The organism is Georgenia halophila (genome assembly GCF_039541595.1).
Genome location: NZ_BAABGN010000013.1, coordinates 794,146 through 907,180, shown reverse-complemented (window position 1 = coordinate 907,180; position 113,035 = coordinate 794,146). Strand labels below are relative to the sequence as shown.

Here is a 113,035-nt window from a genome sequence, read left to right as displayed (position 1 = left end):
TTCACACCTGGTGCCGGCAAAACCCATGCATGCCAGACCGCTGTCGGCAACGAGGCTATGAGCCAGACACCAGGTGCTCAGGATCCAACCACCGCAACAAGGGCGGCAACACTCACCCTGACACTGAGAGAAGGAGGCTATCCGTCCAGCGACGATGACCGTCGCGTGGCCATGGCCCGCCGACCTTGCTCGATTCTCTACACTGAGACCGACGTCACGCGTGCGATGCGTGCACCTCGGGCCCGGGGCGCCTCGAGGCGCGCCGGTCTGCTGTTGACGTGCCGAGGGCCCCTACCCAGGGGTGACGTACCGAGAACGGTGTGGCTCAGGCCTACCCCGTCACCGACAAGGAGCGCGACCCGTGACCGAGCAGCCGACCCCCCGAGAGCCCGCCGACGACGAGCAGCAGGCCACCACCGATCCACCGGCCGAGGCAGCCGGCACGGCCGCGACGACGTCGTCGACGGGCTCGCCGGTGCCGGCCGAGCCGCCCGCTGAGGCTGCCGATCCGCCCGCTGAGGCTGCGGACCCGCCCGCTGAGGCTGCGGAGCCCGCTGAGCCGGTCGCGGAGGAGGCCGGGCCCGCAGACGCGCCTCAGGCGACGGAGACGGACGGGACGACGGCGGAGCCGGCGGAGGCGGCGGTAGAGGCTGCCGAGCAGCCGGCCCTGCAGTCGGCCGAGCAGCCGGCCGAGGAAGCCGCGAAGCCCACGCCGTCACCGAAGCCGTCGCCGAAGCCGAGGCCGACTCCGGCCTCGATGCCCCCGAAGCCCGGCGCTCGGGCCGGCGCGGGTGCTGCGGCGCCGACCCCGGCCGCCGTCGCCCCGACCCAGCCTGCGGTGGTGCCCACGGTCGACCCGCACGCCGAGGCCGAGGCCGCGGCCTTCGGGCGCGTGGACGACGACGGCACGGTCTGGGTCCGGGAGATCGCCGGCGAGCGGGCCGTCGGCCAGTACACCGGTGCCGACACCGAGGAGGCCCTCGGCCTCTACATCCGGCGGTTCCTCGACCTGCGGGCTCAGGTCTCCCTCTTCGAGACCCGCCTGCCGCAGCTGACGCCGAAGGAGATCGACCAGACCCTCGCCTCCCTCGGGGAGGCGCTGGAGTCCCCGGCGGCCGTCGGCGACCTGGACGGTCTCCGGGACCGTCTGAGCAAGGCGCGTGACGCCGCCCAGGAGCGCCGCGAGCAGGCCGCCGCGGAGCGGGAGGCTGCCAGGGCGCAGGCACTGGCCGAGCGCACGGTGATCGTGGAGAAGGCCGAGGAGATCGCCGAGCAGGATCCCGCCCGCACGCAGTGGAAGCAGTCGGGGCAGCGGCTCCGCGAGCTCCTCGAGGAGTGGAAGCAGGCCCAGCGGAACGGCCCGCGTCTGGACCGCACCAGCGAGGAGAAGCTCTGGAAGCGCTTCTCGCACGCGCGGACGGCGTTCGACCGGCACCGCAGGCAGTTCTTCTCCGAGCTCGACGCCGTCCAGAGTCAGGTCAAGGAGACGAAGGAGCGGCTGATCGAACGCGCCCAGGAGATGTCGTCCTCGACGGACTGGGGCCGCACCACGGCCGCCTACCGGCAGCTGATGGACGAGTGGAAGGCCGCGGGTCGCGCCTCCCGCAAGGACGACGACGCGCTCTGGGCCCGCTTCCGGGCCGCGCAGCAGGTGTTCTTCGACGCCAGGAACGCCCAGAACGCCGAGATCGACGCCGAGTACGGGCAGAACCTCGAGGCCAAGCTGGCTCTGCTCGAGAAGGCTGAGGCGCTGCTGCCGGTCAAGGACACGCGGGCGGCGCGTTCGGCGCTGCGTCCCATCCAGGAGCAGTGGGAGGAGATCGGCAAGGTTCCCCGCGGTGACGTGCAGCGGATCGAGGGCCGGCTGCGAGCCGTCGAGCAGGCCATCCGCGACGCCGAACGCTCGGCGTGGGAGAAGTCCAACCCCGAGACCCGGGCCCGGGCGGAAGGGGCCGCCGCGCAGCTGAACGAAGCGATCGAGCAGCTGCAGACCACCCTCGACGAGGCACGGGCAAGCGGCGACGAGAAGCGGATCGACGAGGCGGAGGCGGCCCTGGAGGCGCGGCGCACGTGGCTCGACCAGGTCCGTCGCACAGCCGACCGCAGCTGACGCTTCGGTGCCCTGCCGGTTCCCGCCCGCGGCGGCCCGTTCCGGTGCGGGGCCTCAGCGGTCGGGCGCGGGCGTGCGGGTGCTCTTGGAGCCGGTGACGCGGTAGGCGTCGAAGACGCCGTCGATCTTGCGCACGTTGCTCAGCACGTGACCGAGATGCGAGGGCTCGGCCATCTCGAACACGAACTTGCTGATCGCCACCCGGTCCCGGGACGTGCTCACCGACGCCGACAAGATGTTGACGTGGTTCTCCGAGAGCACGCGTGTCACGTCTGACAGCAGCGCGTTCCGGTCGAGCGCTTCGACCTGGATCTGCACCAGGAACAAGCTCTGCGCGCTCTTGGCCCAGCTGACGTCCACCATGCGCTCCTGCTGGCTGCGCAACCCCTCGAGATTGCCGCAGTCCGCGCGGTGCACCGACACCCCGGATCCCCGGGTGATGAAGCCGACGATCGGGTCGCCGGGCACGGGTGTGCAACATCGGGCGAGCTTGACCCAGATGTCGGTGTCCGCCATGCCCTCGACGACGATCGCGTTGTCCGAGGTCCGGGGCCGCTGGCGCACCTCGCCCGGCACGGTGGCCTCGGCAAGGGTCTCCTCCGCGCCCGACTCCCCGCCCATCGACTGCACCAGTCGGTTCACGACGTTGCCGGCCGAGACGTTGTTCTCACCGATGGCCGCGTACAGCGCCTCCACGTCGGTGTAGTGCATCTCCGTGGCCAGGGCCGAGAGCGAGTCGTGGCTCATCAGCCGCTGGAGCGGGAGGTTCTGTTTGCGCATCGCCTTGGTGAGCTGCCCCTTGCCCGCCTCGATGGCCTCCTCGCGCCGCTCCTTCGTGAACCACGCCTTGATCTTGTTCCGTGCGCGGGGGCTCTTGACGAAGGTCAACCAGTCCCGGCTGGGCCCCGCGCCCTCGGCACGTGAGGTGAAGACCTCGACCGTGTCGCCGTTCTCGAGCTCGGAGTCCAGCGGCACCAGCCGGCCGTTGACGCGTGCGCCGACGGTGCTGTGCCCCACCTCGGTGTGCACGGCGTAGGCGAAGTCGACCGGGGTGGCGCCTGAGGGTAGCGAGAGCACGTCGCCCTTGGGGGTGAAGACGTAGACCTGCGCGCCCGACATCTCGAAGCGCAGCGAGTCGAGGAACTCGCCGGGGTCCGCCGTCTCGCGCTGCCAGTCCACGAGCTGGCGCAGCCAGCCCATCTCCTCCGCGCCACCCGGCACGGAGGTCGCCGGCCCGCGGGCGCCCTTGGAGTTCGGGCTCTCCTTGTACTTCCAGTGCGCGGCGACGCCGTACTCGGCACGGCGGTGCATGTCGTGGGTGCGGATCTGGATCTCGACCGGCTTGCCGCTCGGGCCCACCACCGTGGTGTGCAGCGACTGGTACAGGTTGAACTTGGGCATCGCGATGTAGTCCTTGAACCGCCCCGGCAGGGGGGTCCAGCGGGCGTGCATCGCGCCGAGGGCGGCGTAGCAGTCGCGAACGTTGTCGACCAGGACGCGGATTCCGACGAGGTCGAAGATGTCGTCGAAGTCCCGGCCCCGGACGATCATCTTCTGGTAGATCGAGTAGTAGTGCTTGGGTCGGCCGGTGACGACGCCCTTGATCTTGGCGGTGCGCAGGTCGTCCTCGATCTGGCGCGCGACCGTCAAGAGGTACTCGTCACGGGCGGGAGCGCGCTCGGCCACAAGATGGACGATCTCGTCGTAGACCTTGGGGTAGAGGGTCGCGAAGGACAGGTCCTCCAGCTCCCACTTGATGGTGTTCATCCCGAGCCGGTGCGCCAGCGGCGCGTAGATCTCCAGCGTCTCGCGGGCCTTCTTCTGCGCCGAGCCGGCCGATACATAACGCCATGTGCGGGCGTTGTGGAGCCGATCGGCCAGCTTGATGACCAGGACACGGATGTCCTTGGCCATCGCGACGACCATCTTGCGGACGGTCTCCGCCTGGGCGGCGTCGCCGTACGTGACCTTGTCGAGCTTGGTGACGCCGTCGACGAGCAGCGCGATCTCCTCGCCGAACTCGGAACGCAGCGACGTCAGCGGATAGTCGGTGTCCTCGACCGTGTCGTGCAGCAGGGCCGCCGCCAGCGTCGGCGGCGTCATGCCGAGCTCGGCGAGGATGGTCGCCACCGCGACCGGGTGGGTGATATACGGGTCACCGCTCTTGCGCAGCTGGCCCTCGTGGGCTCGCTCGGCGATCTCGTACGCGCGCAGGATCAACTGGGTGTCGGCCTTCGGGTGGTTCGCGCGCACGGCTCGCAGGAGCGGCTCCACCGCGGGCGGGTTGGTGTGGCCACGTGAACCGAGCCAGACCAGGCGCGAACGCACCCTGGAGCTGGGCACCACCGTTTCGGTGCTGCCCTCTCGACCCGTGGGCACTCGTTCACCCGCCATTGGTCGATGGTACGGCTGTTCGGTCAGTAGACGAGTACCGAGTCGACCTGGCGGTCCTCGAGCTTGCTGCGACCACCCAGCTCCGACAGCTCCAGGAGCATGCTGAGACCGGCGACCTGGCCTCCGGCCTGCTCGACGAGCTCGACGGCGGCGGCAGCGGTTCCACCGGTGGCCAGGACATCGTCGACGATGAGGACCCGATGGCCCGGGTCGACGGTCTCCGGCCGCATCTCCATGCGTGCGGTGCCGTACTCGAGCTCGTAGTCGACGCCGATCACGGGACCCGGGAGCCGGCCGGCCTTGCGCACGGTGAGCATGCCGACGCCGAGAGTGACGGCGAGCGGTGCCGCGAGGATGAATCCGCGGGACTCCAGCCCGGCGACGGCGTCGACCTTCCCGCGGTAGACGTCCGCGAGGCCGCGAACGAGTTCCCCGAGCGCCGGTCCGTCCGCGAGCAGCGGCGTGATGTCGCGGAACAGGACGCCCGGCGCGGGGAAGTCGGGGATCTCACGGACGTGGGAACGGACCAGGTCGGTCAGCCCGGCAGGAAAGCCGGCCGCCGGCGGGTTCATCGTCGCCCCTTCTTCCTGCGAGGCTGGGCGGTGTGGCCCAGGTGGCGACCGGCCACGACGCTCATTCCGGTGAGGTCCCCGGTGCTGGCGGAGGGGTCGCCCTCGCCGCCCTCGACCGCTGCCCGACGGCGCTCACGCCGCTCCATCACCGTGCGGGTGTGCTTGGCGACGCTGTCCTTGCGCTCGCGCAGCGCCACCTCGATCGGCGCGGCGAGGAACACCGAGGACAGCGTGGACACCAGCATGCCGACGAACAGCGCCAGGGCGATGTCCCGCAGCGTCCCGGCGCCCAGCAGGTACGAACCCACGAACAGGATCGACCCGACCGGCAGCAGACCGGTGACCGAGGTGTTGATGGATCTCACCATGGTCTGGTTCACCGCGAGGTTCGCGCCTTCTGCGTAGCTCCGCCGGTCCTGGGTGAACAGGTGCGCGTTGTTCTCGCGGACCTTGTCGAAGACCACGACGGTGTCGTACAGCGAGTAACCCAGGATCGTCAGCAGCCCGATGACGGAGGCCGGGGTGACCTCGAACCCGACGGCGGCGTAGACGCCCGCCGTGACGATCACGTCGTGCAGCAACGCGCCGAGGGCGCCGACCGCCATGGTCCACGTCCGGAAGTAGACGATCAGAATGACGGAGATCAGCACGAGGAACACCCCGAGGCTGATGAGAGCCTGCACGGTGACGTCCTGCCCCCACGACGGGCCGATGAAGGACGCGGCGACGTCGGCGACGGGCACGTCGTACGCCTCGGCCAGCGCCGTGCGGATCTCCCGCGTCTGGGCGTCCGAGAGGTCCCCGGTCTGCACGCGGATGCCGTCGTCACCGACGGTCGAGACTCGCGGCGGCTCACCGCCCGCCTCAGCGATGACGTCGTAAGCGGGCTGCTCGTTCGTGGTCGCGGCGCCCGAGATCGTGAACTGCGAGCCCCCCTCGAACTCGATCCCGGCATTGATGCCCCGCGTCAGCAGCACGACGATGGACGCGACGATCAGGGCCGCCGCCACCGTGAACCACGTCTTGCGTCGCCCGACGACGTCGTAGGACCGGCGGCCCGTGTAGAGCTCGTTGCCCCAGCGGCGGAAGGAGAACATCACCGCTCACCGTCCTCGTCCGTCGTGCCGGATCTGTCGCTTCCGGCCTGGTCGTCACCCGGCTCGACCTTCTGGTCTGGCTCGGCCTTGTCGTCTGGCTCCGCATGCTCGGACGGGTCGGTCTGATCCGCCTGTCCCGGGCGCTCGGCCTGCCGGTCATGCTCGGCCTGCCGGCGACGCTGCAAGGCGCGTCGCTCGGCGATCGTCAGTCGCCGACCGTCCTCGTCCACGGGCGGCGGTAGCGGCTCGCGCTCGGGCGTCGACTCGGTGGGGGCGCCGTGGCCCGTCGCACGTTCGTCCGTCGCGGCCTCGGCATCCGTCGCAGCAGTCTCGTCCGCCGCAACAGTGTCATCCGGCTCCCGGGACCTCGGACCGGCCGAGGACGTGGCGGCGCCGGCCGACGCCCGGGCACCGACCAGCTCCGGTTCCTTCACGGGCGCGCCGGCCGGCTCTCGGATCGGCCTAGGCGTTCGGAACTGCCCACGTCCGCGGTACGTGGCCGACGTCGCACCGAGGCTCTCCGGTTCCAGGCCGGAGAGCTTGTGGCCCTCGCCGAAGAACTTGGTCTTCACCAGCAGCAGCAGCACCGGGTGGGTGAAGAGGAACACCACGACGATGTCGACGATGGTCACGAGGCCGAGCGTGAAGGCGAAGCCCTGGACGCCGCCGACGGCGAGCAGGTACAGCACGGCGGCCGCGGTGAAGTTCACGGCGTCCGACGCGAGGATGGTGCGGCGCGCCCGGGGCCACCCGTGCGCGATGGCGGCGGCCAGCGTCCGGCCCTCGCGCACCTCGTCACGAATGCGTTCGAAGTAGACGATGAACGAGTCTGCGGTGATGCCGACGGCGACGATGAGGCCGACGACGCCGGGCAGCGAGAGCCGGTAGCCGATCAACCAGGACATCAGTGCGATGGTGCCGTAGGTGATCGCGCCGGCGAGGACGAGGCTGGCGACGGACACCATGCCCAGGCCGCGGTACTGCCAGAGCATGTACAGCACGACCAGTCCCGCGCCGATGAGGCCGGCCAGGATGCCCTTCGACAGCTGCTCCGTGCCCAGCGTCGCCGAGATCTGCTCCTGGGACTGGATCTCGAAATCGATCGGCAGCGAGCCGAAGTTCAGCTGGTTCGCCAGCGTCGCGGCGCTCTCTGAGGTGAAGCTGCCGGTGATCTGGGCCTCGCCGTTGAAGATCGGCGCGTTCATCGACGCGTTGGAGATGACGAGCCCGTCGAGGACGATCGCGAACTGGTTCCGCGGCGGCTGGAGGTTGAAGAGCCGCTCGCTGAAGGTGCCGAAGATCTCGGTGCCCTCGTTGTTCAGTTCGAGGTTGACGGCCCACTGGCCGGTGCTGATCCCCTGGCTGTTGACCTGCATGCCCGAGCTTGCCGAGTCCAGGTGCGAGCCGGTCAGCGAGGTCGGCCCGAGGATGAACTTCGCGGTCCCGTCCTCGGAGCAGGTGACCAGCGGCTCCCCCGGCCGCGCCTGGATGGTGCCCCCGATGCGGTTCGCCGGATCGCTGCAATCGAGCGTGAAGTACTCGTAGGTGAGCTGTTCGGTGATCCAGGCGGGATCCGAGGAGTTCGCGGGCTCGGTGGCCGGCTGGTCCGAGAGCTCGCCGTTGCCGTCGGAATCGGCCGCTTGGCGGGCCGCCGCCTCGATCTCTTCCTGGGTGGGAGGCGGCCCCTGCGTCTCCTCCTCGGTGGGTTCCTCGGTCTGCTCCGCGTCGGGGTTCTCCTGGGCCTGCTGCTGCTCCTGGAGCGCCTCGGGGTCGATGGTGCCGGGACCGCCGACCGTGAGCACCGGCCGGAACCGCAGCTGGGCCGAACGCCCGACGAGCTCGATGGTCTCGTTGTCTGGCGTGCCGGGCAGGCCGACGACGATGTTCGCGCTGCCCTGACGGGTGATCTCGGCCTCCGCGACACCCGAGGCGTCGACGCGCTGCCGGATGATGGCGATGGCCTGGTTGATGTCCTCCGTCGTGATCTCGGAGCCGTCCGTCGTCTGCGGCGTGAGGACGAGCTGCGTGCCTCCCTCGAGGTCGAGGGCGAGCTCCGGTGTCAGGGAGGCGTCGTCCGTCAGCTGCGAGCCGGCGAACAGCGACCCGAACAGGGCGACGACGATGAGGCCCAGGAGGCCGAGCGTGCGGCCAGGGCGTTCTCGACGAGGGCGTGGCGCCACCAGTGTCTTCTCTTTCGTTCGGGCGTGCGTCGACTTCTCGCGGCCTCGGCCGCGGGGTGTGTCAGGCGCGCTTTTCGTCGTCGGTGAGCCGACCGTCCTCGTCCACGCCGGGGCCACCGGGCCGCAGCGTGGGGTCGGTCGCCGTCGTGCCGCCGATGGCCGGGTCGTCCGTGGTCGGTTCGACGTCCACCACCGGGGTGCTGACCTCGCCGGACTCGTCGGCGTCCGCAGACTCCTCGGTGTCCTCGTCGGCCTCGGCGAACGGTGGCTCCTTCGCCTCCTTGACCGCCCCCTTGAGCCAGATCGTCTCGTGGCCGGACGGGTCCTCGAGGGTGACGACGTCACCGTCGATCTCGACGACCTTGCCGAAGAACCCGCCGATCGTCACGACCCACGTGCCCGGGACCATGGCCTCGTTCAGTCGTTCGCGAGCCTGAGCCTGCTGCTTCTTGCCACGCCGGCTGACGAACCACATCAGGCCGATCATGACGGCCAGGAAGATGAGGATTGATGGATCCATGGGGGAGGTGCTCCGGTCGGTTCGGGGGCTAACCCGGCGAGTCTAGGCGCTCGACCCCCGCCCCGACGAACCGCCACCCCGACGTGTGGCTCAGCCGAACAGCGTGGCCTCCCCTGGCTGCGCGAGGCCGAGGTGCTCGTAGGCGGCCGTGGTCGCCGTGCGGCCGCGCGGCGTGCGGACCACGAGACCTTCACGGACGAGGAACGGCTCAGCCACCGTCTCGATGGTCTCCGGCTCCTCCCCGACGGTCATCGCGAGCGTCGACAGGCCCACGGGTCCGCCGCCGAACCGGCGGCACAGGGCGTGCAGGACGGCCCGGTCGAGCCGGTCGAGGCCGAGCCGGTCGACCTCGAAGACCTCCAGGGCGCCGTGGGCGGCAGCGAGATCGAGCTCGCCGTTGCCGCGCACCTGAGCGAAGTCCTGCACGCGTCGAAGCAGGCGGTTTGCGATGCGTGGTGTGCCCCGCGAGCGGGAGGCGAGCTCGCGGGCGGCGTCGTCGTGCAGCCTGGCGCTGAGCAGGTTCGCGCTGCGCCGCAGCACCTGCTCGAGCTCCGCCGGCTGGTAGAACTCGAGGTGGCCGGTGAAGCCGAACCTGTCCCGCAGGGGCGCCGGGAGCAGCCCGGACCGCGTCGTGGCGCCGACGACGGTGAAGGCCGGCAGGGTCAGCGGGATCGAGGTCGCACCGGGTCCCTTCCCGACGATGACGTCGACGCGGTAGTCCTCCATCGCCAGGTAGAGCATCTCCTCCACGGGGCGGGCGAGCCGATGGATCTCGTCGATGAAGAGGACGTCGTGCTCCTGCAGCGAGGACAGGATCGCCGCGAGATCGCCGGCGTGCTGGATCGCCGGTCCGGAGGTCAGCCGCAGCGCTCCCTCGACCTCGGCCGCGATGATCATCGCCAGTGTCGTCTTGCCCAGGCCGGGCGGACCGGACAGCAGCACGTGGTCCGGTGGCGTGCCACGGGCGCGAGCGGCGCCGAGCAGGAGGGAGAGCTGGTCTCGCACGGTCTCCTGGCCGACGAAGTCGTCGAGGCGCTTGGGCCGCAGCGCCGCCTCGGCGGCGCGCTCGACGTCGTCCGCGGCGGTGTCCATGACCGCCGGGTCGCCTTCGGCCTCAGACACGTGCGTTCCCCCCGAGGTGCTGCAGAGCCGCGCGCAGCACGGCGGAGACGTCGGTGCCCGTCCGCCCGTCGGTGCCGCTCTGCCCGCGACCGCTCAGCACCGCGGTGACGGCGTCGCCGGCGACCTTCTCGCTCCAGCCGAGCTGGACCAGGGCCTCGACCACCTCGGGCGACTCAGGCCCGGCGGCCACCTGATCGGCCGGCACGGGTACGTCACCCCCGGGAGGGCCGAGCTTCTCCCCGACCTCCAGCACCAGGCGCTGGGCACCCTTCTTGCCGATACCGGGCACCCGCTGCAGGGCGGCGAGGTCGGAGGCGGCGACGGCGCGGCGAAGCCCGTCCGGGTCGTGCACGGCGAGCATCGCGAGCGCGAGGCGTGGGCCGATGCCGGAGACGGTCTGGAGGATCTCGAAGACGCCGCGCTCGTCGTCGTCGGCGAAACCGAACAGCGTCAGGCTCTCCTCACGCACGACCAGCGAGGTGGACAGTCGGACCTCGCCGCCGACGCGAAGACCGGCCAGGGTCGTGGGGGTCGCGTGGACCAGCACACCGACGCCACCGACCGTGACGACGGCGTGGTCGAGACCCAGGGCCTCGACGACCCCGGTGACTGACGCGATCATCGACTTCCTTCCCTCCCGGCCGTCAGGCGGGCGAACGTGTGTACGACCATCCAACCTACCGTCCGGGTGCGACGGCGCCGGCCCGGCGCGCCGACCGCTCGGCCTGCGCCCACGCCCGCTGGGCGGGTGTCAGGCCGCCACCGGTGGATCGTGGCAGCGTGTCGGCGCCACCGTACTGGGCGCGTACGGCGCTGCCCGTCCCGCCGCCGCGCCAGGCGTGGCAGATCGCCAGCGCGAGCGCATCCGCGGCGTCCGCCGGGCGGGGTGCGGCGTCCAGGCGCAGGATCCGCCTGACCATCTCCTGGACCTGCGCCTTCTCGGCGCGTCCGTCGCCCGTCACCGCGGCCTTGACCTCGCTGGGCGTGTGCAACGCGAGCGGGAGGTGGGCCCGGGCGGCGGCGAGCATCGCGACGCCCGCGACCTGCGAGGTCCCGGTGACGCTGCGGACGTTGGCCTGGGCGAAGACCCGCTCGACGGCGACCACGTCGGGCTTCAGGCGGGTCAGCCAGTCGTCGAGGGCCTCCGCTACGGCGAGCAGCCTCAGGTGCGGCGAGAGATCGGCGGCGCTGCGGACCACACCGACCTCGATCAGCGTGACACGCCGGCCGCTGGCGGTGTCCACGACCCCGAGCCCGCACCGGGTCAGGCCGGGGTCGACTCCGAGGATGCGCACACGTCCACTCTCGCACCGCAGCCGGCGTCAGCGGCGGACCAGGCGCCGCGTGGCGGCACCGGCGGGCTCAGTCCTCGGCGTCGATGGCCGCCAGAACCTCGTCTGAGGCGTTGACGTTGGAGTAGACGTTCTGCACGTCGTCGCTGTCCTCGAGCGTGTCGACCAGCCGGAAGACCTTCTTGGCGCCCTCGACGTCGACGTCGACCTCCATCGAGGGCACGAACTGCGCCTCGGCGGAGTCGTAGTCGAGGCCGGCCTCCTGCAGGGCGGTGCGGACGTCGACGATGTCGGTGGCCGCGGACAGCACCTCGAAGGACTCGCCGAGGTCGTTGACCTCCTCCGCACCGGCGTCGAGCACCGCCGCGAGCACGTCGTCCTCGGCCAGGCCGTCACCCTTGGGCACGACGATCACGCCGCGGCGGGTGAACAGGTAGGCGACGGAACCGGGGTCGGCCAGGTTGCCGCCGTTGCGGGTGAAGGCGGTCCGCACGTCCGAGGCGGCGCGGTTCTTGTTGTCGGTCAGGCACTCGACGAGCACCGCGACACCGCCGGGGGCGTACCCCTCGTACATGATCGTCTCGTAGTCCGCACCGCCGGCCTCCACGCCGGAGCCCCGCTTGACCGCCCGGTCGATGTTGTCCGCGGGAACCGAGGCCTTCTTCGCCTTCTGGATGGCGTCGTAGAGCGTCGGGTTGCCGGCCGGGTCACCGCCGCCGGTGCGCGCGGCGACCTCGATGTTCTTGGTGAGCCGAGCGAAGAGCTTGCCGCGCTTGGCATCGATGGCGGCCTTCTTGTGCTTGGTGGTGGCCCACTTGGAGTGACCGGACATGGGTACTCGTGCTTCCTGTCGTCTGCTAGCTGTCTCGACGTTGCTGCGTCACGGCACCGGCGCGATCGCGAACCATCCGGACGAAGAACTGATGCACGCGCCCGTCTCCCCCGAGCTCGGGGTGGAACGCGGTCGCGAGCAGCGGGCCGTGGCGAACTGCGACGATCTTACCGGTGTGCTCGCCACCGGTGGTGGTGGCCAGCACCTGGACGCCCGGCCCCGTCTCCTCGACCCACGGCGCCCGGATGAAGACGGCGTGCAGCGGTCGGCCGTCCGCGCCGTCCGCGCCGTCCGCGACCGCACCGGCGGCCTCGAGCTCCGGGGCGTGCATCCCGACCTCGAAGGAGTCGACCTGGCGGCCGAAGGCGTTGCGGCGGACGGTCATGTCGAGGCCGCCGAGGGTGCGCTGGTCCGCGGGCGCGTCGACGATCCGGTCGGCGAGCAGGATCATGCCGGCGCACGAACCGAACACCGGCATGCCGGCGGCGATGCGGTCCTGGATCGGCCCGGCCAGCTCGAAGGCCCGCAGCAGCTTGTCCATCGTGGTCGACTCGCCGCCCGGGACGACGAGGCCGTCGACGGCCTCGACCTCAGCGGTGCGGCGGACCGGTACGCCGCGGGCACCGGCTGACTCGAGGGCGGCGAGGTGCTCACGGACGTCGCCCTGGAGGGCGAGGACGCCCACCGTGGGGCGGCTCATGCGCCGATCTCCTCGGGATCGGGGGGTTCGGGGCACCTGATGTCGCCGGCTCCTCGCACTCCGCTCGTTCCTCGCTCGTGCTCGTCGCCGTCGTCGTGCTCGGTGCCCAGGTGGCGCACGGTCCCGTCCCAGCCGTCAACGAGCGAGTCGACGACGTCGGCGAGGGCGGTGGGGAAGAACTCGAGCGGCTGCGCCCGCAGCTCGGCGGTCGAGAGCCAGCGCAGCTCGTCGAGCACGTTCCGCTCGATCTCGGTCCAGCCGGCGCGCGAGGGCTCGTGGCCGGCCGGTACGCGCGCGAGGAAGAACACCTCGTCCTGCCGGCACGTCTCGGCGACGAACTCGAAGATTCCCGCGCGGGTCACCACCGGACCGACGAGGTCGTCCGGGGCGAGCGCTATGCCCGCCTCCTCGCGCAGCTCGCGCAGCGCCGCGTCGACCTCGCTCTCCCCCGGGTCGATACCGCCGCCGACCGTGAACCACCAGGACCGCTCGGGCTGGTCGGAGTCGTGCCCCCGGACGAGCAGCACCCGGCCGACGTCGTCCAGGAGGATGACGCGTGCGGCACGGCGGTGACGGACACCGTCGGGTCCGACGCTCCAGTCGGGGCCGAGCGAGGTGGTGCCGGGGTCGCTGCCCGCGCCGTGCTCCTCGGTCACCAGCCGCGCTCGGCGAGCCGGTGCGGAACCGGCATGTCCTCGACGTTGAGACCGACCATCGCCTCGCCCAGGCCACGGGAGACGTCGGCCAGCACCTTGGGGTCGTCGTAGAACGTCGTGGCCCGGACGATGGCGGCCGCGCGGCCGACGGGGTCGTTGGACTTGAAGATGCCCGACCCGACGAAGACTCCCTCGGCGCCGAGCTGCATCATCATCGCCGCGTCCGCCGGGGTGGCGATCCCGCCGGCGGTGAAGAGCACGACGGGCAACCTGCCGGTCTCGGCGACCTCACGGACCACCTCGTAGGGGGCCTGCAGCTCCTTCGCGGCCAGGAAGAGCTCGTCCTCCGGCAGGTTCTGCAGCCGGCGGATCTGGTCGCGGATCTGACGCATGTGCGTGGTCGCGTTGGAGACGTCGCCGGTGCCGGCCTCGCCCTTGGACCGGATCATGGCGGCACCCTCGGTGATGCGCCGCAGCGCCTCGCCCAGGTTGGTGGCGCCACACACGAACGGGACGGTGAACTGCCACTTGTCGATGTGGTGGGAGTAGTCCGCCGGGCTCAGCACCTCCGACTCGTCGACGTAGTCGACGCCGAGCGCCTGGAGGATCTGCGCCTCGACGAAGTGGCCGATGCGCGCCTTGGCCATGACCGGGATCGAGACGGCGTCGATGATGCCGTCGATCATCTCTGGGTCGCTCATCCGGGAGATGCCGCCCTGGGCACGGATGTCAGCGGGCACACGCTCCAGGGCCATGACCGCCACGGCGCCGGCGTCCTCGGCGATCTTGGCCTGCTCGGCCGTGACGACGTCCATGATGACGCCGCCCTTGAGCATCTCGGCCATGCCGCGCTTGACGAGGGCGGTGCCCTGGTGCGGGCTGGAGGGGGTGCTGGCGGACTGGTTCTGGGACACGGTGACCTCTGGAGACGTCGGGGGGCGTGCACCCAGTCTAGGTCGCGGAGCGGCAGGTGAGGTGCCGCAGCGCTCAGCCCGGCGCACCCGTGAAGCCGGCCCGTGCCCGGGTGACCCGGGCCAGCAGGTCCTGCTCGTCCCGGCGCACGCCCATGTCGTAGCGGCCGCTGAGGGCGCGCTGGCGGGTGAAGGCCAGCAGGGTCGCGTACTTCTGGAAGTCCTTCATGGCGGCCTCGGGTCCGTCGCCGCGAGCGGCTGCCCACGCGCGGGCGACGCGACGCCCCTTGAACGAGGTGAGCATGTAGATCTCGTGCGGTGCGAACCATCCGGCCTGCGCGTACTCGGTCAGCCGGTTGCCGATCGTGGCCTTCTCGTCGTTGCGGAGCCAGACCACGAGCACGATCCCGGCGACGAACAGCGGCACCTGGAACAGGAAGTAGAGGATGAAGTAGTAGCCGCCGAGCGACGCGGACGCGTTCCACACGGCGTGCAGGAGAGCGGCACCCAGCAGGCCGACCGGGAACATCCACACCCACGCGAGCCGGTTCGTCGACCGTGAGGCGAAGCCGAGCGCGATCCCGGTGACGGCGGTGAAGACGATGTGCGCGAACGGCGACATGATGCCGCGCAGGACGAACGTCATCCCGAGCGCGCCCGCCTCGGCGCTCTGGGCGAAGTACAGGACGTTCTCGGTGAAGGCGAAACCGGCGGCGACGACGGCGGCGTAGACGATGCCATCGACCGGCCCGTCGAAGAACTTGCGGCGGAAGAGGAAGACGAGAAGCACGCCGAGGCCCTTGAGCCCCTCCTCCACCAGCGGCGCACTGATCACGGCGCTGAGCACGTCGGCCTGCAGCCGGTCGCCGCTCTGGCTGTACGCCCAGATCGCATAGGCGGTGTTGAGCTGCAGGGCGAGCACGGTCGAGACACCGGCTCCCCAGGCGAGGGCGGCGATCAGCAGCCACTTCGGCTCGGGCTCCCAGCGGTCCACCCACACGATGGCGAGCAGGACGCCGGCCAGCGGCAGCATCGCGACCAACCCGGAGGCGAAGGTGGCGCTCGCTCCCGCCTCGCTGAGGATGTAGGAGAGGAGATAGAGCACACCCGCGGTGCCGAGCGCGATGCCCACGATCTCCACGACCAGGGTCGGGAGACTGCGAGGCCTGGGCTGGGGCCACTGCGGTGCGGCCGGGAAGGCCTGCGGGGCGGGCGACGACATGCCGCACAGCGTAGAGGTTCGGCGCTACCGAGAGCCTGGGAGGTTCGGCGCTACCGAGGCGGCAGCGCGTCGTCCATGTCGAACGGCTCGGGAACCGGCGCCCGGCCCGCGAGGTGAAACACCCGCACGACGGCGTCCGAGCGCAGGCTCCGGACCTGCTCGACGTGGGAGTTGTGGAAGCGTCGGGCGAGCTGGAGCCGGTACCACGACTGGTGCAGCCGGGAGACGATGTCGGCGGCCCGGGGATCCGCTGCGAGCACGGCCTGCTCCTCGGGCTCGCCGAGCACCGCCCGGAGGGTCCGGCTGAGCTCGCTCTCGACCAGCCCTCGGTCGACCGGCTCGCCGGTCTCCTGCGCCGACGCGGGCCTCGGGCCGTCGCCGGTGAGCGCCGCCTCGTCGAGCGGGCCCGTCCCTTCCGGCCCGGCGAGGCCGTCCGGGACAAGCTCGGCGCCGGACGCGTCCGAGGCACGCAGCGCGACGTCGGTCACGAGCAGCGCCTCGGCCGGGTCGAGGGCACCGGATGCCGCGAGCTCGTACGCTGCCGAGGCGCGCCGGACGAGCTGGGCCTCGAGCGTGGCGCGCGAGCGCAGCACCGTGCGGTGCAGGACGTCGAGGCGGACCGCGCGGCGCCACAGCAGGACGACCGCCACCACGATCACGAGGACCGCCAGCAGCACCCACTCCGTCACGCCCACGGTCGCTCCGTGGCTGCTCGGAGACGCCCGTACATGGTCCGGGAGCGGGGGTCCTCCCGCACGGGTGCGTGCGCCGTCGACAGGACCATGTCGTACACGCCGAGGATCTGGTCGGTGACGCTGGACCAGTCGTAGCGCTGCACCGTCGTCCGGGCGCGCCGGCGCACCGACTCGGCCTCGCCGCGGTGGCTGAGGGCCTCGACGAGCGTGCGTGCGAGGCTGGCGGGGTCCCCGCGTCGGAACAGCCGGCCCGCGCTCCCGCTGTCCAGCACGGCCTGGAACGCCGGGATGTCCGACGCGACGACGAGGGCGCCGCCGGCCATGGCCTCGACGAGGACGATGCCGAAGCTCTCCCCGCCGGTCTGCGGGGCGACGTAGACGTCGGCCGACCGGAACAGCCGTGCCTTCTCCTCGTCGGTGATGCCCCCGAGGAAGGTGACCGAGTCTCCGTACCGGTCCAGCAGGGCGCGTTCCTCGGTGGCTTCGCCGCGTCCGGCGACCAGGAATCGGGCACCGGGGACGGTCGCCAGGACCTCGCCGACGGCGGCGGCCAGGATCGGCAGGCCCTTGCGCTGCTCGTCGAGGCGCCCGAGGAACGCCACGGTGGGCCGCTCCGGGGTGCCGGTCCACCGGGGGTCGCATCCGGCGTCGGCGAACTTGTCCACGTAGACGCCGTTGGGCACGACGACCGCGTCGCCGCCGAGGTGCTCGACGAGGGTACGGCGCGCCTCGGCGGAGACCGCGATGCGGCCGGTGATCTTCTCGAGCATCGGCACGACCACGGGGCTGATCGCCCGCAGCCCGCGGGATCGCTCCATGGCGGTGTGGAACGTCCCGACCACCGGGCCGTCCGCCGCCCACAGGGCCAGCATGCTCAGCGACGGGATGAAGGGTTCGTGGAGATGGACCAGGTCGAAGGCGCCCTGCTCGACCCACCGCCGCACCCGCGCCCCGACGACGGGCCCGAAGTTCAGCCTCGCGATCGAGCCGTTGTACGGGATGGGCACGCTGCGTCCGCTGGGTACGACGTAGTCCGGGACCGGCGTGGAGTCCTCTGCGGGGGCGAGGACGCTGACGTGGTGACCTCGGTGGAGGAGCTCCTCGGCCAGGTCACGCACGTGGAGCTGCACGCCGCCGTACGCGTCGAAGGAGTAGGGGCAGACGAGCCCGACCCGCATCAGGCCTCCCCGCCGCGGTCGGTTGCCTCACCGGCACCTCTGCGGTCCGGCTCGACCGCGCTGGCGACCGGCGTCAGGCGCCCAGGGTCCAGGTCGTCGAGGAACACCTTCTGGAGCATGTGCCAGTCCGCGGGATGCCGGCGGATGTGCGGCGCCAGAGCGTCGACCCAGCGCTGGGTCAGGGTGACCACGTCGACGTCGTTCTCGGCTCCCGGCTCGTGCACCGCCGGCAGGAACTCGACGACGATGCCCCACGGGGAGCCCGCGGCACGCCGCCGGGCGCCGGTGAGGCGTTCGTGGTGGATCATCACCGGGTGCAGCGGCACGCCGGCGCCGAGGGCCAGGGCCGCCGGACCGGCGGCGACCCGCGCGCGCTGCCCGAAGAGATCGACCTCGAGGCCGGTGCTGCTCAGGTCGCGATCGGCCAGCAGCGGCACGACGTGCGTGCCCGAACGGGTGGCGCGCAGCAGCTGCCGGAAGACGCCGCCGTCCTTCGCCAGCGGGATGATCGTCATGCCGAGGCCGGTGCGGTAGTCGAGGAAGTCTCGGAACAGCTCCTCGGGCTCGAGCACCTCGGCGACGGTGAGGACGTGGGCCAGCTCGCGGGTGGCGAACGCACCCGCGAGGTCCCAGTTGCCGCAGTGCCCGAGGACGGCCACCACGCTGCGTCCCTGCGCGAACGTCTCGCGCAGCGCCGCGTCACCGAGGAGCCGTACCCGCGCCTCGATCTTCCGCCGGCTCAGGCGCGGGAGCTGGAACATCTCGCAGTAGTACCGCAGGTACGCGCGCATGCCGGCTCGGGACAGTCGGCGCAGGCGCCGCCGGCTGAGACCCGGCCGTACCCGGCTGAGGTTCGTCTCCAGCTGGCGCACGCCGCCGGTGCCGAGCGCCCAGGCGACGTCCGCGACCGCGGCGAACACCGCACGCGCCACCGGGTCCGGGATCTTCTCGACGACGGCGCGTGCGAGCGTGAACACCTTGACGAGGTTGATCTTCACGCGCCGCCCACCTCGTCCCTGGACTGGCGGTACACGGCGCTCACGCGCTGCACCACGGTCCAGGCGCTGGCCACCGCGAGCAGCGCGAGGGCGCCGGTCAGGACCCAGGCGGACAGGCCGAGCCCGACGAGGAGCACCGCGACGAGGATGACGACGAGCCGGTCGGCACGCTCGGCCAGACCGCCGTCGGCCCGCATGCCCAGCGACGCCGCCCGTGCCTTCGCGTACGGCACGACGCCGCCCAGGACCAGGCAGACGACGGCGAGGCCGGCCGTGAGGTCGGCGAGCGTCCCGTCGAGGTGCCGAAGCGCCCACACGGCGACGGCGGAGAAGATCGCCGCGTCGGCGAAACGGTCCATCGTGGAGTCGAGGAAGGCTCCCCACGGCGACTCGCGGCCGGTCAGGCGGGCCATCTGGCCGTCGAGGTTGTCGAAGATCACGACGGCGGTGACGGCCAGGGCACCGGCGGTCAGGTGCCCCATCGGCAGCAGGGTGAGCGCGACGGCGGCGGTGAGCACGGTGCCGGTGACGGTGACGACGTCGGGACTGACGCCCGCCCGGACGAGGAGCCGGGCGAGCGGGCCGAAGAGGGCAGCGGCGAACCCGCGCCCGCTGGTGGAGAGCACTACGCGGCCTGCCCGGCCCATGCGCGGGCGAGGAGGTCGCGCGTTTCCCCCAGCACCTGCGGCAGCGCCTTCGTCCGGGCGACGACGGGCAGGAAGTTCGCGTCGCCGCTCCACCGTGGCACCACGTGCTGGTGCAGGTGTGCGGCGATGCCGGCGCCCGCGACGGCTCCCTGGTTCATCCCTAGATTGAATCCGTGCGGCGCCGAGACGGCGCGGACGACACGCATGGCGGCCGCACTCATGGCGCCGATCTCGTCGCGCTCGGCGTCGGTGAGGTCCGTCAGGTCGGCGACGTGGCGGTAGGGGCAGACGAGCAGGTGACCGGGGTTGTACGGGTAGAGGTTGAGCACCGCGTACCCGGTCTCGCCCCGGTGGACGACGAGCCCTTCCTCGTCGTCGCCGGCCGGGGTCCGGCAGAACGGGCACCCGGACTCGCCGTCGTCGGCCGGCTTGTCCTGGCCGCCGACGTAGACCATGCGGTGCGGGGTCCACAGTCGCTCGAGGGCGTCCGGCACCCCGGGGTGCTGCTCGGGCGGTTCGGACGTGGTCATCGCTCCCGGTCCGCGATCGCTCGGACGATGTCCTCGACCGCCTCGGCGACGGGGACCTGGTTGCGCTGCGTGCCGTCGCGGTACCGGAACGAGACCGCGCCCGCGTCGGCGTCCTCCCCGCCGGCGATGAGCACGAACGGGACCTTCTCCTTGGCGGCGTTGCGGATCTTCTTGCCGAACCGGTCGTCGCTGTCGTCCAGCTCGACGCGCACGCCGCGGGAGCGGAGCTGGTCGAGCACCTCGCGCAGGTAGTGGTCGAAGGCGTCGGCGACGGGGACACCGATCACCTGGACGGGTGCGAGCCAGGCCGGGAATGCGCCCGCGTAGTGCTCGAGGAGCACTCCGAAGAAGCGCTCGATGGAGCCGAACAGGGCGCGGTGGATCATGACCGGGCGCTGCCGGGACCCGTCTGCCGCGGTGTACTCCAGCTCGAAGAGCTCGGGCTCGAAGAAGTCCAGCTGGATGGTGGAGAGCTGCCAGGTCCGGCCGATGGCGTCCCGCGCCTGGACGGAGATCTTGGGGCCGTAGAAGGCGGCGCCGCCCGGGTCGGGCACCAGCTCGAGACCCGACTCCGTCCCGACCTCCTCCAGGGTCCGCGTCGCCTCTTCCCAGGTGCTCTCGTCGCCGACCGACTTCTCGGGGTCACGGGTGGAGAGCTCGAGGTAGAAGTCGTCCATGCCGTAGTCACGGAGCAGGTCGAGGACGAAGGTGAGCAGGGAGCCGAGCTCTTCCTTCATCTGCTCGCGGGTGCAGTAGATGTGCGCATCGTCCTGGGTGAACCCGCGTGCCCGGGTCAGGCCGTGGACGACGCCCGACTTCTCGTAGCGGTAGACGCTGCCGAACTCGAAGAGCCGCAGCGGCAGCTCGCGGTAGGAACGGCCGCGCGACGAGAAGACGAGATTGTGCATGGGGCAGTTCATCGGCTTGAGGTAGTAGTCCTGCCCCTGCTTCGTGACGTTGCCCTCGGTGTCACGCACCTCGTCGAGGTGCATCGGCGGGTACATGCCGTCGGCGTACCACTCGAGGTGCTTGGACGTCTCGAAGAGCTTTGCCTTGGTGATGTGCGGGGTGGTGACGAAGGAGTAGCCGGCCTCGATGTGGCGGCGGCGCGAGTAGTCCTCCATCTCCATGCGCACCATGGCGCCCTTGGGGTGGAACACCGGCAGGCCGGAGCCGATCTCGTCCGGGAACGAGAAGAGGTCCAGCTCGGCGCCCAGGCGGCGGTGGTCTCGCCGCTCGGCCTCCGCGAGGCGCTCCAGGTAGGCCTTGAGCTCGTCCTTGGTGGGCCAGGCGGTCCCGTAGATCCGCTGCAGCTGCGGGTTCTTCTCGCTGCCGCGCCAGTAGGCCCCGGCCGCGCGCATGAGCGAGAAGCCGTTACCGATGAGCCGGGTGGAGGGCAGGTGCGGGCCGCGGCACAGGTCCTTCCAGGCGACCTCTCCCCCGCGGCGGACGTTGTCGTAGATGGTCAGCTCGTCGCCGCCGACCTCGACCGAGGCGCCCTCGTCGCTCTGCTCGTCGAGCTGCTGGTCGCCCTTCTCTTCGGGGTCGGCGGCGCCCTTGAGCCCGACGAGCTCGAGCTTGTACGGCTCGCCCGCGAGCTCGGCGCGGGCCTCGTCCTCGGTGACGACGCGACGGCGGAAGGTCTGCCCCTCCTTGACGATCCGCGTCATGGTCTTCTCGAGGGACTTGAGGTCCTCTGGGGTGAAGGGCGTGTCGACGTCGAAGTCGTAGTAGAACCCGTCGGTGACCGGCGGGCCGATGCCCAGCTTGGCCTCGGGACGGACCTGCTGGACGGCCTGGGCGAGCACGTGGGCCGCCGAGTGCCGCAGGATCGCCAGCCCCTCGGGGCTGTCGATCGTCACCGGGACGACCTGGGCCCCGGCGGGCAGGTCGGCAAGGTCGGTGTCCAGGTCGCGGAGCACGCCGTCGATCCGCAGCGCGACGACGTCCCTGCGTCCGGTGAACATCTCGGTGCCCGTCGTGCCACCTTCGACCCGTTGCTCGACGCCGTCGATGGACAGGAAGTGGTCGATGGTCACCGGTGCTCCTCGCGTGTGGATCAGGACCTGTCGATCGTACCGACGCGCACCGACCCGCCGGTGCCCGCCGGCGCGGTGTGCGGGTGGCCGGTAGCACGAAGGCCCCGGACCATCCGGTCCGGGGCCTTGGTGCTCAGCACCACCGTGCTCGGCCGACGCTGCGCTGGTGGGCGATACTGGGATCGAACCAGTGACCTCCTCGGTGTGAACGAGGCGCTCTACCGCTGAGCCAATCGCCCGGTGCGCGACGCTCGGTCACGCGAGAAGCGATGCTACTAGGCCTCGGCCGCGATCGTGAAACCGTCCGGCGCCGTGGCGGGTGAGAGAGCGGACACAGTGGCCGACCGGTACGCCGCCGGGTCAGGGGTCCGGGATCTCCAGGTGCCGCCGGATGTAGGCCACGGCCACTGCCTCGGTCAGCGGGCCGGGGGCGAGCTCACGGCCGTCGACCCCGACGATGGGTACCACGCCCCGCGTCGATGAGGTCAGCGCCGCGTGCCGCGCCTCCTTCAGGGCGTCGATCGGCAGCCGCTGCTCCCGGACATCGATACCCTCCTCCGTCGCCCACTCCATGACGACGGCCCGGGTCACGCCGGCCAGGCAGCCGGAGTCCAGCGGCGGGGTGAGCAGCATGCCGTCGGACTCGATGAAGACGTTCGTGCCCGTGCCCTCGCAGAGGTCGCCGCGGGTGTTGGGGAAGATCGCCTCGTCACCACCGTGGGAGCGCGCCCAGGCGAGGGCGCGGACGTTCTCGGCGTACGACGTCGTCTTCAGGCCGGCGACGGCGGAGCGTTCGTTGCGCGTGAACGGGACGATCGACACGTGGACCGGTCGCGGCTCCCCGACGGCGCTCGCGGCGACGACCAGCGTGCCGGGGCCCCACGCCTGGTCGGACCCGAGAGGCCCGGGCCCGGCGGTCCACAGGATCCGCACGCGTCCCAGGTCTGGGCCCCACGCCTCGGCCACCTCGAGGACGGCCCGGCGGGTCTCCTCGCGGTCCGGCGCGGGCAGACCCAGGCCGGCAGCGGAGCGCTCGAGGCGATCGAGGTGGCGGGTGAGGGCGAACGGACGGCCCTCGAGCAGCTCGCACGCCTCGAAGACGCCGTCCCCCACGGTCAGGCCGTGGTCGTCGGCCCGCACGAGGGCTTCGGTGTGATCCCGGAGGTGGCCTCCGAACCAGAGCACGACGCGATCGGGGTCAGCCATGTTCGAACTGTGTCATCCATCACCGCCGGAGGCCAGGCTGACGTTTGGACTCTGCCCTCGTGGTGGTTTAGAGTTCTGGACGTCCCAGGGGCCGTTTCGCGGCCCTCGAGACGATGCGGATGTGGCTCAGTTGGTAGAGCATCACCTTGCCAAGGTGAGGGTCGCGGGTTCGAGTCCCGTCATCCGCTCGGAGGCATCCCACCACCCGGTGGGCAACCCCTAGGGTGGCGTGGCCGAGAGGCGAGGCAGCGGCCTGCAAAGCCGTATACACGGGTTCGAATCCCGTCGCCACCTCTCCAAGAAGGACCCGGGCGATTGGCGCAGCGGTAGCGCGCTTCCCTGACACGGAAGAGGTCACTGGTTCGATCCCAGTATCGCCCACCACACGACGAGAGGCCGCCCGCTCGGGCGGCCTCTCGTCGTTCCAGCACCCTGACGCAGTGACCGACGCCCCAGCGCACTCGCCCGTAGCGGGGGGCGACCGTGGCGCGGACGTGCGAACCTGTCCCCCATGCAGATCTGGCCTGGTCACCCCTACCCGTTGGGCGCCACCTTCGACGGTTCCGGCACCAACTTCGCCCTCTACTCCTCGGTCGCCGAACGCGTCCAGCTGTGCCTCCTGGACGGCGACGGCACCGAGGAGTGCGTCGACCTCACCGAGGTCGACGCCTTCGTCTGGCACGGGTACCTGCCCGGCGCCCGGCCCGGGCAGCGGTACGGCTACCGCGTCCACGGCCCGTACGACCCCGCGTCGGGTCATCGCTGCGACCCGTCCAAGCTCCTGCTCGACCCCTACGCCAAGGCGATCGACGGCCACATCGACGCCGACCCGTCCCTGTACTCCTACCGCTTCGACGACCCGTCGAAGCGCAACACCGACGACTCGGCCGCGCACACGATGGTCTCGGTCGTCGTCAACCCGTTCTTCGACTGGGGCTACGACCGCCCCCCGGGGCACGACTACCACGACTCCGTCATCTACGAGGCGCACGTCAAGGGCCTGACCCAGCAGGCCCCGGACCTGCCGGACGAGGTACGCGGCACGTACGCCGGAGTCGGCCACCCCAGCGTGGTCCAGCACCTCGTCGACCTCGGCATCACGGCGCTGGAGCTCATGCCGGTCCACCAGTTCGTCAACGACCCGCACCTGCAGGAGCGTGGCCTGAGCAACTACTGGGGTTACAACTCGATCGGCTTCTTCGCGCCGCAGAACAGCTATGCGGCGTACGACACCCGCGGCGGTCAGGTCGACGAGTTCAAGACCATGGTCAAGTCGCTCCACGAGGCGGACATCGAGGTGATCCTCGACGTCGTCTACAACCACACCGCCGAGGGGAACCATCTCGGGCCCACCCTGTCATTCCGCGGCATCGACAACGCGTCCTACTACCGCCTCGTCGACGGCGACGAGGAGCACTACTTCGACACCACCGGCACCGGCAACTCCCTCAACATGCGTTCGCCGCACAGCCTGCAGATGATCATGGACTCCCTGCGGTACTGGATCGAGGAGATGCACGTCGACGGGTTCCGCTTCGACCTCGCCTCCACCCTCGCCCGTGAGCTGCACGAGGTGGACCGCCTCTCGGCGTTCTTCGACATCATCCAGCAGGACCCCGTCATCAACCGCGTCAAGCTGATCGCCGAACCGTGGGACGTCGGCCCCGGCGGCTACCAGGTGGGCGGGTTCCCGCCGCAGTGGACCGAGTGGAACGGTCAGTACCGCGACACGGTCCGTGACTTCTGGCGTGGCGAGCCGTCCACGCTGGGTGAGTTCGCGAGCCGCATCACCGGCTCGGCCGACCTCTACGAGCACACCGGTCGCCGGCCGTTCGCGTCGATCAACTTCGTCACCGCCCACGACGGATTCACCCTGCGGGACCTCGTCTCCTACAACGAGAAGCACAACGAGGCCAACGGCGAGGACGGCTCGGACGGCGAGTCGCACAACCGGTCCTGGAACTGCGGCGTCGAGGGTCCCACGGATGATCCGGAGGTCAACGAGCTGCGCGCCCGCCAGCAGCGCAACTTCCTCGCCACGCTGCTGCTCAGCCAGGGCGTGCCGATGATTTGTCACGGCGACGAGATCGGCCGCACCCAGCAGGGCAACAACAACACGTACTGCCAGGACAACGAGCTGTCGTGGGTGGACTGGGACCTCGACGACGACGAGGAGGCGCTGTTGGAGTTCACCCGGCGTCTGATCGCGCTGCGCAAGGAGCAGCCAGTGCTGCGGCGGCGCAGGTTCTTCGCCGGTGCCCCGAAGCAGGGCGGCCAGTCCGAGATCGGCGACATCGAGTGGTTTACCCCGGCGGCCGAGCACATGGCGGACGAGGACTGGGACACCTGGTTCGCGAAGTCGGTGATGCTCTTCCTCAACGGCCAGGCCATCCCCGAACCCGGCGACCGTGGTGAGCGGATCGTGGGTGACTCCGTGCTGGCGCTGCTCAACGCCGACGCCGAGCCCATCGAGTTCACCCTGCCCGGGTCGGACTACGGCGAGTCGTGGACGGTCACCCTGGACACCTCCGTCACCGACGACCCGGAGACGGAGCTCGAGCCGGGGGCGAGCGTGACCGTCGAGGGACGCTCCGTCGTCGTCCTGCTCGCCTCGGAGCCGGCATGACCGGCCCGCACGGGGCCGGCGGCGGCACGGGGGCGGCGACGGCGCACCTTCCCGGCCCCGGTCGTCGGCTGCCGGTCAGCACCTACCGGCTCCAGCTCGGCCCGGACCTGACCTTCGCCGACGCCGAGGCGCAGCTGCCGTACCTCGAGACGCTCGGCGTCACCGACCTCTACCTCTCCCCCGTCCTGCAGGCGGCGCCGGGCTCGACGCACGGTTACGACGTCGTCGACCACTCGAGGATCAGCGACGTGCTGGGCGGCCGAGCCTCCCTGGAGTCCCTCGCCGCGGCGGCCCACGCCCGCGGCATGGGTGTCGTGGTCGACGTCGTCCCGAACCACATGGCCGTGCCCACCCCGGTGTGGCACAACCGCGCCCTGTGGTCCCTCCTCAAGGAGGGCCCCGACTCCCCGTACGCCAGGTGGTTCGACGCGGACCTCGACGGCGCGGACGACGGCCTGCTGATGCCCGTCCTCGGCTCCCGCATCGGTGACGTGCTGGCCTCCGGCGAGCTCACCGTGGACCACGCGGTGGTCCCGGGCGAGGAGGAGGCGGGCGAGCAGCCCCTGCTGCGCTACTACGAGCACGTCCTGCCCGTGCGCCGGGGCACCGAAGACCTGCCGCTGGCCGAGCTCGTGGAGCGGCAGTTCTACCGGCTGGCGTACTGGCGCGTGGCGGACGAGGAGCTGAACTACCGGCGGTTCTTCGACGTCGACACGCTCGCCGCGGTGCGCGTGGAGGACCCGGAGGTCTTCGACGCCACCCACGCCCTGCTGCTGGAGCTGTTCGACGCCGGCGTCATCGACGCCTTCCGCATCGACCATCCGGACGGTCTGGCCGACCCGCACGGTTACCTCCGCCGCCTCCACGACGTGACGGGCGGTGCCTGGGTAGCCGTCGAGAAGATCCTCGAGGGTTCGGAGGAGCTGCCGGACGACTGGCCGGTCGCCGGCACCACCGGTTACGACGCGGCGTGGCGGCTGCACGCCCTGCACGTGGACCCGGGCGGCGCCGTCCCGCTGGCCGGCCTCATGCAGGAGCTCACGGGCGACACCACCGATCTGCACCGTGTCGTCGAGGAGTCCAAGCGGCAGATCGTCTCCACGTCGCTGTACGCGGAGATCCACCGCCTCGCCAACCTGCTGGCCGACATCTGTCACGCCGACATCCGGCTGCGCGACCACACCCTCCGCTCGCTGGAGGACTGCGTGGTCGAGCTCGTCGTCGCCTTCCCGCGCTACCGCGCGTACGTGGTCCCCGGCGAGGACCCGCCGCCGACGGCGGAGCGGGTTCTCCGCGATGCCGCGGAGCTGGCCCGCGCCCATCTGGAGCCGGACCGGCACGACACCCTCGACGTCGTTCTCGAGCTGCTGCTGGGCCGGGAGGTCGGCAGCGCGGGCCGCACCGGTGAGTCGGCACGCTCCGATCTGGTGGTGCGTTTCCAGCAGGTGTGCGGCGCGGTGATGGCCAAGGGCGTCGAGGACACCGCCTACTACCGGTGGACGCACCTGGTGAGCCTGTGCGAGGTCGGCGGCGATCCCACCCGGTTCGGCATCGACCCGGACGAGCTGCACACCTGGGCCGCGCACGTGCAGAGCGACTGGCCCGCCACCATGACCGCCGGCTCCACCCACGACACCAAGCGTGGCGAGGACGTCCGGTCCCGCATCGGTGTGCTGGCGACCTGCTCGCAGGAGTGGGTGGCCCTGGTCCACCGCCTGCGCGCCGAGACCGCCGACCTGCGGCCCGGAGACCTCGACGGCCGCACCGAGAACCTGCTGTGGCAGACGCTGGCGGGCACCTGGACGCAGGACGGGCCGATCCCGGCCGAGCGGCTGACGGCGTACCTCCTCAAGGCCGTCCGCGAGCAGAAGACCTGGACCACCTGGACGGCGCAGGACGAGACCGGCGAGGCCGCCATGACCGAGTACGCGACGGCGCTGCTCACCCATCCCGACGTGGTGGCCGAGCTCACCGCCTGGGTGGACCGCACCGAGGCCGCCGTCCGGCGCGCCGTGCTCGGCACGAAGCTGCTGCAGCTGACGGTGCCCGGCGTGGCCGACGTCTACCAGGGCACCGAGATCACGCGGACGTCGCTCGTCGACCCCGACAACCGCCGCCCGGTGGACTTCGGAGCCCTCGCCGAGACCCTGTCCGAGCTCGACGGCGGGCACGCACCGGCGGGTCTCGACGAGGAAAAGCTGTGGCTCACCGCCTCAGCCCTGCGGCTGCGCCGTGCCCACCGGGACGCGTTCGTGGGCGCCGGCGCCGGCTACCAGCCGCTGCCGACGACCAGCGGGCACGCCGTCGCCCTGGCACGCACCGACACCACCGGGCCGCGGGTGATCGCGGTGGCCACCCGGCTCGTCGACACCGGCGACCTCCGGGCCCTGCTCGACGCCACCGTGGTGCTGCCCGAGGGCCGCTGGCGCGACGTCCTGTCCGACGCCGAGCACGACGGCGGGCCCTGCCGCCTGGGCGACCTTCTCGGCGACTCACCGGTGGCGCTGCTGGAGCGGCGATGACGGAGCACGTGCGCGTGTGGGCTCCGGCCGCCTCCGCCGTCGACCTCGTCGACGGCGGCCCGCAACCGGAGCCGATGGTGGCGCAGGGCGGCGGCTGGTGGCGTTCGCCGGAGCCGGTGCCGGCCGGGACGGACTACGCGTTCTCGCTCGACGGCGGCCCGCCGCGTCCCGATCCGCGCAGCCCGTGGCAGCCGCACGGCGTGCACGAGGCGTCGCGGACGTTCGACGCCGGCGCGCACCGGTGGCGCGACGGCGACTGGCGCGGCCGGTCCGTGCTGGGCGCCGTCGTCTACGAGCTGCACGTCGGGACCTTCACGCCTGAGGGGACGCTGGATGCGGCGATCGGGCGGCTCGACCACCTGGTCGAGCTCGGTGTCGGTGTCGTCGAGCTCATGCCGGTCGCCGCCTTCCCCGGCGACCATGGCTGGGGCTACGACGGCGTCGCGCTCTACGCCGTCCACGACCCCTACGGCGGCCCCGCCGCCCTGCAGCGCTTCGTCGACGCCGCGCACGGCCGCGGCCTGGCGGTCTGCCTCGACGTCGTCTACAACCACCTCGGCCCGGACGGGAACTACCTCGCGGAGTTCGGCCCCTACTTCACCGAGCGGCACCACACGCCGTGGGGCGCGGCGGTCAACCTCGATGGCGGAGCGGGCACGGCCGGCGACGGAAGCGACGACGCCACCGAGGTCCGCGCCTTCGTCGTCGACAACGCGCTGCGGTGGCTGCGCGACTTCCACGTCGACGCCCTGCGGCTCGACGCCGTGCACGCCCTCATCGACGACTCCCCCCGGCACCTGCTCGCCGAGCTCTCGGACGCCGTCGCCGGTCTCGAGCGCGAGGTCGGAAGGCCGCTGTCGCTGATCGCCGAGTCCGACCTCAACGACGCCGCTATGGTCACGCCGACCGGCGAGCACGGATACGGGATGACGGCCCAGTGGGACGACGACCTCCACCACGCGCTGCACGCACTCGTCACGGGTGAGCGGCACGGCTACTACGTGGACTTCGGGAGCCCGGAGACGATCGCCAAGGCGCTCACCGAGGTCTTCGTCCACGACGGCACCTGGTCGACCTTTCGGGCCCAGGAATGGGGCGCGCCGGTCCCCGACGACATCGATGGGCGCCGCTTCGTGGTCTTCTCGCAGAACCACGACCAGGTCGGCAATCGGGCTCTCGGAGACCGGCCGAGCCGGGTGCTGGGCCCGGGGATGCAGGCCCTCAGCGCCGCTGTCGTCATCCTCGGTCCGGGTACGCCGATGCTCTTCATGGGCGAGGAGTGGGGCGCGACGACGCCGTTCCAGTACTTCACCGATCACAACGACGAGCTCGGCGAGCTCGTCCGCGAGGGTCGGCGCAAGGAGTTCGGCACGCACGGCTGGGCCGAGCTGTACGGCGACGAGGATCTCGACGTGCCGGACCCGCAGGCCCCGGCCACGTTCGAGGCCTCGCGGCTGAGCTGGAACGAGCGGGAGCGCCCCGAGCACGCGCGGCTCCTCCGGTTCTACCGGGACCTGGTCGAGCTGCGCCGGGTCGAGCCGGACATCGCCTCCGGCGACCGGTCCGCCACGAGCCTGGGCAGGGGCGAGGGATGGCTGGTCATGAGCCGCGGCACGATCGACGTGGTGCTGGCCCTGGAAGCGGGCGCCGTCCCGGTGGCCGGCTCCCCCGAGCCGATCCTGTCGTGGGACCCGGTGGAGGTCGGCGACGGCCTGGTCAGCCTCCCGGGACCCGGCGTCGCCGTGCTGCGGCAGTCGGCCGGTCGCCTCACGTAGCCCGGGGGCGCTGCTTCGGGTGGTACCGGGCGAACTTGCGGACCTGGTTGAGCTGGGCGGCGGCGACGGCCGCCCAGCGGCGCGGGTCGCGCTCGGCCAGGTAGAGCAGCGGGTTCGTCGCCCGGCCCGAGCGCACGAGCCGGCGCACGAGGGCCGCGTCGGCGTCGTCGACGTACCGCCGCACCAGGGGCAGCGGCAGCACGTGGAAGAGGTGCTCGTTCGTGCCCACCACCCCGTCGCCGGTACCTGCGCCGGCCACCTGGGCGGACCCGCCGGTCTGCGTGACGAAGCCATCGACATACATCCGTGAGATGTCGTAGCCCGACGCGGTGACCGCGTAGCCGGACCGGCCCACCCGCGGGTTCACCTCGAGGAAGCGGTGGACGCCGTCGCGGGGGTCCCGCTTGAGGTCGACGTTCGCGAACCCCCGCCAGCCGACGTGCTCGAGCAGCCGGCGCGCCTGATCGACCACCCCCCGGTGCACCCCGGTCACCTGTGCGACGGAGTTGCCCAGCGCGCCGGGCGTGTGCTCCTCGAGCAGCACCCGGCCGTACTGGGCGAACCGCCAGGTGCCGTCGGCGTCGAAGAACAGGTTGACCGCGGCCATCTCGGAGTCCGGGCCCGGGATCTCCTCCTGCACGAGCAGGTCACCGTCGAAGCCGGCGCCCGCGATCCGTGCGAGCACCGTGGCGAGCGCGGTCGGGTCGGTGGCCCGGTCGACCTTCTGCTGCCCGGGGAAGGACACCGCGTGGTACGCCGTCGTCGAGGACGCCTTGACCACGACCGGGAACCGCAGGCCGGCCGCCGCGGCGGGACCGTCCGGAGCCCGTACCACCACGGTCTCCGGCACCGGCAGACCGAGCTCGCGGCACAGGGCGGTGAACGAGCCCTTGTCACCGATCCGGTCCAGGGCCTCTGCGCCGGCGTAGGGCACGACCACGCGGCCCGGCATGGCCTCGAGCTCCGCACGATGGGCGACCAGCGCGTCCACGTACCAGTCGGCGCTGGCGAGGAGCAGATGCGTCACCTCGGGGCGCTCCGCGACCACCTCGCGCAACGTCGCGACCAGTCGGTCCGGCCGGGACAGCGAGGGCACCACCCGATGGTCGACGGCCACGGAACGGGCCACCTGCCAGGTCGAGACCCCGGCCAGCACGACCGAGCGGACGCCGTAGGCCTCGTGGAACGTCCGGGCCGTCGCGTAGGCGCCGATGTCGCCGCCCAGGATGACCGGCCGGACGGTGGGGGCGGGCGCTGCGGCCACAGATGATCTCCTCGGGTGGGGTGCCTGCGCGAGCATAACGGCGCACGCCCGGCGTGGCCCGTCCCCGCAGGGGTCGCCGCGTGCCTAACCTGAGCGGGTGAACCCTGACGAGGCGGTGGCACCGCCGGACTTCCAGGCCGCGCTGACGAGCCTGCGGGGACATCGCCTGCGCCCGGAGCTCAAGCTCGAGGAAGTCCCGCCGCCGACCCGGATCGCGCCCTACGCCCTCGCACTGACCGGCGAGGTCAATGCGGAGCCGCGGACCATGGACCCCGACTCGCTGCTGGGCCACGGGCGGTTCGTCGTCCTGCACGACCCGGACGGCCAGGACGCCTGGCACGGGACCTTCCGGGTGATCGTGCTCGCCCGGGCGGACCTGGAGGACGAGGTCGGCCAGGACCCGCTGCTCGGCGAGGTCGGCTGGTCGTGGCTGACCGAGTCGCTCGGGAACGCCGGTGCCGGCTACCACCACCTGTCCGGCACGGTCACGCGTGTGCTGTCGGAGACCTTCGGCGGGCTGGAGCTGCGCTCCGGCGAGGTCGAGATCGAGATCCGCGCCTCCTGGACGCCGACCACCACGGACCTCGGCCCCCACCTGCTGGCCTGGGCGCAGCTGACGTGCACGGCCGCCGGGCTCGAGCCGCTTCCGGAGAACGTCACCTCGTTCCGCCGCCGGTAGGGCGACGGGCCGATGCGGAGCACACGGAGGCCGACGTCGTTTAACGTGGCCTGCGTGCCTGCGACGACCAGCGAGGAGACCACGACCCCGGACGAGGTCGTCGACGAGCCTGTCCCACTGACCGAGCCGGCCGGCGGCGTGCCACCGGTCACCGAGACGCCCGAGGCCCTACGAGAGGCGATAGCGAGCCTCGACGCCGCGACCGGGCCGGTCGCCATCGACGCCGAGCGCGCCTCCGGGTTCCGGTACGGCCAGCGGGCCTACCTGGTCCAGCTGCGCCGCGACGCTTCCGGGACCGTCCTGCTCGACCCCACGACGCTCCCGGACCTCGGCGGCCTGGCCGCGGTCGTCAACACCCAGGAGTGGGTGCTGCACGCCGCCGACCAGGACCTCCCGTGCCTGCGCGAGGTCGGCCTGGCGCCCGCGCGGCTGTTCGACACCGAGCTCGCGTCCCGACTGCTGGGCAGGGCCAAGGTCGGGCTCGCCGCCGTCGTCGCCGAGAACCTGGGCTTCGCGCTCGCCAAGGAGCACTCGGCCGCCGACTGGTCCACCAGGCCACTGCCGCAGTCGTGGCTGCGGTACGCCGCGCTAGACGTCGAGCTCCTGGTCGAGCTGCGCAAGGTGCTCATTCGTGACCTCGAGGTGGCCGGCAAGCTCGCCTGGGCGCTCGAGGAGTTCGAGCACGTGCGCACCGCGGCCCCGCCCCCGCCGCGGACCGAGCCCTGGCGGCGGACGTCGGGCCTGCAGGCCGTCAAGGACCCCCGAGGTCTCGCCGTCGCCCGCGAGGTGTGGGAGGCCCGCGAGGAGCTGGCGCGCAAGCAGGACCGGGCACCCGGCAGGGTGCTGCCGGCGCCGGCGATCGTGGCCGCCGCGACCGCCAAGCCGAGGTCCCTCGGCGAGCTGGCGCGCATGAAGGAGTTCTCCGGCCGGCGGACGCGTCGCGAGTACTGGCACGCCGCCGTCGCCCGCGCGCTCGCCCTGCCGGAGGCCGAGCTGCCTGCCCGCCGCACACCGCACCAGCCCGGGCAGCTCCCGGCCCCGCGGTCCTGGCCCGAGAAGAACCCGGGGGCCGCGACGCGCCTGGACAAGGTCCGCACCTGCGTGCGGGGACTGGCCGAACAGCTGGAGCTGCCGCAGGAGAACCTGCTCTCCCCCGCCACCCAGCGGCGGCTCGCCTGGGACGTCGGCGACCGCCCCACCACCGCCGCGGTCGGCGACCACCTGACCGCTCTCGGCGCCCGCCGATGGCAGATCGGTCTCGTGGCAGAACCGCTCACGGAGGCGCTGGCATGACCGGTTACACCGAGCGCGTCACCATCGTCGTGCCCAGCGACATCACCGTCCCGAGCCTCGGGACCGTCCTGGTGCTCACGCTCGCGCCCGAGGAGGGTCTGTCGGCGTCCCCGCGCCCGTGCACCCTCGGTGCGGCCGGCCTTGCGAACGTCGAGCGTGCCGTCACGGACGCCGCCGCCCGTGCCGCCACCGGCGAGATCGACGCCGTCGTGCTCACCGGGACGGGACCGACCTTCCTCGCCGGTGCCGACCTACGCCTCATCCGCACGAGCGGTGACCGCGCCGCCGTCCAGGAGACCGCCGAGGCCGGGCACCGGGTGGTCGCGGCGATCGCGGACCTGCCCGTGCCGACCCTGGCGTACCTGAACGGCGCCGCGCTGGGCGGCGGCCTCGAGCTCGCCCTCGCCTGCGACCACCGCGTGGCCGACCCGGGCGTGCGCGCCATCGGCCTGCCGGAGGCGTACCTCGGCCTGCTCCCCGGGTGGGGAGGCTGCACCACCCTCCCCCGGCTCGTCGGCCCGGACGCCGCGCTCCGGGTGATCATCGACAACCCCGCGCGCAGCAACAGGACCCTGACCGCGTCCCGGGCGCTGGAGGCAGGCGTGGTCGACGCCGTGCTGCCGCCCGCGGCCGACGACGACCCGGGCGGCCCGCTCGCGCCGGCCCTGTCGTGGCTGGAGCACGTCCTCACCGGCGACACGCCGGCACCGGACAGGCCCGCGCCGTCGGAGCAGGACTGGCAGGAGGCGCTCGATGCCCGCCGTTCCCTCGTGCGTACCCGTGAGGTCGGTGGCGCGCCAGCCATGGCGCGCGCCCTGGCGACCGTGGAGTCCGCCCGGTCGCTGTCGCGTGAGGCGGCGTTCGCCGTCGAGGACGACGCGCTGGTCGAGCTGATCATGTCCGACCAGCTCCGCGCCGGGCTGTACGCGTTCGACCTGCTCACCCGCCGCAGCAAGAACCCCGTCGGGCGCCCCGCGGACGTCACCGGCCGCGAGATCGAGTCCGTCGGCGTCGCCGGCGCCGGTCTCATGGCCGGCCAGCTGGCGCTGCTGCTCGCCCGTTCCCTGCGGGTGCCGGTGACGATGCGGGAGATCGACGAGGATCGCGCCGCGAAGGGCCTCGCCGCCGTGCAGGCGGAGATCGAGCGCGCCACGGCTCGCGGCCAGCTCGGCGCGAACGAGGCCGAGCAGCTCGGTTCGCTGCTGTCCGTGACCACCGATGTGAGCGACCTCGCCGGCGCGGATCTGGTGATCGAGGCGGTCTTCGAGGAGCTGGACGTCAAGCGGACGGTGTTCGCCGAGCTCGAGCAGGTCGTCCGGCCGGACACGATCCTCGCCACGAACACCTCCTCGCTCTCGGTGACCGCGATGGCACGCGACCTGCAGTTCCCGGAACGGGTGGTCGGGCTGCACTTCTTCAACCCCGTCGCGGTCATGCCGCTGGTGGAGGTCGTCCGTGCCGAGCGCACCGACGACGTCGCCTACGCCACGGCCTTCGCCATCGCCGAGTCGTGCCGGAAGACGGCCGTCGCGGTCGCGGACGCACCCGGCTTCGTCGTCAACCGGTTGCTGCTGCGCCTGCTCGGTGAGGTGCTCGGCGCGCTCGAGGAAGGCATGCCGGTGTCCGTGGCCGACGAGGCGCTGGCGCCCATGGGCCTGCCCATGGGGCCGTTCCAGCTGCTGGAGCTCGTGGGCCCCGCCGTGGCCGAGCACGTGCTCGTCACGCTGCGGCAGGAGCTCGGCGAGCGCTACCCCGACTCCCCCGGCCTCGCCGAGGTCGTCCGCACGGGCCGTAGCTTCGTGCGCGGAGAGGGCCGGCCGACCGCCTCCTCGCCGGTCGACGAGGGCGTCGGTGAGCTGTTCGGTTCCCGACCCGTCGCGGCACCCCCGGATGCCGGCGGCCTGCTCGAGCGGGTCCGCGTGGCGCTGGCGGAGGAGGTCTCGCTGCTGCTGGCGGACGGGGTGGTCGCCGACGCTGCGGACGTGGACCTTGCGATGATCCTCGGCGCGGCCTGGCCGCTGCACCTGGGGGGCATCACGCCGTACCTGGATCGCACGGGAGCCGCCGAGGCGGCGGCGGGCGGGCGGTTCCACCCGCCCGGAGAGGCCGACCTGCCACACTGAGATCAGCTGGGCCAGGACGGCCGGTAGTTGGCGCAGGACGGCCGGTGCGACGAAGCGGTACCGGTCAGCCGGCCTGGTGCTCCGTCGTCGTGATGTCCGCCAGCGTGGCGACGGCCGATGCCGTCTCCCGGGCGATGTCCTGACCTCGCAGGGCGAACGCCTCGACCAGCTGGGCCCGGCTGGCGTGCTCCAGGAAGGCGTGCGGGATGCCGTGGCAGCGCACCGGGACGTCCCTGCCCGTCTGGGCGAGGGCGTCGCGCACGGCCGACCCGACGCCGTTCGTGGCCAGGCCGTCCTCGACCGTGACCACGAGGTCGTGCTGCTCGGCCAGCCCGAGCAGATCGGCGCTCACCGGAAGGATCCAACGCGGGTCGGCGACGGTCGAGCCGATGCCCTGGGCGTCGAGAGCCTTGGCCACCTCGACGGCCGTGTGCGCCATCGGCCCGACGCCGACGACGAGGACGCGCGGGACGCCGCCGTGGCGAGCCAGGACGTCGACGCTGCCCTGCCGGGCGACGGCGGGCAGCGGCTCGGGCAGCGTGCCCTTGGGATAGCGCAGGACCGTCGGGGCGTCCTCGACCGCGACGGCCTCGCTCAGCGCAGCGCGCAGCGTCTGCTCGTCGCGCGGTGCGGCCAGCCGCAACCCGGGGACGGTGCGCAGCAGGGCGATGTCCCACATGCCGTTGTGGGAGGCGCCGTCGTCACCGGTGAGGCCGGCGCGGTCGAGGACGAACGTCACGCCCGCCCGGTGCAGGGCGACGTCCATGAGGACCTGGTCGAAAGCCCGGTTGAGGAACGTGGAGTACAGGGCGACGACGGGATGCAGCCCGGCGAAGGCCATGCCGGCGGCCGAGGTGGTGGCGTGCTGCTCGGCGATGCCGACGTCGACCACCCGCTCCGGGAACTCCTCGGCGAACGGGGCGAGCCCCACGGGCGCCAGCATCGCGGCCGTGAGCGCGACGACGTCGCTGCGCCGCCGGCCGATCTCGACGATCTCCTCGGCGAACACGGCGGTCCACCCGAATCCCGACTGCGCCACGGGCAGGCCCGTCTCCGGGTGGATGACACCGACGGCGTGGAACCGGTCGACGACGTCGGTCTCGGCCGGCGTGTATCCGCGGCCCTTCTCGGTGATGGCGTGAACGATGACCGGACCGCCGAAGCCCTTGGCCCGGGCCAGCGCCGTCTCGACCGCATCGACATCGTGCCCGTCGACGGGTCCGACGTACTTGATGCCGAGTCCCTCGAAGATTCCCTGCGGCGCCACCACGTCCTTGATGCCCTTCTTCATGCCGTGCAGCGCCTCGAAGGCCAGCCGTCCCGGCGGGCCGGAGCCCTGCAGCGTGCGCTTGCCCCAGTCGAGGACCTTCTCGTAGCTGCGCATCGTGCGCAGGGCGTCAAGGTTGCGGGCCAGGCCGCCGATCGTCGGGGCGTACGAGCGGCCGTTGTCGTTGACGACGATGACGAGGGACCGGTCCTGGCCCTCGGCGATGTTGTTCAGCGCCTCCCAGGCCATGCCACCGGTCAGGGCACCGTCACCGACCACGGCGACGACGGATCGGTCCAGGCCACGCAGCTGGTTGGCGCGGGCGATGCCGTCGGCCCAGCTCAGCGCGGTGGACGCGTGGGAGTTCTCGACGACGTCGTGGTCCGACTCGACCCGCGAGGGGTAGCCGGACATGCCGCCCCGCTTGCGCAGGTGGGAGAAGTCCTGGCGCCCGGTGAGCAGCTTGTGCACGTAGGACTGGTGCCCGGTGTCGAAGACGATGTGCTCGGACGGCGAGTCGAACACGCGGTGCAGCGCGATGGTGAGCTCGACGACGCCGAGGTTGGGGCCCAGGTGGCCGCCGGTGCGCGAGATCGACGTGACGAGAAACTCGCGGATCTCCTTGGCCAGCACCTCGAGCTCCCCCGCGCCCATCCGGCGCAGGTCGGCCGGGCGGCGGACTCGCTCGAGGTACGACATCGGCTCCCTCTTGTCGCGGTTGCGCAGCACGGTGTCGCCTGCGCCAGCCTCCCAGGATACGCGGCCACGGTCGAGACGCCCTGGTGGATCGGGTCTCCTGGAGTGCGGTTCGCCACGCCATAGGGTGGGCGTGTGGACACGGACGGCACCGGAGCACGCACGGCACGGCCCTACGGGACATGGCCCTCGCCGGTCACACCGGAGTCGCTGACCGCCCGCTCGGTCCGCCTCGGCGAGGTGGCCGTCGACGGCGATGACACCTGGTGGGTGGAGTCCCGGCCGGAGGAGGCCGGGCGCAGCGTGCTGGTCCGTCGCACCGCGGACGGAGCCACGACGCAGGTCCCGGCGGCGATGCCCGACGGGTCGGCGCCGAACGTGCGCTCCCGGGTCCACGAGTACGGCAGCACGCCGTTCACGGTGGCCGACGGCACCGTGGTCTTCTCCCACGTCGCGGACGGCCGGCTGTACCGGGCGGAGGTCGGCAGCCTGGGAGCCGACGGCGTCCCCGTGCCGCTGACCCCGGCCGCCGAGCTGCGCTTCGCCGACCCGGTGATCGACGCTGTCCGCTCCCTGGTCTACGCCGTCCAGGAGGACCACACGGGCGGCGGAGAACCGGTGAACTCGCTCGTCGCCGTGCCGCTCGACGGCTCCGCGGCCGTGCGGACCGTGTTCGCGGGGACCGACTTCGTCCTCTCCCCCGCGCTGAGTCCGGACGGCACCCGCGTCGCGTGGCTGGCGTGGGACCACCCGGACATGTCGTGGACCGCAGCCACCCTGCACGTCGGCACCCTCGCCGACGACGGCACCTTGACCGACAGCTCGGTCGTGGCCGGCGGTACCGGCGTGAGCGTGGCGCAGCCGGTGTGGACCACCGCCGGCGATCTCGTGCACGTCGACGACCGGACCGGTTGGTGGAACCTCTACCGGACGGAGGCGCCGGGCACGCCGGATGCCCGCACCCGCGCGCTGCACCCGGCCGAGGCGGAGTTCACCCCGCCCGCGTGGCAGTCCCCCCGCACGGTGGACGTGCTCGACGAGGACCACCTCGTGTGCGCCTGGACGGAGGCGGGTAGCTGGCACCTGGGCAGCGTCCGCCTGACGAACGGCGAGCTTGAGGTGTGGCCGCTCGACCGGCAACCCGCGGGCGCGATCGCCGCTGGGCGCGGACGCGTCGTCCTGGTGGCTGCCTCACCGACCCGGCCCCCCGCCGTCGTCCAGGTTGATCTCGCTGCTCACGAGCTCGAGGTGCTGCGCTCCTCCACCGACGTCCGGCTCGACGACGGCGACACCTCCCGGGCCGAGCCGGTCTCGTGGACCTCGCAGGACGGTGCGACGGCGCACGGCTTCTTCTACCCACCCAGCTCGTCGACCGTCACCGGCCCGGCCGACGAGCTCCCGCCGCTCGTCGTGATGACCCACGGCGGCCCGACGGCGGCGACGACCTCGACCTTCCGCCTCGGCATCCAGTTCTGGACCACCCGCGGCTTCGCCGTCCTGGACGTGAACTACGGCGGCTCCACCGGGTACGGACGCGCGTACCGCGAGCGGCTGGACGGCGCCTGGGGCGTGGTCGACGTCGCCGACTGTGCGACGGGTGCCCTGCACCTCGCCGAGAGCGGCAGGGTCGACGGGCGGCGCATGGCGATCCGCGGCGGCAGCGCCGGCGGCTACACCACGCTGGCCGCGCTGACCTTCACCGAGGTCTTCAGCGCGGGCGCCAGCCACTACGGGATCGGCGACCTCGAAGCGCTGGCCCGCGACACCCACAAGTTCGAGTCGCGCTACCTCGACGGGCTCGTCGGCCCCTACCCCGCGGCCGCCCAGACCTACCGGGACCGCTCACCGATCCACCACACCGAGCAGCTCACCGCGCCTTTGGTTCTGCTGCAGGGCACCGAGGACAAGGTGGTCCCGCCCAACCAGGCCGAGACGATGGCCGAGGCGGTGCGGGCCAAGGGCCTGCCCGTGGCGCTGGTGATGTTCGACGGTGAGCCGCACGGCTTCCGCCGCGCCGAGAACATCCAGGCGGCGGCCCTCGCCGAGCTGGCGTTCTACGGACAGGTCTGGGGCTTCGAGCCGGCGGGCGAGCTGCCGGTGCTCGACCTCGGTTAGCTCTTTCCGCGGGCTCGGCCGGGCTATCCCCGCGGGTCGTTGATGGCGCCGAGGAAGAGCGGCAGGCCGGTCTCGACGTGCACGATGCGCAGCGCGAAGGGCCGGTCGACGCTCATCTCCGCCTCGACCAGCGGCGCGGAGATGACCATGGGGATCTCGGTCACCGCCGCGGCGACGGTGCCCGCCTCGTCGACGCTCACGGTTGCCTGGTGGGCGACCCCGGAGACGGCCACGCCCGGCGCGATGCCGCTGAGGTCGGCGCCGGGCCGGAAGACCGGTCCCAGTCCGAGCTCCGAGAGGGGCTCCCTCAGCTCGGCCTCGGTCTTCAGGTCGAGGGTGGGCAGGCGGAGCCGGACCTGCGTGGTGGCCGGTCCGGCGAGGACCTCGTCGACGGCGGCCCAGTCCTCGGCCGCCACGGTCGCCGGGTCGGTCCCTTCGGCCGGCAGGACGACGTCCATGGCGAACGCCTCGGTGTACGGCAGCCGGACGGCCGTCATCTCACCAGCCTGCGTCCCACCGACCTCGCCGTAAGCGGCCTCCAGGGTCTGCGACATCGTCTCGACCTCGACCCGCTCACCGGTCGCGGTGGTGAACGGCGCGTCGGACGTGGCTCCTTCGGCGAAGGGCGACGCCCACCGTGCCGCGAGCAGGACGGCGTTCTGCAGCACGAGAACGAGGTCGGGTGAGGGTTCGATGGCCGAGGACTCGATGAGGCCGCCGGTGTGCTCCTTCACCCACGTGTCGAGCACCTCCTTGCCCGAGGCGTCGGAGAGCTCGGCCACCCGGGCCCCGGCGTCGAAGCCGCGCGCGATGGCGTCGAGGTAGTCGGGCTCGACCGGAAAGCCCTGGTGGATGACGATGCCGTTGGCGAGGTGCGCGAGCGGCCGCTCCGGAAGCTCGTCCTCGCCGGCGACCGCGGGGTCGCCGTCGTGCTCGAGGACGGCGGCCTGCAGCGCGTTGTAGGCGTCGGTGCGGTCCTGGCCGGCTCCGCCGAGCACCTCGTCCAGCGCCTCGGCCGCCTCACCGCGTGCTCCTTCGGCGAGCATCGCCAGCGCGATCGTGATCGACGCCGGCGAGATCACCTGGTTCTCACCCGGCTTCCCGGCGGCGAGGAGACCGGCGCCGAGCTCGGTGGTGGCCGCGACGGCGTCGGGCACCGCGCCGGCGTCGTCGACCGCGAGGGCCTCGTGCTCGGCGTCGGAGCGCAGCTCGGTGCCCTGCGCACCGGAGCAGGCGGCAAGCACCGAGATCGCGGTCACGCCGGCGACGGTGGCGACGGCGGGACGCAGGGCACGACGACGGGGCCGGTTCATGCCCTCCAGCGTAGAGAGCGTGAACCGGCCCCGTGCGGGTTCGTGCCTGAGCGTGCCAGGCGCGTGCCGCTGGGTCAGGCCTTGGCGAGCGAGCGCAGCACGAACTGCAGGATGCCGCCGTTGCGGAAGTAGTCGGCCTCGCCGGGCGTGTCGATGCGCACGTCCGCGTCGATCTCCACGGTCGTGCCGTCCTCCTTGGTGGCGGTCACCTGCACGGTCTCCGGGACCGGCCCGTCGGTGATGGCCGAGATGCCGGCGACGTCGAAGGTCTCGGTCCCGTCGAGGCCGAGCGACTCGGCGCTCTCGCCCTGCGGGTACTGCAGGGGCAGGACACCCATGCCGATGAGGTTGGAGCGGTGGATGCGCTCGAAGCTCTCGGTGATGACTGCGCGGACGCCCAGCAGCCCGGTGCCCTTGGCCGCCCAGTCGCGGGACGAGCCGGAGCCGTACTCCTTGCCACCGAGGACGACCAGCGGGATGCCGGCCTCCTGATAGGCCATGGCGGCGTCGAAGATCGTGTCCTGCTCGCCGGTGAGGAAGTTCTTGGTGAAGCCGCCCTCGACACCGTCGAGGAGCTTGTTGCGTAGCCGGATGTTCGCGAACGTGCCGCGGATCATGACCTCGTGGTTCCCGCGGCGAGAACCGTAGGAGTTGAAGTCCTTGCGGGCCACGCCGTGCTCGGCGAGGTACTTCCCGGCCGGGCTGTCCGGCTTGATGGAGCCCGCCGGAGAGATGTGGTCGGTGGTGACCGAGTCGCCCAGCTTGGCCAGGACACGGGCCCCCGAGATGTCCTCGACCGGCGCGGGGTCCGCCTGCATGCCGTCGAAGTACGGGGGCTTGCGGACGTAGGTGGAGTCGTCCTGCCAGTCGAAGATCTCGCCCTCGGGGGTCTCCAGCGCCCGCCACCGGTCGTCACCGGCGAAGACGTCGGAGTAGTCGTCCGTGAACATCGACGGGTCGATCGAGCTGGCGATCGTCTTGTCGACCTCCGCCGGGGAGGGCCAGATGTCCCTGAGGAAGATGTCCTGGCCGTCCTTGCCCTGACCGAGCGGCTCGGACTCGAAGTCGAAGTCCATCGTGCCCGCGAGGCCGTAGGCGATGACCAGCGGCGGGGACGCGAGGTAGTTCATCTTCACGTCCGGGTTGATCCGGCCCTCGAAGTTCCGGTTGCCGGACAGCACGGACGCCACGGCGAGGTCGTTCTCGTTGACTGCCTGGGAGACCTCTTCCGGCAGCGGGCCGGAGTTACCGATGCAGGTGGTGCATCCGTAGCCGACCAGGTGGTAGCCGAGCTCCTGGAGATACGGCCACAGCCCGGCCTTCTCGTAGTAGTCGGAGACGACCTTGGAGCCGGGCGCCATGGAGGTCTTCACCCACGGCTTGACGTCGATGCCCGCCTCGACGGCGTTCTTCGCGAGCAGACCGGCGGCGAGCATCACCGAGGGGTTGGAGGTGTTCGTGCAGGAGGTGATGGAGGAGATCACGACGGCGCCGTGGTCGAGCTCGAACTCCTGACCGTCGTACGTAACCGGGACCTTGCGATTGATCCGCTGCGACTCCCCGTCGCCCCGCTTGCTGTGGTGCGGGGCGTCGGCCGCCAGGTCCTCCGGGGTCTGGTGCGGCTCCGACATGTAGGAGGGGACGTCGCTGGCGGGGAACGAGTCCATGCTCGCCTCGTCCACGATCGTGTGCGACGCCTCGATGTGGGAGTCCTCGGCGTAGTCGGTCAGCACCTCGCGGAAGGCCTGCTTCGCCTCGGACACCGCGACGCGGTCCTGCGGCCGCTTCGGTCCGGCGATCGAGGGCACGACGGTGGACAGGTCGAGCTCGAGGTACTCGGAGAAGGCGGGCTCGACGTACCCCTCGGCGGAGGGGTCGTGCCACATGCCCTGCTCCTTGGCGTAGGCCTCGACCAGCTCGACCTGCTCCTGGGGGCGGCCGGTGAACCGGAGGTAGTCGATCGTCACCTTGTCGATCGGGAAGATCGCGGCGGTGGAGCCGAACTCGGGACTCATGTTGCCGATGGTGGCGCGGTTGGCCAGCGGGACCTCGGCCACGCCGTCGCCGTAGAACTCGACGAACTTGCCGACCACGCCGTGCTCGCGGAGCATCTCGGTGATCGTGAGGACCACGTCGGTCGCGGTCGCGCCGGGGGGGATCGAGCCCGAGAGCTTGAACCCGACCACGCGCGGGATGAGCATCGAGACCGGCTGGCCGAGCATGGCGGCCTCGGCCTCGATGCCGCCGACGCCCCAGCCGAGGACGCCGAGGCCGTTGACCATCGTCGTGTGCGAGTCGGTGCCGACGCAGGTGTCCGGGTAGGCGCGCGTCACGCCCTCTGCGTCGATGTCGCGGGTCATGACGCCCCGGGCGAGGTACTCGAGGTTGACCTGGTGGACGATGCCGGTGCCCGGGGGGACGACCTTGAAGTCGTCGAAGGCGGTCTGGCCCCAGCGCAGGAACTGGTAGCGCTCCCGGTTGCGTCCGTACTCGAACTCGACGTTCCGCTCGAAGGCGTCGTGGCTGCCGAAGACGTCGATGACCACCGAGTGGTCGATCACGAGCTCGGCCGGCGAGAGCGGGTTGACCTTCTTGGGGTCGCCGCCGAGCTCCGCGACCGCCTCGCGCATGGTGGCGAGGTCGACGACGCACGGCACGCCGGTGAAGTCCTGCATGACGACGCGGGCGGGCGTGAACTGGATCTCCGTGCTCGGCTCCGCCTTGGCGTCCCAGTCGGCGAGCGCCTGCACGTGCTCGGCGGTGACGTTCTTCCCGTCCTCGGTGCGCAGGAGGTTCTCGGCGAGAACCTTCAGGCTGTACGGCAGGCGGTCGAGACCCTCGACGGCGTCCAGCCGGAAGATCTCGTAGCTCTTGTCGCCGACGTCTAGCGTTCCCTTGGACTTGAAGCTGTCGCTACTCACATGCACTCCTCGGCTCGTGGTGACATTCGCCTCTGCCGACCCTTGCGACACCTGGCGCAGCCGCTCGTTTTCAGCATCCGACGACCATCGTCCCACGCCCGGGCTCGACCAGCAGGCTCGAAACTCTCATTTATCTCGACATCAAGATACTTGGCGACGTGCGGGCATGTCCACCGGGACGGGCGTGTCGGGCCGGGGGCCAGGCACCGGAGCTCGTGTCGTCAGCGCCGGGTGAGCGTGGCCACGATCTCGAAGTGGTGGGTGTGCGGGAAGAGGTCGAACGGGGCGAGCGCGGTGACCCGGTACCCGTTGCGGCGTGCGGCCTCGAGGTCACGCGCCAGGGCGGCGGGGTCGCACGCGACCAGCACCACCCGCTCGGGCGCGAGCTCCGCCACGGCCGTCACCACGTTGGTGCCGGCCCCCGCGCGTGGCGGATCGAGCACCACGACGTCGGCACCGCCCACGCCGGCCGCGAGCTCGTCGAACGCGGCGGCCTCCCGCACGGACGCGGCGTCCACCCGGGCCTTGCCGAGCACCGTGTTCGGGTACGCGTGCAGGTTCCGGCGCGCGTCCCGGACGGCGTCCTCGGAGCCGTCGATGCTGACGACGGCGCCGTCCTCCCCGACCGATCGCGCGAGCGGCAGGGTGAGCAGGCCCGCGCCGGAGTACAGCTCCAGCACCCGCTTGCCGCCCAGCTCGCCGGCGGCGGACAGCACGGCCGAGACCAGGGTCTCCGGCGCGTGCCGGTGCACCTGCCAGAACCCCGCACCGGCCACGCGGTACGCCAGCTCGCCGACGGCGGAGGGCACGACCTCTCGGACCGAGCGCCGGGGCGGGCCGCTGCGGCGGCCCTTCCGCGGGGAGGCGGCCTCGCCGTCGACCAGCACCAGCGGAGGCCCGCTGCTCGGGGCGATCGCCTCGACACGGGCGCCGGGACGCCAGGTCCGGCGCCACGGCGAGTCGGCACCCAGCAGGGCGAGTTCGGCGATGGCCTCGTGCGCGAGGGGCATGTGCTGGAGCGCGAGCACCTTGTGCGAGCGGAACCGGAACATGCCGGCCCGGCCCTCGGCGTCGACCGTCAGCTCGACCCTGGTGCGGGTGTGCAGCCCGTCGGTGGCGTCGTCGTCGCCCAGGACCGCCACGGGAGGGACGGCCGCGCCGGCGGACTCCTCGAGCGCGGCGACGTCGGCGGCGACCTCCTCGCCGCCGATGCGGCGCAGCGTGTCTGCGAGTACCTGCCGCTTCCAGTCCCGCTGGGCGGGCAGCGCGACGTGGGCGAGCTCCGCTCCCCCCACGCCGCCGGGGCCGGCCTCGGGCCAGATCGAGGGCACGCGGTCGGCGGAGGCGTCCAGGATCTCGACGGCGTCGGCCCGCCAGAACCGTGAGCGGCGGTCGGTGATCTCGAGCCGGACCCGTTCGCCCGGCAGCGCGTGGCGCACGAAGACGACCCGGCCGTCGAGCCGCGCCACGCAGTGGCCGCCGTGCGCCGGTGGACCGACGTCCACGACGGGCCGGTCCGGCTCCGCTGCCGCGCTCACGGCTGCCCCGCCGGCGGCTGCTCGAGGTCGTCCACGTTGTCCAGCTGGTACGGCACGGAGGCCATGACCACCCCCGGGGTGAAGAGAAGGCGGCCCTTGAGCCGCAGGGCACTCTGGTTGTGCAGGAGCTGCTCCCACCACCGGCTGACGACGTACTCCGGCACGAAGACGACGACGAGGTCGCGCGGTGAGGCATGACGGATGGAGCGCACGTAGTCCACGACCGGCCGGGTCACCTCCCGGAACGGGGAGTCCAGCACGGTGAGCGGGACGGGAATCTCGGCCTCGTCCCAGGCCTCGCGGAGCCGCGCGGTGTCGTCGGCGTCGACGTTGACGGTGACCGCTTCGAGCGAGGAGGGCCGGGTGGCCCGGGCGTAGGCCAGCGCCCGCATCGACGGCTGGTGCAGGCGAGAGATCAGCACGATGCCGTGCACGCGGGCCGGGAGGGCCTTCGCGGCGTTGATGTCCGGCACGGCGAGCTTGCGCGCGACCCCGTTGTAGTGGCGGCGGACCCCGTTCATGATCACGTAGAGCACGGCGAGCAGCACCAGGGTGAGCCAGGCGCCGTGGGTGAACTTCGTGATGAGGACGACGATGAGCACGGACGCCGTCATGCCGCAGCCGAACGCGTTGACGAGCCGGGAACGGCGCATCCGGGACCGGGCACCAGGCTGCGCCTCGACCCGCAGCTTCCGCGTCCAGTGCTTGACCATGCCGAGCTGGCTGAGGGTGAAGGAGGTGAAGACGCCGACGATGTACAGCTGGATCAGGAGCGTCACCTCGGCGTCGAACGCGAAGACGAGCACGCCGGCGGCCACGGCGAGAGCCAGGATGCCGTTGGAGAACGCGAGCCGGTCACCGCGGGTGTGGAGCTGGCGCGGGAGGAAGCCGTCGCGGGCGAGGACGGAACCGAGGCTCGGGAAGCCGTTGAACGCCGTGTTCGCCGCGAGCACCAGGACCAGGCCGGTCGCCACGGTGACGAGGATGTACAGCGCCGGCACGCCGTCGAAGACGCTGGCCGCGATCTGCCCGACGACGGGGTCCTGCCGGTAGTCCTCACCCACCGGCTCGCCGTTGCGGAGCAGCTGCGTGGCGGGATCCTCGACGAACCGCACGCCGGTGGCGCGGGCGAGGTGCAGCATCGACATGAGCATCGCGGCGCCGATGATCCCGAGCAGCGCCAGCGTGGTGGCGGCGTTGCGGGCCCGCGGCTTCTTGAAGGCCGGCACGCCGTTGTTGATGGCCTCGACACCGGTCAGGGCCGCGGCGCCGGAGGAGAACGCGCGCAGCACGAGGAAGACCCCGGCGACGCCGACGAGCCCTTCGTCGAAGGAGGCGGCCGGCGCGACCTCCAGCGAGGCGGAGGCGGCGGGCTCCAGCGTCCCGGTCAGCTCGCGGACGAACCCGGCGCAGGCCAGCAGGCCGATGGCGCCCATGAAGAGATAACCGGGTATGGCGACGGCCCGGCCCGACTCACGGATGCCGCGCAGGTTCAGGACGGCGAGCAGGGCGATGGTGCCGACGGCGATGACCGTGCGATGCTCCTCCGTCGCCGGGACGGTGGCGGCCAGGTACTGCGAGGCGGACGAGATCGACACGGCGACCGTGAGGGCGTAGTCGACCAGGAGCGCGCTGGCCACGGTGACGCCGGCGCGCGGACCGAGGTTCACGGTCGCCACCTCGTAGTCACCGCCCCCGGACGGGTAGGCCCGGACGGTCTGCCGGTAGGAGAAGACCACCGTCATCATGACGACGACGACCGCGAGACCCACCCACGGGGACAGCGTCAGCGCGGCGAGACCGGCCAGCGAGAGGGTCAGGAGGATCTCGTCCGGCGCGTACGCCACGGACGACCACGCGTCCGAGGAGAACACCGGCAGCGCCAGACGCTTGGGGAGCGTCGCGGTGGCGAGCCGGTCGGTCCGAACGGGCCGACCGACCAAGACCCGCTTGAACGCTCCGGCGATACCTGGCACGAGGCACCATCGTAGGACCTGTCCGCGATGCTGCCTGGCGGCCGCTCCCAAACGCGGTAGCGTCGCCGTCGTGCACTTCGTGATCATGGGCTGCGGCCGGGTGGGTGCCACACTCGCCGGGCAGCTGGAGGACAGCGGGCACTCGGTCTCCGTCGTGGACCAGAACCCGGACGCGTTTCGCCGTCTTCCCGCGGAGTTCGAGGGTCGGCGGGTGACCGGGCTCGGCTTCGACCGTGGGGCGCTGGCCCAGGCCGGCATCGAGGAGGCGCACGCCTACGCCGCGGTCTCCAGCGGTGACAACTCCAACATCATCGGCGCCCGCGTGGCGCGTGAGGTGTTCGGCGTCAGCAACGTCGTCGCGCGGATCTACGACCCCCGCCGCGCCGAGGTCTACTCACGGCTCGGCATCCCCACCGTCGCGACGGTGCCGTGGACGGCGGACCAGGTGCTGCGCCGGATGATGCCCATGGGGCCGTTCAGCGAGTACCAGGATCCCTCGTCCCACGTCTCGCTGGTGCGCAACGACATCCATCCCGGCTGGGTCGGACGGGAGATCGACCTGGTCGAGCTGCGCACGGGCGCCCGGGTCGCCTACCTGACCAGGCTCGGCACGGGCCTCGTGCCGGAGCCGCGCGCCGTGCTGCAGGAGAACGACGTGGTCCATCTCATGGTGGACACGGACCGCATCGCCGCGGCCCAGCGGGTGCTCTCGCGGCCGCCGCGGACCGGAGAGGAGGACTGATGCGGGTCGTCATCGCCGGTGCCGGCTCGGTGGGCCGGTCCATCGCCCGCGAGCTCCTTGTCCACGGTCACCAGGTCACCCTCGTCGACCGCAACCCCGCCGCCATGCGCGTCGCGTCGGTGGCCGAGGCGGAGTGGCTGCTCGCCGACGCCTGCGAGCCGAGCACGCTGGCGGAGGTCGGGACCCAGGACTGTGACGTCGTCGTCGCGGCGACGGGCGACGACAAGGTCAACCTCGTCGTCTCGCTGCTGGCGAAGACCGAGTTCGGGGTGCCGCGGACCGTCGCCCGCGTCAACAACCCGAAGAACGAGTGGATGTTCGACGACGCCTGGGGCGTCGACGTACCCGTCTCGACCCCGCGGATCATGACGGCGCTGGTGGAGGAGGCCGTCTCGATCGGTGACCTAGTCCGGATCTTCCGGTTCCACCAGTCGCGGGCGAGCATGCACGAGGTCACGCTCCCGGCCGACGCACCGGTGGTCGGCAAGCGGGTCGGAGAGCTGGTCTGGCCGCCGGACGTGGTGCTCGCCGCCATCATCCGGGAGGACCGGCCGATCGCCCCCAGCTCGGACGACACCCTGGAGGGTGGCGACGAGCTGCTCCTCGTGGTCTCCGCGGCGGCGGAGGACGAGCTCACCGGGCTTCAGCGGATGCTCGCTCCCGAACAAGCGCCCACGTCAGCCACAGGGTCAGACCCCACAGCGGAAGCCCCATGAGGAGATGGGCCGTGCCCAGCCAGGTGTTGTCGGCGGGCGTCTCGGCCTGGAGGAACAGCGGCAGCTTCACCGCCAGGCGCAGCACGAACAGACCGACCCACAACCAGGTCGCGAGCACGTAGCGAGAGCGCCTGGAGCGCTGCTCGGGATCGGTGCGCCACGAGAAGTCCTGCCCCTTGAGGAGCGAGACGACCAGGCCGACGACCGGCCAGCGCGCCAGGACGGAGATCGTCAGGGCGACCGCGTAGATCGCGTTGGTCCACAGGCCCAGGGCGAAGAAGTTCTTGACCTCACCGCTCTGCCACGCCCACACGACGCCGATGACGACGCCGACCACGCCCCCGAGCGCCTGCGTCACCGGGGTCCGTGCGATCAGCCGGGAGACGACGGCCAGCACGGCGACGGCGAGCGACGCCACGAGCGGTGGCGTGATCTCGCGGGTGAGGATGTACACGACCACGAAGACCAGGCCGGGGGCAACCGACTCGATCAGGCCTCGGACGCCACCGACGGCGCCGAGCACGGAGAAGTCCTCGCCGGCGAGCTGACGGAACGCCGAGCTCTGCGCGGCGCCGGCGGCGGCCTGCCGGAGGTCCGGCTGATCGCGCTGCTGGCCGCCGGTGCCCTCCTCGTCGGCCTGCGGCTCGTCGGCGTGCGGGCCGCTCATGCGCTCGCGCGTTCGGTCGAACGCGGCAGCAACCGGTAGGCCGGGTTGAACATGGCGGCGCGGTCTCCGTCGGGGGCGCAGACCATGCCCTCGGCGACCAGCCGTCGCCCCGGGTCGATGCCGGGCACGTCGCGACGGCCCAGGAAGACCAGATCGACGGTGCCGGTCCCGTCCGAGACTCGTGCGGTCATCGCCGGCGTCTGGTCCTTGGGCCGGTACGTCAGTGCGGTCACGGTCCCCGCCACGGTGGCGCGGTGGCGAGGAACCAGATCGGCCGCGTGCGTGCAGCCGGGGAGCTCGCAGTCCCGGCGCGCCTCGTCCGCCTCGAGCTCCTCGCGGGAGGCGGTGAGACGGTGCAGGTGCTCGGTCAGCTTCATCGGACCTCCGTGATCTCCGGCCCGCGACGAGGAAGGCCGAGGCCGTCGTCCTTCCCGTCCTTCTCGTCGTCGGCGGAGGCGTGCTGGGTCCCCTTCCCGGGCGCCTGCAGGACGAGGATGTCGCGGGGGGCGTGGGGCGCGGCGCCGCGGACCACCACGACGTCGGTCAGCAGCTCCTCGAGCTCGGCGGCCGCCTCCGACTCGACAGCCGCCTTCCCGGTCAGGACGGCGCGCAGGAACCAGCGGGGTCCGTCGATGCCGACGAACCGGGCGGGACGGTGCCCGGACCCGCCCTCGGGGGTCTTCACCGGCAGCCGTGCCAGCAGCTCGGTGCCGAAGCGTCCGGTGAGCTCCTCGGTGGTGCCGCCCTGCTTGCCGATGGAGTCCGCGATCTCCGTGCGGAGGTCGTCCCAGAGACCGGTGGAGCGCGGGGCCGCGAAGACCTGCAGCTGCATGGCGGAGCCCGCCTTGGCCACGGTCACCGCCACCGCGTTGCGGGTCTTCTTCTCGACCTCCAGGCGTACCTGCGTGCCGGCGCTGCCCGGGACCCGCAGGGCACCGAGGTCGATGCGGGAACCGAGATCGGGGACGTCGGCCACGTCGTGGGGTCCCGGCCCCACGGGTGCGGCCTCCTCCTCGGCGGGCGCCTCGACCTCGACGTCGCGGTCGCGCCGGCGGCGCGAGAACCAGCTCATGAAACCTCGGATCTCCTCACTCGATCGGCTCACCTGGCCGGCGGCCGTGTCGACTGTACCCGCGTGCGCGATGGCAGAGTGTCCGCGTGACCACCGGTTCGAGCTCCTTCCACGAGCGTCTCTCGCCACCGCCCGTCGTGCATCTGCTTTCCGTGGTCGCCGGCGGCAGCGCGGCGCTCGCGTGCTCCGTGTGGGGACCGGCGGCTGCCGCCACGGGCGGCATCGTCGCCGCCGTGGTCGTCTCGGTGCTGCTCGTCGTCACGGCTCCGGTGGTGGAGGTCACCCACCGCGGCGACCCGGCGGACGGCGGAGCACCCGATGCCCCCCGCCTGCGGGCGGGTGGCGCAGTCATCCCGGTCGACGCCCTCGCCGGCGCCGAGGTCCTCGACGCGGACGGGCTCCGACGGCTGCTGGGCGTGGACGCCGACGCCAGGGCGTACGTGTGCCACCGGTCCTGGGTCCGCACCGCGGTCCGTCTCGAGGTGGCGGACCCGCGCGACGGCACTCCCTACTGGCTCATATGCACGCGCCGGCCCGCGCAGCTCATCGCTGCGACGGGCCGGCGCTGAGACCGAAGAAGAACGCTGGATCGGGACGGAACGATGGAGCTGGGCCGTCAGGAGCTCAGCCGGCACACCGTCTGCTCAGGCGGCGCACTCCGAGCAGACGAGCTGCCCGCCGTCCTCGTAGGCCAGCTGGCTGCGGTGGTGCACCAGGAAGCACTTGGCACACGTGAACTCGTCGGCCTGGCGGGGCAGGACACGGACGGACAGCTCCTCGCCGGACAGGTCCGCACCAGGCAGCTCGAAGCCCTCGGCGGCCTCTGCCTCGTCCTCGTCTACGGTCGCCGAACTCTTCTCTGACCTGCGGGCCTTCAGCTCCTCGATCGAGTCCTCTGAGAGGTCCTCTTCGTTCTTGCGCGGTGCGTCGTAGTCGGTCGCCATCTCGGCGTCACGCTCCGGTTCTTCTTGTCGTGGTGATGGGGAAGATCGCTGCTCGTGCAGTCAACCCAGGAAACGTCCGGGAGCCCTTTTTGTTCCCGCGGACACCGGATTGTGCACCACCCGCGCCGTCTGAGCGAGCGCGTTCTCGCCACAACCACCGTGTGGTGATCGACCTCACACGCCCGCCGCGCCGGCGTCCCGGAGCACCCGCGTGAGATCCCCCACCACGGCGGCCGGTCCGACCAGCGTCATGGCCCGCGTCGCGGGTCCCCCGTCGAGGTCCGTGGCGACGCCACCGGCCTCGGTGACGACGAGGGTACCGGCGGCCATGTCCCACGGATTGAGGCCGCTCTCGTAGTAGGCGTCGAGGCGGCCGTCGGCCACCAGGCACAGGTCGATCGCGGCCGAGCCGATCCTGCGGATGTCCCTGACGTGCGGCAGAACCTGAGCGACGACCCGTCCCTGCCGGCCGCGCTTGTCCGCGGTGTAGCTGAACCCGGTCCCGACGAGCGACTCGCCGAGCGGCGGCACGGGGCGCGGTCCGAGCCGCTCACCGTCACGCCAGGCACCGTGGCCGCGTGCCGCCGTCCAGGTGGTGCCGCCCGCCACGGCGTGGACGCACCCGGCGATCTGCGTCCACGTGGCCGGGTCCGGCTCGCCGGAGACGACGGCGACCGAGATGGCGTACGACGGGATGCCGTAGAGGAAGTTCACCGTGCCGTCGATAGGATCGATCACCCACGTCAGGCCGGAGGTCCCGGACGAGGCGCCCTCCTCCTCGCCGAGGATCGCGTCGTCGGGGCGCGCACGCGCGATCGCCTTGCGCAGGAGGGCCTCCGACTCGGTGTCGACGGCGGTCACCACGTCGACGGCCGAGGACTTCGTCCGGGCGACGCCGCCGTGGTCCGCCGTCCGGGCGCGCACGTGATCGGCCGCGCTCCGCGCGAGCTCCTCGCACAGCGCCAGCAGCGCCAGCCTCTCGTCGGCGTCGGGCTGGTTCAGCGGCGGGGCGGTGGACACGATGAGCCTCCTGGCGGCGTCAGCTGGGGCGCCGGTGCGGCGCCGTGCGTCACTGTGGAGAACTGGCCGGCGTTTGTCGAGTCGTGGCGCCAAGAGCGTGCGGAACACACCGCGGTCAATACCGCGGCACGGGGCCGTGAGGTGGCAGGCTCGGAGTCGACCCTTCGAGGAGGTTTCATGGTTGAGCTCGAACTGCTCGGGCTGCACGGTGACGGTGAGCACGTGACGCTCACCGACCAGGAGGGTCGCCGCTACCGGCTGGCGATCGATGACGCCCTGCGTGCTGCCGTACGGCGTGAACGACCACGGCTGGAGTCCATGCCGATCGAAGGCGACGCCACCCTGCGGCCGAAGGAGATCCAGGCCTTCTTCCGGGCGGGGGCGAGCGTCGAGGAGGTCGCGGAGCGCTCCGGCCTCCCCGAGGACCACGTGCGGCGCTACTTCGGCCCGGTGGTCGCGGAGCGGAACTGGGTGGTCCAGCAGGCCCAGGGTCAGCGCGTGGGTCGGGAGATCGACGCCCCGCGCCTCGGCGACCTCGTCCTCGACCGGCTCGCGGCTCGCGGCGTCGAGGTCACCACCTTGGACTGGACGGCGGTGCGCCGGCCCGGCAAGCCGTGGGAGGTCGTGGCCACCTTCGTGGCCGGCGACAAGGAGCGGGAGGCGCGCTGGTCCGTCGACCTCGCCGCCAAGACCCTGCACGCCATCGACGACGAGGCTCGCTGGCTCTCCGAGACCGAGCTCGGCACCGCGCCGCAGCCACGGCGTCACCTCAGCTCGGTGGTACCCGGCGGGGACGCCGCCGCAGCCCGCTCCGCCGCCCCCGTGGCCTCGAGCCGCTCGGCGGCGTCCGCACCCACGGCCGGGCCTGCCCCCGACCTCCACGCCGACGCCGGAGCGCAGACGCCACCGGCCGGGACCGCCCCGTCCGCGGCCTCGGCGAGCACGTCCGCGTCCTCCGCGGGCACGACGGAGCACGAGGGTGACGAGACCGAGTCGCTGCTCGCCGAGCTCGCCGCCAACCGCGGCACGCGGATGGACCTCCAGCCGGAGCTCGAGCCGCACGACGACGACGGCGAGAACATGTGGGGCGCGCACCCGCCGGCATCGCGGCCCGAGGAGGCACGCGACGCGCACGTGCTCTCCCTCCCCCGACGCGAGCGGCGGACCCGGCAGCAGGCCCAGCCGGAGGAGTCACCGCCGGCCGCGCCGGCCGAGGACGCTCCAGCGGTCGAGGCCCCGAAGCCTCGCCCGCAGAACGGCCGCCGCGCGCGCCGCAACAACCGTCGGAGCGTGCCCAGCTGGGACGAGATCGTCTTCGGCGCGCGGCCGGAGTAGGGCCTGCCCGGACTCCGCTGCCAGCCCTGCGCTAATCCTCGTCCAGCGGGAGCGTCTGCGGGCTGAGGCTTGCGGGACGGGCGACCGCCGCGGTCAGGCGGCGCAGATGATGCCTGCGGCACAGGACCTCGTACCCCACCTGGCCCGTCGGTGCTTCGGCCGCACCGACGTCGTCGGCGCCGCCGGTCTCGGAGACGTTCCCGACCACGACCTGCTCGCCCTCGGTGACCATGACGCCGCCCACGGTGCGCGCGTTGTGCGTGGCGCGTACGCCGCACCAGCACAGGGCCTCGACCTGCAGCGGCTCCACCCGGTCGGCGAGCTCCAGCATCCGGGCGGAGCCGGGGAAGAGCTTGGTGCGGAAATCCGTGCTGATCCCGAACCCGAAGACGTTGATCGCGATCTCGTCGACGAGCCGGGCGAGCTGCTCGATCTGGACCGGGCTGTAGAACTGCACCTCGTCGCAGATGAGGTAGTCGACGCGATTGCCGCGGGTTCGGCGCCGCACCACCTCGGCCCAGAAGTCGGTGGCGTCCGTGACCTCGACGGCCGGGACGGACAGCCCGAGCCGGGAAGACAGGACGTTGTGCCCGGCGCGGTCGTTGCGGGAGAAGATGAGCCCGGCGAGGCCGCGTGCCGCGTGGTTGTGGTCCGTCTGGAGCGCCAGCGTGGACTTCCCGGAGTCCATCGTCCCGGAGAAGAAGACGAGCTCGGCCATCTAGACCACCGTCCGGATCAGCGGGACGTCCATCTCGTCGTCCGTGAGGCCGCCGTGCACGCCGATCAGCTCCACCATCCCCGGCGGCTGCGTCCGCGAGTCGACGACGACGTCTCGGCCCGCCATCACCGCCATGACGTCACCCGCCGCGTCGGCCCGGTCGGTCACCGCCCCGAACAGGCCGGACTCGACCACCTCGTGGCGCTGCGCGACCCAGGCCCGCTCCCCCAGGACCTCGCGCCACCGGGCGGCCACCGCGGGGGCGGTCCCGTCGGCGGTGTACACGTGAGCCGCACGGCCCTCACCGGCGACCAAGGTCACGTCCTGGGACAGCGCGGGCACGGTGGCCACGTCGATCCGGTCGGCGACGTCGAGCATCCCGTGGTCGGCGGTGATGAGCAGCAGCGTGCCCGCCGGCAGCCGACGGGCCAGCCCGGCCAGCTCGCCGTCGGTGGCGTTGACCTCCTCGCCCCACTGCCACGAGCCCCACCCGTGCTTGTGTCCCAGGTGGTCCACCTCGCCCCAGTAGAGGTAGACCGCCGCGACGTCGGGACGGCGCAGCTCGGCCGCGGTGACGGCCACCCGGTCGGCGAGGGACTCCGCGGACACGTTGCGCATGCCACGCAGCGCGCACTCGGTCAGACCGGAGCCGACGAACCGCGCCGGCCCGACGCTGACGATCCGCGGCAGGTCCGGGGCGTCGTCGCGGCGGAGCAGCTGCTCGGGCAGGGTGTCGGCGCGCTGCCACTCCCGGGGTCGCAGCCGGGTGTCCTCCCAGCCGATGAGGTTGAGGGTGCCGCCGTGGAGCGGATCGCGCACGCTGTAGCCGAGCATGCCGGTGACACCCGGCAGCTCGCCCGTGCCCACGGCGGTGATCGCGGTCGCCGTCGTCGAGGGAAAGGTGCTGCGCAGCGTGAGAGCGTCGCCGAGCCGTGAGCGCAGGAACGGCGCGTGCCCGCCGCGCTCGGTGAGCATCCGCATACCGAGGCCGTCGACGAGGACGACGCAGACCTTGGACGCCTCGGGAAGGCCGAGGTCCGCGCGGTCCTGCGCCGAGGTGCGGCCGGCGGACGTCGTGGGCAGTCCGACGGCGTCGAGCGCGGCGGAGAGGACGGCACGCACCGGTGGCGCGTCGCCCGACGTCACGCGGACTGGCCTCGGCTCGTGGCGGTCGACAGGACATGGGCGAACTCGAGCGCCCCGTGCAGGGCGCCGCTGCCCTCGGCTTGGGCGCTGACCCGCAGCTCGACCCCCTCGGGCACCAGCGTGCCGGTGTAGCCGTGGTCGGCCTCGCAGTCGGGGTCGCCGCAGCTCGCGGGTTGAAGATCCACGGACTGGGCGGTTCCCCAGCTGATGGCGAGGGTGAGCTCCTGGGTCTGCATCCCGCTGCCGCGCGTCGGCTCGCTCACGCCGTGCGTGAGGGTGACGCTGCGGACCTGGCCGAGCGCCACCGAGTCGGTGGTCGCCAGCGCGGCCTGCCGGTCGTCGGCGCCCGGGGCGTCGTCGACGTGGGCGACCACCAGCCGGGTCGGGCTGAGCACGAGGGCCGTGAGATGGCGGAACACCTCGGTCTCGTCGAACGTCGTCTCGGGGTGGACCAGGAACGACGTGACCGGTTCGTCTCCCAGGGCGATGTTGATGACGCCCTCGACGACGTCCGGGTAGTAGCCCGCGTGGTCCAGGTCCGCCCGAAGCTTCTTGGCGAGGTCTGTCGGCACCCGGCTCATTCTTCCATGTCGGCGGCGTCGGTGTGCCGGCCGCGTCCCGGCTGTGGAGCGGGCAGCGCCCGGCGGCCGGCGTCCTGGCGGACGGGGCGGGCCACGCGGACGGTGTAGCCGGCGATCCGCGCGCCCTCCTCGCCCACGATGACGGGGTTGAGGCTGATCCCGGCGACCTCGGGAAGGTCGTCGGTGAGCATCGAGACGCGGGCCACGACGTCCTCGAGCGCCGCGACGTCTACGGGCGGAAGCCCTCGGTGGCCGAGCAGCCGCGGTGCGGCCCGCACGGAACGGACCATGTCCGACACGTCCCTGGCGGTGAGCGGTGGGATCCGGTACGAGATGTCGCCGAGCAGCTCGGTCGCGTCCCCGCCGAGGCCGAAGGAGACGACCGGCCCGTAGAGCTCGTCCTCGGCGGCCTGGACGACGCAGGCGACGCCGGGCGGTGCCATGGGCTGGACCTCGAGCGGGACGTCCCTGCCGAGGATCCGACGGGTGCGCTCACCGAGCCGGGCGACGGCCTCGCGCACGTCGTCGGCGTCGGAGAGGTCCATGCTCACCCCGCCCAGGTCTGCGCGGTGGCGCAGCACCTCGCTGGAGGTCTTTAGCGCCACCGGGTAGCCGAATCGCTCGGCCGCGGCGACCGCCTTGTCCGCGTCGGTGACCGTCGCCGCCGGGAGGACCTCGATGCCGTACCGGGCCAGCAGCTCGGCACCCGTGGCCGGATCCAGCGTCGTGCGACCACCGGCCGGGAGCTGTTCGAGCGGCTCCGACAGGACGCGCCGGGCACCGGCGGGATCGATGCCGGGCAGGTCGACGAACGGCTCGCCGGCGCTGGCCCGCCAGGTGGCGTGCCGGACGGCACCGGCCAGGGCGCCGACCGCCTCCTCGACCGTCGTCATGGACGGCACGCACTCGCCGTCGGCGGTCAGCTCCGGCGTCAGGCCGTGCAGGCCGTTCGCGCTGGCCACCCACGTGCGGGGGTCCGCGGCGGCGGCACGCGCGATCGCGGCGCCGACGGCCGGGTCGGTCCCGCCGACGGGCGGCGCGTGCGCGACGACGACGGCGTCCCAGTCGTCCCTCGCCGTCAGCGCGGTCAGCGCCTCGGTGTACTCCGCGGCGCCCGCGAACGGGCTGAGGGTGACCGGCCGTCCGGTGATCGTCAGTCCCGACGCGGCGCCGACGTCGGCGACGAGCGCCGCCAGCGCCGCCGACGAGGAGACGACGGCGGTGCGTGGCCCGCCAGGGAGCGGCTGGGCGAGCAGGAGGCCGGCGGCGTCGACCATCTCCGCGAGGCTGTGCGCGCGGACGACGCCGGCCTGTCGCAGCATCTCGGTGAGCACCCGCTGTGGCTGGGCGGAGGTGCGTACCGCGTGCCCGGGCGGCGACACCTGGCCCGTCTGCCCGGACACGACGGCGACCAGCGGCTTGGAGGTGGACAGCCGGCGAGCGATCCGCGAGAACTTGCGCGGGTTGCCCATGGACTCGAGGTAGATGGCGCCGACGGCCGTGGGCTCGTGCACGGACCAGAACTGCATCGTGTCGTTGCCGGAGACGTCCGCGCGCAGCCCGGCGGACAGGAAGCTCGCGACCGGCAGCCCGCGCCGGTCCGCCGAGAAGCGGAGCGCGCGGCCGCCGGGGCCGGATTGGCAGAAGAGTCCGACGCCGGCCGGTAGGTCTGCGGGGGTGTCGTCGTCGAAGAGGGTGACGTCGTACCGGCCGGCCTCGCCCTCGCCGACCACGCCGTAGCTCGCCGGCCCGACGAGCCGCACGCCCGCCTCGCGGGTGCGGCGCAGCAGATGCCGCTGCCGGGTCATGCCGTCCGGGCCCTCCTCGCCGAAGCCGTGGGACAGGACGACGACGGACCGCACGCCGAGCCGGGCGAGGTCGTCGACCGCGTCGATCACGTCGTCGCCCGGCCCGGCGACGACGGCGAGCTCGACCGGTTCCGTGACGTCACCGAGGGCGCCGTACCGCCGCACGTCCGGGCCGACGAGACCCTCGAGGCCGACGAGACCCTCGAGCCCGACGAGGTGGACCGGACCGGCGAAGGTGCTCGTCAGGACCGAGCGGGCGGCTGCCCGAGCCAGGATGTCGCCCTCGCCGCCGTCCGGCCCGAGGCGGACGAGCAGCAGCGAGGTCGCCGCGAGAACCGTGCGCATGCTCAGCGCCTCGGCGTGGCGTTCCCGCTCGGCCATCACCCGCCAGGAGCGCTCCGTCTCCTCGATGGAGAACCGCACCGTCAGGATGCCGTCGTCGTACTCCTGGGTGACGTCGTAGCCCGCGTCGGTGAAGATCCGGACCATGCGCGCGTTGGCGGGCAGCACGTCGGCGAGGAAGGTGTGGACACCCTGCTCGCGCCCGGCCGCGGCGAGGTGCTCGAGCAGGACGGAGCCCAGGCCGCGGCCGTGCTCGGTGTCGGCGACGTAGAACGCCACCTCGGCCACGCCCTGCGAGACGACGTCGAACCGGCCGACGGCACGGATCTCCGGGCCTTCGGTGAGCACGAGCGCGACGCGGCTGTGGTGGTCGACGTGGGTGAAACGGTGGATGTCCTTGTCGCTGAGGCGGCCGATCGGGGCGAAGAACCGGAAATAGACCGACTGCTCCGACTGACCCAGGTGGAGGCGCTGCAGCGCGTCGCCGTCGTCGGGACGGATCGGGCGGATGTGCATGGGCGTGCCGTCCCGCAGGACGACGTCCGCCTCCCACTGGGTCGGGTAGGCCATACCTCAGAGCCTAGGCAATGGGGCCGGCGGCGATTTCGCACCCTGCTACCCCGAAAGGCCGTGGCGGTCCCCGCACAGGCGCAACTGTCGGGGACAATCGGCGCATGTCCCGCAAGACCACCCCACCTCCTCCTGCCGCCGAGTCCATCGTCGACATCGACGTCTCCGCGGAGATGCAGGGCTCGTTCCTCGAGTACGCCTACTCGGTCATCTACTCGCGTGCGTTGCCCGACGCCCGCGACGGCCTCAAGCCGGTGCAGCGGCGGATCCTCTACCAGATGGACCAGATGGGTCTGCGCCCCGACCGCGGCCATGTGAAGTCCGCGCGCGTCGTCGGCGAGGTGATGGGCCGGCTGCACCCGCACGGGGACGGCGCCATCTACGACGCCATGGTGCGGATGGCCCAGTCGTTCGCCCTGCGCCTGCCGATGGTGGACGGTCACGGCAACTTCGGCTCCCCCGACGACGGCCCGGCCGCCTCCCGGTACACCGAGGCCCGGCTCACCGCCGCGGCGCTGGCGATGACGGCGGACCTCGGCGAGGACGTCGTCGACCTCGTCCCGAACTACGACAACCAGCTCACCCAGCCCGCGGTGCTGCCCTCGGCCATCCCGAACCTGTTGGTCAACGGCGCCTCCGGGATCGCCGTCGGCATGGCGACGAACATGCCGCCGCACAACCTCGTCGAGGTCGTGGCGGCCGCCCGGCACCTCGTGGCGCACCCGGACGCCACGCTCGAGGAGCTCATGCGCTTCGTGCCCGGCCCCGACCTGCCGGACGGCGGCAAGATCGTCGGGCTGGACGGGGTTCGCGAGGCGTACGCCACGGGACGCGGCAGCTACCGGACGCGGGCCACGGCGCGGATCGAGAACGTCACCCCGCGCAAGAAGGGCGTCGTCGTCACCGAGCTGCCGTACATGATCGGCCCCGAGCGGGTGATGGAGAAGATCTCCGAGCTGGCCAAGTCGGGCAAGCTCCAGGGTGTCTCGAACATCGTCAACCTGACGGACCGGCACCACGGGCTCCGACTGGTCATCGAGATCAAGAACGCGTTCAATCCGGAGGCGGTCCTCGAGCAGCTCTACAAGCTCACCCCGATGGAGGAGTCCTTCGGGATCAACAACGTCGCGCTGGTGGACGGGCAGCCGCGCACGCTCGGTCTGCGCGAGCTGCTGGAGGTCTACGTCGGGCACCGCCTCACGGTGGTGCGGCGCCGGACCGCGCACCGGTTGGCGCGGGCCACGGAACGGGCGCACCTTGTCGAGGGCCTCCTGATCGCCATCGCGGACATCGACGAGGTCATCGCGGTCATCCGGTCCTCGGACGACGCCGAGGCGGCTCGGGTGCGCCTGATGGCGGTCTTCGACCTCGACGAGCCGCAGGCCGAGTACATCCTGGCGCTACGTCTGCGGCGCCTGACGAAGTTCTCGCGCATCGATCTCGAGCAAGAGCGCGACGAGCTGGCGCGCACGATCCAGGAGCTCCAGGAGATCCTCGACTCCGACGCCCGGCTGCGCGAGGTGGTCTCCGACGAGCTGGCCGAGGTCGCGCGGCAGCACGGCACGCCGCGGCGGACCGTGCTGCTCGAGCACGCCGGCGCGGCGGCCACGAGCGGCAACGGCACGGTCCAGGGGAAGGGATCGGCGGCCGCCGTTCCGCTCGAGGTGCCCGACGACCCGTGCTGGGTCCTGCTGTCCGGGACCGGGCTAGTCGCGCGGACCGCCGACGGCGACGCACCTTCGCGGTCCGGTCCGCGCGCGTCGCACGACGCCCTCGCGCAGGCCGTCCCCGCGACCGCGCGGGGTCAGGTCGCGCTCGTGACCTCGGCGGGCCGGCTGGTGCGCCTGGAGGTCCTGGACGTGCCCGGGCTCCCACCCACCAGTACGGCGCCGGGCCTGTCGGGCGGTGTGCCGGTCACCGAGCTGGTGCCCCTCGAGCGTGGCGAGGAGGCGGTCGGTCTGGCGCGTCTCGACGACGACGCCGCACCGCTGGTGCTCGCCACGGCGCACGGCGTGGTCAAGCGCGTGACGGCCGACCGGCCCGCCAACAAGGAGAGCTGGGACGTGATCGCCCTGCGCGAGGGCGACGCCGTGGTCGGTTGCGGGCATGCCGCGGACGGCGACAACCTCGTGCTGGTCGCGTCCGACGCCCAGCTCCTCCGCATCGACGCCTCCACCGTTCGCGCACAGGGTCGTTCGGGCCAGGGCGTGGCGGGGATCCGGCTGAGCGGCGGTGCCCGGGTCATCCATCTCGGGGTGATCGCGGCGCAGGACGTCTCCGCCTCGGTGGTCGTGACCGTCGCGGGTTCGTCGGACGCGCTGCCGGGCACGGTGGCGGGCTCGGCGAAGGTGACCCCGTTGGACCGCTACCCGGGCAAGGGACGCGCGACCGGCGGGGTACGGGCACACCGGCTGCTACGAGGCGAGGACTGCCTGCAACTCGCCTGGGTGGGCACGCAGCCGCCGCGGGCGGTCGGTTCCGGCGGGCAGTCCGTCGAGCTGCCCCCGGTGGACGAGCGCCGGGACGGATCGGGCCAGGCCCTGCCGACGCCGGTGGCGGCGATCGGCTGATCGGGAAGGTCCGCCGTCGTGGCGTTCGTGGCGCCTTAGCGCCGTCGGAACCTCAGATCTCGAGCATGTAGACCGCCGAGCTGCGGACCTGCTCGTAGTCCAGGCGGCCGAAGACACCGATCGCACCGGTCGGGTTGTCGGCGTCGACGTCGAGGCCGGCGTACTGCATCCCGTCGGCCGCGTACGCACGCATCGCGTGCGTGAGCAGCGCGCCGGCGACGTGCCGACCTCGCCACGCCGGCAGCACGCCGAGGATCTCGGTGTAGCCCTCGGTCCATCCGAGCGCCGGCCAGTCGTGCTCGTACCGGCCGGACATGAGGTAGCCGGCCACCTGGGCGCGGTCGCTCGAGCGGTCGAGCGCGACGAAGCTCCACGACGGGACGTTGTGGCTGCGCTCGCGTTGCCACTCCTGCGGAGTGAGCGGCTCCGATCCCCACACGTCGTTGAAGGCGGTGTTGTGAGCGCGTCGGACGGCATCGTCGATGGACGGTGTCCACGGCTCGACGTAGAGGGGCCGATCGACCGTCAGCTCGGGGATCGGCACGGTCAGGTCACGGCGCAGCTGGCTGTAGTAGCGGCGGGGCGCGAAACCGCGCGAGGCGAGCAGGTGCGCGAGGGCACCTGTGTCGTCGTCGACATCGACCACGATGAGCGCCGTGACGTCCGATTCTTGCGCGTACTCCGAGGAGGCGAGGATCTGGCGCGCCCGAGCGAGCTGCCAGTCCAGGATCGCCCTACCGACGCCCCGGTCCCGGAGCGAGGCCTCGATGCCGCCCGAGAGGAACACCCGCCGGACCTGGGCCTCACCGTGCCGCAGGCGGACGAACCCGAAGGCGCGGAGCTTGCCCTCGCCGTCGAATCCACCGATCCCGGCGTAGTCCTGGCCGGGGTCGAAGTAGTCACGGACCTCGTCGGTCGTGGTGCGGTACGGCGGGTTGTCGGTGGCCTCGATGTGGCCGATGAGCGCCGTCAGCGCGTCGACGTCCGCGGGAACGAGGGAGCGCCATGCGAGCGGGTCGGGCAGCTCCGGAAGTTCGGCCGGTGCCTGCGCGCGTTCCGCCAGCGTGGCGCGCGAGCTCGCGCGCACGGCGGCGTCGTCGGGTTCTCTCGTTGGGCCGGGCACGTCGCGACCCTACGTCGTGACACCGGCGGCGGGCATGGCTGACAGACCGGTGTGGCTCAGATCTCGATGGTGTAAAGGGTACGGGCGCCCTCACGCTCGTAGCCCAGGCGCTCGTAGAAGTGGTGCGCCCCCGAGGGGTTGACGGTGTCGACGTCCAGGCCGGCGGAGTCGATGCCGTCCTCGGCCAACGTGCGGATCACGGCGACCAGCAGGGCACGGGCGATGCCGTGGCCACGGTAGGCGCGCCGCACGCCGACCAGCTCGGTGTAGCCCTCGCTGAAGCCGAGCTGAACCCAGGAGTGCTGGTGCCTGGAGGTCATCGCGTAGCCGGCGACCTCCTCGGTGCCGTCCGAGGTCCGTGCCAGCGCCACCTTCGACCAGCGCGGCTCCACCTCGCGGTTGACGCGCCGCCACGACTCGAGGCTCATCGGCTGGGAGCCCCAGTGGTCGGCGAACGCCTCGTTGTGCGCGTGCCGCACCTCGTCGTCGAGCTCCCGCGTCCAGTTCACGATCCGGATACCGGCGGACACCGGCGCCTCCGGCAACGGGGCGGAGACCGGCCGGCGCATCTCCTGGAAGACGCGCTTCGCGCGGAAACCTGCATCCGTCAGGAGCTGGCGACGCTCCGTCATCTGCTCGTCGACGTAGGTCGCGATCCGCGCGGGCAGGTCGCGGTCGTCGGCGGCCAGGAGCTGGCGGGCTCGGCCCACCTGCCACCGCAGCAGCGCGCTGCCGATGCCGCGGCCACGCCAGGCGGGCGCCACCGTACCGGTGAGGAACACACGGACGATGTCGGTGTCCCCGGAGGGCATGTAGACGACGCCGACCGCCTGCAGGGCGGCTTCGTCGTCGTCCCCGCCGTCGGCGAAGCCGCCCAGGCTGTCCATCACCATCGTGCGCGCGGGGTCCAGGGCGTCGGTGACCTGCGCCGGGCTGGGCGCCGACATCGGCCGGTCGGCGGCGGTCGAGCGGGCGACGAGATCGAGGATGGCGTCGGCGTCGTCCGCACCGAGCGGCCGCCACCGGAGCCCGAGCTGGTCGTCCGGCGCCTCGACGGCCTCGGGCGCTCGGACCCGTTCGGCCAACGAGAGCCGGGACCCCGCGGACGTAGCCATGAGTCGATCGTACCCGTGGCGTCCGGAGGGGCACGGGCTGGTGAGCCGCGCCGATCTGCCGCCGTCACCGGCACGGCCGGCCGTCAGGCGTCGATCCGGCCCCGGTCGATCTGCTGGGCACCGGCGATGATGAAGTCCTTGCGCGGTGAGACGTCGTTGCCCATGAGGAGCTCGAAGACCCGCTCGGCCTCCAGCAGTGCTTCCTCGTCCGCCATGGAGATGCGGCGAAGCGTGCGTCGACCCGGGTCCATGGTGGTCTCGGCGAGCTGGTGCGCGTCCATCTCGCCCAGGCCCTTGTACCGCTGGATGGGCTCCTTGTAGCGCCTGCCCGAGCGCTCCAGCTTCTTGAGCAGCGCGTTCAGCTCCGCCTCGGAGTACGTGTAGACCAGATCGCCCTTCTTGCCGCCCGAACCCATGACCTCGACCCGGTGCAGCGGCGGTACAGCGGCGAAGACACGGCCGGACTCGACGAGCGGCCTCATGTGGCGGAAGAAGAGGGTCAGCAGCAGGGTCCGGATGTGGGCGCCGTCGACGTCGGCGTCCGTCATCAGCACGATCTTGCCGTAGCGGACCTGGTCCAGGTCGAACGTGCGCCCGGAACCGGCACCGATGACCTGGATGATCGAGGCGACCTCGGCGTTCTTCAGGATCTCGCCCGGCGGCGCCTTCTGGACGTTCAGGATCTTGCCTCGGATCGGCAGCAGCGCCTGGAAATCACTCGACCGGGCCAGCTTGGCCGTTCCGAGGGCGCTGTCCCCCTCGACGATGAACAGCTCGGAACGTTCGACGTCGTCGCTGCGGCAGTCGGCCAGCTTGGCCGGCAGCGTGGACGACTCGAGCGCGTTCTTGCGGCGGGAGATCTCCTTGCTCAGCCGGGCCGAGACGCGGGCACGCATCTCACCGACGACCTTCTCCAGGAGCAGGCCGGCCTGGGCCTTCTCCTGCCGCTTGGTCGACGTCAGGAGCCGCGTCAGCTCGGACTCGACGACCTTGGCGACGATGCCGCGCACGGGTGCGGTACCGAGCACCTCCTTGGTCTGTCCCTCGAACTGCGGCTCCGGGAATCGAACGGTGAGGACGGCGGTCAGGCCGGCCAGCACATCGTCCTTCTCGATCTTGGGGTCCTTGGCGGTGACCTTGAGCCGACGGGCGTTGGCCTCGATCTGCTTGCGGACCGTCTTGAGGAGGCCCTGCTCGAAGCCGGTGTGGTGGGTACCGCCCTTCGGCGTGGCGATGATGTTGGCGAACGACTTGACCGTGGTGTCGTACCCGGAGCCCCACCGGAGTGCGATCTCCACGCGGCACACCCGCTCGACCTCCTTGGGCGAGAGGTGCCCGCGGGCGTCGAGGTGCTGGACCGTCTCGGTGAAGGTGCCTTCGCCGGCGAGCCGCCACACGTCCGTGACTGCGGCGTCGGTGGCGAGGTGCTCGGTGAAGTCGACCACTCCGCCGTCGTGCCGGAACACCTCCTCGACGGGCCCGTTCTCGCCGGGGGTCCCGGGCAGGCCTCGCTCGTCACGCACCTTCAGGGTCAGGCCGGGGACGAGGAAGCTGGTCTGGCGGGTCCGCTCGATGAGCTCGTCGTACGCGAACTGCGCCGATTTCGGGAAGACCTGGCGGTCCGCCCAGTAGCGGACCCGGGTGCCCGTGCGCTTGCGCGGCACCTTGCCGCTGACGCCTAGCTCTGAGGACGAGGTGAAGGGTTCGAACGGGTTCTCGGGCGAGATGCCGCCACGGTCGTCGAAGAGGCCGGGCTCGCCACGGTGGAAGGTCATCCGGTACGTCTTGCCGCCACGGTCGACCTCGACGTCGAGACGCTCGGACAGAGCGTTCACGACGGATGCCCCGACACCGTGCAGCCCGCCCGAGGCGGCGTACGACCCGCCGCCGAACTTGCCGCCGGCGTGCAGCTTGGTGAAGACGACCTCGACGCCGCTCAGGCCGACGGACTCGACCGTGTCGACGGGGATTCCGCGCCCGTCGTCGCGCACCTCCACGGAACCGTCCGGGTGGAGAACGACGAGGACCTCGCTGGCGTGGCCGTCGAGAGCCTCGTCGACGGCGTTGTCGATGACCTCCCAGAGGCAGTGCATGAGGCCGCGGGAGTCGGTCGAGCCGATGTACATGCCCGGGCGTTTGCGCACGGCCTCGAGCCCTTCGAGGACCGAGAGATGGCGTGCGGTGTAGCTGGCTGGGGAAGCAACGGCGGTGGACACTCGTCGATCGTATGTGGCCGAGGCACGCTACGCCGGGAGCGAACCGCCGGGCAACCAGGGAGTACCGAGGCCTTCGGGATGGTTGTATGCGTACGTGAGCACCACGACTGATATGCCAGCAATGACCGCCCAGGACCGCTGTGACGCCTGCGGCGCGCAGGCGTACGTGAAGGTGCAGATGGAAGCCGGAGAGCTGCTGTTCTGTGCCCACCACGCGCGCCGGCACCAGGAGGCGCTCCGCAAGGTCGCGACCGAGATCCACGACGAGACCGACAGGCTCCACGCCGAGGAGCGAGCAACCGAGTGAGGCCGCGACGTCCGCTCGAGCGATCGATGAGGTCGAGCGGGCACCTCCAGCTTTCGGCCTGATCGCCGGCCGGCAATGGCCGCCACCTTCACGGTGGCGGCCTTTGTCGTCTGTGCAGATGGTTGTCGCGCGCCATGACCAGGGCCTCGTGTCCACCGGTGCCAGCTCTCCGGGGACACGTTGGACCCGCGGCCGCGCTCCACCGCTCGCTGCGGTTCTGGGCGGGCCGGCGTGGCACTTGGCCAGGCAACGATCCGTCCGTGCGGGTCCATGTCAGCACCCCGGTCTAGCCTGATACACATGTTCGAACCCGAGGCGACGACGCAGGCTGGTGGGCCGCACCCGCGACCCGCTCCCGAGGTGTCCGGCCGCGTCGGCACCGGCGTGCCGGTCTCGGTGCTCGAGGGCGGCCTGATGGTCGCCGTGAGCAACGCGGGTGGACGGTGCCGCAGGGCTGCGACGCCCTCGCGGACGTACCCGCGGCTGTGCAGCCACGTCCGTGTCGCTGTGGCCACTGATTGGTGTGAGACAACGTTTCGGGGCGAACAGCCGGGCACGTCGGACTCCCCCGTCGACGTCGACTCCCCCGACAGCGTCGACTCCGCCGACGCTGGTGAGGTGGAATCATCGGCCGATGCCCGTGCTGGTACCGGTGCCCGTGCTGGTACCGGTGCCCGTGCTGGTACCGGTGCCCGTGCTGGCGGTGGTGGTCGTCGGTGGGTCGCTTTGGTGGATCAGGCGCGGGCTGCCCAGCTGGAGTCGCTGCCTGGTGGTACCCGGTTGTCCGCGGCCCTGGATGAGGTGTCCCCGGCTCAGGCCAGTGAGGCCGTACTGGTCGAGGTCATCGCCGCGACCGAACGCCTGGCCTCCTGGGCTACCGCCGTGCAGGCGCGCTACATCCAAGAGCTGACCACCCGCCGGGCGCAGCAGCTCGCAGTCCTGGTCGGGGGCGCCTCCTCCAGCGGCCGGGACGCCGCCGAAGCCGAGATCGGCGCACGCCTGGGCACCACCCCGCGGGCCGCGGGGACCAAGGTCGCCCTCGCCGATGCGCTGGACCACCAGCCGAAGGTCGCCGATGCCCTCGCCAACGGTCGTGTCGATCCGCGCAAGGCCGCCGTGCTGACCACCAGCCAGCCCGGCCTCAGCGAGGAACAGAACAAGGCCCTGGCCACCGAGCTGCTACCCGAGGCCGATCGGCTCACCGCACCGGCGATCAAGCAACGGATGAAGAAGAACGCCTTGCGCACGGCGCCCGAGGTCGCCCAGGCGCGCCGTGAGCGTGCCTACGCCGAGCGCCACGTCAGCGTCGAGCCAGCCGAGGACTCCATGTCCTGGCTCACCGCCTACATCGCGGCCGAGGATGCCGAACGAGTCCGCTACAGCCTCAACACGCTGACCGACGCCGCCCGCGCCACGCGCGATGGCGATGGCGATGGCGATGGGCGCACGATCGACCAGGTCCGCGCCGATGTCTTCACCGACCTTTTCACCAACCTCCACACCGGCGGACTCACCATCGGCACACCCGCTCGCGGCGCCGGAACGGGCACGGGCCGCATCACGGCGAGCGACGCCCACAGTCAGCGCCCCCGACGCCGCCCGGACGTTGCCGTACAGGTCACCGTCGGTGCCGGGACCCTCCTCGGCCTGGATAACGAACCCGCCGTCCTGGCCGGCCACGGCCCCATCACCGCCGACCTGGCCCGTCAGCTCGCCGGCGACGCGACCTGGCGCGCCCTGTTCACCGACGCGAACGGTGAGTTCACCGCCATCTCGACCAAGACCTATCGGCCCGGGATTGTCTTGGCCCGCGCCGTCACGGCCCGCGAGACCACCTGCACCTTCCCCGGGTGTCGCCGTCGCGCCGAGTACGCCGACCTGGACCACATCACCAGCTACGACCCCCGCCTGGCCGACAAGCTCGCGCAGACCTCGGAGACGAACCTGCACCCCCTGTGCCGCAAGCACCACAATCTCAAGACGACCCGACGATGGAACGTCACGCGCAACGCCGACGGTTCCCTCACCTGGACCGCCACCACCACCGGACACACCTACACCCACCACGCCGAACCCCCGGCGGGCGCACCACCGCCGCGAACATGCGCGACCGACACGGCGCGCTACGCGCCGCCGCCGAGAACACCTGCGACACCTTCACCGCGCACAGGTAACGGCGACGACGACCAGGACCGCAGCGACCCTGCTGAACCCGGCGGCAGCAGCGACGGCGGCCGACCGCCCGTGCCGGAGGCCGACGATGAGGAGCCGCCGTTCTGACACTGCGTCGTAGCTCGAGCGCCCGGCGCGGAGCTGAGGACCGGGTGCGCGATTGTGCAACCGGGATCGCCTGAACGATCCTCCTTGGCAGTCCTTGGCAGTCCTTGGCAGTCCTTGGCAGTCCTTGGCAGTCTGCGGCCCGCGCAACGCAGAACGACGAAGCTCCCGGACCCCTCAGGGTCCGGGAGCTTCGTGGCCTCACGCCGCTGCTGCTTCCAGGTCGCGCATCATTCCACGGGAAGCTGCGAACGGCCTGGTTCGCTCAGTCCAGGTAGTCGCGTAGAACCTGCGAACGGCTCGGGTGGCGCAGCTTCGACATGGTCTTGGACTCTATCTGGCGAATTCGCTCCCGAGTGACCCCGTAGACCTTGCCGATCTCGTCCAGGGTCTTCGGCTGGCCGTCGGTGAGACCGAACCGCATGGAGACCACGCCGGCCTCCCGCTCGGACAGCGTGTCGAGGACCGCGTGCAGCTGCTCCTGCAGCAACGTGAAGCTCACCGCATCGGCCGGGACGACAGCCTCCGAGTCCTCGATCAGGTCGCCGAACTCACTGTCCCCGTCCTCGCCCAGCGGCGTGTGCAGGGAAATCGGCTCGCGTCCGTACTTCTGGACCTCGACGACCTTCTCGGGCGTCATGTCCAGCTCCTTGGCGAGCTCCTCCGGCAAGGGCTCACGCCCCAGGTCCTGGAGCATCTGCCGCTGCACGCGGGCCAGCTTGTTGATGACCTCCACCATGTGCACCGGGATGCGGATGGTGCGGGCCTGGTCCGCCATGGCGCGGGTGATCGCCTGCCGGATCCACCAGGTGGCGTACGTGGAGAACTTGTAGCCCTTGGTGTAGTCGAACTTCTCGACCGCGCGGATGAGACCGAGGTTGCCCTCCTGGATCAGGTCCAGGAACAGCATCCCGCGGCCCGTGTAACGCTTCGCGAGCGAGACGACCAGGCGCAGGTTGGCCTCGAGGAGGTGGTTCTTGGCGAGTCGACCGTCGTTGGCGATCCACTGCAGCTCGCGCCGCAGCTTCGACGCCACGCCCTCCTCGTTGGCGAGCTTCTCCTCGGCGAACAGGCCGGCCTCGATCCGCTTCGCAAGCTCGACCTCCTGCTCGGCGTTCAGCAGCGCGACCTTACCGATCTGCTTGAGGTAATCCTTCACCGGGTCGGCGGTCGCGCCGGCGGTGACGACCTGCTGGATCGGCGCGTCGTCGTCGTCCGCGTCGGACACGACGAAGCCCGTCTCACCGCGCCGGGGAGCCGGCCCGCCGACCACCGTCGTCGTAGGTGCGGCCGCGGCCGTCGTCGTGTCGTCCGCCTCCTCCTCGGCGGCCTCGGGCACCTCCGGGCTCTCGGCGGTGTCCGGGACAGCCTTGAGGGCGCCGTTGCGGGACGGGCTCTCGACGACCTCGTCGTCCGCGACGGCCTCGACGTCGCTCGTGGTGGTGGATGCGGTGCTCTTGGTGTTGCTCTTCTTCACTGCCGCCTTCTTGGCCGGAGTCTTGGTCCCGGCCGTCTTGCTGGTGGTCTGCTTGCTGGTCGACCCGGCCGCCGACTTGGCGGTCCCCGACTTCGATGTCGCGGGCTTGGACGTTGCGGGCTTGTCGGTCGACGACTTCTTGGCCGACGAGGTGCTCGAGCTCTTCTCAGGGGTGGCCGGAGCGGGCGCTGTGGTCTGCCGGGCAGCCGACTTCGAGCGGGTGGACTGCTTAGCGGCGGTCTTCGACGTACCCGACTCCTTCGCGGCGTTGTTCTCGGGCTTGGTGTACGCGCGCTCGTCCGCGCGGCCTGCGCGGCTGGTCTTGGAGGCAGAGGAGGGCGTCACGATAACCTTTCGGCGGGGTGCGGGAGACCCACGATCGATCCGGTGAGACCGTCGCAGGCCTATAATTATAGCGTGGGCAGGGCCGAGATGCGCGATCTCGGCCACGAGATGCGGGATCTCGGCGAGATGGAGCCCTGCGGCCGTCAGACACAGTGGTCCGCACGGCGCCGCACCCGTTGTCAACGCTAGGTGGTCGCGTCGAAATTCCCGACGGGCGGGCAGGCGCAGAGGAGGTTTCTGTCGCCGTACGCGCTGTCGACCCGGCGAACCGGTGGCCAGTACTTCCCGTCCACGAGCCCTGGCACCGGAAAGACGGCCTCCGTGCGGGTGTACGGGCGCCCCCACTCCCCCGTCAGGGCGAGCGCCGTGTGGGGCGAGTTCACGAGCGGGTTGTCGTCCTTCGGCCAGTCCCCCTGCCGGACCTGCTCGGCTTCGGCGCGAATGGCGATCATCGCCTCGCAGAACCGGTCGAGCTCGGCCAGGTCCTCGCTCTCCGTCGGCTCCACCATCAGCGTGCCGGCAACCGGGAAGCTCATGGTCGGCGCGTGGAACCCGTAGTCGACCAGCCGTTTGGCGACGTCGTCCACGGTCACGCCGGAGGCGGCCTTGAGCGGGCGCAGGTCGAGGATGCACTCGTGGGCGACGTGCCCGGACGCGTCGCGGTAGAGGACCGGGTAGTGGTCCTGGAGCCGAGCGGCCACGTAGTTGGCCGCCAGCACGGCCGCCTCCGTGGCGCGTCGCAGGCCGTCGGCTCCCATCAGCGCCACGTATGCCCAGCTGATCGGGAGGATCGAGGGCGATCCGTACGCGGCCGAGCTGACCGCACCTGTGCGCCGTCCGCCCTCCTGGGCGAGCGGGTGGCCGGGCAGGAACGGCGCCAGGTGCTCGCGCGCGGCGACCGGCCCCACGCCGGGGCCCCCACCGCCGTGCGGGATGCAGAAGGTCTTGTGCAGGTTGAGGTGGGAGACGTCACCACCGAACGCTCCCGGCCGTGCGTGCCCCAGCAGTGCGTTGAGGTTCGCGCCGTCGATGTAGACCTGACCGCCCGCCTCGTGCACGACGGCGCAGACCTCGCGCACGTCCTCCTCGTACACGCCGTGCGTCGACGGGTACGTGATCATCATTCCGGCGATCCGGTCGCCGTGCTCCGTCACCTTTTCCCGCAGGTCGGCGAGGTCGACGTTGCCGTCGTCGTCGGTCCCGACGACCACGACCCGCAGGCCCGCGAGGATCGCCGACGCGGCGTTGGTGCCGTGCGCCGACGCCGGGATGAGGCACACGTCTCGAGCGGGCTCGCCCCGGGAGTCGTGATAGCCCTTGATGGCCAGCAGGCCGGACAGCTCGCCCTGGCTGCCCGCATTGGGCTGGAGACTGACCGTGTCGTAACCCGTGGCGGTCGCCAGCCACGCCTCGAGGTCGTGGATGAGCGTCAGGTACCCCGCCACGTCCTCGGCGGGAGCGAACGGGTGGATGCGTGCGAACTCGGGCCAGGTCACCGCCGCCATCTCGGCAGCTGCGTTGAGCTTCATGGTGCAGGAGCCGAGCGGGATCATGCCACGGTCGAGTGCGTAGTCCTTGTCCGCCAGACGGCGCAGGTAGCGCATCATCGCGGTCTCGGTGCGGTACCTGGAGAACACCTCGTGCGTGAGGTAGTCGCTGGTGCGGGCCATGTCGGGCGGCAAGGCGGTGCGCTCCAGGGCGGTACCGGGCTCTGCGCCGTGCTCGAACACGGCCGCGGCGTGCTCCACGGCGGTACCGGCGGCGACATCCGGGCTGGTGGCGCCGAGGCCGCGAGCGGCCGCGCCGACCAGATCGGTCACGTCCTTGTCCGTCGTCGTCTCGTCGACGCTGATGCGGACCCGGTCGGCGTCCTCGACCCAGACGGTGATGTTCTCCTCGAGGGCTGCGCGACGGATGTCTTCGGCGCGACCGGCCGCGACCACCTCCAGCGTGTCGAAGAAGTGCTCGTGGCTCAGCTCCGCGCCCGCCGCACGCAGGCCGGCCGCCACGCCGCAGGCCTTGGCGTGCACGGTCTCCGCGATCGACCGGATCCCGTCCGCTCCGTGGTAGACGGCATACATCGAGGCCATGACTGCGAGCAGGACCTGCGCGGTGCAGATGTTCGAGGTGGCCTTCTCGCGTCGGATGTGCTGCTCCCGGGTCTGCAGGGCGAGCCGCAGGGCCGTTGCGCCGTCGGCGTCCCTAGAGACGCCGACGAGGCGGCCGGGCAGCTGCCGCTCGAGACCCCGGTGGACGCTGAGGTATCCCGCGTGCGGACCGCCGAAGCCCATCGGTACGCCGAAACGCTGCGTCGTGCCGGCCGCCACGTCCGCACCCAGGTCACCCGGCGAGGCGATCAGCGCGCTGGCCAGCAGGTCGGCTGCGACGACGACGAGGGCGCCGGCGTCGTGCGCCTGGTCGACGATGCGTTCGAGGACCTCGCGGGGTGGGACCCGTCCAGACGCGCCCGGGACCTGCACGAGCACCCCGAAAACGCCGTCGAGGGCGACGTCGCCGAGGCCGTCCGTCAGGTCGACAGGGACCAGCTCGACGCCGACGCCGGCCGCTCGCGTCTCGAGGACGGCGCGCGTCTGCGTGAAGGAGTCGGCGTCGACGACGAACCGCCCGCCCCTGCCCTTCGTCGCGCGCCGTGCCAGCAGCATCGCCTCGGCGACGGCGGTCCCCTCGTCGAGCATGGAGGCGCCCGCGATCTCGAGGCCTGTCAGGTCGATCACCATCGTCTGGAAGTTCAGGAGCGCCTTGAGGCGGCCCTGGGAGATCTCCGGCTGGTACGGGGTGTAGGCGGTGTACCAGGCCGGGTTCTCCAGCACGTTTCGCTGGATGACGGGCGGTGTGTGAGTGTCGTAGTAGCCCTGCCCGATCATCGAGGTGCGCACGGTGTTCTGCTCCGCGAGCTCGTGCAGCCGCTCGAGCACGTCCTGCTCGGACGCCGGCTCCGGCAGGCCCGCGGGCGCCGCCTCGTCCTGGATGGAGTCCGGCACGGCCGCTGCGACGAGCGCGCGCACGCTCGTCGCCCCGACGGCCTGGAGCATGCGCTCCTGGTCCTGCGTGTCGGTCCCGATGTGCCGGGTGGAGAAGTCCTTCACGCGTCCGCCCCGTCGACGAACTCGGCGTAGGCGTCGGCATCCATGAGGTCGTCCGGAAGTTCTGCCACCCGGAGCGTATAGAGCCAGCCTTCCTCGTACGGGTCCGAGTTGACCGTCTCGGGCGAGTCGATCGCGGCGTCGTTGAGCGAGAGCACCTCGCCGTCGGCCGGCGCCACCAGATCGGAGACGGACTTCGTCGACTCGATCTCGCCGCAGGTCTCGCCCGCGACCACCGCGGTGCCCAGCTCGGGCAGGTCGAGGTACACGACGTCGCCGAGCGCCTCGGCGGCATAGACCGTGATGCCGACACGGGCGGTGTCGCCGTCGACGGCGATCCACTCGTGGTCCGCGGTGTACTGGCGGTCGTCGGGATAGCTGCTCATGTCTTGCTCCTAGCGGGACGGCGGGCTGGTTTGGCAGCAGGTGCTCAGCGGGATCGTCGGTAGAACGGCGGGTCGGTGACCGTCATCGACTGGCGGCGGCCGCGCACGTCGACCTCGAGCGACGTGCCGACCGGGGCGCGCGCCCGCTGTACGCGTGCGAGCGCGATCGGATGGCCGAGCGTGGGCGAGAGAACGCCGGAGGTGACGGTACCGATCTCGCCCTCCGCGTCGTGGACGGTGCTGCCGGCGCGGGCTGCGCGGCGCCCCTCGCCGACGAGCCCCACCAGGGTCGTGCCCGTGGGCTCGGCGCTCCGGGCGGCGAGGGCGGCTCGACCGACGAAGTCGTGATCCAGGTCGACCACGCGCTCCTGGCCGGTCTCGTACGGGGTGACGTCCCGGGTGAGCTCGTGGCCGTAGAGCGGCATCCCGGCCTCCAGGCGAAGCGTGTCGCGGCACGCCAGTCCGCAAGCCTGGATCCCGGCGACTGAACCCGCCTCGGACAGGGCCGCCCAGAGGTCACCGGCGGACGGGGCGGGCACGGAGATCTCGAACCCGTTCTCCCCGGTGTAGCCGGTGCGCGCGAGGAGCACCGGGAGACCCGCGACGATCGCGGGCGCCGCGGCGTAGTAGCGCAGCGAGGCGAGGTCAGCACCGTCGCCGCGTCGAGTGAGCGGCTCGAGCACCTCGTGGGACGCCGGCCCCTGCAGGGCGATCAGGGCACGGGACGAGGTCCGGTCGGAGACGTGCACACGCGTTTCGGAGCGCACCGTCAGCTCATCGAGGACGACGGTGCGGTTCGCGGCGTTGGCCACCACCAGGTACTCCGTCTCGGCGAGGCGGTAGACGATGAGGTCGTCGAGGATGCCGCCGTCGTCCGCGACGATCATCGAGTAGCGGGCCCGGCCGACGGCCATGACACCGGGGCGGGTGACGAGCGCGTGGTCGAGGGCGCGCGCCGCGTCCGGTCCGGAGACCTCGATCTGCGCCATGTGGGAGAGGTCGAAGAGCCCTGCACGCTCGCGCACCGCGGCGTGCTCCGCGAGGTCGGAGCTGTAGCGCAGCGGCATGTCCCATCCGGCGAACGGCGTCATCACCGCACCGGCCGCCCGGTGCACGGCGTGCAACGGGGTACGCAGGAGGTTCTCGTCGAGCATACGGGGCTCCGTGGGTCGTCGGGCCGGTGCGCAGTCGCACGCGGCGGGTGCCAGCGGTTCCCCCTCTGTGCGTTCCAGAGTGGCCTGATCGACACGGTGCGGGGACCTGAGAGTTTGCCGGGGCGGTTGCTCCTACGGTGCGTCGCTGAGCGACGGCTCTCCCGTGCCGACTGGTGACGGCCCGATGTGAAGTTGTGACGCGTACAACAGTTTGAACGCTACCACCGCACGTCCGGGCGCACGGTCATGTCGGGGCGGGCACCGGCTTGACCGCGAGGACGGGGCAGGGAGCGTCGAGCAGGATGCGTTGCGCGTTGCTGCCGAGGATGAGCTTGCCGACGGGCGAGCGGCGGCGCAGCCCGATGACGATCAGCTCGGCCTCCACCTCCTCGGCGGTGGCGATGAGCGCGTCCGCGACGTCGTCCGCGCGCCGCAGCTGACGGATGTCGTAGGCGATGTCCGCCTCGTCGAGCACGTCGCGGACGCCGTCCGCCTCGGCGTCGGTGGCCGCGGGGTCGTCCTTGCCGGGCTTGCGCGCGAGAACCACGACGAGGCGGGTGGACCGACGCCTCGCCTCTTCGACGGCGGCTTCCAGCGCGGCTTCGCCCTCGTTCGTGATCACGTAACCCACGACGACTGCCATGCGGCTCCATCCTGCCGATCTGGTCTGGACCGTGTCGCGGACGTTACCCGATGCCGGCCGGTTCGGGCTCCTTATGTCGCTCGCAGTCGGACCCAGGACGGCGGGACGGCGTGCTCGATCGCGTCGATCACGAGGGCGGCGAGCCGGTGACCGGGCTCCTCGGCCAAGGCCTGCCGGGCGACGACGTCCGCCCGGGCTCCGTGGTTCGACCACCACGCCAGGTAGGCGAGCAGCCCGAGGGCCGGTCCCGCCTGGTCCGTCGGTGCGTGCGCGGCAACCTGCTGTGCCAGCGTCATGGCGCGGTCGGCGACCTCCGGGTCGGGTGGCATCCCGACGTCGAACGCGCCGGCGACGACGTCGGCGTCCAGGTAGGAGGCCGTGCAACCCTCGGCCGACTCCATGGCCGCGGCGACGACGGCGTCTCGGAGCTGCCGGTCCGCCAGTGCGGCGAGGAGCCGGCCGAGGAGCTCGGGGTCCGCACCGCCCTTGACGGCGCCGTCCCACAGGTGCGCCATCTTGGTGCGCCACGGCTCGGGTGAGCTGCAGCTTCGTCGGACGGCTTCGGCCTGGGCGGCGCGATTCGCCTGCTGGCGTGCCACGTCGCTGGCGGACCTGGTGACGGCGAGATCCTCGCGCGACGAGGCGACGACGTGGCCCGTGACCACCATGCCGGCCGCCGCCGGCGAGTAGTCGAGCTCCTCGAGGCAGTGGCCGTACCGCGGGCAGCACTCGCACGCGACGAGGTGGCCCCACCCATCGTCGCCGACCACCCAGACGTCCTCCTCGGCAATGGCCGGCACGTCCGTCGGCATCGCTTCGTCGAGGGTGGCGACCGAGTGGTACAGGCCGGGGTCGATGCGCGCATCCTCGTACTGCTCCTCGACGAACAGAACGAGGATCAGTCCTTCGGTCCCCTGCCTGGTGATCTGCGTAGCGACCGTGGGCGTCAGGCCGGCGCACCGCGCAGGATCGTCCAGGTCGGCGAGATCCATCCGCACCGTGAGCCCGAGGTACCGGCGGTCGGCGTCCGACACCTCGGTGAGGAGCACGGCCGAGTCCTCCGGTCGAAAGCCGAGCTGGTACGGGATCAGGGCGATGAGGTCTCGTTCGCCCCGGACGGTGATGACGTCGGTGGTGTCGGCTGCGTCGTTGCTGTCGTAGGTGGTCATGGATCCATGACGCCCCAGCTCCCCAGCCGCGCGCCGACGGGCTGTGCACCGCCGTCGACCGGTGAAGCGTCGTGTGGAGGCCGGGACACCGGACGTACACGTGTGCACGCCCGGCACCCGGTTCGCGGGCGTGTGCTCGAGCGACGATCGAGCTCGCGCTGTGGACAACGCGGCGCCGGCGAGGTCCCCGGCAGACCGTAGGGTCGAGCCATGGCCGCCCCGCTCACCGCCCTGGCCGACGCCGTGTCGGCACGGGTCCTTGCCGCTCTGGACGAGCGGACCAACCGGTTCTCCGACGTCGGTGAGGCCCTGCCGGATCTCCTCGAACCGGCAAGGTCGCTGCTCGGCGGCGGCAAGCGGCTGCGCGCTCAGCTCTGCGGCGCCGGCTGGGCCGCCGCAGGAAAGACCTTGTCCGTTGACGACCCGGTCGTCCTCGCGGGCAGCGCCCTCGAGCTGTTCCAGGGCGCCGCACTGGTGCACGACGATGTCATGGACGATTCGTCGACGCGCCGCGGGAAGCCGGCAGCCCACCGGCACTTCGCCGCCGCCCATCGCGAACGAGGTTGGCTGGGCGGCCCGGGAGAGCACGGACAGGCGGCCGCCATCGTCCTCGGGGACCTGCTGCTCGCACTCTCCGCCATGGAGCTGGACGCGGCCACCTCGCTGACGCCACCCTCCGCGGGCGGGCGCGGCCGGCACATCTATGACGAGATGATCGCCGAGGTCGCGCTCGGCCAGTACCTCGACGTGCGTTCCCAAGCTCTGCCGTGGGGAGCTCGCACGCCGGGCGGCCGGAATGCGGTGGACCTGGCGCTGCAGGTCGTCTGCCACAAGTCGGCGCGGTACTCCGTGGAGCACCCGCTCGTCCTCGGCGCCGCCCTGGCCGGCGCGGAGGACGGTCTCCTCGATGCCCTGCGCGCGGTCGGCCTACCGCTCGGCGAGGCGTTCCAGCTCCGCGACGACGAGCTCGGCGTGTTCGGAGACCCCTCGGTGACCGGCAAGCCGGCGGGTGACGACCTTCGCGAGGGCAAGCGGACCGTGTTGCTCGCCATGACGGTCGAGCGAGCGGACGCCTCCGGACGCGAGCTGGTACGCGAGCTGGTCGGCGCACCGGACCTCGATGCCGAGGGTGTCGCCGCGCTGCAGCAGCTCATGCGTTCGACCGGGGCGCTCGCCGAGCACGAGGTGTTCATCGACGACCGCTACGCCGCGGGACTGAGCGCGCTGGAGTCCGCCGACGTGCCGCGGCACGCCCAGGATCTCGTGCGGGGGCTCGCCGCAGCGCTGGTCAGGCGCACCGCCTGAGCACGGCCGGGCGCCTCAGGGCCTGACCGGAGCCCCGGGCCTCAGAAGGCGAGCGTCTGGGCGATGCGGCGCACGGCGTGGGTGCGGTGGGCCCGCAGCGCCGCCATCGGCGTCTCTCCGAGCTCCTCGTTCGGTGTGAAGAGCCACCGGAAGGACGCCTCGTCGTCGTAGCGGGCGTCGGCAAGGACCATGAGCGTGCCGCGCAGGTTGGGCAGCGGACCCGGACCTTCGGGATGGTCGACGTCGAGCAGAAAATCGGCGGGCACGGACTTCGCGGCGTTGGGCCCGTGCGGCACGGCGAGCAGGCGATGCTCGCGAATCATGCCCCGCACATCGCGGTCTCGTACGCCCAGCAGCTCTGCGACCTCGGGCACCGAGTACCAATCAGCAGGTTCGACGGGGACAGCAATCACGCGAAAAGCCTAGGCCAGATTCGCCGTCACAGGTTGTCGACACGCCACATCAGTCGCTACTGTCACACACGTTCCATCAGTCACATTTGCATCACAGTTCACACAGGCACGTCCCGCACGTCGATGGAGGATCGATGACGAAGGTCGAGAACAACTCTCAGACCGCAGCCCGAGGCGCCGGGGCCGGTGTCGGCCTTGCGCTGGTGGCCACCGCCGTCGGCGTGGGCGTCCCCGCAGCGCACGCCGAGGCGTCACCGACAGCGCAGCCGCGTGCGGGGCTGCAGGTCCCGACGCTGGGCGCGACGGCGCTGGCACCCGAGCACCGCGTGTCCACGGCCACCCCGACGATGACCTACCGGGTCGTGGCCGGCGACACGGTCTCGGAGATCGCCGCTCGGACGGGCAGCTCGGTCCGGGCGATCGTCCGGGAGAACAACCTGAACGACGACGCGCTGATCCGGACCGGTCAGATGCTGCGCATCCCGTCCGCCGCGGGGACGAGCTCGGGCGGATCGTCGAGCTCCTCGAGCTCAAACGCGTCAAGCCCGACCACGCACACGGTCAAGTCCGGGGAGACGCTCTCCGAGCTCGCCGCGCGGTACGACACCTCGGTCAGCCGTCTCGTCAGCCTCAACGACCTCGCGTCGGCCGACCTGATCTACGTCGGCCAGCGCCTGCGGGTATCCGGCGACTCCTCTGCGGCGCCGTCCACCCCGTCCGCCCCCGGTTCGACCTCCGTGCCGGCTTCTCCCAGCTCTTCGTCGTCGCGGCAGACGCACACGGTCGTGTCGGGCGACACGGTCTCCCATCTCGCCGCTCGGTACGGCACCAGCGTGCAGGCGATCATCCGCGCGAACGACCTCGGGTCGAACGCCCTGATCTACGTCGGGCAGAAGCTGACGATCGGGGACTCGTCGAGCTCGAGCAAGAGCTCCTCGTCCGGCTCCTCCAGCTCATCGAGCTCCTCGAACACGTCCTCGAGCTCCTCGAGCTCGTCGTCGGGCTCGTCCTCCGTCAACTACACCGTCGCCTCCGGAGACACCGTCTCTGGGCTGGCTGCTCGCTTCGGCGTGTCGGCCCAGACGATCGTGTCTGCGAACCGCCTCGGTTCGAACGCCATGATCTACGTCGGGCAGAAGCTGACGGTCCCGACGTCGACCAACCTCGTCGGCGACAGCTTCCTGGGCCGTACCTACCCGGAGGCGACCGTCGCCTCGGCCAACGCCAACAAGGCGGCGCTCCTCGCGGTGGGCGTGCCGTCTCGCGCGCAGATGCAGTCCATGGTCGTCGAGGTCGCGCAGCAGATGGGCGTCGACCCGGCGCTGGCCCAGGCGCACGCGTACCAGGAGTCGGGCTTCAACCACGCCTCGGTCTCCCCTGCCAACGCCATCGGCACGATGCAGGTCATCCCGTCGTCCGGCGAGTGGGCCTCGGGCCTCGTGGGACGCGAGCTGAACCTCCTCGACCCGCACGACAACGTCGTCGCCGGCGTCGCGATCATCAGGGCGCTCCAGGGCGCCACGGACAACCTGGAAGACGGCATCGCCGGCTACTACCAGGGTCTGGGCGCGGTGCGCGAGCACGGCTTCTACGACGACACCAAGCACTACGTGGCCGCGATCAAGGCCCACATGAACCGGTTCTGACTACTCGTTCGGCCGTGCCGCCCACCTCTCGGCGGACCGGCCGACACAGCTCGCGCGCACGGACTTCGGGCGGCGAGGGCGTGGATCGCGAAGGGCGACACGGCACGCCGCGCACCGAGATCGCGCTCGCCGCCGATACGCTCGCACGGTGGACACGACTACCCTCGACCCGATGATCGGCCGCCTGGTCGACGAGCGGTACGAGGTCACCTCGCGCATCGCGCGCGGCGGCATGGCGACCGTCTACCGTGCCACGGACCGGCGGCTGGAACGCACGGTCGCCGTCAAGGTCATGCACCCCCACCTCGCGGAGAGCCCCGACTTCGTCGCCCGGTTCCGCCGCGAGGCCCGCGCCGCGGCGCGGCTCACGCACCCCGGCGTCGTCGCCGTCCACGACCAGGGCACCGCGGGCGACGCCAGCTACCTGACGATGGAGCTCGTCGACGGGCCCAACCTGCGTGCCATCCTCCGCCGTCGTGGCTCCCTGCCCCTCGGCGAGGCCCTGCAGACCACCGAGCAGGTTCTCGACGCCCTGGCCAGCGCCCACCGAGCGGGCCTGGTCCACCGCGACATCAAGCCCGAGAACGTCCTGCTCACCACGGAGGGACGTGCGAAGGTCGCCGACTTCGGGCTGGCGCGCGCCGTGACGGAGGCGACGGCGGCCACCACCGGCACGGTCCTGGGCACCGTCGCCTATCTCGCCCCGGAGATCGTCACCGAGGGTAGTGCCGATCCGCGCTCCGACGTCTACGCCGTGGGCGTGCTGCTGTACGAGCTCGTCACCGGACACCAGCCGTTCACCGGCGAGGCCCCGATCCAGGTCGCGTTCCAGCATGTCAACGGCCGCATCCCCTCGCCGTCGGGCCGGGTGCCCTGGCTGCCCGCCGAGGTCGACGAGCTGGTGGGTGCCCTCACCGCCCGCGAGATCGAGGAACGCCCGGCCGACGCCGCAGCCGCCCTGGCGCTCGTGCGCCGCTGCCTGGCCACGCTCGACGCCGACACGCTCGCCCGGCGGGCCGACGTCCCCCCGGCCGCTCCCGCGCCGAGCGCCGACGGCGCGCACGGCCCCGACGAGGACGACGGCGACCGTACCGGCGCGCTGAGCCCCCACCGGACCGCCGCGGTCGAGGCCGTGCCCTCGCACGGGACCGTCGCCCTGCCGATCGGCGCGATCACCAACGAGCAGCAGGCGGCAGCAGCAGCCGCTCGCCCGCCTCGCCGCCGGGCCTGGCCACGCGTGCTCGCCCTGCTGCTGGTGCTCCTGGTCGCCGCGGGCGCCGCGGCGGTGTGGTGGTTCCAGGTCGGACCGGGCGCGACCGTGCCCGCACCGGACGTGGTGGGCCTGGAGCAGGACGCCGCCATCGACCAGGTCGAGGCGGCGGGACTGAGCGCACGGGTCGAGCGTGACCACCACGACGAGGTCCCGGCCGGCGTCGTCATCTCCACCGATCCCGCGCCCGGCGTCGCCGTGCACCAGGACGGCTCCGTGCGGGTCCTCGTCTCCCAGGGCGTCCTCATGATCGACGTCCCGGACGTGGCCGGCGATCCGGCCGACGAGGCGACCGCGGCGATCGAGGAGAGCGGCCTGGCCGTGGGCGAGACCACCGAGGAGTTCCACGACACCGTCCCCGAGGGCGCGGTGGTGAGCACCTCCCCCGGCGCCGGCGAGTCCGTCCGTCACGACTCCTCGGTCGACCTCGTGACATCCAAGGGCCGCGAACCGGTCGACGTACCCGACGTCACCGGCGAGCCGCGTGCGGAGGCCATCGGTCTGCTCGAGCAGGCCGGCCTGACCGTCGGTGACCAGACCGAGCAGCACCACGAGAACGTGCCCGAGGGATCGGTCATCGCGCTGAGCCCCGCCCCGGGTGAGCAGCTGTACCGCGGGGACGCCGTCGATGTCGTCGTCTCGCTCGGCCCCGAGCTCCACGAGGTGCCGAGCGTCGTCGGCCAGCAGGTCGGCGCCGCCCGGTCCACGCTGGAGGACGCCGGGTTCGACGTCGAGGTCGACGAGGTCCTCGGTGGCTACTTCGGCACCGTCCGCTCGCAGGACCCGAGCGGCGGGGAGATGCGGCCGCGAGGCACCGTCATCACGCTGACGGTCGTCTGACGCCGACGCCGACGCCGACGTTGGCGCTGGCGTTGGCGCTGGCGTTGGCGCTGGCGCTGGCGCTGATCCTGACGATGTAGCGCTCTCACTCCTGGTAGGAGTACCGCTCCGCGCGCCAGGCGTCGCCCCGCAGGTGGTAGCCGCGGTCCTCCCAGAAACCCCGACGGGCCTCGGTGAGGTAGTCCCAGCCGCGCACCCACTTCGGCCCCTTCCACGTGTACAGGTGCGGGAGGACGAGACGCATCGGGCCACCCCGCTCGTCGCTGAGCGGCTCCCCGTCGTGGTGCGTGGCGAGCACCGCCCGCGGAGAGGCGAGGTCCTCCAGGCGCACCGTCGCCGCGTAGCCGTACTCGGCGACCACCAGGACGTGCTCGACGTCCGGGCGCGGCGGCACGAGCTCGACCACGTCGCGCGCCGCCACCCCGGACCAGCGTTCGTCCACCGACGTCCAGCCGGTGGCGCAGTGCATGTCCGCGACGACGTCGAGCGGTGTCAGGGCGAGCACCTCGTCCATCGTCAGGTCGCGGTGCGTCCCGTCCGCCGTCGTCCCGCCGACCGTGAGGCGCCACCGGTCCGGACGACGGCGGGGCACCGGTCCGTAGTGCATGACCGGCGCCCGGTCCACGAGCCGCTGGCCGGGCGGGATGAACCGGTCCGCGGGCAGGCGGTGCGGGACGTCGAGCCCCGCACCCATCGCGCGGGGCTCGTCGTCGGGCGGGTTCGCCGGCACGTCCTCGGGCACGTCGTCAGCCGACCGCCGTCAGTGGTCCCGCAGCATCTCGGCGACGTCGAACGCCATCTCGAGCGACTGCTGGTGGTTCAGGCGAGGGTCGACGAGCGTCTCGTAGCGCCGGGCCAGGCCCGCGTCGTCGACCTTCTCGCTGCCGCCGAGGACCTCGGTGACGTCGTCGCCCGTCAGCTCGACGTGCAATCCACCGGGCACCGTGCCGAGGGCGTGGTGGACCTCGAAGAAGCCGTGCACCTCGTCGATGACGGTCGCGAACTCGCGTGTCTTGTACCCCGACGGGGAGGTGATGGTGTTGCCGTGCATCGGGTCGCACACCCAGGTCACCGTGCGTCCCTCGGCGGTGAACCGCTCGACGAGACCGGGCAGCACCTCCCGCACCCGACCGGCCCCCATCCGGGTGATGAAGGTGAGTCTGCCGGGTTCGTTGTCCGGGTTCAGCCGGTCCGCCAGCGCCAGGGCGTCGTCCGCCGTCGAGCTCGGGCCCAGCTTGACCCCGAGCGGGTTGCGCACCCGGGAGAGGAGGTCGACGTGCGGGCCATCGAGCTGGCGGGTGCGCTCCCCGATCCACAGGAAGTGGGCGGAGGTGTTGTACGGCAGGCCGGAGCGCGAGTCGATCCGGGTCATCGCCGACTCGTAGTCCAGCAGCAGCGCCTCGTGCGACGAGAACAGGTCCACGGTGCGCAACGCGTCGAAGTCTGCTCCCGCGGCCCGCATGAACCGCATCGCGCGGTCGATCTCGTTGGCCAGCACCTCGTAGCGGGCGTAGGCCGGGTTGGCCATGAAGCCGCGGTTCCACTGGTGCACCTCGCGCAGGTCGGCGAAGCCTCCGTAGGTGAAGGCTCGCACGAGGTTCAGGGTCGTGGCCGAGCGGTGGTACGCCTGCTGCAGGCGCCACGGGTCGGGCGTGCGGGACTCGGGTGTGAAGTCGTGGGCGTTGACCGCGTCGCCGCGGTAGACGGGCAGGGTGACGCCGTCGCGGGTCTCCATGTCGGCGCTGCGGGGCTTGGCGTACTGCCCGGCGATGCGGCCCATCTTCACGACGGGCAGCGAGGCCCCGTAGGTCAGGACGGCCGCCATCTGCAAGATGGTGCGGATCTTGTTGCGGATCCGGTCCGCCGTCGACTCGGCGAAGGTCTCGGCGCAGTCCCCGCCCTGGAGGACGAACGCCTCCCCCGCGGCGGCCTGCGCCAGGTTGTGCCGCAGCTTGTCCGCCTCGCCGGCGAAGACCAGCGGCGGGTAGCCGGCCAGCTCCGCGGTCACCCGGGTGACCTCGTCGGGGTCGGGCCAGGCGGGCTGCTGACGGGGTGGGAGGGAACGCCAGTGCTGCAGGCCCTCCAGGACCTCCGGGGATGCCTCGATACTCACCGGCTCAGGATAGGTGTCAGTGAGCGGGCGGTGCGGCGGCGCCCACGGGCTGGCCGATGTCCGCCATGAGCGCGGTGAACCACTCCTGGGTGGTGTCGAACGCCTTGCCGCCGGCGATGCGCGGGAACGGGACGGCCTTGAGCCGGTCGTCGTCCTCCTCGTCGTGCCCGATGATGCCGGAGGTGCCCTCCAGGGCGCACTGGACGGCCAGGTCGACCATGGACTTGATGAGGTGCAGGTCCTCCGCGTTGGCGCTCGACGAGCGGGAGAAGTAGCCGCTCTTCTGCACCAGGACCTTCTCGGCGCCCAGAAGCTCGGCGAACTGCTTGGCGAACCAGGCGCCGGGATTGATCGTGTCCAGCTTCACGTGGCCGAACGGGTCCCGCTGGACCTCCTCGCCCTTGGCCTCCAGCTCGGCGACGATCTCCGGCACCCCCGCACCCTCGGAGAGGAAGATGTTGACGTTGCCGATCTCGTCCATGACGCCGCGCAGCCGCTGCGCCTCGCCCTCGATGTCGAGCTGTGCCTCGGGCACGAAGACGGCGTGCACGTCCCAGCGGTCGCGGCGCAGGCCGATGCTCGGCACCCACTCCTGGGTGTCGAGCCAGGCGCGGTAGCTCTTGGCGGCGGCCGCGGTCAGCCAGCCACAGTTGCGGCCCATGACCTCGTGGACGATGAGCATCCGCGGGCTGACGCGGTGCTCGCCGATGATGTTCTGCGCGAACTCGCCGGCCTCCTCGGCCGCCGTCCACGCCCCCAGGGACTGGCGGATCGGGACGATGTCGTTGTCGATGGTCTTCGGCAGGCCGACGACCGTCAGGTGGTAGCCGTTCTCCTCGAGGTATGCCGCGAGGTCGGCGGCGGTGGTGCTCGTGTCGTCGCCGCCGATGGTGTGGAGGACGTCGATGCCGTCGGCCTTCAGCTGCTCGGCCGCCACGGCGAGGGGGTTGTCGCCCTCTCTCACCAGGCCGCGCTTGACGAGGTCGGCGGCGTTGGTCAGCTTGACGCGGGAGTTGCCGATCGGGCTGCCACCGAACCGGTGGAGGACGCCGGCGTGGCGCCGGGCCTCGTCGTCGACGGTGATCTTCGTGCCGCTCAGCAGGCCGTGGTAGCCGTGCTCGTAGGCGATGATCTCCACCTCGGGCGCGATCTCCGTGTAGCGCTCGATCAGTCCACCGACGGCGGAGGACAGGCAGGGAGCGAAACCGCCCGCGGTGAGCAGGGCGACGCGACGGACCGACATCGGCGACCTTCCGTTGTGACTTCTGCGGATATGCGCCGCCGGCCGGCCGCGCACGAATATCCTAGGCGGGCCGCGCGCCGACCGTGACCGGCCGTAGAGTGAGGGCATGGCCGGACCCTCCCGCGACGGCGCCAACGACCCGGGACCGCTCGACGACGCGACCGTCGCCGAACGGTGGGCCGAGCTCACGGCCGAGCTCGGAGACCTCGAGGTGCCCGAGGACCCGAGAAGGGACGACCGCTCCCCGCGTGACCGTGCCGCTCCGGACGGGGCCGCACCGGACGGGGCCGCACCGGGCGGGGGCGCCACGCCGGACGACGGTGATCAGGCGCCGGCCCCGCGAGCACGGCCGCTGGGCCCCCGGGACTACATCGAGATCGAGGATCCCGACGAGCAGCGGTTCGTGCCGCCCGAACCCGGACCGCTGGAGCACACCGACCCGGTGCTGACCCTGGGCTGGGTCGCCACCATCGGCTCGCTCCTGCTCGGCCTGGTCCTGTTCGTCCTCGCCTCGCCGGGCGGCTGGGTCATGCTCGCCCTCGGCGCCGCCCTGCTGTGCGGCGTCGCACTGCTGCTGTGGCGGATGCCCGCCAACCGTGACGACGACGATCACAGCGACGGCGCCGTCGTCTGAAGGACCGAGTCAGGTGCGGGCGAGATCCGCCGCGCCGATCATGCCGGCCTCGTTCCCCATCTCGGCCGGCTCGATCCGCAGCTCGCCACGGAACCCCCGGGCAGTCAGATGGCGCCGGAACGCGTCGCGGGCAGGGTCCAGCAACAGGTCTCCCGCGGCGACCACTCCCCCGCCCACCACGGCGAGCTGAGGGTCGACCACCGCGGCCAGGTCCGAGATCCCTTTGCCGAGCCAGCGGCCGAGCTCGTCCAGGAGCTCGGTCGCCAACGGGTCGCCGACCTCCGCCGCCGCGGTGACGTGCGTGCCCTTGACCTTCTTGTCCGGTCCGCCGGCCGCTTGGACGATGCCCTCCGACCGGTCCGGCTGCGCGACGACGGCGGCGCGAGCCGCCCGCGTCAGGGCGCGCCCGGAGGCGTACATCTCCCAGCAGCCCTCCTGCCCGCAGCCGCAGAAGTGGCCGTGGGGCACCATCTCCATGTGGCCGAACTCGCCCGCCGCGCCGAAGGCCCCGCGCAGCAGCGTGCCGTCGAAGATGACGGCGCCGCCCAGGCCGGTGCCCACGGTCAGCATGACCATGTGGTCGACGTCCCGGCCGGCCCCGAAGCGGAACTCGGCCCAGCCGGCCGCGTTGGCATCGTTCTCGATGACGATCGGCAGGTCGATCCCGCCGACGAGCCTGTCCCGCAACGGGTAGTCGCGCCAGGCGATGTTGGGTGCGAACACCATGCCGTCGCGCTGAGGGCTGACGTATCCGGCCGCCGCCACCCCGACGGCCGTGACGTCGTAGGACTCGCGCAGCTCGGACACGGCCGAGACGACGGCGGCCTCGATCTCCGCGGGATCCGTCGGGTCGGTGGGGTGCTTCGTGCTCGCCAGGAGCTCACCGTCCGGGTCGACGACCCCCGCCCCGATCTTCGTCCCACCGATATCGACCCCGACCGTCAGCATGTTCCGACCACCACTGGTTCCTCCCGCTTCTGCGTGCTTCTGACCGCACAGCCACACGGGCATTGTGCCAACCCGGCACGACGACGGAGCGCCGAGTGCCCGATGAGGTCCCGTTGTGACCGATACTGTGTCTGAGCACCGGATCAGCCGGACAGCACGAACACCCTCCCCGCACTGCCGACGGAGCCAGCATGGACGAGTTCACCACTCCACGTGGGGTCGAGGTCGACCCCGGACGCAGCATCACCGATTACCTGGTCGACCAGGCACGGGAGCACCCGGACCGCGTGCTCTACGAGGAGAAGGTGGGCGAGCAGTGGGTGCCGCACACCGCGGCGTGGACCCTCGAGCGGGTCACCGCGATCGCGAAGGGCCTCATCGCGGCGGGCGTCGCCCCGGGCGACCCGGTCGCGATCATGTGCCGGACCCGGCTGGAGTGGACCCTGGTCGACCTCGCCGCCTGGCACGCCGGCGCCGTCCCGGTACCGGTCTACGAGACCTCCTCGCCGGAGCAGTCCCAGTGGATCCTCTCGGACTCGCGCTGCAAGTTCGCCGTCGTCGAGAACGCGGACAACGCCGCCACGGTGGATGAGGCCCGCAGCATCGACGACGGCCTGCCGGAGCTCGGCGAGGTCTGGCAGATCGACGGCGGCGGCCTCGAGACGCTCGAGGCCCTGGGCGCGGACGTGCCCGACGACGAGCTCGAGCGGCGCCGCGCGGACCTGGGCCTGGACTCCCTCGCCACCATCATCTACACGTCGGGCACCACCGGCCGGCCCAAGGGGGCGGAGCTCACCCACGGCAACTTCGTGCTCCTGTGCGTCGAGGCCGTCGACAACATCTCCACCGTCTTCCAGCAGCCGGGGGCGCGGTCCCTGCTCTTCCTGCCGCTGGCCCACGTCTTCGCCCGGTTCGTCGAGGTTCTCGTGCTGGTCGCCGGCAAGCCGCTCGGCCACACACCGAGCGTGAAGGAGGCGGTACCCGACCTTGCCACGTTCCGGCCGACCTTCATCCTCTCCGTGCCCCGCGTCTGGGAGAAGGTCTACAACGGCGTCGAGCAGCGCACCGGCGGCGGGCTGAAGACCAAGATCTTCCACTGGGCCGCGAACGTCTCGATCCAGTACTCGAAGGCGCTCGACACCGCCTCCGGCCCGTCGGCGCCGCTCAAGGCGAAGCTGAAGGTCGCCGACAAGCTCGTGCTGTCGAAGATCCGTGCCGCGCTGGGCGGCCAGGCACGTTTCGCCGTCTCCGGCGGCGCGCCGCTCGGCGAGCGCCTCGGGCACTTCTACCGCGGCATCGGCCTGATCGTGCTCGAGGGCTACGGCCTCACGGAGACGACCGCGCCGACGAACGTCAACCGCCCAGGCAAGATCAAGATCGGTACCGTCGGTCCGCCGCTGCCCGGCACCTCGGTCGCCATCGCCGAGGACGGCGAGATCCTCGTCAGGGGCATCCCCGTCTTCCGCGGCTACCACAACAACCCCGAGGCCACGGCCGAGTCGATGGCGGACGGCTGGTACCACACGGGCGACCTCGGCTCGATGGACGGCGACGGGTACCTGCGGATCACGGGACGCAAGAAGGAGATCATCGTGACCGCCGGCGGGAAGAACGTCGCGCCGGCACCGCTCGAGGACAACATCCGCGCGCACCCGCTCGTCTCGCAGTGCGTCGTGGTCGGTGACGACCGCCCGTTCATCGGGGCGCTCATCACGCTCGACATGGAGATGCTGCCCGGATGGCTGGCCAACCACGACCGCGAGCCGATGACGATCGAGCAGGCTGCCAAGGACCCGTTCGTGCGCGAGCACCTGCAGACGGCGATCGACCGGGCCAACGCGACGGTCTCCCGGGCGGAGCAGATCCGGGCCTTCGAGGTGCTCGACTTCGACCTGAGCGTCGACAACGGCTACCTGACCCCCAAGCTGAGCGTGAAGCGCAACCTCTTCCTCAAGGACTTCGCCGGCACGGTCGACGAGTTCTACGCGAGCGCGGCGGCCGAGCGGGCGAAGGGCACGCCGGCCTAGCGCTCGTGCTGCTCGGGTGCCCGGGCACCGGGCTCCTCGGCTACCCGGGCGCTCTGCCGCCCCGATGGTCTCGGTCGCGGCTCGCCGCCGTGTCGGTGCCGGGGCGTGTGGGAGGTCGGGCCTAGCGTCGCCGTCATGACCCCGACGCTGCTCGACACCGCGCCGGGCGGCCGGCTCGTCCTGGACGACGCCACCCGGTCCGCCGACGGATCCGGCAGGCCCGTCCAGCTGGGGCTGGACGAGATCGGGACACCGCTGAGCGAGGTGACGTTCGTCGTCGTCGACCTCGAGACCACCGGCGGCGGTCCGGGCAGCTCCGTGATCACCGAGATCGGCGCCGTGAAGGTCCGCGGCGGCGAGGTCGTGGGCGAGTTCCAGACGTTGGTGAATCCGGCGACGGCGATCCCGCCGATGGTGACCGTGCTGACCGGGATCACCAACGCCATGGTGGTGACGGCACCGCCGATCACCGAGGTGATCCCGTCCTTCCTCGAGTTCGCCGGACTCACGGCGGGCGGGTGGAGCACCACCGGTCAGGGCGCGGCGGCAACCGTCCTGGTCGCCCACAACGCCGGCTTCGACGTCGGCTTCCTCAAGCACGCCACCGAACGCATGGACCTGGTCTGGCCGTCCCCGGCGGTGCTCGACACGGTCGCGCTGGCACGGCGCCTGATCACCCGGGACGAGGCCCCGAACCACAAGCTGGCCACCCTCGCCGGGCTCTTCCAGACCTCCGTCGCCCCCGACCACCGCGCCCTGACGGACGCGCGCGCCACCGTCGACGTCCTGCACGGGCTGCTCGCTCGCGCCGCACCGCTCGGCGTCACGCACCTGGAGGACCTGCGCACCGCCACGGACCCGGTCCCGCCGCGGCGCCGCCGCAAGGCCACCATGGCGGACGGCCTGCCCGAGGGCCCGGGCGTCTACCAGTTCCTCGGGCCCTCCCAGGAGGTGCTGTACGTCGGGACGGCGGTCGACCTGCGCCGCCGCGTGCGCCAGTACTTCACGGCCGCCGAGAAGCGCCGCCGGATCGGCGAGATGCTCGACATCGCCGTCACCGTACGTCCGGTGCCGTGCGCGACGACGCTCGAGGCGCAGGTGCGGGAGCTGCGGCTCATCGCCGAACTGGACCCGCCGTACAACCGCCGCTCGCGGCGTCCGCAGCGCCGGCCCTGGCTCCGGCTGACCGACGAGCCGTTCCCGCGGCTCAGTGTGGTGCGTCGCCTCCCGGCGGCCGACATGGGCGAGGCGATCGGTCCGTTCAGCAGCCGCAGCGCGGCCACGGCCGCCATGGAGGCGCTCCACGAGATCTCGCCGGTGCGGCGCTGCTCGCCCCGGCTGCCGGTCGTGCCACGTGCCGGGGCCTCGGCGTGCGCGCTGGCCGAGATGCAGCGCTGCGGTGCGCCGTGCATCGGCGGTCAGGATCGCGCCGCCTACGCCGAGTCTGTCTCCGTCACACGGCGGGCGCTGCGCGCCCAGGTCGATCACGCGGTCGAGGCTCTGCGTCACAAGATCGGTGAGCTGGCCGCCGAGCAGCGCTACGAGGAGGCGGCCACGCAGCGGGACCGCCTGGTCGCCCTGCTGCAGGGCGCTCGCCGGACGGAGCGGCTGCGTCCGATCCTCACGACGACGGAGCTGGTCGCGGCACGTCGGCACGACTCGGGCGGCTGGGAGATCGTGCTCGTGCGCCACGGTCGGCTCGCCGGTACGGCCGTCGCCGCCCGTGGGGAGGACCCGATGGCGGTCGTGCAGGCGGTGCTCGCGTCCGGGGAGGTCGTCCCGGCGCCCGAGACCGCGTGCGGGGCCGCCCCCGTCGAGGAGACGGAGCTGGTCGCCACGTGGCTCGAGCAGCCGGGTGTGCGGCTGGTCAGCCTCGCCGAGGGGCCGGTGCCCCTCGCGTGCCCGGTGCGCGGTGCAGCCCGCCACCGCGTGCCCACCACACGGTGAGCCCTCGGTAGGGAATGATGGCGGCCATGTTGACAGCCATCGTCCTCATCGACGCCGACGTCGCCCGCATCCCTGAGGTCGCCCAGGAGGTCGCCGATCTCGACGGCATCAGCGAGGTCTACTCCGTCACCGGTGACATCGACCTCGTGGCGCTCGCCCGCGTCAAGCAGCACGAGGACCTCGCCACCGTCGTCTCCGACAAGCTCGGCAAGGTCGCGGGCGTGCTGCGTACCCAGACCTACATCGCGTTCCAGGCGTACTCCCGGCACGACCTCGAGCAGGCCTTCGACATCGGCCTGGAGGACTGACGAGCGCGAGCGGCGGCGGCCCGAGGATCAGCGGGTCAGCGCGACCCAGCGGTCCAGCACCCCGGCGGCCGCACCCGAGTCGACCGAACGCGCGGCGTGCGCCAGCCCGGCCTGCAGCCGTTCCACGAGCGTCCCGCCGTCGGGCCCGGTGCCCGGCAGGCTGCCCTGCGCGACGAACGCCGCAGCGGCGTTGAGCTGGACCGCCTCGCGGGCGGGACCGCTCTCGCCCGCCAGCACCCGACGCGCGACGTCGGCGTTGTAGCCGGCGTCCTGGCCGCGCAGCTCGGACACGCTCACAGCGGTCAGGCCGAGCTCGTCCACGGCGTCCACCGTGTGCTCGACGACCTCGCCGTCACGGACCTCCCAGACGTCGTTCACCGCGGTCGCGGAGAGCTCGTCGAGACCGTTGCGGCCGCGGAAGACCAGGGCGCTGACGCCGCGGACCGCCAGCACGCCGGCCACCAGCGGTGCCGCCCTGGCGTTGGCGACGCCGATCGCGCCCGCGCCCGGACGGGCGGGGTTGGTCAGCGGGCCGAGGATGTTGAACACCGTGCCGACGGCCAGCTCGCGGCGGGTCGGTCCGGCGAACCGGAACGAGGGGTGGAACACCGTCGCGAAGCAGAACGTGATGCCCGCGTCGCGGTACACCTGCGCCACCCGCTCCACGGACAGGTTGAGGTCCACCCCGAGGGCCTCGAGCACGTCGGCGCTGCCCGAGGACGAGCTGGCGGCCCGGTTGCCGTGCTTGACGACGCCCACCCCGGCCCCGGCCACCACGAGGGAGGCCATGGTGGAGATGTTCACCGTGTGCATGCGGTCGCCGCCCGTGCCGACCACGTCGACGACGCCACCGCCGTCGACGTCGATCGGCTCAGCATGGGCGAGCATCGCGTCCGCGAGGCCGCGGACCTCCTCGACCGTCTCGCCCTTGGTGGCAAGGCCGACGAGGAAGCCGGCGAGGACCCCGGGCGTCGTCTGGTCCGTCATCACCTGGTCCATGGCCCAGGCGGTCTGCTCCGCCGTCAGGTCGTCACCCGCGATGACGTGCGAGAGGAGCTCCGGCCAGGTCGGGGCCAGCCGGTCCCCTGTCGAACCGACGGTCACCGCTCCCGCCCGCCGGGGGCCTGGGCCGCCCTCAGCATGGCGGCCACGGTCTCCTGCAGGGCGATCGGGTCGTAGGGGGCGGAGACGATCGCGTCGGCGTTCGCCCAGGTGGCGAGCCAGCGGTCCTCCGCGCGGGCGGTGAGGATGAGGACCGGCGGGCACTCGTAGATCTCGTTCTTGAGCTGACGTGCCAGCGCCATCCCGCCGACCTTCGCGGACTCGCCGTCGAGCACCAGCAGCGCGAAGCTGCCCTGCTCCACCTTGCTCACCGCTCCGGCGTGGGTCGCCGCCTCGGTCCAGCGCACGAGCGGCAGGCCCTTGCCGGGACGCCGGCCCACCGACCGGATGACGGCCCGCCGCGTGTCGACGTCATCGCTGTAGATCAGCAGGTCGACGGTCTCGGTGCTGCCGGCGCCCGCGCCCGCGGGGCCGGCGTGGCCGATCTGGCGAGCGTCAATGGTCATCCTGGTCCTCCTGCGCGGGTCTGCGTCGTGCGGGCCTTCACGGACCGGCCCGGGCTCATGGTAGTGCGCCGCCGGCCCCAATCCTCCCACCGCCGCGATCCTCCCACCGCCCGCGCCGAGGCACCGGCCCGCCGCCCGGGACACGCCGTCCGGTCCGTGGTCAGGCTCACACATGGGGCGTGCGCGCGGCGCCGGGCCGACGACCTGAGCCGCACGACGCCGGTAAACCCCCGCGCTCCGGGCCGGCGACCACGACGCGCACCCGGATCGAACTGGCCAGAACGGCCCCGACCTGGGCCATAATGGCTGGGTGTCGTCAACAACCGCCGCCGCCGCCGCTGGGCCGGTCCATGTCACGCGACCGAACACGCTCTCGGTCGGTGTGATCATCTGGCTCTCCAGCGAGCTGATGTTCTTCGCCGGCCTCTTCGCGATGTACTTCACGCACCGGTCGGTCGCCGGTCCCGAAGCCTGGGCGGAGGCCTCGAGCGTTCTCAACTTCCCGTTCGCTCTGGGCAACACCACGATCCTGGTGCTGAGCTCGGTGACCTGCCAGATGGGCGTCTTCGCCGCCGAGCGGTTCCAGGCCACCCGGGTCGGGTCGCTCTTCAACCCGTTCCGGTGGGGCATGCTCGAGTGGTACACCCTCACCTTCGTCATGGGCGGGATCTTCGTCGCCGGGCAGGTGACGGAGTACACCGAGCTCATCCAGCACGGCTTGAAGATCTCGACCTCGAGCTACGGCTCGGTCTTCTACATCACCACCGGCTTCCACGCCCTGCACGTCATCGGCGGGCTGATCGCGTTCCTGTACGTGCTGGGCAGCACGTTCGCCGCCAAGCGGTTCGGCCACCTCGAGGCCGGCCGCGCCGTCGTCACGTCGTACTACTGGCACTTCGTCGACGTGGTGTGGATCGGCCTCTTCTTCGTCATCTACGTGCTCGACTACGCACTCGTGCAGTAGCCGCTCCCGCTCCCCGACCGCCACCCGACCCCACCGAGGACGTCACATCGTGAAGGCACTCGCCGCAGGCAGGAGAAGCCGGTTCGCACCGGCGGTCCTCGTGCTGCTCGCCCTGATCCTGACCGGCGCGCTCTACGCCGCGTTCGCGCCCGAGCCCGCGTCGGCGGCCGGGGGCGACTCCGCGGAGGACGTCGAGGCCGGGGAGGCTCTGTTCGAGGCGAACTGCGCCACCTGCCACGGCGTGAACGCCGAGGGCACCGACATCGGCCCGTCGCTGATCGGTGTCGGCGCCGCCTCCGTGCACTTCCAGATGGCCACCGGGCGCATGCCGATGGCCAACAACTCCACCCAGGCGGAGGAGCGGACACCGCAGTTCAACCCGGAGCAGATCGCCCAGGTCGCCGCCTACGTGCACAGCCTCGCGCCCGGACCGGCCATCCCGAGCGCGGAGACGGTCGACCCGGCCGGCGGTGACCCCGCGAACGGTCTCGCCCTGTTCCGGACCAACTGCGCCATGTGCCACAACGCCGTCGGCGCCGGCGGCGCGCTCAGCGAGGGCAAGTACGCACCCGGGCTCTTCGACTCGACCCCGACGGAGATCTACGAGGCGATGCTGACCGGTCCGCAGTCCATGCCGGTGTTCAACGAGGCCAACCTGACCCCCGAGGACAAGCAGGACGTCATCGCGTACCTCATGGAGCAGCGGGAGACCTCGCCGGGCGGCATCACCCTGGGTTCGCTCGGCCCCGTCGTCGAAGGCATGTGGGCCTGGATCGTCGGGATCGGCGGACTGATCATCGCCGCCGTCTGGATCGGAGCGAAGTCCTCGTGAGCACCGAGCAGCAGCACGTCGCCCCGCCCGAAGCACAGAGCCCCGAGCTCTTCGAGAACCCCGGCATCGAGGAGCACCGTGAGCGCCTGGCGGACACCGACCCGCGGGAGGCCAAGCGGGTCGAGCGCCTCATCGTGCTCATCCTGACCATCAGCGCGCTGGCCTCCATCGGCGCCATCGTCGCCTACGCGGTCATCCCGCTGGACTCCACGCTCGGCAACCTGCGCTACAGCACCCTGTTCCTCGGACTGGGTCTCGGCATCGGGATGCTCGGCATCGGGATCGCGGCCATCCACTGGGCCAAGACGCTGATGTCGAACGTCGAGTACGTCGAGGAGCGCCACCTCCAGCGCAGCGACGACGAGACCCGCACGGTCGCGGCGGACATGATGAAGCACGGCGTCGAGGACTCGGGGATCGGGCGCCGCCCGGTGCTCAAGGGTGCAGTCGTCGGCGCCGCGGCCCTCGCCCCGCTGCCGATCCTCGTCCCGCTGATCGGCAACCTCGGCGGCAGCTGGGACATCAGCGCCTTCCGCCACACCGTCTGGGGCGAGACGCCGGAGGAATTCTCCGGGAACATTCCGGGCGGGGGCACCGGGCGCCGCCTCGCCCTGGACCCCTCCGACGAACCGATCATGGCCAGCGACGTCACCATCGGGTCCGTCTTCCACGTCATCCCGCACGGCCTGACCGAGCACGAGCACTACTTCGAGGAGAAGGCGAAGGCCGTGGTGATCCTGGTCCGGCTCGACCCGGACGAGCTCCAGGAGCCGCAGGAGAAGGCCGACTGGTCCTACGAGGGCATCGTCGCCTACTCGAAGATCTGCACCCACGTCGGCTGCCCGGTGGCCCTGTACGAGCAGCAGACGCACCATCTCCTCTGCCCGTGCCACCAGTCGACCTTCGACATCGCGGACCAGGCTCGCGTCGTGTTCGGCCCCGCCGACCGACCCTTGCCGCAGCTGCCGATCACGGTGGACCAGGAGGGGTATCTCGTGGCCCGCTCGGACTTCCACGAACCGATCGGACCGAGCTACTGGGAGCGTGAGAAGTGAGCATCTCGTCATCGGCACCCACGGCCCGCCCGTCGGGCGAGTACCGCCCGTCCTCGCCGATCTCGTCCACGGCCGACGTCCTCGACTCACGCATGGGCGTCGCGAAGGCCGTCAAGTTCATCGGCCGGAAGATCTTCCCCGAGCACTGGTCGTTCCTGCTCGGTGAGATCGCCCTGTGGAGCTTCGTCGTCCTCGTCCTCACCGGCATCTTCCTGACCATGTTCTTCGAGCCCTCCATGGCTCACACCACCTACCCCGAGGACGCCCTGCCGGTCAGCCACCAGGGCATGGAGATGTCGGCCGCCTACGCGTCCACGGTCTACATGTCGTTCGAGGTCAAGGGTGGCCTCCTGATGCGGCAGATGCACCACTGGTCCGCGCTGGTGTTCATGGCCGCGATCGTCGTGCACATGTTCCGGATCTTCTTCACCGGCGCGTTCCGCAAGCCGCGCGAGATCAACTGGCTCGTGGGCTTCACGTTGATGATCCTCGGGCTGGCCGCCGGCTTCTCCGGTTACTCCCTGCCGGACGACGTGCTCTCCGGCAACGGCCTGCGCATCGCCGACGGCGTGGCGAAGTCCCTGCCGATCATCGGCTCGTACCTCAGCTACGGGCTCTTCGGCGGTGAGTTCCCGGGCACGGTCATCATTCCGCGCCTCTTCACGGTGCACATCCTGCTGATCCCTGCGCTGATCGTCGCGCTCGTGACCGTGCACCTGATCCTGATGGTGGTGCACAAGCACACCCAGTACCCGGGTGTGGGCCGCACGGACAACAACGTCGTCGGTTACCCCGCCTTCCCGGTCTACGCGGCCAAGATGGCCGGCTTCTTCTTCATCGTCTTCGGCTTCCTCGCCCTGATGGGCGCCACGATGTCGATCAACCCGGTGTGGAACTACGGGCCGTACGACCCGTCCCCCGTCTCCGCGGGAGCACAACCGGACTGGTACATGCTCTTCCTCGAGGGTGCGCTGCGCCTGATGCCGGGCTGGGAAGTGGTCATCGGCGGGTACACGCTCTCGCTCAACGTCCTCATCCCCGGCGTCGTCATCCCGGGGCTGCTGTTCACGTTCCTGGCCGTGTACCCGTTCTTGGAGGCCGCCGCCACGAAGGACCGGCGCGAGCACCACGTGCTCGACCGCCCACGGAACGTCCCGGTCCGCACGGCGATCGGCGTCTCCTACCTCGGCGCGTTCATGGTGCTGCTGCTCGCGGGTGCGAACGACCTCATCGCGACGCACTTCCAGCTGTCGATCAACGACATCACCTGGTTCTTCCGGTTCGCGTTCTTCCTCGCACCCGTGGCCCTGTTCATCATGACGAAGCGGATCTGTCTCGGGCTGCAGCGGCGTGACCGTGAGCTCGCCCTGCACGGCCACGAGACCGGCCGGGTCGTCCAGATGCCGAACGGCGCGTTCATGGAGGTCCACAAGCCGTTGAGCGACGACGAGCGCTGGCTCCTCGTGGCCCACGAGCCACGCCGTCCGATCGAGGTCGGTCCCGCGACCGACCGTCACGGGGTGGACCGGCCCGGTCATCGAATGGACACCATCCGGCACAAGCTGTCGAAGTTCTTCTACGAGGATCGGGTCGAGCCGGCCACGCCGGCCGAGCTCGCCGCAGCGGGTCACCACGGCCCCGAGATCGAGGACGGCGAGGACTCCGGCATCCACGGCGTGCACGGTGGCTCCCTGGAGATCACGCACGAGGCGCCGTACGCGGACGGTCACGGCGACGAGGAGAAGCCCCGCGCCCACGCGGGCGGATCCGTCGCCACGCTGGCGCGGCACGAGAAGGACTGAACCGGGGCACGTCCGCCTGCTGGACGGGCGGGAACACCGCGGAACCGAATAGGTTGGACCACGTGAGTGGTCCCACCACGGACCGATCGACGCGGCGCTGCACGGCGCCGCCCGACGACAGGAGGACAGATGGCCGTCTACACGTTGCCCGACCTTCCCTACGACTACAGCGCGCTCGAGCCGCACATCAGCGGCAAGATCATGGAGCTGCACCACGACAAGCACCACAAGACCTATGTCGACGGTGCGAACACGGCGCTGGAGAAGATGGCGGCGGCACGCGAGTCCGGCGACCTGGCCGCGGTGAACCTCCTCGAGAAGAACCTGGCGTTCAACCTCGGCGGACACATCAACCACACCATCTTCTGGAACAACCTCTCCCCCGACGGCGGAGGCGAGCCCGAGGGTGAGGTCGCCGAGGCCATCAAGGACTCGTTCGGGTCCTTCGACGGCTTCAAGAACCACTTCACCACCAACGCCACCTCCATCCAGGGGTCCGGCTGGTCCGTGCTCGCCTACGACTCGGTGTCGCGCCGGCTCGTCATCTTCCAGATGTTCGACCAGCAGAACAACGTGCCGGTGGGCACCATCCCGCTGCTGCAGCTGGACATGTGGGAGCACGCCTTCTACCTGGACTACCTCAACGTCAAGGCGGACTACGTCAAGGCGTTCTGGAACATCGTCAACTGGCAGGACGTCGCTGCCCGGCTGACCAAGGCCACGACGCAGTCCAGCGGGCTCATCGTCCCCGCCTGACCCGCTCAGCCAAGGTCCCGGCCCGACGCCGGAGCGACGAGGGGCCCCGAGTCATCGCGACTCGGGGCCCTCGTGCGTCACAGCGGCCGCAGCGCCACCACGAACGAGTGGGCGGCAGGCCACAGCTGGTCCCGCGGCCGCACGTCGGGCCCGCACGAGCGGCTGCCCAGGCCGTGCTGGGCGGCGTCGAGATAGAGGTGGACATGCTCGCTGGGCGCAAGCTCGTGCGGGTGCGTCGCCGTCGTGAGCTCCTGCGCCGTGTGCCGAGACACGGTGAAGCCGGGCCGGCCGGCGTGGACGGCAGCGCCACCGCCACCGAGGCCTGCGGAGAAGGACCGCAGCTCCAACCCGGCGTCGGACCCGGTGAGCCGCAGCCGGCGCACCTCGGGACGGTGCCCCGTCTCCTGCGGCATGGCGTAGCCCGTGGACAGCTCGTCCACCGACCGGTCGTGGCGGCCGACGAGTGCGGCGTCGCGCGAGTCCGGGTAAGCCTCGCCGGGGCCGGGCCCGAGCCAGTCGGCGTGCGCGAGGGCGGACGGGAGCGAGAGGCGCACACCCACGCGTGGCCAGGTGCCCTCCCACGGCCCGACCGGGACGACGTCCACCCGCAGCACGAGGTCGCCGGCGTCGTCGACGAGGTAGGTCAGGGTCGTCTCGATCGCTGCCGCCGCGGCGGCGGCGCCGCTGCGCAGGCGCGTGACGACCCGGTCGTCGCCGACCTGCACTCCGACCACCCGGTGCTCGAGCCGGTCGAGGCCTCGGGCCGCCCACCGATCCGCCGACGAGGGTCCCGGGGCACCGCGTCCGCCGGTCTCCTCCGGGGACGCGTCCTCGTAGCTCCCGTGCCCGGAGCCCCGGTCGTTGTCCGTCGGCGCCCGCCACAGCTCCGGCGTGGGTCCATCGATCGCCAGGCCGCCGAGCGCAGTGAGACGGCCGGTGCGCGAGTCGATGCGGGCCCGCCCCATCGTGATCGTCCCGTCCGTCGCGGTGGGCGGGCGTGTCCCGGCCGTCGGTGGCGCCGCGTCGTTCCTCGGGCGGCCGCCGGTGATGGGCGACGTCGTCAGGTCGACCTGCCGTGCCGAGAGCACGTGCCCCGCCGGTGCCCAGGAGGTCTGCTCGGCGAGCTCGACGACGAGCCAGAGCCAGACCTCCCCACCGGGCGACGTCTGACGCGCCCGTTCGAGGACGGACCCCGTCGCCTCGGGGAGCGGGATCTCCGCCGTCGTGCCGGCAGGCACCGGCGCGGTCTCGAGCGTGCCCGAGCCGGCCTCCTCGCCGTCCACCTCGACGCGCCACCGCATGACCAGGTCGGCGGTGTCCGCGGTGTGCCGCTCGTTGGTGATTCGTACGACGGCGGCCTGGTCCTCGGTACCTCGTGCGTCGGCCTCGCCGTACTGCGCGCCACCGCTCTCCTCGAGAGAGAGGTGGACGGGTGCCACCACGGCCGCGTACTCGGTGAGCCCGGGGCTGGGCGTGCCGTCGGAGAGCACCATCCCGTCGACGACGAAGTTGCCGTCGTGCACGGTCTCGCCGAAGTCCCCGCCGTACGCGTAGTAGGGCTCGCCGTCGGGCGTCGTGGTCAGCAGCCCGTGGTCCCGCCACTCCCACACGAACCCGCCGTGCACGCGCGGGTGCGCGCGGATGCGGTCGTCGTAGTCGGCGATCCCGCCGGGGCCGTTGCCCATCGCGTGGATGTACTCGCACATGAGGAAGGGTTTGCGCCGCTGGCGCTGCGCCTGGGCCGGGCTGCAGTACGCGATCGGGCCCGAGTCGCCGCCGATGGCGTCGATCTCCTCGAGGCTCGGGTACATCCGCGAGTACACGTCGGTGTACTCCCCGGTGTAGTCGCCCTCGTAGTGCACGGGCCGCTCGGCGTCGCGGTGGTGCACCCACGCCGACATCGCGGCGAGGTTACGACCCGTTCCCGACTCGTTGCCCAGAGACCACATGACGACGCTCGGATGGTTCTTGTCCCGCTCCACGGTGCGCGCGATGCGGTCGAGGTAGGCGTCACGCCAGCGAGGGTCGTCGCTCGGGGCGTCGGCCGGGCTGTCGCGCCACCCGCGGAGGTAGAACCCGTGGGTCTCCAGGTCGCACTCGTCGACGACCCAGAACCCGAGCTCGTCGGCCAGGTCCAGGACGCCCGGGTGCGGCGGGTAGTGGCTGGTGCGGATCGCGTTGACGTTGTGCCGCTTCATCAGCTCGAGATCGCCGCGGGCGTGGTCGGCGTCGAAGACGCGTCCGCGGGTGGCCTCGATCTCGTGCCGGTTGACGCCACGGAAGATCACCTGCCGGCCGTTGACCTCGAACCGGTCACCGGCGACACGCACCGTGCGGAAGCCGACGTGCAGCCGCACCCGCTCGCCGCGTGAGATCACGACGGCCTCGTATCGCCGGGGCACCTCCGCGCTCCACGGCTCCACCTGGCCGGCGGGCACGGGGGCGACATCCTCGGCCCGCTCCCAGCGTGCGCTCACCCCCAGCTCGGGCACCTCGAGGCTGACGGGGTACGCGTCCGGCCCGGCACGCAGCTCGACACCGACCGTGCCCTCGGCCGTGCGGTGGTCGTATGCGGTCCGGAGCCACACGTCCTCGACGCCGCCGGACGGACGAGCGAGCAGCGTCACCTCACGAAAGATGCCGGGCAGCCACCACTGGTCCTGGTCCTCGAGGTAGGACGCGTCGGACCACTGGTGGACGCGGACGGCGAGGACGTTCTCGCCCGCCTCGAGGTGGTCCGTGATGTCGAACTCGTGGACGAGGCGGCTCCCCTTGCCGACACCGACCACCACGCCGTTGAGCCATACCTGGTAGGTCGACTCGACGCCGTCGAACCGGAGCAGGACACGCTCCGCGCCGGACCACCCGGCCTCGTCCGGCAGCGCGAAGGTGCGCCGGTGGTCGCCCGTGGGATTCTCGTCCGGCACGTGCGGCGGGTCCACCGGGAACGGGTAGCGCACGTTGGTGTAGACGGGGCGGCCGTGCCGGCCGTCGGCTGCCAGCACCCAGTGGGACGGCACGACAATGCTCTCCCAGGGCGCGGCGTCGCTGTCCTGCCACGGGGCGACGTCGGGGTCCGCCACCGGGTGCAGGCGGAAGTCCCAGGTCCCGGTGAGGTCGAGCGTCGGGGCGTCGCTGACGAGACGGGAACGGGGTGGCAGGGCGCCGTGGCCGGGGCTGTGATCGCTCAGGTAGGCAGGGGACGTCACGAGCTCAGTGGGCGTGCTGGCCGCGGGAGAACTCGAACAGCATCCCGACGAGGCCGATCAGGGCCATCAGGATACCGAGGCCCACCATCCACCAGCCGATGGCCAGTCCCAGGAACCCGAGCGTGGCGGCGACGCCCAGGACCAGGGGCCACCAGCTGTGCGGGGAGAACACCCCGACCTCACCGGCGCGGTCCGAGATGTCCGCGGTGGGGTCGTCCTCCGGACGGGGGTCGATGCGCCGCCCCGTGATCCACAGGTAGCCGCCGGCCAGCCCGGACAGCGCCCCGAGGAGGAAGAGGCCGGTGGTCCCGACGGGCTCCCACTGGGCGGCGAAGCCGTAGATGACCGCGAGGGGGATGAAGGCGAAGACGCCGGCGAGGAAGAGCCATGCCTCGATGCGCAGCGGCTTGCCCGCCTTGGGTCCGCTGTGACCGCCGGAGTCGTGACGCTCGTGGACGTCCTGCCGTTCGCCGGTCATCGCTGGGTCCCTTCGCCGTCGCTGCCTTCGGATCGTTCGCCCACGACCTGTGCCCGTCCCTCGACCTCGCTGCTCGCGTAGGCCGAGTCGAGCACGTCGCGGTTGGGCTCGGCCTGGTCCATCGCGGCGACCTCCGGGTGGTGCAGGTCGAAGGCGGGACGCTCCGAGCGGATCCGGGGAAGCGAGGTGAAGTTGTGCCGCGGCACCGGGGACCCCGTGGCCCACTCGAGGGAGTTGCCGAAGCCCCACGGGTCGTCGACGAACACGGTGCGCGGGCCGCGCGCGGCCTTGTAGACGTTCCACAGGAACGGAAGCGTGGAGACCGCGATGAGCACGGCGCCGACCGTGGAGATCTGGTTGTACAGCGTGTAGCCGTCCTCCGGCATGTAGTCCGCGTAGCGGCGTGGCATGCCCTGGGCGCCCAGCCAGTGCTGCACCAGGAAGGTGGTGTGGAAGCCGATGAACAGGATCCAGAACTGGATCTTGCCGAGCCGCTCGTCGAGCATGCGTCCGGTCAGCTTCGGCCACCAGAAGAAGAACCCGGCATACATCGCGAACACCACGGTGCCGAACACCACGTAGTGGAAGTGCGCCACCACGAAATAGCTGTCGTGGACGGCGAAGTCCATCGCGGGGCTGGACAGGATGATGCCCGTCAGGCCGCCGAACAGGAATGTCACCAGGAAGCCGAGCGAGTACAGCATCGGGGTCTCGAAGGTGAGCTTGCCCCGCCACATCGTGCCGATCCAGTTGAAGAACTTCACGCCGGTGGGCACCGCGATGAGCATGGTCATCAGCGAGAAGAACTCGAGCATGACGCCGCCGGTGGTGAACATGTGGTGCGCCCAGACCGTCACCGACAGCGCGGCGATCGCGATGGTCGCGAAGACGAGGCTCTTGTACCCGAAGATCGGCTTGCGCGAGAAGACGGGGATGATCTCGGAGATGATGCCGAAGAAGGGCAGGGCGATGATGTAGACCTCGGGGTGGCCGAAGAACCAGAACAGGTGCTGCCACAGCAGGGCGCCGCCGGCCTCCGGGTTGAAGATCTCCCCACCCATCAGGCGGTCGACCGCCAGGCCGAACAGGGCGGCCGCGAGCACCGGGAACGCCATCAGGGCCAGTACCGAGGTGATGAGGATGTTCCAGGTGAAGATCGGCATCCGGAACATGGTCATGCCCGGCGCGCGCATCGTGATGATGGTGGTCGCGAAGTTCACCGAGCCGAAGATCGTCGCGAAGCCGGTCATGGTGAGTCCCAGCACCCATAGGTCTCCCCCGAGTCCTGGTGAGAACATCGCGTTCGACAAGGGGGTGTAGGCCGTCCACCCGAAGCTCGCCGCCCCCTTGGGGGTGAGGAACCCGGCGATCACCATCAGGCCACCGAAGAAGAACAGCCAGTACGAGAGCATGTTGAGCCGCGGGAACGCGACGTCGGGTGCACCGATCTGCAGCGGTACGAACGCGTTCGCGAAGGCTGAGAACAGCGGCGTCGCGAACAGCAGCATCATGATCGTGCCGTGCATGGTGAAGAACTGGTTGTACTGCTCCTTCGACTGGAGCAGCATCCCCGGCTCGAACAGCTCGGCACGCATGAGCAGCGCCAGGACGCCGCCGATCATGAAGAACAGGAACGAGGAGACCAGGTAGAGGTTGCCGATGACCTTGTGGTCCGTCGACGTCATCCAGCTGATGATCGACTTGCCCAGGTTCTGCCGCTCAGGCGTCAGGCCCGGCGTCACCTCGGGTCGCGCGGCGGTGGTCGTGGCCATCAGTGCTCGTCCTCCTGAGTCACCAGGTACTGGCGGTTGTACTCATCGCCGCGGCGGCCGGTCTGGCCCGCGTCGCGGAGCTCCTGCATGTGGGCGTCGTACGTGGCGCGGTCGACGACCTCCACGTTGAACAGCATCTCCGAGTGGAACTCGCCGCACAGCTCGGCGCACTTCCCGGAGTAGGTGCCCTCCACCTCCGGGGTCACCTGGAAGGCGTTCACCCGCCCGGGAATGACGTCGATCTTGTACAGGAACGCGGGGATCCAGAACGAGTGCGCGACGTCGCGCGAGTGCACGGTGAAGGTCACCGTCTCGTCCACCGGCAGGTACAGCGTCGGCAGACTCTCCTCCGCCCCGGGCTCACCAGTGAGCTCGACGCGCTCCCCCGTCGAGTAGACGTCGTCGCTCAGGTAGTTGAAGTCCCAGCTCCACTGCTTGCCGTAGACCTCGATCTCCAGGTCGGCGGGCTGCTCGGTCTCGGTCGTGACCCCCGCGGCCTGGGTGTCACGCGCGATGTTCTGCACGTCGTTGGTCACGCCGGTGGAGAAGTAGAACAGCACGCCGACCATGAGCAGGGGGACGAGCGTGTAGAGCAGCTCGAGCGGCACGTGGTACCGCAGCTGGACCGGCAGCTGCCGGTCGGTCTTGCGCTTCCGGTACGCGACGATGCACCAGATCGTCAGGCCCCACACGATGACGCCGACCACCAGCGCGGCGATCCAGGAACCGTTCCACAGGTCGATGATGCCCTCGGTGCGGTCGGTCAGCCCGGGCACGCTGGGAAGGAACCCGACGTCGACACCCGTGCCCGGCTCACTGGGGAACTGGTCTGCGGGCGCGCAGGCTGCCGTGCCGAGCGCCACCAGGCCCGCGAGGGCTAGGGAACGCACGACCGGACGCCTGGAGCGGCGAGTGGCTGGCACGGATCTGACCTTCCGACGCGGTGGTGGTGCGCGACCTACCTTAGTCGGGACGGCGCCTGCTCGGCCCCACCGAGTGCGGTGTGGCCTGCGAAGTTCGTCCCGCCGATGTGTGCGTGCTCAGCGCGCCGCGATGGTGCCGACCACGTCGACCACGGCCGCGACGGCGGGCTGTCCGGGCGTCTGCCCGCTGCCCTGCGACGGCGGTGCCTGGATGACCACGCGTGACCCGACCGGCACGTCGGCGAGCAGATCGAAGACCGTGCCGGCACCGACCGTGACCGATCTCACGCCGCCGGACTCCCAGGTGGACTGCTGCGTGCTGTTGTCCCAGGAGGTGATCCCGTACTGGACGAGGACGCCGCCCTGCGCGACCGGTTCGCCCGAACCCTCCGCGATGACGGTCGCCTCCGGCTCGGTCGGCGTCGGTGCGCCGTCGTCGACCGTGATGGTGGCCGGGGCGCCGAGGTCGCCCTCGACGCTCACCGGCAGGTCGGGCGCCGGCTCGACCGGGGTGGAGTCCGCCTGTGCGTTGGTGTCGGGGGCGTACCGCTCGACGACGTCGACGACGAAGACGAGGGTCGACCCGGGCGGGATGGACTCGCCCTGTGCCTGCTCGCCGTAGCCGAGCTCGGGCGGGATGGACAGCAGCACCCGGTCCCCCACGTGCGTGCCGGCCAGCCCCTCCTTCCAGCCCGGGATGACCCCGTCGAGGCTGAAGCCGGACGGCTCGTCGTGCTGGAACGAGCTGTCGAAGACCTGGTCCTGGCCCCACACCTGCCCGTGGTAGTCCGCGACGACGAAATCGGTCGCCGCGACCTCGGTGCCGTCGCCCTCCTTCAGCACCTCGACCTTGAGCTCGGCAGGTGCCTGCGAGTCCGGGAACGTGATCGTCGGCTCCTCGCCGTAGCCGCCCTCGACGGTCGGCAGCCCACCGTCGGGTGCGGCCTCGGACGTCTGACCGGTGGGCTCACCGGTCGGCTCCTCGCCCGCGTCGTTGCAGGCTCCGAGGGTGAGGGCCGCGCCCAGCGCGAGGACGGTCAGGACGGCGGGACGGCGGGATCGCACGAAGAACTCCTGGTCGGGTGGATGAGGGCGGGCCCGGGCAGCGCTACGGCCCCGGCCGGAGTGGTCCGGCGCGGGGCCGCGGGCGCGTGGGTTGAGACGGGCTCAGGTCGAACGGGTGCTCAGTGGAACGAGTCACCGCAGGCGCAAGATCCGCCCGCGTTGGGGTTGTCGATCGTGAAGCCCTGCTTCTCGATGGTGTCCGCGAAGTCGATGGTCGCGCCCTCGACGTACGGCACGCTCATCCGGTCGACGACGACCTCGACGCCGTCGAAGTCGCGCACCGCGTCACCGTCGAGCACGCGCTCGTCGAAGTACAGCTGGTAGATGAGGCCCGAGCAGCCCCCGGGCTGGACGGCGACGCGCAGGCGCAGATCGTCACGGCCCTCCTGCTCCAGCAGCGTGCGGACCTTGCCCGCTGCGACGTCGGTGAGGACCACACCATGGGTGGCGACCTTCTCGGTGGTCTCGCTCATCTGACTCTCCAACTTCTCCTCGGCGCCGGGACGGCCTTGCGTCAACGGGAACGGCACCCGCCGACCCGTTGTTCCCGATTTCCCAGCCTACGTGTTCTGTGCTCGTTCTGCGCTCAGGCTGTCGACCAGGTGCGGGCGAGCCGTGCGGCCCGGGCGCGTACGGCGTCCGGCAGATCCGAAGCGCCGTGGCGCCGGCGCGCCCCGTGCAGGCGGGAGCGCTCCCAGATCTCGTAGGTGCCCGAGATCCCGAGCGGGGCCACCTCCCGCCGACTGGTGCGGATCTCTTCCGCGACGACGACGACGGGCAGCGCGCGGTCCAGCGCCGCCCGCGCCACCGTGGCCACGACCGAGGTGGTCAGGGACGCGGAGTCGACGACGGCAGAGCCCGTGATGACGAGGTCCGCCTGCTCGACCGCGTCGGCCAGGCCGACCGCATCCGCGGCGACGTCGGCTCCGGGGATGCTGCGGCCCCCGAGCAGCCGGAGTGCGAAGGCCGCCCCTCCGCCGGCACCGGTGCCCTCTTGACGCGCCACACGAACCTGATCCCTGCCGGTCGAGAGGAGCAGCCCACGCGGCTGGTCCTCGATCTGCCGCTCCATCTCGGCCGTCGTCTCGCCGATGTTGCGCTCGAGCTCCTGGGCGAGCACCGGGCCGACGTCCGGGTCCTGGCCGAGGAGCGCTCCGGCGCCGAGCAGACCGAGGAGCGGGACGCCGTCGGCCGCGGCGATCACGACGTCCCGGCCGGCCAGCCGCTCTCGCGCCGCCGCGACGTCCGGCAGGTCGCCGACGGTCTCGCCGCCGGCCAGCACCTGGAGCAAGCCCCTTCCGCCGTCGTGCACCACCGCGGGCGTCGGAAGCCCGACGACGATTCGGCTCGCGCCGGTGCTCAGGGCGGACAGGATGAGGGCGCCCAGTCCCGCCGACGACCCCGCTCGCGCCGCATGAGCACGTGCCTCCGGCGGGACGAGGTCCGTGCCGATGACCTGGTCCGCCTCGACGTACGCCGTACCGCCCGCGTCTCCGGGCACGTGCAGCACCGCAGCCGCCGTCACCGAACCGAGCGGCCCGGCGGCTTGCACGGGCACCAGGGTCCCGCCACGGGCGGCTGCGACGACGTCGAGCATGCCGGCGGAGCCGTCCGAGAGCGGCAGCGCCGTCACGGTGGTCGACGGCGCCGCCTCGGCCCAGCCGTCGGCGAGGCTGCGCGCGGCCAGCACGGCGTTGAGCGGGCCGGAGAACCGGTCGGGGGCGATGAGGACGTGCACGCCGTCATCCTCCCCGACCCGCGGACCTGTGGCACCATCTGGCGATGCGGACAACCAGGTTGAGGACGCCGGCCGGGGCAGCCGCCTGTCTTGTCGCGGTGGCGGCCCTGCTGGGCTGCAGCCAGGAACGCTCGGTGGAGCCGGTCGCGCCCGACGCGCTCGAGGTGAAGATCGCCGATGCGCTCGAGGCGGAGTTCGGAGTCCGTCCCGTCATCTCGTGCAGCGAGGAGCTCCCGGCCGAGGCCGGCGCCGAGACGACGTGCGAGCTGACCACGGAGGACGACCCCGACACGGTCTTCCCGGTCACGGCCACGGTCACGGCCGTCGACTCGGGGAGCGGTGAGGTGGAGTTCGACGTCGAGGTCGCCGAGGTGCCGCAGGACAGCGAGGCACCCCAGGAGCAGGACTCTCCCACCGAGGAGCCGGACTCTCCCACCGAGGAATCGACGGACTGAACCGCGCCCGACCTGGACAGTCAGACCTGGCCGCCCAGCCGCGCGAGCAGCAGTGCCTCCGCCAGGACGACCTTCTCCAGCTCGCCCAGGTGCACGGACTCGTTCTCGCTGTGCGCGCGAGAGTCGGGGTCCTCCACGCCGGTGACGAGGATCTCCGCGCCGGGAAAGACCTGCTTGAGCTCGGAGATGAACGGGATCGACCCGCCCACCCCGATGTCCACCGGTTCGCGACCCCATGCCTGGCTGAACGCCCAGCGGGCCGTGCGCATGTGCTCCGTGTCCCCGGCCGCGTCGAAGGCGTGACCCCGCTCGCCCGGCGTCACCCGCACCTGGGCGCCGAACGGCGCGTGGGCGAGCAGGTGGTCGACCAGCAGCCGCTCGGCGTCGGCGGGGTCCTGCCCGGGTGCGATGCGCACGGAGAGCTTCGCGCGGCACACCGGGGCGATGGTGTTGGACGCGGCCGCCACGGTGGTCGCGTCGAGACCGACGACAGAGATCGCCGGCTTGCGCCACAGCCGCGCCGCGAGCGGGCCCGTGCCGGCGAGCCGGTACCCGTCGACGACGGAGGCGTCCGCCCGCAGGTCCTCCTCGGGGTAGTCGACGGCGGCCTCGTCGCTCCCGGTGAGCCCGGCGACGGCGACGTCGCCGTTCTGGTCGTGCAGCGTGGCGACGAGCCGCGCCATGAGCGTGACGGCGTCGAGGACCGGTCCGCCGAACATGCCCGAGTGCACGGCGTGCTCGAGCACCCGCACCTCGACCTCGCAGTCGACGAGCCCGCGCAGCGAGGTCGTCAGGGCGGGGACGCCGACCTTCCAGTTGCCGGAGTCGGCGACGACGATGACGTCGGCGCGGAGCCGATCCGCGTGCGTGCGCAGGAAGTCGGTGAACGTGGGAGAGCCGATCTCCTCCTCGCCCTCGGCGAAGACGGTGACGCCGACGCCGAGGCTCTCGCCGAGCACCCGCAGCGCCCCGACGTGCGCCATGATCCCGGCCTTGTCGTCGGCCGCGCCCCGGCCGTAGAGGCGCTCGCCGCGCCTTGTGGGCTCGAAGGGGTCGGTGTCCCAGGACTCGTCGGCGCCCGGTGGCTGGACGTCGTGGTGCGCATACAGCAGCACCGTCAGGGCGCCGACGGGGCCGGGGCGATGAGCGACGACCGCGGGGCGGCTGGTCGCGCCGTCCGCCGTCTCGGCGGTCAGCACCTCCACCTGCGGCATGCCGGCGTCGCGCAGCAGTGCCGCGACGGCGTCGGCGCTGGCGGCCACCTGCGCCTGGTCGAAGGCCGGTGACGACACGCTCGGGATGCGGACGAGGTCCTCGAGGTCGGAACGGATGGCGGGGAAGTGCTCGCGGGTGCGGCGGGCGAGATCGTCGGCTGTGGTCACGGCGGGAGCGTAACGCGCCCCGCTCGACTAACCTGCTGAGGTGATCGGACGTAAGAGCACCCCCGTGGACGAGCCCGAACCCACCGTGGAGACGGCGGGCCGCAAGGGCCGCCCCACGCCCAAGCGGCGTGAGCAGGAGGCGAAGAACAGGCGTCCGCTGGTTCAGGACGACCGCAAGGAAGCGAAGCGCATCCAGCGTGAGCGCCGCAACGAGGCGTGGCAGAGGCAGCGCCGGGCCATGGCCACCGGCGAGGAGCGCTACCTGCCCGTGCGCGACAAGGGCAGGGCCCGCCGATACGCGCGCGACTACGTCGACGCGCGCTGGTGCATCGCCGAGCTGTTCATGCCGGTCGCGATGCTGATGATCATCGCGATGCTCTTCGTGGGGCTGTACCCGCAGATGGCCAACGTCATCGTGTTCGGCACCTACGCACTGCTCCTCGTCGCCATCATCGACACCCTGATCCTGGTGACGATGCTCCAGCGCCGGCTGAAGAAGAAGTTCGGCGAGGACGAGATTCCCCGGTTCACCGGCCTGTACGCGTTCACCCGCGCCTTCTACCTGCGCCGGATGCGCCAGCCCAAGCCCCAGGTCAAGCGCGGCCAGTTCCCCTCCTGACGAGGTAGGTCACTGCTCGCGCGGTGTGGCTCTGTCGGACCTGCGCCGTACGATCGACGCCATGGTCAATCATGTCTACCTCGGCCGCTCCGGCCTGAAGATCTCCGACATCGTCTACGGCAACTGGCTCACGCACGGCTCGCAGGTGGACCAGGACACGGCGAGCGCCTGCGTGCGCGCCGCCCTCGATGCCGGCATCACCACCTTCGACACCGCGGACGTCTATGCGAACGGCAAGGCGGAGAAGGTGCTCGGCAAGGCTCTCAGGGGTGAGCGGCGCGAGTCGCTGGAGATCCTCACGAAGGTCTACTTCCCGACCGGCCGCGCCGGGCACAACGACTCCGGCCTGTCACGCAAGCACATCATGGAGTCGATCGACGCCTCCCTGAAGCGCCTCCGGACCGACTACGTCGACGTCTACCAGGCGCACCGCTTCGACGTGGAGACGCCGATCGAGGAGACGATGCAGGCGTTCGCCGACGTCGTCCGGCAGGGCAAGGCGCTCTACATCGGCGTGAGCGAGTGGACGGCGGAGCAGCTGCGGTTCGCGCACGATCACGCGAAGGAGCTCGGCTTCCAGGTCATCTCCAACCAGCCGCAGTACTCGATGCTCTACCGGGTCATCGAGGGCGAGGTCGTGCCGACCTCGTCCGAGCTCGGCATCTCGCAGATCGTCTTCTCCCCCGTCGCCCAGGGCGCACTGACCGGCAAGTACCTCCCCGGCCAGCAGCCGCCTGAGGGCTCGCGCGCCACGGACGCCAAGGGCGGCGCCAACATGATCAAGCGATGGATGGATGACGACGTCCTCGCCCGCGTGCAGGAGCTGCGCCCCGTAGCCCGAGAGCTCGACCTGACCATGGCGCAGCTCGCCGTGGGATGGGTGCTGCAGAACGCCAACGTGGCCGCCGCGATCATCGGCGCCTCCCGGCCGGAGCAGGTGGCCGAGAACGTCAAGGCGTCGGGTTTGACCATCCCGGAGGACGCCATGGCGCGTATCGACGAGGCGCTCGGTGACGCCGTGACGACCGACGCCGCCATGACCTGGCAGAACGCCCCGCACGGCCGGCCGAGCTAGCCCGGCGCGCCCTCGCGCCCTAGGGGGCGAGGGCCCGGTTCATCCGGCCGGGCCACGCCGGACCCTCGTAGATGAACGCCGAGTAGGCCTGCAGCAGGTTCGCGCCGGCCGCGACCATGGCCCGTGCGTCGTCGGGCGTCGTGATCCCGCCGACCCCGATGATGGTCGTGCCCGGCCCGAGCCGGGACCGCAGCCGGGAGACGACCGCGACGGCGCGGCCGCGCAGCGGGTCCCCGGAGAGCCCGCCGGGGCCGAGGTCGTGGGAGATCGTGGTGTTCGTGGCCACGACGCCGGTCAGGCCCAGCTCGAGCACCAGGTCGGCGACCCGGTCCAGGTCGTCGTCGGCGAGGTCGGGAGCGATCTTGACGAAGAGCGGGACGGCGCGTCCGGCCGTCTCGTCGGCCGCGCCGGCGACGGCCCGCAGGATCGGCCGCAGGGACTCCACGGCCTGCAGGTCCCGCAGGCCTGGGGTGTTGGGCGAGGAGACGTTGACCACGAGGTAGTCGGCCCAGCGGGCCACCTCTCGGGCAGAGGTCTCGTAGTCCGCGACGGCCTCGGACAGCGGGGTCACCTTGGACTTGCCGATGTTCGCGCCGACGACGACGCTGCGGCCGCGGCGGGTGCGGCGCAGGGCGCGGAGCCGCCGGCCGGTGGCGGCCGCGCCGTCGTTGTTGAAGCCCATGCGGTTGCGCAGACCGCGCAGTTGCGGCTCGCGCCACAGGCGTGGGCGGTCGTTGCCCGGCTGAGCGTGGGCGGTGACGGTGCCGACCTCCACGAACCCGAAACCGAGCATGTCCATCCCCAGGACCGCGGAGGCATCCTTGTCCATGCCGGCCGCGAGGCCCAGGACGCCGGGGACCGGACGCCGCAGCCCGGGCACGTGCACCGGCCGGTCGGGTCGACGGCCGAGGGTGGCGCGCACGGCGTCGGAGAGCACGGGGACGGCGGCGACCCCGCGGATGAGTCTCATCGCGAGCAGGTGCGCCCGTTCGGCGTCCAGCCGGACGGCGACGCCCGAGTAGAGGAGGCGATAGAGGCTCATCGCTCTCCTCGGGCGGCGATCCGTGCCGGCGCGCTGTGCCAGAGCCAGGCCAGCCCGAGCACCGGGAGCACGGCGGGGACGTACCCGTAGCCGCTGCCGTAGCGACTCCACACCGTGGCGTCCGGGAACAGCTCGGGGACGACGAGGCTGAGGGTGCCGACAGTGATCACGCCGGCGAGCTCGAAGCCGACGGCGGTCCAGCCGACGCGTCGCATGCGCCGACCGTTGTGGGCGAGAGCGATCGTCGCGAGGACGTACACCACTGCCGCCGCCGCGGACAGCGAGTACGCCAGCGGGGCCTCGCTCGCCCGGGTGAGGAGCTGAACCGCTGCCCGTGCGCTCGCCGCGAGTGCGAAGATGCCGTAGACGAGGATCAGGACCCGGCCGAGGCCGTACGCGGGGCGCCGGGTGTCCTCGGCCGAGTGGGTCGGCACCGGTTCGTCGGTCATGCTGTCCAGACCTGCCAGATTCGTGCCTGCATCGCGATGATCGCCACGCAGACGACCAGCATGGCGAGCGAGCTCGTGCGGGTGCGGTCCGCCATCGCCCAGACGGCGGCGACGGGCAGGAGGAACAACGCGGTGACGAGGTATCCCCAGAAGGTCCACGGTTCGCTCGGCCGCTCTCCCGCCGCCGTCGCCACCAGCGCGAGGACCAGCTGGACGGCCAGCGCGAGCTCGACGACGGCGGCGCCGACCAGCTGTTTGAACAGCACCGGCCGCCCGCGCAGCGCGTACCACGCGGCCCACAGGCCGAGCAGGCCGCTCAGCACGGCTGCGGTCATGACGCTGGCTAGCACCCCGGGAGACTACCGCCGACTGCTGGCGGGTTCTTGCGAAGGGATAGCATCGCGTTCCGTGACGGACATCGAGCTCATTGCCAAGGACCCCGCCAAGATCACTGCCGACGTTCTCGTGGTGGCCGTGGGGAAGGACGAGGGTGGCGCCCGGATCCTTCCCGGGCCGTCCGGGAAGTCGCTCACAGGGCTGTCCCGCCTGCTGCCGGCGCTCGGCGTCACCGGCAAGGCGGACGAGGTGGTCCGGGTCCCGG

93 protein-coding genes, 4 tRNA genes and 1 riboswitch (1 of these 98 cut by a window edge) are annotated in these 113,035 nt (G+C 71.7%); of the genes, 34 read left to right on the top strand and 63 right to left on the bottom strand.

Annotated elements, in window-relative coordinates; all coding sequences use genetic code 11:
• Positions 1-361: 361 nt before the first annotated feature.
• Positions 362-2,110 (top strand): DUF349 domain-containing protein, encoded by a 1,749-nt coding sequence (locus ABD907_RS20215; RefSeq protein WP_345218884.1) that lies wholly within the window; start codon positions 362-364, stop codon positions 2,108-2,110.
• Between the two features lie 54 nt (positions 2,111-2,164).
• Here ABD907_RS20215 and ABD907_RS20210 read toward each other — a convergent pair whose 3' ends face one another.
• From ABD907_RS20210 to ABD907_RS20110, 21 genes are all read right to left on the bottom strand, one after another.
• Positions 2,165-4,504: a RelA/SpoT family protein gene (locus ABD907_RS20210; protein ID WP_345218883.1), complete on the bottom strand. Its 2,340-nt coding sequence runs from the start codon at positions 4,502-4,504 to the stop codon at positions 2,165-2,167.
• 23 nt (positions 4,505-4,527) lie between these two features.
• A complete protein-coding gene (locus tag ABD907_RS20205; RefSeq protein WP_345218881.1) occupies positions 4,528-5,076 on the bottom strand; it encodes an adenine phosphoribosyltransferase in 549 nt (182 codons plus the stop codon).
• Complete coding sequence (gene secF / locus ABD907_RS20200; protein WP_345218943.1) at positions 5,073-6,173, bottom strand: protein translocase subunit SecF; 1,101 nt, start codon at positions 6,171-6,173, stop codon at positions 5,073-5,075. The genes ABD907_RS20205 and secF overlap by 4 nt, the downstream gene beginning before the upstream one ends.
• Positions 6,173-8,353: a protein translocase subunit SecD gene (gene secD, locus ABD907_RS20195; RefSeq protein ID WP_345218879.1), complete on the bottom strand. Its 2,181-nt coding sequence runs from the start codon at positions 8,351-8,353 to the stop codon at positions 6,173-6,175. Before secD ends, secF begins: the two co-directional genes overlap by 1 nt.
• Positions 8,354-8,414: 61 nt before the next feature.
• Entirely contained in the window at positions 8,415-8,873 is a 459-nt protein-coding gene (gene yajC, locus ABD907_RS20190; protein ID WP_345218877.1) for a preprotein translocase subunit YajC, read from the bottom strand.
• Between the two features lie 90 nt (positions 8,874-8,963).
• A complete protein-coding gene (ruvB, locus tag ABD907_RS20185) occupies positions 8,964-9,965 on the bottom strand; it encodes a Holliday junction branch migration DNA helicase RuvB (protein ID WP_345218941.1) in 1,002 nt (333 codons plus the stop codon).
• Positions 9,966-9,987: 22 nt separating this feature from the next.
• Complete coding sequence (gene ruvA, locus ABD907_RS20180) at positions 9,988-10,617, bottom strand: Holliday junction branch migration protein RuvA (protein ID WP_345218875.1); 630 nt, start codon at positions 10,615-10,617, stop codon at positions 9,988-9,990.
• A gap of 55 nt (positions 10,618-10,672) precedes the next feature.
• Complete coding sequence (gene ruvC / locus ABD907_RS20175; RefSeq protein WP_345218873.1) at positions 10,673-11,290, bottom strand: crossover junction endodeoxyribonuclease RuvC; 618 nt, start codon at positions 11,288-11,290, stop codon at positions 10,673-10,675.
• 67 nt (positions 11,291-11,357) lie between these two features.
• On the bottom strand, positions 11,358-12,119 hold the full coding sequence (locus tag ABD907_RS20170) for a YebC/PmpR family DNA-binding transcriptional regulator (RefSeq protein ID WP_345218871.1): 762 nt from the start codon (positions 12,117-12,119) through the stop codon (positions 11,358-11,360).
• A gap of 25 nt (positions 12,120-12,144) precedes the next feature.
• Positions 12,145-12,819, bottom strand: a complete 675-nt coding sequence (gene pdxT / locus ABD907_RS20165) for a pyridoxal 5'-phosphate synthase glutaminase subunit PdxT (protein WP_345218870.1) — start codon at positions 12,817-12,819, stop codon at positions 12,145-12,147.
• Positions 12,816-13,475, bottom strand: coding sequence for an NUDIX hydrolase (locus ABD907_RS20160; protein WP_345218868.1), 660 nt, complete (start codon positions 13,473-13,475; stop codon positions 12,816-12,818). Before ABD907_RS20160 ends, pdxT begins: the two co-directional genes overlap by 4 nt.
• Entirely contained in the window at positions 13,472-14,320 is an 849-nt protein-coding gene (gene pdxS, locus ABD907_RS20155) for a pyridoxal 5'-phosphate synthase lyase subunit PdxS (RefSeq protein WP_425555804.1), read from the bottom strand. Before pdxS ends, ABD907_RS20160 begins: the two co-directional genes overlap by 4 nt.
• A 142-nt stretch (positions 14,321-14,462) precedes the next feature.
• Positions 14,463-15,608: a PrsW family intramembrane metalloprotease gene (locus ABD907_RS20150; protein WP_345218864.1), complete on the bottom strand. Its 1,146-nt coding sequence runs from the start codon at positions 15,606-15,608 to the stop codon at positions 14,463-14,465.
• 50 nt (positions 15,609-15,658) lie between these two features.
• Entirely contained in the window at positions 15,659-16,303 is a 645-nt protein-coding gene (locus ABD907_RS20145) for a hypothetical protein (RefSeq protein ID WP_345218863.1), read from the bottom strand.
• The gene (locus ABD907_RS20140) at positions 16,294-17,481 is read right to left on the bottom strand and encodes a glycosyltransferase family 4 protein (protein WP_345218861.1); all 1,188 of its coding nucleotides are present in this window, start codon (positions 17,479-17,481) and stop codon (positions 16,294-16,296) included. Before ABD907_RS20140 ends, ABD907_RS20145 begins: the two co-directional genes overlap by 10 nt.
• The gene (locus ABD907_RS20135; RefSeq protein WP_345218859.1) at positions 17,481-18,479 is read right to left on the bottom strand and encodes a phosphatidylinositol mannoside acyltransferase; all 999 of its coding nucleotides are present in this window, start codon (positions 18,477-18,479) and stop codon (positions 17,481-17,483) included. The genes ABD907_RS20140 and ABD907_RS20135 overlap by 1 nt, the downstream gene beginning before the upstream one ends.
• Positions 18,476-19,105: a phosphatidylinositol phosphate synthase gene (gene pgsA, locus ABD907_RS20130; RefSeq protein WP_345218857.1), complete on the bottom strand. Its 630-nt coding sequence runs from the start codon at positions 19,103-19,105 to the stop codon at positions 18,476-18,478. Before pgsA ends, ABD907_RS20135 begins: the two co-directional genes overlap by 4 nt.
• Positions 19,105-19,656: an HIT family protein gene (locus ABD907_RS20125; protein ID WP_345218854.1), complete on the bottom strand. Its 552-nt coding sequence runs from the start codon at positions 19,654-19,656 to the stop codon at positions 19,105-19,107. The genes pgsA and ABD907_RS20125 overlap by 1 nt, the downstream gene beginning before the upstream one ends.
• Positions 19,653-21,695 carry a threonine--tRNA ligase gene (gene thrS, locus ABD907_RS20120; RefSeq protein ID WP_345218852.1) on the bottom strand — a complete coding sequence of 681 codons (2,043 nt, stop codon included), beginning with the start codon at positions 21,693-21,695 and terminating at the stop codon, positions 19,653-19,655. The genes ABD907_RS20125 and thrS overlap by 4 nt, the downstream gene beginning before the upstream one ends.
• A 164-nt stretch (positions 21,696-21,859) precedes the next feature.
• A tRNA-Val gene (locus ABD907_RS20115) sits at positions 21,860-21,934 on the bottom strand.
• Between the two features lie 121 nt (positions 21,935-22,055).
• On the bottom strand, positions 22,056-22,901 hold the full coding sequence (locus ABD907_RS20110) for an aminotransferase class IV (protein ID WP_345218850.1): 846 nt from the start codon (positions 22,899-22,901) through the stop codon (positions 22,056-22,058).
• 115 nt (positions 22,902-23,016) lie between these two features.
• On the opposite strand from ABD907_RS20110, the gene ABD907_RS20105 reads away from it, so the two are divergent.
• From ABD907_RS20105 to treZ, 6 genes are all read left to right on the top strand, one after another.
• Positions 23,017-23,089 (top strand) — tRNA-Gly (locus tag ABD907_RS20105).
• A 35-nt stretch (positions 23,090-23,124) separates the two neighbouring features.
• Positions 23,125-23,195: transfer RNA gene (locus ABD907_RS20100), tRNA-Cys, on the top strand.
• A gap of 15 nt (positions 23,196-23,210) precedes the next feature.
• Positions 23,211-23,285, top strand: a tRNA-Val gene (locus ABD907_RS20095).
• A gap of 127 nt (positions 23,286-23,412) precedes the next feature.
• Complete coding sequence (glgX, locus tag ABD907_RS20090; protein WP_345218847.1) at positions 23,413-25,527, top strand: glycogen debranching protein GlgX; 2,115 nt, start codon at positions 23,413-23,415, stop codon at positions 25,525-25,527.
• Entirely contained in the window at positions 25,524-28,049 is a 2,526-nt protein-coding gene (treY, locus tag ABD907_RS20085; RefSeq protein WP_345218845.1) for a malto-oligosyltrehalose synthase, read from the top strand. Before glgX ends, treY begins: the two co-directional genes overlap by 4 nt.
• Positions 28,046-29,824: a malto-oligosyltrehalose trehalohydrolase gene (treZ, locus tag ABD907_RS20080; protein ID WP_345218843.1), complete on the top strand. Its 1,779-nt coding sequence runs from the start codon at positions 28,046-28,048 to the stop codon at positions 29,822-29,824. Before treY ends, treZ begins: the two co-directional genes overlap by 4 nt.
• Here treZ and ABD907_RS20075 read toward each other — a convergent pair.
• On the bottom strand, positions 29,817-31,088 hold the full coding sequence (locus ABD907_RS20075) for a carboxylate--amine ligase (RefSeq protein WP_345218840.1): 1,272 nt from the start codon (positions 31,086-31,088) through the stop codon (positions 29,817-29,819). The genes treZ and ABD907_RS20075 overlap by 8 nt on opposite strands.
• A 97-nt stretch (positions 31,089-31,185) precedes the next feature.
• Here ABD907_RS20075 and ABD907_RS20070 point away from each other — a divergent pair, with 97 nt between their 5' ends.
• The 3 genes from ABD907_RS20070 to ABD907_RS20060 are packed head-to-tail and all read left to right on the top strand — an operon-like array spanning position 31,186 to position 35,183.
• A complete protein-coding gene (locus ABD907_RS20070; protein WP_345218838.1) occupies positions 31,186-31,767 on the top strand; it encodes a DUF3000 domain-containing protein in 582 nt (193 codons plus the stop codon).
• A gap of 54 nt (positions 31,768-31,821) precedes the next feature.
• Positions 31,822-33,060: an HRDC domain-containing protein gene (locus ABD907_RS20065; RefSeq protein WP_345218836.1), complete on the top strand. Its 1,239-nt coding sequence runs from the start codon at positions 31,822-31,824 to the stop codon at positions 33,058-33,060.
• Complete coding sequence (locus ABD907_RS20060) at positions 33,057-35,183, top strand: 3-hydroxyacyl-CoA dehydrogenase NAD-binding domain-containing protein (RefSeq protein WP_345218834.1); 2,127 nt, start codon at positions 33,057-33,059, stop codon at positions 35,181-35,183. The genes ABD907_RS20065 and ABD907_RS20060 overlap by 4 nt, the downstream gene beginning before the upstream one ends.
• Before the next feature lie 64 nt (positions 35,184-35,247).
• Here ABD907_RS20060 and dxs read toward each other — a convergent pair whose 3' ends face one another.
• On the bottom strand, positions 35,248-37,149 hold the full coding sequence (gene dxs / locus ABD907_RS20055) for a 1-deoxy-D-xylulose-5-phosphate synthase (RefSeq protein ID WP_345218939.1): 1,902 nt from the start codon (positions 37,147-37,149) through the stop codon (positions 35,248-35,250).
• Between the two features lie 132 nt (positions 37,150-37,281).
• Here dxs and ABD907_RS20050 point away from each other — a divergent pair, with 132 nt between their 5' ends.
• The gene (locus ABD907_RS20050) at positions 37,282-39,261 is read left to right on the top strand and encodes a S9 family peptidase (RefSeq protein ID WP_345218832.1); all 1,980 of its coding nucleotides are present in this window, start codon (positions 37,282-37,284) and stop codon (positions 39,259-39,261) included.
• A 23-nt stretch (positions 39,262-39,284) separates the two neighbouring features.
• Here ABD907_RS20050 and ABD907_RS20045 read toward each other — a convergent pair whose 3' ends face one another.
• The 4 genes from ABD907_RS20045 to ABD907_RS20030 form a co-directional block, all read right to left on the bottom strand.
• On the bottom strand, positions 39,285-40,574 hold the full coding sequence (locus ABD907_RS20045; protein ID WP_345218831.1) for a serpin family protein: 1,290 nt from the start codon (positions 40,572-40,574) through the stop codon (positions 39,285-39,287).
• A gap of 74 nt (positions 40,575-40,648) precedes the next feature.
• Positions 40,649-43,495: an aconitate hydratase gene (gene acnA / locus ABD907_RS20040; RefSeq protein WP_345218829.1), complete on the bottom strand. Its 2,847-nt coding sequence runs from the start codon at positions 43,493-43,495 to the stop codon at positions 40,649-40,651.
• Between the two features lie 221 nt (positions 43,496-43,716).
• A complete protein-coding gene (locus ABD907_RS20035) occupies positions 43,717-45,033 on the bottom strand; it encodes a class I SAM-dependent RNA methyltransferase (protein WP_345218827.1) in 1,317 nt (438 codons plus the stop codon).
• Positions 45,030-47,009, bottom strand: coding sequence for an APC family permease (locus ABD907_RS20030; RefSeq protein ID WP_345218826.1), 1,980 nt, complete (start codon positions 47,007-47,009; stop codon positions 45,030-45,032). The genes ABD907_RS20035 and ABD907_RS20030 overlap by 4 nt, the downstream gene beginning before the upstream one ends.
• Before the next feature lie 70 nt (positions 47,010-47,079).
• Between ABD907_RS20030 and ABD907_RS20025 the strand changes: the two genes are divergently transcribed.
• A complete protein-coding gene (locus ABD907_RS20025) occupies positions 47,080-47,751 on the top strand; it encodes a potassium channel family protein (RefSeq protein ID WP_486334123.1) in 672 nt (223 codons plus the stop codon).
• A complete protein-coding gene (locus ABD907_RS20020; protein ID WP_345218824.1) occupies positions 47,751-48,467 on the top strand; it encodes a potassium channel family protein in 717 nt (238 codons plus the stop codon). Before ABD907_RS20025 ends, ABD907_RS20020 begins: the two co-directional genes overlap by 1 nt.
• Here the strand turns inward: ABD907_RS20020 and ABD907_RS20015 are convergent.
• From ABD907_RS20015 to ABD907_RS20005, 3 genes are read right to left on the bottom strand one after another with little or no spacing between them, the layout of a single operon-like run.
• Positions 48,385-49,134 carry a DUF3159 domain-containing protein gene (locus ABD907_RS20015; RefSeq protein ID WP_345218821.1) on the bottom strand — a complete coding sequence of 250 codons (750 nt, stop codon included), beginning with the start codon at positions 49,132-49,134 and terminating at the stop codon, positions 48,385-48,387. The genes ABD907_RS20020 and ABD907_RS20015 overlap by 83 nt on opposite strands.
• Complete coding sequence (locus ABD907_RS20010; RefSeq protein WP_345218820.1) at positions 49,131-49,511, bottom strand: OB-fold nucleic acid binding domain-containing protein; 381 nt, start codon at positions 49,509-49,511, stop codon at positions 49,131-49,133. Before ABD907_RS20010 ends, ABD907_RS20015 begins: the two co-directional genes overlap by 4 nt.
• Positions 49,508-50,206 carry a DUF3710 domain-containing protein gene (locus tag ABD907_RS20005; protein ID WP_345218818.1) on the bottom strand — a complete coding sequence of 233 codons (699 nt, stop codon included), beginning with the start codon at positions 50,204-50,206 and terminating at the stop codon, positions 49,508-49,510. Before ABD907_RS20005 ends, ABD907_RS20010 begins: the two co-directional genes overlap by 4 nt.
• Positions 50,207-50,292: 86 nt before the next feature.
• Between ABD907_RS20005 and ABD907_RS20000 the strand changes: the two genes are divergently transcribed.
• Positions 50,293-50,775: a DUF3093 domain-containing protein gene (locus ABD907_RS20000; protein ID WP_345218817.1), complete on the top strand. Its 483-nt coding sequence runs from the start codon at positions 50,293-50,295 to the stop codon at positions 50,773-50,775.
• Positions 50,776-50,850: 75 nt separating this feature from the next.
• On the opposite strand, the gene ABD907_RS19995 is transcribed toward ABD907_RS20000, so the two are convergent.
• Positions 50,851-51,150: a DUF4193 domain-containing protein gene (locus ABD907_RS19995; RefSeq protein WP_345218815.1), complete on the bottom strand. Its 300-nt coding sequence runs from the start codon at positions 51,148-51,150 to the stop codon at positions 50,851-50,853.
• A gap of 174 nt (positions 51,151-51,324) precedes the next feature.
• Positions 51,325-52,170 carry an inositol monophosphatase family protein gene (locus tag ABD907_RS19990; protein WP_345218814.1) on the bottom strand — a complete coding sequence of 282 codons (846 nt, stop codon included), beginning with the start codon at positions 52,168-52,170 and terminating at the stop codon, positions 51,325-51,327.
• A 177-nt stretch (positions 52,171-52,347) separates the two neighbouring features.
• On the opposite strand from ABD907_RS19990, the gene sepH reads away from it, so the two are divergent.
• The gene (sepH, locus tag ABD907_RS19985) at positions 52,348-53,505 is read left to right on the top strand and encodes a septation protein SepH (RefSeq protein ID WP_345218813.1); all 1,158 of its coding nucleotides are present in this window, start codon (positions 52,348-52,350) and stop codon (positions 53,503-53,505) included.
• Positions 53,506-53,536: 31 nt separating this feature from the next.
• Here sepH and ABD907_RS19980 read toward each other — a convergent pair whose 3' ends face one another.
• The 4 genes from ABD907_RS19980 to ABD907_RS19965 are packed head-to-tail and all read right to left on the bottom strand — an operon-like array spanning position 53,537 to position 58,670.
• Complete coding sequence (locus ABD907_RS19980) at positions 53,537-54,223, bottom strand: thymidine kinase (RefSeq protein WP_345218811.1); 687 nt, start codon at positions 54,221-54,223, stop codon at positions 53,537-53,539.
• The gene (locus ABD907_RS19975; RefSeq protein ID WP_345218809.1) at positions 54,224-55,369 is read right to left on the bottom strand and encodes an alkaline phosphatase family protein; all 1,146 of its coding nucleotides are present in this window, start codon (positions 55,367-55,369) and stop codon (positions 54,224-54,226) included.
• A complete protein-coding gene (locus tag ABD907_RS19970; RefSeq protein ID WP_345218807.1) occupies positions 55,366-55,950 on the bottom strand; it encodes a DUF5998 family protein in 585 nt (194 codons plus the stop codon). The genes ABD907_RS19975 and ABD907_RS19970 overlap by 4 nt, the downstream gene beginning before the upstream one ends.
• Positions 55,947-58,670 (bottom strand): GNAT family N-acetyltransferase, encoded by a 2,724-nt coding sequence (locus tag ABD907_RS19965; protein ID WP_345218805.1) that lies wholly within the window; start codon positions 58,668-58,670, stop codon positions 55,947-55,949. The genes ABD907_RS19970 and ABD907_RS19965 overlap by 4 nt, the downstream gene beginning before the upstream one ends.
• A 104-nt stretch (positions 58,671-58,774) precedes the next feature.
• On the opposite strand from ABD907_RS19965, the gene ABD907_RS19960 reads away from it, so the two are divergent.
• Positions 58,775-61,240 (top strand): DNA gyrase/topoisomerase IV subunit A, encoded by a 2,466-nt coding sequence (locus tag ABD907_RS19960; protein ID WP_345218803.1) that lies wholly within the window; start codon positions 58,775-58,777, stop codon positions 61,238-61,240.
• 52 nt (positions 61,241-61,292) lie between these two features.
• Here the strand turns inward: ABD907_RS19960 and ABD907_RS19955 are convergent, their stop codons facing one another.
• The 3 genes from ABD907_RS19955 to ABD907_RS19945 form a co-directional block, all read right to left on the bottom strand.
• Complete coding sequence (locus ABD907_RS19955; RefSeq protein ID WP_345218802.1) at positions 61,293-62,363, bottom strand: GNAT family N-acetyltransferase; 1,071 nt, start codon at positions 62,361-62,363, stop codon at positions 61,293-61,295.
• A gap of 56 nt (positions 62,364-62,419) precedes the next feature.
• Positions 62,420-63,478, bottom strand: coding sequence for a GNAT family N-acetyltransferase (locus ABD907_RS19950; RefSeq protein ID WP_345218799.1), 1,059 nt, complete (start codon positions 63,476-63,478; stop codon positions 62,420-62,422).
• 83 nt (positions 63,479-63,561) lie between these two features.
• The gene (locus tag ABD907_RS19945; RefSeq protein ID WP_345218798.1) at positions 63,562-65,694 is read right to left on the bottom strand and encodes a DNA gyrase/topoisomerase IV subunit B; all 2,133 of its coding nucleotides are present in this window, start codon (positions 65,692-65,694) and stop codon (positions 63,562-63,564) included.
• 121 nt (positions 65,695-65,815) lie between these two features.
• Here ABD907_RS19945 and ABD907_RS19940 point away from each other — a divergent pair, with 121 nt between their 5' ends.
• Together ABD907_RS19940 and ABD907_RS19935 are read left to right on the top strand one after the other, a co-directional pair.
• Entirely contained in the window at positions 65,816-66,001 is a 186-nt protein-coding gene (locus ABD907_RS19940; protein WP_345218796.1) for a DUF7455 domain-containing protein, read from the top strand.
• A gap of 729 nt (positions 66,002-66,730) precedes the next feature.
• Positions 66,731-68,281, top strand: coding sequence for an HNH endonuclease signature motif containing protein (locus ABD907_RS19935; RefSeq protein WP_345218795.1), 1,551 nt, complete (start codon positions 66,731-66,733; stop codon positions 68,279-68,281).
• 262 nt (positions 68,282-68,543) lie between these two features.
• On the opposite strand, the gene ABD907_RS19930 is transcribed toward ABD907_RS19935, so the two are convergent.
• The 6 genes from ABD907_RS19930 to ABD907_RS19905 form a co-directional block, all read right to left on the bottom strand.
• Positions 68,544-70,100, bottom strand: coding sequence for an RNA polymerase sigma factor (locus ABD907_RS19930; RefSeq protein ID WP_425555796.1), 1,557 nt, complete (start codon positions 70,098-70,100; stop codon positions 68,544-68,546).
• Positions 70,101-70,285: 185 nt separating this feature from the next.
• Entirely contained in the window at positions 70,286-73,207 is a 2,922-nt protein-coding gene (gcvP, locus tag ABD907_RS19925) for an aminomethyl-transferring glycine dehydrogenase (RefSeq protein WP_345218793.1), read from the bottom strand.
• On the bottom strand, positions 73,204-73,590 hold the full coding sequence (gcvH, locus tag ABD907_RS19920) for a glycine cleavage system protein GcvH (RefSeq protein WP_345218792.1): 387 nt from the start codon (positions 73,588-73,590) through the stop codon (positions 73,204-73,206). Before gcvH ends, gcvP begins: the two co-directional genes overlap by 4 nt.
• A gap of 44 nt (positions 73,591-73,634) precedes the next feature.
• Positions 73,635-74,744, bottom strand: coding sequence for a glycine cleavage system aminomethyltransferase GcvT (gcvT, locus tag ABD907_RS19915; protein WP_345218790.1), 1,110 nt, complete (start codon positions 74,742-74,744; stop codon positions 73,635-73,637).
• A gap of 84 nt (positions 74,745-74,828) precedes the next feature.
• Positions 74,829-74,918: riboswitch (glycine riboswitch) on the bottom strand.
• 70 nt (positions 74,919-74,988) lie between these two features.
• A complete protein-coding gene (locus tag ABD907_RS19910; protein WP_345218788.1) occupies positions 74,989-75,387 on the bottom strand; it encodes a universal stress protein in 399 nt (132 codons plus the stop codon).
• Between the two features lie 71 nt (positions 75,388-75,458).
• A complete protein-coding gene (locus ABD907_RS19905) occupies positions 75,459-76,556 on the bottom strand; it encodes a DUF4192 domain-containing protein (RefSeq protein WP_345218786.1) in 1,098 nt (365 codons plus the stop codon).
• 210 nt (positions 76,557-76,766) lie between these two features.
• Here ABD907_RS19905 and ABD907_RS19900 point away from each other — a divergent pair, with 210 nt between their 5' ends.
• Positions 76,767-77,861 (top strand): polyprenyl synthetase family protein, encoded by a 1,095-nt coding sequence (locus tag ABD907_RS19900; RefSeq protein ID WP_345218785.1) that lies wholly within the window; start codon positions 76,767-76,769, stop codon positions 77,859-77,861.
• Between the two features lie 41 nt (positions 77,862-77,902).
• Here ABD907_RS19900 and ABD907_RS19895 read toward each other — a convergent pair whose 3' ends face one another.
• The gene (locus tag ABD907_RS19895) at positions 77,903-78,274 is read right to left on the bottom strand and encodes an Rv2175c family DNA-binding protein (RefSeq protein ID WP_345218783.1); all 372 of its coding nucleotides are present in this window, start codon (positions 78,272-78,274) and stop codon (positions 77,903-77,905) included.
• 134 nt (positions 78,275-78,408) lie between these two features.
• Here ABD907_RS19895 and ABD907_RS19890 point away from each other — a divergent pair, with 134 nt between their 5' ends.
• Both ABD907_RS19890 and pknB read left to right on the top strand, forming a co-directional pair.
• Positions 78,409-79,920 carry a LysM peptidoglycan-binding domain-containing protein gene (locus ABD907_RS19890; protein WP_345218781.1) on the top strand — a complete coding sequence of 504 codons (1,512 nt, stop codon included), beginning with the start codon at positions 78,409-78,411 and terminating at the stop codon, positions 79,918-79,920.
• Between the two features lie 148 nt (positions 79,921-80,068).
• Positions 80,069-82,030, top strand: a complete 1,962-nt coding sequence (gene pknB / locus ABD907_RS19885; protein ID WP_345218779.1) for a Stk1 family PASTA domain-containing Ser/Thr kinase — start codon at positions 80,069-80,071, stop codon at positions 82,028-82,030.
• Positions 82,031-82,115: 85 nt separating this feature from the next.
• Here the strand turns inward: pknB and ABD907_RS19880 are convergent, their stop codons facing one another.
• The 3 genes from ABD907_RS19880 to ABD907_RS19870 all read right to left on the bottom strand — a co-directional run bounded on the left by ABD907_RS19880 (position 82,116) and on the right by ABD907_RS19870 (position 85,386).
• On the bottom strand, positions 82,116-82,724 hold the full coding sequence (locus ABD907_RS19880; protein WP_486334145.1) for a molybdopterin-dependent oxidoreductase: 609 nt from the start codon (positions 82,722-82,724) through the stop codon (positions 82,116-82,118).
• A 66-nt stretch (positions 82,725-82,790) separates the two neighbouring features.
• Positions 82,791-84,143, bottom strand: coding sequence for a class II 3-deoxy-7-phosphoheptulonate synthase (locus ABD907_RS19875; protein WP_345218776.1), 1,353 nt, complete (start codon positions 84,141-84,143; stop codon positions 82,791-82,793).
• 16 nt (positions 84,144-84,159) lie between these two features.
• Positions 84,160-85,386: a pyrophosphate--fructose-6-phosphate 1-phosphotransferase gene (locus tag ABD907_RS19870; RefSeq protein WP_345218774.1), complete on the bottom strand. Its 1,227-nt coding sequence runs from the start codon at positions 85,384-85,386 to the stop codon at positions 84,160-84,162.
• A gap of 106 nt (positions 85,387-85,492) precedes the next feature.
• Here ABD907_RS19870 and ABD907_RS19865 point away from each other — a divergent pair, with 106 nt between their 5' ends.
• Positions 85,493-86,020 (top strand): hypothetical protein, encoded by a 528-nt coding sequence (locus ABD907_RS19865; protein ID WP_345218773.1) that lies wholly within the window; start codon positions 85,493-85,495, stop codon positions 86,018-86,020.
• Between the two features lie 9 nt (positions 86,021-86,029).
• On the opposite strand, the gene ABD907_RS19860 is transcribed toward ABD907_RS19865, so the two are convergent.
• Positions 86,030-86,968, bottom strand: a complete 939-nt coding sequence (locus ABD907_RS19860) for an ROK family glucokinase (RefSeq protein WP_345218771.1) — start codon at positions 86,966-86,968, stop codon at positions 86,030-86,032.
• A 191-nt stretch (positions 86,969-87,159) separates the two neighbouring features.
• Between ABD907_RS19860 and ABD907_RS19855 the strand changes: the two genes are divergently transcribed.
• The 3 genes from ABD907_RS19855 to ABD907_RS19845 all read left to right on the top strand — a co-directional run bounded on the left by ABD907_RS19855 (position 87,160) and on the right by ABD907_RS19845 (position 91,250).
• Complete coding sequence (locus tag ABD907_RS19855) at positions 87,160-88,995, top strand: AMP-dependent synthetase/ligase (protein WP_345218768.1); 1,836 nt, start codon at positions 87,160-87,162, stop codon at positions 88,993-88,995.
• A 135-nt stretch (positions 88,996-89,130) separates the two neighbouring features.
• Complete coding sequence (locus ABD907_RS19850) at positions 89,131-90,942, top strand: DEDD exonuclease domain-containing protein (RefSeq protein ID WP_345218766.1); 1,812 nt, start codon at positions 89,131-89,133, stop codon at positions 90,940-90,942.
• A 26-nt stretch (positions 90,943-90,968) separates the two neighbouring features.
• Positions 90,969-91,250, top strand: coding sequence for an Lrp/AsnC family transcriptional regulator (locus ABD907_RS19845; protein WP_345218764.1), 282 nt, complete (start codon positions 90,969-90,971; stop codon positions 91,248-91,250).
• Positions 91,251-91,277: 27 nt separating this feature from the next.
• Here the strand turns inward: ABD907_RS19845 and trpD are convergent, their stop codons facing one another.
• Positions 91,278-92,354 carry an anthranilate phosphoribosyltransferase gene (trpD, locus tag ABD907_RS19840; protein WP_345218762.1) on the bottom strand — a complete coding sequence of 359 codons (1,077 nt, stop codon included), beginning with the start codon at positions 92,352-92,354 and terminating at the stop codon, positions 91,278-91,280.
• Positions 92,351-92,818 carry a response regulator transcription factor gene (locus ABD907_RS19835; RefSeq protein WP_345218760.1) on the bottom strand — a complete coding sequence of 156 codons (468 nt, stop codon included), beginning with the start codon at positions 92,816-92,818 and terminating at the stop codon, positions 92,351-92,353. Before ABD907_RS19835 ends, trpD begins: the two co-directional genes overlap by 4 nt.
• Positions 92,819-93,128: 310 nt before the next feature.
• On the opposite strand from ABD907_RS19835, the gene ctaE reads away from it, so the two are divergent.
• The 5 genes from ctaE (at position 93,129) to ABD907_RS19810 (ending at position 98,227) form a co-directional block, all read left to right on the top strand.
• The gene (gene ctaE, locus ABD907_RS19830; protein WP_345218759.1) at positions 93,129-93,782 is read left to right on the top strand and encodes an aa3-type cytochrome oxidase subunit III; all 654 of its coding nucleotides are present in this window, start codon (positions 93,129-93,131) and stop codon (positions 93,780-93,782) included.
• Positions 93,783-93,831: 49 nt separating this feature from the next.
• The gene (gene qcrC, locus ABD907_RS19825) at positions 93,832-94,614 is read left to right on the top strand and encodes a cytochrome bc1 complex diheme cytochrome c subunit (protein ID WP_345218758.1); all 783 of its coding nucleotides are present in this window, start codon (positions 93,832-93,834) and stop codon (positions 94,612-94,614) included.
• The gene (qcrA, locus tag ABD907_RS19820) at positions 94,611-95,669 is read left to right on the top strand and encodes a cytochrome bc1 complex Rieske iron-sulfur subunit (protein WP_345218756.1); all 1,059 of its coding nucleotides are present in this window, start codon (positions 94,611-94,613) and stop codon (positions 95,667-95,669) included. Before qcrC ends, qcrA begins: the two co-directional genes overlap by 4 nt.
• Positions 95,670-95,761: 92 nt before the next feature.
• Positions 95,762-97,471 carry a cytochrome bc1 complex cytochrome b subunit gene (gene qcrB, locus ABD907_RS19815; protein ID WP_345218935.1) on the top strand — a complete coding sequence of 570 codons (1,710 nt, stop codon included), beginning with the start codon at positions 95,762-95,764 and terminating at the stop codon, positions 97,469-97,471.
• A gap of 129 nt (positions 97,472-97,600) precedes the next feature.
• The gene (locus ABD907_RS19810; protein ID WP_345218753.1) at positions 97,601-98,227 is read left to right on the top strand and encodes a superoxide dismutase; all 627 of its coding nucleotides are present in this window, start codon (positions 97,601-97,603) and stop codon (positions 98,225-98,227) included.
• A gap of 77 nt (positions 98,228-98,304) precedes the next feature.
• On the opposite strand, the gene ABD907_RS19805 is transcribed toward ABD907_RS19810, so the two are convergent.
• From ABD907_RS19805 to ABD907_RS19775, 7 genes are all read right to left on the bottom strand, one after another.
• Positions 98,305-101,436 (bottom strand): glycoside hydrolase family 2 TIM barrel-domain containing protein, encoded by a 3,132-nt coding sequence (locus ABD907_RS19805; RefSeq protein ID WP_345218751.1) that lies wholly within the window; start codon positions 101,434-101,436, stop codon positions 98,305-98,307.
• A gap of 4 nt (positions 101,437-101,440) precedes the next feature.
• Positions 101,441-101,839, bottom strand: a complete 399-nt coding sequence (locus ABD907_RS19800) for a cytochrome c oxidase subunit 4 (protein WP_345218933.1) — start codon at positions 101,837-101,839, stop codon at positions 101,441-101,443.
• A 71-nt stretch (positions 101,840-101,910) separates the two neighbouring features.
• Complete coding sequence (gene ctaD / locus ABD907_RS19795; protein WP_345218750.1) at positions 101,911-103,686, bottom strand: aa3-type cytochrome oxidase subunit I; 1,776 nt, start codon at positions 103,684-103,686, stop codon at positions 101,911-101,913.
• Positions 103,686-104,576: an aa3-type cytochrome oxidase subunit II gene (ctaC, locus tag ABD907_RS19790; protein WP_345218748.1), complete on the bottom strand. Its 891-nt coding sequence runs from the start codon at positions 104,574-104,576 to the stop codon at positions 103,686-103,688. The genes ctaD and ctaC overlap by 1 nt, the downstream gene beginning before the upstream one ends.
• Before the next feature lie 150 nt (positions 104,577-104,726).
• The gene (locus ABD907_RS19785; protein ID WP_345218746.1) at positions 104,727-105,674 is read right to left on the bottom strand and encodes an FKBP-type peptidyl-prolyl cis-trans isomerase; all 948 of its coding nucleotides are present in this window, start codon (positions 105,672-105,674) and stop codon (positions 104,727-104,729) included.
• A 119-nt stretch (positions 105,675-105,793) separates the two neighbouring features.
• The gene (locus ABD907_RS19780) at positions 105,794-106,147 is read right to left on the bottom strand and encodes a HesB/IscA family protein (protein WP_345218744.1); all 354 of its coding nucleotides are present in this window, start codon (positions 106,145-106,147) and stop codon (positions 105,794-105,796) included.
• A gap of 113 nt (positions 106,148-106,260) precedes the next feature.
• Positions 106,261-107,412: a glycerate kinase gene (locus ABD907_RS19775; RefSeq protein WP_345218743.1), complete on the bottom strand. Its 1,152-nt coding sequence runs from the start codon at positions 107,410-107,412 to the stop codon at positions 106,261-106,263.
• A 44-nt stretch (positions 107,413-107,456) separates the two neighbouring features.
• Between ABD907_RS19775 and ABD907_RS19770 the strand changes: the two genes are divergently transcribed.
• Positions 107,457-107,867, top strand: coding sequence for a DUF4333 domain-containing protein (locus ABD907_RS19770; protein ID WP_345218741.1), 411 nt, complete (start codon positions 107,457-107,459; stop codon positions 107,865-107,867).
• A 20-nt stretch (positions 107,868-107,887) separates the two neighbouring features.
• Here the strand turns inward: ABD907_RS19770 and ABD907_RS19765 are convergent, their stop codons facing one another.
• Positions 107,888-109,249: a dipeptidase gene (locus ABD907_RS19765; RefSeq protein ID WP_345218739.1), complete on the bottom strand. Its 1,362-nt coding sequence runs from the start codon at positions 109,247-109,249 to the stop codon at positions 107,888-107,890.
• Positions 109,250-109,289: 40 nt separating this feature from the next.
• On the opposite strand from ABD907_RS19765, the gene ABD907_RS19760 reads away from it, so the two are divergent.
• Both ABD907_RS19760 and ABD907_RS19755 read left to right on the top strand, forming a co-directional pair.
• A complete protein-coding gene (locus tag ABD907_RS19760; RefSeq protein ID WP_345218737.1) occupies positions 109,290-109,868 on the top strand; it encodes a DUF3043 domain-containing protein in 579 nt (192 codons plus the stop codon).
• Positions 109,869-109,929: 61 nt separating this feature from the next.
• On the top strand, positions 109,930-110,943 hold the full coding sequence (locus ABD907_RS19755) for an aldo/keto reductase family protein (RefSeq protein ID WP_345218736.1): 1,014 nt from the start codon (positions 109,930-109,932) through the stop codon (positions 110,941-110,943).
• Positions 110,944-110,962: 19 nt separating this feature from the next.
• On the opposite strand, the gene ABD907_RS19750 is transcribed toward ABD907_RS19755, so the two are convergent.
• The 3 genes from ABD907_RS19750 to ABD907_RS19740 are packed head-to-tail and all read right to left on the bottom strand — an operon-like array spanning position 110,963 to position 112,784.
• Complete coding sequence (locus ABD907_RS19750) at positions 110,963-111,985, bottom strand: quinone-dependent dihydroorotate dehydrogenase (RefSeq protein ID WP_345218734.1); 1,023 nt, start codon at positions 111,983-111,985, stop codon at positions 110,963-110,965.
• Positions 111,982-112,434, bottom strand: coding sequence for a hypothetical protein (locus ABD907_RS19745; protein ID WP_345218732.1), 453 nt, complete (start codon positions 112,432-112,434; stop codon positions 111,982-111,984). Before ABD907_RS19745 ends, ABD907_RS19750 begins: the two co-directional genes overlap by 4 nt.
• Positions 112,431-112,784 (bottom strand): hypothetical protein, encoded by a 354-nt coding sequence (locus tag ABD907_RS19740; protein WP_345218731.1) that lies wholly within the window; start codon positions 112,782-112,784, stop codon positions 112,431-112,433. The genes ABD907_RS19745 and ABD907_RS19740 overlap by 4 nt, the downstream gene beginning before the upstream one ends.
• A 58-nt stretch (positions 112,785-112,842) precedes the next feature.
• On the opposite strand from ABD907_RS19740, the gene ABD907_RS19735 reads away from it, so the two are divergent.
• Positions 112,843-113,035 carry the beginning of a leucyl aminopeptidase gene (locus ABD907_RS19735; RefSeq protein ID WP_345218729.1) on the top strand. It continues 1,280 nt past the right edge of the window, so only the first 193 of its 1,473 coding nucleotides appear in the window; its start codon is at positions 112,843-112,845; its stop codon lies off the right edge, out of view.

Coding starts and splice junctions, on each gene's coding strand:
- ABD907_RS20210 (WP_345218883.1), bottom strand. CDS start 4,504: ATGGCGGGTGAACGAGTGCCCACGGGTCGAGAGGGCAGCACCGAAACG.
- ABD907_RS20205 (WP_345218881.1), bottom strand. CDS start 5,076: ATGAACCCGCCGGCGGCCGGCTTTCCTGCCGGGCTGACCGACCTGGTC.
- secF (WP_345218943.1), bottom strand. CDS start 6,173: ATGTTCTCCTTCCGCCGCTGGGGCAACGAGCTCTACACGGGCCGCCGG.
- yajC (WP_345218877.1), bottom strand. CDS start 8,873: ATGGATCCATCAATCCTCATCTTCCTGGCCGTCATGATCGGCCTGATG.
- ruvB (WP_345218941.1), bottom strand. CDS start 9,965: ATGGACACCGCCGCGGACGACGTCGAGCGCGCCGCCGAGGCGGCGCTG.
- ruvA (WP_345218875.1), bottom strand. CDS start 10,617: ATGATCGCGTCAGTCACCGGGGTCGTCGAGGCCCTGGGTCTCGACCAC.
- ABD907_RS20170 (WP_345218871.1), bottom strand. CDS start 12,119: ATGTCCGGTCACTCCAAGTGGGCCACCACCAAGCACAAGAAGGCCGCC.
- pdxT (WP_345218870.1), bottom strand. CDS start 12,819: ATGAGCCGCCCCACGGTGGGCGTCCTCGCCCTCCAGGGCGACGTCCGT.
- pdxS (WP_425555804.1), bottom strand. CDS start 14,320: ATGGCCGAGATGCTCAAGGGCGGCGTCATCATGGACGTCGTCACGGCC.
- ABD907_RS20150 (WP_345218864.1), bottom strand. CDS start 15,608: ATGTCGTCGCCCGCCCCGCAGGCCTTCCCGGCCGCACCGCAGTGGCCC.
- ABD907_RS20140 (WP_345218861.1), bottom strand. CDS start 17,481: ATGCGGGTCGGGCTCGTCTGCCCCTACTCCTTCGACGCGTACGGCGGC.
- ABD907_RS20125 (WP_345218854.1), bottom strand. CDS start 19,656: ATGACCACGTCCGAACCGCCCGAGCAGCACCCCGGGGTGCCGGACGCC.
- ABD907_RS20110 (WP_345218850.1), bottom strand. CDS start 22,901: ATGGCTGACCCCGATCGCGTCGTGCTCTGGTTCGGAGGCCACCTCCGG.
- glgX (WP_345218847.1), top strand. CDS start 23,413: ATGCAGATCTGGCCTGGTCACCCCTACCCGTTGGGCGCCACCTTCGAC.
- treY (WP_345218845.1), top strand. CDS start 25,524: ATGACCGGCCCGCACGGGGCCGGCGGCGGCACGGGGGCGGCGACGGCG.
- treZ (WP_345218843.1), top strand. CDS start 28,046: ATGACGGAGCACGTGCGCGTGTGGGCTCCGGCCGCCTCCGCCGTCGAC.
- ABD907_RS20060 (WP_345218834.1), top strand. CDS start 33,057: ATGACCGGTTACACCGAGCGCGTCACCATCGTCGTGCCCAGCGACATC.
- dxs (WP_345218939.1), bottom strand. CDS start 37,149: ATGTCGTACCTCGAGCGAGTCCGCCGCCCGGCCGACCTGCGCCGGATG.
- ABD907_RS20045 (WP_345218831.1), bottom strand. CDS start 40,574: ATGAACCGGCCCCGTCGTCGTGCCCTGCGTCCCGCCGTCGCCACCGTC.
- ABD907_RS20020 (WP_345218824.1), top strand. CDS start 47,751: ATGCGGGTCGTCATCGCCGGTGCCGGCTCGGTGGGCCGGTCCATCGCC.
- ABD907_RS20015 (WP_345218821.1), bottom strand. CDS start 49,134: ATGAGCGGCCCGCACGCCGACGAGCCGCAGGCCGACGAGGAGGGCACC.
- ABD907_RS20010 (WP_345218820.1), bottom strand. CDS start 49,511: ATGAAGCTGACCGAGCACCTGCACCGTCTCACCGCCTCCCGCGAGGAG.
- ABD907_RS20005 (WP_345218818.1), bottom strand. CDS start 50,206: ATGAGCTGGTTCTCGCGCCGCCGGCGCGACCGCGACGTCGAGGTCGAG.
- ABD907_RS19995 (WP_345218815.1), bottom strand. CDS start 51,150: ATGGCGACCGACTACGACGCACCGCGCAAGAACGAAGAGGACCTCTCA.
- sepH (WP_345218813.1), top strand. CDS start 52,348: ATGGTTGAGCTCGAACTGCTCGGGCTGCACGGTGACGGTGAGCACGTG.
- ABD907_RS19980 (WP_345218811.1), bottom strand. CDS start 54,223: ATGGCCGAGCTCGTCTTCTTCTCCGGGACGATGGACTCCGGGAAGTCC.
- ABD907_RS19970 (WP_345218807.1), bottom strand. CDS start 55,950: ATGAGCCGGGTGCCGACAGACCTCGCCAAGAAGCTTCGGGCGGACCTG.
- ABD907_RS19965 (WP_345218805.1), bottom strand. CDS start 58,670: ATGGCCTACCCGACCCAGTGGGAGGCGGACGTCGTCCTGCGGGACGGC.
- ABD907_RS19960 (WP_345218803.1), top strand. CDS start 58,775: ATGTCCCGCAAGACCACCCCACCTCCTCCTGCCGCCGAGTCCATCGTC.
- ABD907_RS19950 (WP_345218799.1), bottom strand. CDS start 63,478: ATGGCTACGTCCGCGGGGTCCCGGCTCTCGTTGGCCGAACGGGTCCGA.
- ABD907_RS19940 (WP_345218796.1), top strand. CDS start 65,816: ATGACCGCCCAGGACCGCTGTGACGCCTGCGGCGCGCAGGCGTACGTG.
- gcvH (WP_345218792.1), bottom strand. CDS start 73,590: ATGAGCAGCTATCCCGACGACCGCCAGTACACCGCGGACCACGAGTGG.
- gcvT (WP_345218790.1), bottom strand. CDS start 74,744: ATGCTCGACGAGAACCTCCTGCGTACCCCGTTGCACGCCGTGCACCGG.
- ABD907_RS19910 (WP_345218788.1), bottom strand. CDS start 75,387: ATGGCAGTCGTCGTGGGTTACGTGATCACGAACGAGGGCGAAGCCGCG.
- ABD907_RS19905 (WP_345218786.1), bottom strand. CDS start 76,556: ATGACCACCTACGACAGCAACGACGCAGCCGACACCACCGACGTCATC.
- ABD907_RS19900 (WP_345218785.1), top strand. CDS start 76,767: ATGGCCGCCCCGCTCACCGCCCTGGCCGACGCCGTGTCGGCACGGGTC.
- ABD907_RS19890 (WP_345218781.1), top strand. CDS start 78,409: ATGACGAAGGTCGAGAACAACTCTCAGACCGCAGCCCGAGGCGCCGGG.
- ABD907_RS19880 (WP_486334145.1), bottom strand. CDS start 82,724: ATGGGTGCGGGGCTCGACGTCCCGCACCGCCTGCCCGCGGACCGGTTC.
- ABD907_RS19870 (WP_345218774.1), bottom strand. CDS start 85,386: ATGTCGGTCCGTCGCGTCGCCCTGCTCACCGCGGGCGGTTTCGCTCCC.
- ABD907_RS19865 (WP_345218773.1), top strand. CDS start 85,493: ATGGCCGGACCCTCCCGCGACGGCGCCAACGACCCGGGACCGCTCGAC.
- ABD907_RS19860 (WP_345218771.1), bottom strand. CDS start 86,968: ATGCTGACGGTCGGGGTCGATATCGGTGGGACGAAGATCGGGGCGGGG.
- ABD907_RS19855 (WP_345218768.1), top strand. CDS start 87,160: ATGGACGAGTTCACCACTCCACGTGGGGTCGAGGTCGACCCCGGACGC.
- ABD907_RS19850 (WP_345218766.1), top strand. CDS start 89,131: ATGACCCCGACGCTGCTCGACACCGCGCCGGGCGGCCGGCTCGTCCTG.
- ABD907_RS19845 (WP_345218764.1), top strand. CDS start 90,969: ATGTTGACAGCCATCGTCCTCATCGACGCCGACGTCGCCCGCATCCCT.
- ABD907_RS19835 (WP_345218760.1), bottom strand. CDS start 92,818: ATGACCATTGACGCTCGCCAGATCGGCCACGCCGGCCCCGCGGGCGCG.
- qcrB (WP_345218935.1), top strand. CDS start 95,762: ATGGGCGTCGCGAAGGCCGTCAAGTTCATCGGCCGGAAGATCTTCCCC.
- ABD907_RS19810 (WP_345218753.1), top strand. CDS start 97,601: ATGGCCGTCTACACGTTGCCCGACCTTCCCTACGACTACAGCGCGCTC.
- ctaD (WP_345218750.1), bottom strand. CDS start 103,686: ATGGCCACGACCACCGCCGCGCGACCCGAGGTGACGCCGGGCCTGACG.
- ABD907_RS19780 (WP_345218744.1), bottom strand. CDS start 106,147: ATGAGCGAGACCACCGAGAAGGTCGCCACCCATGGTGTGGTCCTCACC.
- ABD907_RS19770 (WP_345218741.1), top strand. CDS start 107,457: ATGCGGACAACCAGGTTGAGGACGCCGGCCGGGGCAGCCGCCTGTCTT.
- ABD907_RS19755 (WP_345218736.1), top strand. CDS start 109,930: ATGGTCAATCATGTCTACCTCGGCCGCTCCGGCCTGAAGATCTCCGAC.
- ABD907_RS19750 (WP_345218734.1), bottom strand. CDS start 111,985: ATGAGCCTCTATCGCCTCCTCTACTCGGGCGTCGCCGTCCGGCTGGAC.
- ABD907_RS19745 (WP_345218732.1), bottom strand. CDS start 112,434: ATGACCGACGAACCGGTGCCGACCCACTCGGCCGAGGACACCCGGCGC.